The organism is Neolewinella maritima (assembly GCF_923081025.1).
Classification (GTDB): Bacteria; Bacteroidota; Bacteroidia; order Chitinophagales; family Saprospiraceae; genus Neolewinella; species Neolewinella maritima.
The window spans coordinates 1,781,862-1,897,204 of the sequence record NZ_CAKLPZ010000001.1 but is presented as its reverse complement, the minus strand read 5'-3'; the positions used below and the strand labels follow the sequence as shown (position 1 = coordinate 1,897,204).

At 58.6% G+C, this 115,343-nt stretch carries 94 protein-coding genes and 1 pseudogene (2 of these 95 cut by a window edge); 47 read left to right on the top strand and 48 right to left on the bottom strand.

Features of this window, described 5'->3' with window-relative positions:
* From MJQ68_RS07870 to MJQ68_RS07835, 8 genes are all read left to right on the top strand, one after another.
* A protein-coding gene (locus tag MJQ68_RS07870) for a 3-keto-disaccharide hydrolase (protein ID WP_238750485.1) crosses the window boundary here: on the top strand, nucleotides 1-478 show its 3' portion. It extends 884 nt beyond the left edge of the window; 478 of the gene's 1,362 nt are visible here — the last part of the coding sequence; the start codon falls outside the window, past its left edge; its stop codon occupies nucleotides 476-478.
* Nucleotides 479-489: 11 nt separating this feature from the next.
* The gene (locus tag MJQ68_RS07865; protein ID WP_238750484.1) at nucleotides 490-1,809 is read left to right on the top strand and encodes a Gfo/Idh/MocA family protein; all 1,320 of its coding nucleotides are present in this window, start codon (nucleotides 490-492) and stop codon (nucleotides 1,807-1,809) included.
* A gap of 16 nt (nucleotides 1,810-1,825) precedes the next feature.
* Complete coding sequence (locus MJQ68_RS07860) at nucleotides 1,826-3,865, top strand: bifunctional riboflavin kinase/FAD synthetase (protein ID WP_238750483.1); 2,040 nt, start codon at nucleotides 1,826-1,828, stop codon at nucleotides 3,863-3,865.
* 80 nt (nucleotides 3,866-3,945) lie between these two features.
* Complete coding sequence (gene ilvC, locus MJQ68_RS07855; RefSeq protein WP_238750482.1) at nucleotides 3,946-4,995, top strand: ketol-acid reductoisomerase; 1,050 nt, start codon at nucleotides 3,946-3,948, stop codon at nucleotides 4,993-4,995.
* Nucleotides 4,996-5,116: 121 nt separating this feature from the next.
* Nucleotides 5,117-6,784: a glycerol-3-phosphate dehydrogenase/oxidase gene (locus MJQ68_RS07850; protein WP_238750481.1), complete on the top strand. Its 1,668-nt coding sequence runs from the start codon at nucleotides 5,117-5,119 to the stop codon at nucleotides 6,782-6,784.
* A 40-nt stretch (nucleotides 6,785-6,824) separates the two neighbouring features.
* Nucleotides 6,825-7,289, top strand: a complete 465-nt coding sequence (locus MJQ68_RS07845; RefSeq protein ID WP_238750480.1) for a hypothetical protein — start codon at nucleotides 6,825-6,827, stop codon at nucleotides 7,287-7,289.
* Between the two features lie 49 nt (nucleotides 7,290-7,338).
* Nucleotides 7,339-9,726: an endonuclease MutS2 gene (locus MJQ68_RS07840; RefSeq protein WP_238750479.1), complete on the top strand. Its 2,388-nt coding sequence runs from the start codon at nucleotides 7,339-7,341 to the stop codon at nucleotides 9,724-9,726.
* Nucleotides 9,727-9,748: 22 nt separating this feature from the next.
* Entirely contained in the window at nucleotides 9,749-10,861 is a 1,113-nt protein-coding gene (locus MJQ68_RS07835) for an Mrp/NBP35 family ATP-binding protein (RefSeq protein WP_238750478.1), read from the top strand.
* Here the strand turns inward: MJQ68_RS07835 and mqnB are convergent.
* From mqnB to ilvA, 4 genes are read right to left on the bottom strand one after another with little or no spacing between them, the layout of a single operon-like run.
* Nucleotides 10,858-11,538 carry a futalosine hydrolase gene (gene mqnB / locus MJQ68_RS07830; protein ID WP_238750477.1) on the bottom strand — a complete coding sequence of 227 codons (681 nt, stop codon included), beginning with the start codon at nucleotides 11,536-11,538 and terminating at the stop codon, nucleotides 10,858-10,860. The two genes, MJQ68_RS07835 and mqnB, sit on opposite strands and share 4 nt — an antisense overlap.
* On the bottom strand, nucleotides 11,535-14,771 hold the full coding sequence (locus MJQ68_RS07825; protein WP_238750476.1) for a UvrD-helicase domain-containing protein: 3,237 nt from the start codon (nucleotides 14,769-14,771) through the stop codon (nucleotides 11,535-11,537). The genes mqnB and MJQ68_RS07825 overlap by 4 nt, the downstream gene beginning before the upstream one ends.
* A gap of 42 nt (nucleotides 14,772-14,813) precedes the next feature.
* Nucleotides 14,814-15,071: a hypothetical protein gene (locus MJQ68_RS07820; RefSeq protein WP_238750475.1), complete on the bottom strand. Its 258-nt coding sequence runs from the start codon at nucleotides 15,069-15,071 to the stop codon at nucleotides 14,814-14,816.
* 36 nt (nucleotides 15,072-15,107) lie between these two features.
* Nucleotides 15,108-16,364 carry a threonine ammonia-lyase gene (gene ilvA, locus MJQ68_RS07815; RefSeq protein WP_238750474.1) on the bottom strand — a complete coding sequence of 419 codons (1,257 nt, stop codon included), beginning with the start codon at nucleotides 16,362-16,364 and terminating at the stop codon, nucleotides 15,108-15,110.
* A 56-nt stretch (nucleotides 16,365-16,420) separates the two neighbouring features.
* On the opposite strand from ilvA, the gene MJQ68_RS07810 reads away from it, so the two are divergent.
* Nucleotides 16,421-17,362, top strand: a complete 942-nt coding sequence (locus MJQ68_RS07810) for a carbohydrate kinase family protein (protein ID WP_238750473.1) — start codon at nucleotides 16,421-16,423, stop codon at nucleotides 17,360-17,362.
* A gap of 36 nt (nucleotides 17,363-17,398) precedes the next feature.
* Nucleotides 17,399-17,905 (top strand): ribosome maturation factor RimM, encoded by a 507-nt coding sequence (locus tag MJQ68_RS07805; protein ID WP_238750472.1) that lies wholly within the window; start codon nucleotides 17,399-17,401, stop codon nucleotides 17,903-17,905.
* Here MJQ68_RS07805 and MJQ68_RS07800 read toward each other — a convergent pair.
* From MJQ68_RS07800 to MJQ68_RS07775, 6 genes are all read right to left on the bottom strand, one after another.
* Nucleotides 17,902-18,903, bottom strand: coding sequence for a T9SS type A sorting domain-containing protein (locus MJQ68_RS07800; protein WP_238750471.1), 1,002 nt, complete (start codon nucleotides 18,901-18,903; stop codon nucleotides 17,902-17,904). The two genes, MJQ68_RS07805 and MJQ68_RS07800, sit on opposite strands and share 4 nt — an antisense overlap.
* An 84-nt stretch (nucleotides 18,904-18,987) precedes the next feature.
* Entirely contained in the window at nucleotides 18,988-19,578 is a 591-nt protein-coding gene (locus MJQ68_RS07795; RefSeq protein WP_238750470.1) for a riboflavin synthase, read from the bottom strand.
* 31 nt (nucleotides 19,579-19,609) lie between these two features.
* Nucleotides 19,610-22,141 (bottom strand): glycoside hydrolase family 31 protein, encoded by a 2,532-nt coding sequence (locus MJQ68_RS07790; protein ID WP_238750469.1) that lies wholly within the window; start codon nucleotides 22,139-22,141, stop codon nucleotides 19,610-19,612.
* A 31-nt stretch (nucleotides 22,142-22,172) separates the two neighbouring features.
* Nucleotides 22,173-23,174, bottom strand: a complete 1,002-nt coding sequence (locus tag MJQ68_RS07785; protein WP_238750468.1) for a DUF547 domain-containing protein — start codon at nucleotides 23,172-23,174, stop codon at nucleotides 22,173-22,175.
* A 1,051-nt stretch (nucleotides 23,175-24,225) separates the two neighbouring features.
* A complete protein-coding gene (locus MJQ68_RS07780; RefSeq protein WP_238750467.1) occupies nucleotides 24,226-24,729 on the bottom strand; it encodes a thioredoxin family protein in 504 nt (167 codons plus the stop codon).
* Between the two features lie 58 nt (nucleotides 24,730-24,787).
* The gene (locus MJQ68_RS07775) at nucleotides 24,788-25,855 is read right to left on the bottom strand and encodes a PorP/SprF family type IX secretion system membrane protein (protein WP_238750466.1); all 1,068 of its coding nucleotides are present in this window, start codon (nucleotides 25,853-25,855) and stop codon (nucleotides 24,788-24,790) included.
* Nucleotides 25,856-25,916: 61 nt separating this feature from the next.
* Between MJQ68_RS07775 and MJQ68_RS07770 the strand changes: the two genes are divergently transcribed.
* The 3 genes from MJQ68_RS07770 (at nucleotide 25,917) to MJQ68_RS07760 (ending at nucleotide 29,821) form a co-directional block, all read left to right on the top strand.
* Nucleotides 25,917-26,780, top strand: coding sequence for a C40 family peptidase (locus tag MJQ68_RS07770; RefSeq protein WP_238750465.1), 864 nt, complete (start codon nucleotides 25,917-25,919; stop codon nucleotides 26,778-26,780).
* A gap of 75 nt (nucleotides 26,781-26,855) precedes the next feature.
* Complete coding sequence (locus MJQ68_RS07765; protein ID WP_238750464.1) at nucleotides 26,856-29,054, top strand: bifunctional alpha,alpha-trehalose-phosphate synthase (UDP-forming)/trehalose-phosphatase; 2,199 nt, start codon at nucleotides 26,856-26,858, stop codon at nucleotides 29,052-29,054.
* A complete protein-coding gene (locus MJQ68_RS07760; RefSeq protein ID WP_238750463.1) occupies nucleotides 29,051-29,821 on the top strand; it encodes an SDR family NAD(P)-dependent oxidoreductase in 771 nt (256 codons plus the stop codon). The genes MJQ68_RS07765 and MJQ68_RS07760 overlap by 4 nt, the downstream gene beginning before the upstream one ends.
* Here MJQ68_RS07760 and MJQ68_RS07755 read toward each other — a convergent pair.
* Nucleotides 29,818-30,456: a hypothetical protein gene (locus MJQ68_RS07755; RefSeq protein WP_238750462.1), complete on the bottom strand. Its 639-nt coding sequence runs from the start codon at nucleotides 30,454-30,456 to the stop codon at nucleotides 29,818-29,820. The genes MJQ68_RS07760 and MJQ68_RS07755 overlap by 4 nt on opposite strands.
* 89 nt (nucleotides 30,457-30,545) lie before the next feature.
* A complete protein-coding gene (locus tag MJQ68_RS07750) occupies nucleotides 30,546-31,943 on the bottom strand; it encodes a type III PLP-dependent enzyme domain-containing protein (RefSeq protein WP_238750461.1) in 1,398 nt (465 codons plus the stop codon).
* A gap of 142 nt (nucleotides 31,944-32,085) precedes the next feature.
* On the opposite strand from MJQ68_RS07750, the gene MJQ68_RS07745 reads away from it, so the two are divergent.
* The 7 genes from MJQ68_RS07745 (at nucleotide 32,086) to MJQ68_RS07715 (ending at nucleotide 41,789) form a co-directional block, all read left to right on the top strand.
* Nucleotides 32,086-35,154, top strand: a complete 3,069-nt coding sequence (locus MJQ68_RS07745; protein ID WP_238750460.1) for a cellulase family glycosylhydrolase — start codon at nucleotides 32,086-32,088, stop codon at nucleotides 35,152-35,154.
* 7 nt (nucleotides 35,155-35,161) lie between these two features.
* The gene (locus MJQ68_RS07740; protein WP_238750459.1) at nucleotides 35,162-36,967 is read left to right on the top strand and encodes an acyl-CoA dehydrogenase; all 1,806 of its coding nucleotides are present in this window, start codon (nucleotides 35,162-35,164) and stop codon (nucleotides 36,965-36,967) included.
* 19 nt (nucleotides 36,968-36,986) lie between these two features.
* Nucleotides 36,987-37,484 carry a VOC family protein gene (locus tag MJQ68_RS07735; protein WP_238750458.1) on the top strand — a complete coding sequence of 166 codons (498 nt, stop codon included), beginning with the start codon at nucleotides 36,987-36,989 and terminating at the stop codon, nucleotides 37,482-37,484.
* 3 nt (nucleotides 37,485-37,487) lie between these two features.
* Nucleotides 37,488-37,904 (top strand): OsmC family protein, encoded by a 417-nt coding sequence (locus MJQ68_RS07730; protein ID WP_238750457.1) that lies wholly within the window; start codon nucleotides 37,488-37,490, stop codon nucleotides 37,902-37,904.
* A gap of 85 nt (nucleotides 37,905-37,989) precedes the next feature.
* A complete protein-coding gene (locus MJQ68_RS07725; RefSeq protein ID WP_238750456.1) occupies nucleotides 37,990-38,463 on the top strand; it encodes a hypothetical protein in 474 nt (157 codons plus the stop codon).
* Between the two features lie 379 nt (nucleotides 38,464-38,842).
* Nucleotides 38,843-40,870, top strand: coding sequence for a T9SS type A sorting domain-containing protein (locus MJQ68_RS07720; RefSeq protein WP_238750455.1), 2,028 nt, complete (start codon nucleotides 38,843-38,845; stop codon nucleotides 40,868-40,870).
* A 229-nt stretch (nucleotides 40,871-41,099) separates the two neighbouring features.
* On the top strand, nucleotides 41,100-41,789 hold the full coding sequence (locus MJQ68_RS07715) for a hypothetical protein (protein ID WP_238750454.1): 690 nt from the start codon (nucleotides 41,100-41,102) through the stop codon (nucleotides 41,787-41,789).
* Here the strand turns inward: MJQ68_RS07715 and MJQ68_RS07710 are convergent.
* Together MJQ68_RS07710 and MJQ68_RS07705 are read right to left on the bottom strand one after the other, a co-directional pair.
* On the bottom strand, nucleotides 41,783-42,628 hold the full coding sequence (locus tag MJQ68_RS07710; protein WP_238750453.1) for a S24 family peptidase: 846 nt from the start codon (nucleotides 42,626-42,628) through the stop codon (nucleotides 41,783-41,785). The genes MJQ68_RS07715 and MJQ68_RS07710 overlap by 7 nt on opposite strands.
* 87 nt (nucleotides 42,629-42,715) lie before the next feature.
* Nucleotides 42,716-43,816 carry an endonuclease/exonuclease/phosphatase family protein gene (locus tag MJQ68_RS07705; protein WP_238750452.1) on the bottom strand — a complete coding sequence of 367 codons (1,101 nt, stop codon included), beginning with the start codon at nucleotides 43,814-43,816 and terminating at the stop codon, nucleotides 42,716-42,718.
* A gap of 183 nt (nucleotides 43,817-43,999) precedes the next feature.
* Between MJQ68_RS07705 and MJQ68_RS07700 the strand changes: the two genes are divergently transcribed.
* Nucleotides 44,000-46,945, top strand: a complete 2,946-nt coding sequence (locus MJQ68_RS07700; RefSeq protein WP_238750451.1) for a PEP/pyruvate-binding domain-containing protein — start codon at nucleotides 44,000-44,002, stop codon at nucleotides 46,943-46,945.
* Here MJQ68_RS07700 and MJQ68_RS07695 read toward each other — a convergent pair whose 3' ends face one another.
* Complete coding sequence (locus MJQ68_RS07695) at nucleotides 46,946-47,584, bottom strand: deoxynucleoside kinase (protein WP_238750450.1); 639 nt, start codon at nucleotides 47,582-47,584, stop codon at nucleotides 46,946-46,948.
* Between the two features lie 84 nt (nucleotides 47,585-47,668).
* Complete coding sequence (locus MJQ68_RS07690) at nucleotides 47,669-48,376, bottom strand: hypothetical protein (protein WP_238750449.1); 708 nt, start codon at nucleotides 48,374-48,376, stop codon at nucleotides 47,669-47,671.
* A gap of 175 nt (nucleotides 48,377-48,551) precedes the next feature.
* On the opposite strand from MJQ68_RS07690, the gene MJQ68_RS07685 reads away from it, so the two are divergent.
* Nucleotides 48,552-49,895 (top strand): dihydroorotase, encoded by a 1,344-nt coding sequence (locus MJQ68_RS07685; RefSeq protein WP_238750448.1) that lies wholly within the window; start codon nucleotides 48,552-48,554, stop codon nucleotides 49,893-49,895.
* A 209-nt stretch (nucleotides 49,896-50,104) separates the two neighbouring features.
* On the opposite strand, the gene MJQ68_RS07680 is transcribed toward MJQ68_RS07685, so the two are convergent.
* Entirely contained in the window at nucleotides 50,105-51,514 is a 1,410-nt protein-coding gene (locus MJQ68_RS07680) for a S8 family serine peptidase (protein ID WP_238750447.1), read from the bottom strand.
* Between the two features lie 3 nt (nucleotides 51,515-51,517).
* Nucleotides 51,518-52,033: a shikimate kinase gene (locus MJQ68_RS07675; protein ID WP_238750446.1), complete on the bottom strand. Its 516-nt coding sequence runs from the start codon at nucleotides 52,031-52,033 to the stop codon at nucleotides 51,518-51,520.
* Nucleotides 52,034-52,143: 110 nt separating this feature from the next.
* Here MJQ68_RS07675 and MJQ68_RS07670 point away from each other — a divergent pair, with 110 nt between their 5' ends.
* The 3 genes from MJQ68_RS07670 to MJQ68_RS07660 are packed head-to-tail and all read left to right on the top strand — an operon-like array spanning nucleotide 52,144 to nucleotide 53,870.
* The gene (locus MJQ68_RS07670; protein WP_238750445.1) at nucleotides 52,144-52,608 is read left to right on the top strand and encodes a DUF1573 domain-containing protein; all 465 of its coding nucleotides are present in this window, start codon (nucleotides 52,144-52,146) and stop codon (nucleotides 52,606-52,608) included.
* A 10-nt stretch (nucleotides 52,609-52,618) separates the two neighbouring features.
* Entirely contained in the window at nucleotides 52,619-52,924 is a 306-nt protein-coding gene (yajC, locus tag MJQ68_RS07665; RefSeq protein WP_238750444.1) for a preprotein translocase subunit YajC, read from the top strand.
* A gap of 16 nt (nucleotides 52,925-52,940) precedes the next feature.
* Nucleotides 52,941-53,870 carry a YbbR-like domain-containing protein gene (locus MJQ68_RS07660; protein WP_238750443.1) on the top strand — a complete coding sequence of 310 codons (930 nt, stop codon included), beginning with the start codon at nucleotides 52,941-52,943 and terminating at the stop codon, nucleotides 53,868-53,870.
* On the opposite strand, the gene MJQ68_RS07655 is transcribed toward MJQ68_RS07660, so the two are convergent.
* Complete coding sequence (locus MJQ68_RS07655; RefSeq protein ID WP_238750442.1) at nucleotides 53,867-55,507, bottom strand: caspase family protein; 1,641 nt, start codon at nucleotides 55,505-55,507, stop codon at nucleotides 53,867-53,869. The two genes, MJQ68_RS07660 and MJQ68_RS07655, sit on opposite strands and share 4 nt — an antisense overlap.
* Nucleotides 55,508-55,882: 375 nt before the next feature.
* Here MJQ68_RS07655 and MJQ68_RS07650 point away from each other — a divergent pair, with 375 nt between their 5' ends.
* Nucleotides 55,883-58,516: a M14 family metallopeptidase gene (locus MJQ68_RS07650; RefSeq protein WP_238750441.1), complete on the top strand. Its 2,634-nt coding sequence runs from the start codon at nucleotides 55,883-55,885 to the stop codon at nucleotides 58,514-58,516.
* An 8-nt stretch (nucleotides 58,517-58,524) separates the two neighbouring features.
* Here MJQ68_RS07650 and MJQ68_RS07645 read toward each other — a convergent pair whose 3' ends face one another.
* Nucleotides 58,525-59,232 (bottom strand): DUF2490 domain-containing protein, encoded by a 708-nt coding sequence (locus MJQ68_RS07645; RefSeq protein ID WP_238750440.1) that lies wholly within the window; start codon nucleotides 59,230-59,232, stop codon nucleotides 58,525-58,527.
* An 89-nt stretch (nucleotides 59,233-59,321) separates the two neighbouring features.
* Between MJQ68_RS07645 and MJQ68_RS07640 the strand changes: the two genes are divergently transcribed.
* A complete protein-coding gene (locus tag MJQ68_RS07640; protein ID WP_238750439.1) occupies nucleotides 59,322-60,131 on the top strand; it encodes an MBL fold metallo-hydrolase in 810 nt (269 codons plus the stop codon).
* On the opposite strand, the gene MJQ68_RS07635 is transcribed toward MJQ68_RS07640, so the two are convergent.
* Nucleotides 60,132-60,668 carry a hypothetical protein gene (locus MJQ68_RS07635; protein ID WP_238750438.1) on the bottom strand — a complete coding sequence of 179 codons (537 nt, stop codon included), beginning with the start codon at nucleotides 60,666-60,668 and terminating at the stop codon, nucleotides 60,132-60,134.
* Nucleotides 60,669-60,683: 15 nt separating this feature from the next.
* Entirely contained in the window at nucleotides 60,684-61,604 is a 921-nt protein-coding gene (locus tag MJQ68_RS07630; protein ID WP_238750437.1) for a hydroxypyruvate isomerase family protein, read from the bottom strand.
* A gap of 55 nt (nucleotides 61,605-61,659) precedes the next feature.
* Between MJQ68_RS07630 and MJQ68_RS07625 the strand changes: the two genes are divergently transcribed.
* Both MJQ68_RS07625 and MJQ68_RS07620 read left to right on the top strand, forming a co-directional pair.
* Complete coding sequence (locus tag MJQ68_RS07625; protein WP_238750436.1) at nucleotides 61,660-63,372, top strand: PA14 domain-containing protein; 1,713 nt, start codon at nucleotides 61,660-61,662, stop codon at nucleotides 63,370-63,372.
* Nucleotides 63,373-63,432: 60 nt separating this feature from the next.
* Nucleotides 63,433-65,355: a plastocyanin/azurin family copper-binding protein gene (locus MJQ68_RS07620; protein WP_238750435.1), complete on the top strand. Its 1,923-nt coding sequence runs from the start codon at nucleotides 63,433-63,435 to the stop codon at nucleotides 65,353-65,355.
* A gap of 4 nt (nucleotides 65,356-65,359) precedes the next feature.
* Here the strand turns inward: MJQ68_RS07620 and MJQ68_RS07615 are convergent, their stop codons facing one another.
* The 4 genes from MJQ68_RS07615 to MJQ68_RS07600 form a co-directional block, all read right to left on the bottom strand.
* Complete coding sequence (locus MJQ68_RS07615; RefSeq protein ID WP_238750434.1) at nucleotides 65,360-66,529, bottom strand: beta-ketoacyl synthase N-terminal-like domain-containing protein; 1,170 nt, start codon at nucleotides 66,527-66,529, stop codon at nucleotides 65,360-65,362.
* Complete coding sequence (locus tag MJQ68_RS07610) at nucleotides 66,529-67,662, bottom strand: aminotransferase class I/II-fold pyridoxal phosphate-dependent enzyme (protein WP_238750433.1); 1,134 nt, start codon at nucleotides 67,660-67,662, stop codon at nucleotides 66,529-66,531. The genes MJQ68_RS07615 and MJQ68_RS07610 overlap by 1 nt, the downstream gene beginning before the upstream one ends.
* A gap of 2 nt (nucleotides 67,663-67,664) precedes the next feature.
* Nucleotides 67,665-69,269, bottom strand: coding sequence for a S26 family signal peptidase (locus MJQ68_RS07605; protein ID WP_238750432.1), 1,605 nt, complete (start codon nucleotides 69,267-69,269; stop codon nucleotides 67,665-67,667).
* Between the two features lie 75 nt (nucleotides 69,270-69,344).
* A complete protein-coding gene (locus tag MJQ68_RS07600) occupies nucleotides 69,345-69,704 on the bottom strand; it encodes a DUF1573 domain-containing protein (RefSeq protein ID WP_238750431.1) in 360 nt (119 codons plus the stop codon).
* Nucleotides 69,705-69,816: 112 nt separating this feature from the next.
* Between MJQ68_RS07600 and MJQ68_RS07595 the strand changes: the two genes are divergently transcribed.
* Nucleotides 69,817-70,203 (top strand): hypothetical protein, encoded by a 387-nt coding sequence (locus MJQ68_RS07595; RefSeq protein WP_238750430.1) that lies wholly within the window; start codon nucleotides 69,817-69,819, stop codon nucleotides 70,201-70,203.
* 4 nt (nucleotides 70,204-70,207) lie between these two features.
* Here MJQ68_RS07595 and MJQ68_RS07590 read toward each other — a convergent pair whose 3' ends face one another.
* Nucleotides 70,208-72,136 (bottom strand): alpha-1,4-glucan--maltose-1-phosphate maltosyltransferase, encoded by a 1,929-nt coding sequence (locus MJQ68_RS07590; RefSeq protein ID WP_238750429.1) that lies wholly within the window; start codon nucleotides 72,134-72,136, stop codon nucleotides 70,208-70,210.
* A 139-nt stretch (nucleotides 72,137-72,275) separates the two neighbouring features.
* Here MJQ68_RS07590 and lpdA point away from each other — a divergent pair, with 139 nt between their 5' ends.
* On the top strand, nucleotides 72,276-73,673 hold the full coding sequence (gene lpdA, locus MJQ68_RS07585; RefSeq protein WP_238750428.1) for a dihydrolipoyl dehydrogenase: 1,398 nt from the start codon (nucleotides 72,276-72,278) through the stop codon (nucleotides 73,671-73,673).
* Nucleotides 73,674-73,843: 170 nt separating this feature from the next.
* Here lpdA and MJQ68_RS07580 read toward each other — a convergent pair.
* Nucleotides 73,844-74,086, bottom strand: a pseudogene (locus MJQ68_RS07580) (type B 50S ribosomal protein L31); the annotation flags it as partial.
* Between the two features lie 156 nt (nucleotides 74,087-74,242).
* On the opposite strand from MJQ68_RS07580, the gene MJQ68_RS07575 reads away from it, so the two are divergent.
* Genes MJQ68_RS07575 through radA form a run of 5 tightly spaced genes read left to right on the top strand, consistent with a single transcriptional unit; the run spans nucleotide 74,243 to nucleotide 79,571 of the window.
* On the top strand, nucleotides 74,243-75,832 hold the full coding sequence (locus MJQ68_RS07575) for a lamin tail domain-containing protein (RefSeq protein WP_238750427.1): 1,590 nt from the start codon (nucleotides 74,243-74,245) through the stop codon (nucleotides 75,830-75,832).
* An 11-nt stretch (nucleotides 75,833-75,843) separates the two neighbouring features.
* Complete coding sequence (locus MJQ68_RS07570) at nucleotides 75,844-76,416, top strand: phosphatase PAP2 family protein (RefSeq protein WP_238750426.1); 573 nt, start codon at nucleotides 75,844-75,846, stop codon at nucleotides 76,414-76,416.
* 44 nt (nucleotides 76,417-76,460) lie between these two features.
* The gene (locus tag MJQ68_RS07565; protein ID WP_238750425.1) at nucleotides 76,461-77,195 is read left to right on the top strand and encodes a ZIP family metal transporter; all 735 of its coding nucleotides are present in this window, start codon (nucleotides 76,461-76,463) and stop codon (nucleotides 77,193-77,195) included.
* Nucleotides 77,196-77,197: 2 nt separating this feature from the next.
* Nucleotides 77,198-78,118 carry a DMT family transporter gene (locus MJQ68_RS07560; protein WP_238750424.1) on the top strand — a complete coding sequence of 307 codons (921 nt, stop codon included), beginning with the start codon at nucleotides 77,198-77,200 and terminating at the stop codon, nucleotides 78,116-78,118.
* A 43-nt stretch (nucleotides 78,119-78,161) separates the two neighbouring features.
* The gene (gene radA, locus MJQ68_RS07555) at nucleotides 78,162-79,571 is read left to right on the top strand and encodes a DNA repair protein RadA (protein WP_238750423.1); all 1,410 of its coding nucleotides are present in this window, start codon (nucleotides 78,162-78,164) and stop codon (nucleotides 79,569-79,571) included.
* Here radA and MJQ68_RS07550 read toward each other — a convergent pair.
* Both MJQ68_RS07550 and MJQ68_RS07545 read right to left on the bottom strand, forming a co-directional pair.
* Nucleotides 79,568-80,827, bottom strand: coding sequence for an HlyD family efflux transporter periplasmic adaptor subunit (locus MJQ68_RS07550; protein ID WP_238750422.1), 1,260 nt, complete (start codon nucleotides 80,825-80,827; stop codon nucleotides 79,568-79,570). The genes radA and MJQ68_RS07550 overlap by 4 nt on opposite strands.
* Entirely contained in the window at nucleotides 80,824-83,022 is a 2,199-nt protein-coding gene (locus MJQ68_RS07545) for a peptidase domain-containing ABC transporter (protein ID WP_238750421.1), read from the bottom strand. The genes MJQ68_RS07550 and MJQ68_RS07545 overlap by 4 nt, the downstream gene beginning before the upstream one ends.
* 79 nt (nucleotides 83,023-83,101) lie before the next feature.
* On the opposite strand from MJQ68_RS07545, the gene mnmA reads away from it, so the two are divergent.
* On the top strand, nucleotides 83,102-84,205 hold the full coding sequence (mnmA, locus tag MJQ68_RS07540) for a tRNA 2-thiouridine(34) synthase MnmA (protein WP_238750420.1): 1,104 nt from the start codon (nucleotides 83,102-83,104) through the stop codon (nucleotides 84,203-84,205).
* Here the strand turns inward: mnmA and MJQ68_RS07535 are convergent.
* The 5 genes from MJQ68_RS07535 to MJQ68_RS07515 form a co-directional block, all read right to left on the bottom strand.
* Nucleotides 84,202-85,374: a THUMP domain-containing class I SAM-dependent RNA methyltransferase gene (locus tag MJQ68_RS07535; protein ID WP_238750419.1), complete on the bottom strand. Its 1,173-nt coding sequence runs from the start codon at nucleotides 85,372-85,374 to the stop codon at nucleotides 84,202-84,204. The genes mnmA and MJQ68_RS07535 overlap by 4 nt on opposite strands.
* A 48-nt stretch (nucleotides 85,375-85,422) precedes the next feature.
* On the bottom strand, nucleotides 85,423-86,013 hold the full coding sequence (locus MJQ68_RS07530; protein WP_238750418.1) for a UbiX family flavin prenyltransferase: 591 nt from the start codon (nucleotides 86,011-86,013) through the stop codon (nucleotides 85,423-85,425).
* Between the two features lie 108 nt (nucleotides 86,014-86,121).
* Nucleotides 86,122-86,622 carry a GbsR/MarR family transcriptional regulator gene (locus MJQ68_RS07525; protein ID WP_238750417.1) on the bottom strand — a complete coding sequence of 167 codons (501 nt, stop codon included), beginning with the start codon at nucleotides 86,620-86,622 and terminating at the stop codon, nucleotides 86,122-86,124.
* Between the two features lie 121 nt (nucleotides 86,623-86,743).
* Nucleotides 86,744-88,390, bottom strand: coding sequence for a chaperonin GroEL (groL, locus tag MJQ68_RS07520; protein WP_238750416.1), 1,647 nt, complete (start codon nucleotides 88,388-88,390; stop codon nucleotides 86,744-86,746).
* A gap of 54 nt (nucleotides 88,391-88,444) precedes the next feature.
* A complete protein-coding gene (locus tag MJQ68_RS07515; RefSeq protein ID WP_238750415.1) occupies nucleotides 88,445-88,708 on the bottom strand; it encodes a co-chaperone GroES in 264 nt (87 codons plus the stop codon).
* 186 nt (nucleotides 88,709-88,894) lie between these two features.
* On the opposite strand from MJQ68_RS07515, the gene purL reads away from it, so the two are divergent.
* Both purL and MJQ68_RS07505 read left to right on the top strand, forming a co-directional pair.
* On the top strand, nucleotides 88,895-91,132 hold the full coding sequence (gene purL, locus MJQ68_RS07510; protein ID WP_238750414.1) for a phosphoribosylformylglycinamidine synthase subunit PurL: 2,238 nt from the start codon (nucleotides 88,895-88,897) through the stop codon (nucleotides 91,130-91,132).
* A gap of 51 nt (nucleotides 91,133-91,183) precedes the next feature.
* Nucleotides 91,184-92,299: a redoxin domain-containing protein gene (locus tag MJQ68_RS07505; RefSeq protein ID WP_238750413.1), complete on the top strand. Its 1,116-nt coding sequence runs from the start codon at nucleotides 91,184-91,186 to the stop codon at nucleotides 92,297-92,299.
* On the opposite strand, the gene galK is transcribed toward MJQ68_RS07505, so the two are convergent.
* Genes galK through MJQ68_RS07485 form a run of 4 tightly spaced genes read right to left on the bottom strand, consistent with a single transcriptional unit; the run spans nucleotide 92,296 to nucleotide 96,579 of the window.
* Nucleotides 92,296-93,465 carry a galactokinase gene (gene galK, locus MJQ68_RS07500; RefSeq protein WP_238750412.1) on the bottom strand — a complete coding sequence of 390 codons (1,170 nt, stop codon included), beginning with the start codon at nucleotides 93,463-93,465 and terminating at the stop codon, nucleotides 92,296-92,298. The two genes, MJQ68_RS07505 and galK, sit on opposite strands and share 4 nt — an antisense overlap.
* Nucleotides 93,455-94,180 carry a YebC/PmpR family DNA-binding transcriptional regulator gene (locus MJQ68_RS07495; RefSeq protein ID WP_238750411.1) on the bottom strand — a complete coding sequence of 242 codons (726 nt, stop codon included), beginning with the start codon at nucleotides 94,178-94,180 and terminating at the stop codon, nucleotides 93,455-93,457. The genes galK and MJQ68_RS07495 overlap by 11 nt, the downstream gene beginning before the upstream one ends.
* A 58-nt stretch (nucleotides 94,181-94,238) precedes the next feature.
* Nucleotides 94,239-95,414, bottom strand: a complete 1,176-nt coding sequence (gene ribB, locus MJQ68_RS07490) for a 3,4-dihydroxy-2-butanone-4-phosphate synthase (protein WP_238750410.1) — start codon at nucleotides 95,412-95,414, stop codon at nucleotides 94,239-94,241.
* Nucleotides 95,368-96,579, bottom strand: a complete 1,212-nt coding sequence (locus MJQ68_RS07485; protein WP_238750409.1) for a glycosyltransferase — start codon at nucleotides 96,577-96,579, stop codon at nucleotides 95,368-95,370. The genes ribB and MJQ68_RS07485 overlap by 47 nt, the downstream gene beginning before the upstream one ends.
* Nucleotides 96,580-96,621: 42 nt before the next feature.
* Between MJQ68_RS07485 and MJQ68_RS07480 the strand changes: the two genes are divergently transcribed.
* The 3 genes from MJQ68_RS07480 to MJQ68_RS07470 all read left to right on the top strand — a co-directional run bounded on the left by MJQ68_RS07480 (nucleotide 96,622) and on the right by MJQ68_RS07470 (nucleotide 97,958).
* Nucleotides 96,622-97,308, top strand: coding sequence for an outer membrane beta-barrel protein (locus MJQ68_RS07480; RefSeq protein WP_238750408.1), 687 nt, complete (start codon nucleotides 96,622-96,624; stop codon nucleotides 97,306-97,308).
* A 72-nt stretch (nucleotides 97,309-97,380) separates the two neighbouring features.
* Nucleotides 97,381-97,605, top strand: coding sequence for a hypothetical protein (locus tag MJQ68_RS07475; RefSeq protein ID WP_238750407.1), 225 nt, complete (start codon nucleotides 97,381-97,383; stop codon nucleotides 97,603-97,605).
* Nucleotides 97,606-97,607: 2 nt separating this feature from the next.
* Entirely contained in the window at nucleotides 97,608-97,958 is a 351-nt protein-coding gene (locus MJQ68_RS07470) for a hypothetical protein (protein ID WP_238750406.1), read from the top strand.
* 6 nt (nucleotides 97,959-97,964) lie between these two features.
* Here MJQ68_RS07470 and fbaA read toward each other — a convergent pair whose 3' ends face one another.
* Nucleotides 97,965-99,038, bottom strand: coding sequence for a class II fructose-bisphosphate aldolase (gene fbaA / locus MJQ68_RS07465; RefSeq protein WP_238750405.1), 1,074 nt, complete (start codon nucleotides 99,036-99,038; stop codon nucleotides 97,965-97,967).
* A 42-nt stretch (nucleotides 99,039-99,080) separates the two neighbouring features.
* Nucleotides 99,081-99,932, bottom strand: coding sequence for a 1,4-dihydroxy-6-naphthoate synthase (locus MJQ68_RS07460; protein WP_238750404.1), 852 nt, complete (start codon nucleotides 99,930-99,932; stop codon nucleotides 99,081-99,083).
* A 110-nt stretch (nucleotides 99,933-100,042) separates the two neighbouring features.
* Here MJQ68_RS07460 and MJQ68_RS07455 point away from each other — a divergent pair, with 110 nt between their 5' ends.
* Nucleotides 100,043-100,741 carry an RluA family pseudouridine synthase gene (locus MJQ68_RS07455; protein WP_238750403.1) on the top strand — a complete coding sequence of 233 codons (699 nt, stop codon included), beginning with the start codon at nucleotides 100,043-100,045 and terminating at the stop codon, nucleotides 100,739-100,741.
* Nucleotides 100,742-100,752: 11 nt separating this feature from the next.
* Here MJQ68_RS07455 and MJQ68_RS07450 read toward each other — a convergent pair whose 3' ends face one another.
* Nucleotides 100,753-102,399, bottom strand: a complete 1,647-nt coding sequence (locus tag MJQ68_RS07450; RefSeq protein WP_238750402.1) for a S41 family peptidase — start codon at nucleotides 102,397-102,399, stop codon at nucleotides 100,753-100,755.
* An 88-nt stretch (nucleotides 102,400-102,487) separates the two neighbouring features.
* Here MJQ68_RS07450 and MJQ68_RS07445 point away from each other — a divergent pair, with 88 nt between their 5' ends.
* The 3 genes from MJQ68_RS07445 to MJQ68_RS07435 are packed head-to-tail and all read left to right on the top strand — an operon-like array spanning nucleotide 102,488 to nucleotide 106,160.
* Complete coding sequence (locus MJQ68_RS07445; protein WP_238750401.1) at nucleotides 102,488-104,611, top strand: SDR family NAD(P)-dependent oxidoreductase; 2,124 nt, start codon at nucleotides 102,488-102,490, stop codon at nucleotides 104,609-104,611.
* Nucleotides 104,612-104,623: 12 nt separating this feature from the next.
* The gene (tmk, locus tag MJQ68_RS07440) at nucleotides 104,624-105,241 is read left to right on the top strand and encodes a dTMP kinase (protein ID WP_238750400.1); all 618 of its coding nucleotides are present in this window, start codon (nucleotides 104,624-104,626) and stop codon (nucleotides 105,239-105,241) included.
* A gap of 28 nt (nucleotides 105,242-105,269) precedes the next feature.
* Nucleotides 105,270-106,160, top strand: a complete 891-nt coding sequence (locus MJQ68_RS07435; RefSeq protein WP_238750399.1) for an MBL fold metallo-hydrolase — start codon at nucleotides 105,270-105,272, stop codon at nucleotides 106,158-106,160.
* Here the strand turns inward: MJQ68_RS07435 and miaE are convergent.
* From miaE to MJQ68_RS07420, 3 genes are all read right to left on the bottom strand, one after another.
* Nucleotides 106,157-106,768, bottom strand: coding sequence for a tRNA-(ms[2]io[6]A)-hydroxylase (miaE, locus tag MJQ68_RS07430; protein ID WP_238750398.1), 612 nt, complete (start codon nucleotides 106,766-106,768; stop codon nucleotides 106,157-106,159). The genes MJQ68_RS07435 and miaE overlap by 4 nt on opposite strands.
* 19 nt (nucleotides 106,769-106,787) lie before the next feature.
* On the bottom strand, nucleotides 106,788-109,346 hold the full coding sequence (gene glgP, locus MJQ68_RS07425) for an alpha-glucan family phosphorylase (protein WP_238750397.1): 2,559 nt from the start codon (nucleotides 109,344-109,346) through the stop codon (nucleotides 106,788-106,790).
* Between the two features lie 163 nt (nucleotides 109,347-109,509).
* Entirely contained in the window at nucleotides 109,510-110,391 is an 882-nt protein-coding gene (locus MJQ68_RS07420; RefSeq protein ID WP_238750396.1) for a M57 family metalloprotease, read from the bottom strand.
* 415 nt (nucleotides 110,392-110,806) lie between these two features.
* Here MJQ68_RS07420 and MJQ68_RS07415 point away from each other — a divergent pair, with 415 nt between their 5' ends.
* Nucleotides 110,807-112,090: a PQQ-dependent sugar dehydrogenase gene (locus MJQ68_RS07415; RefSeq protein ID WP_238750395.1), complete on the top strand. Its 1,284-nt coding sequence runs from the start codon at nucleotides 110,807-110,809 to the stop codon at nucleotides 112,088-112,090.
* Between the two features lie 3 nt (nucleotides 112,091-112,093).
* On the opposite strand, the gene MJQ68_RS07410 is transcribed toward MJQ68_RS07415, so the two are convergent.
* The 3 genes in view from MJQ68_RS07410 to MJQ68_RS07400 are tightly spaced (at most 10 nt apart) and all read right to left on the bottom strand, a layout consistent with a single transcriptional unit that may run on beyond the window.
* Entirely contained in the window at nucleotides 112,094-113,632 is a 1,539-nt protein-coding gene (locus MJQ68_RS07410; protein ID WP_238750394.1) for an acyl-CoA carboxylase subunit beta, read from the bottom strand.
* Nucleotides 113,633-113,642: 10 nt separating this feature from the next.
* On the bottom strand, nucleotides 113,643-115,112 hold the full coding sequence (locus MJQ68_RS07405) for an acetyl-CoA carboxylase biotin carboxylase subunit (RefSeq protein WP_238750393.1): 1,470 nt from the start codon (nucleotides 115,110-115,112) through the stop codon (nucleotides 113,643-113,645).
* Nucleotides 115,109-115,343: the end of an acetyl-CoA carboxylase biotin carboxyl carrier protein subunit gene (locus MJQ68_RS07400; protein ID WP_238750392.1), read on the bottom strand. The gene runs 239 nt beyond the window's last position; 235 of the gene's 474 nt are visible here — the last part of the coding sequence; its start codon lies off the right edge, out of view — the gene reads right to left on this strand; the stop codon is at nucleotides 115,109-115,111. Before MJQ68_RS07400 ends, MJQ68_RS07405 begins: the two co-directional genes overlap by 4 nt.

Below are 115,343 nucleotides of genomic sequence, written 5' to 3'. Positions count from 1 at the left end.
CGATTTCGAGCTGGTCTTCGAGTTCAAGCCCACCGAGGGGGCCAACAGTGGCGTGAAGTACTTCGTGGATCCGGAACTCAATAAGGGCGCCGGATCGGCGATCGGTCTCGAATTTCAGATCCTGGACGATGAGGTACATCCCGATGCACAGGCCGGCGTGATGGGCAACCGCACGATGGGCTCCCTCTACGACCTGATCCCGGCGGCGCTTGTCGATGTGCCCGGCCGCAATAAAGAATACAAAATCGGAGACTGGAACCGCGGGCGCATCCGGGTGCAGGGCGGTCACGTCGAGCACTGGCTCAATGGCTATAAGGTGGTTGAATACGATCGCTTCAGCCCCATGTTTCAGGCTCTTGTCAACTACAGTAAGTACCGCGACTGGGATAACTTCGGTCGCTACCCCCAGGGACCTATTCTCCTGCAGGACCACGGCGACGCCGTGGCCTTCCGCAGCATCAAAATCCGTGAACTCTAAGCAGCTATACCATGAGTAACCGCCGTAACTTCCTAAAGAAAACCGCCCTCACTACCGCCGGACTCGGACTGGGACTACCCGCCTACAGTCAGCAACACATAATGGGGGCCAACGACCGGGTGAACGTAGCCGTATTCGGTACCAACAGCCGGGGGGAGTACCTGGCCGGGACCTTCGCCTCGGCGGATGACTGTCGGGTGCGGGGCATCGGGGATGTAGATACCCGGGCTATTGCCAAGGGGCAGGAGCGCGTGGTGCAGAAAGGGGGTAAAAAGCCGAAGGGGGAGCAGGACTTCCGCCGCTTCCTGGACGATAAAAAGATCGACGCCGTAGTCATCGCCACACCCGATCACTGGCACGCCCCCATGGCGATGATGGCTCTGGATGCAGGCAAGCACGTCTACGTAGAAAAGCCCTGTAGCCACAACCCCGCGGAGGGCGAAATGCTGGTCGCTAAGCAAGCTAAAACTGGCCTCAAGGTGCAGATGGGTAACCAGACACGCAGTAGTGTCACCCTGAACAAGATTGTGCGTGAAATCCACGACGGCGTGATCGGTGATGCGTACGCGGGCAAGGCCTGGTACGCTGCCCGCCGCGGACCCATCGGTGAGCACGAGCCCGCCCCGGTCCCGGAGTGGTTGGATTGGGAACTCTGGCAGGGACCGGCTCCGCACCAGGATTTCGATGCCCTGCTAGTCCACTACAACTGGCACTGGTTCTGGAAGTACGGCACGGGTGAACTTCTGAATAACGGTACCCACGAGGTAGACATGTGCCGCTGGGCACTCGATGTAGGCTTCCCCGAACAGGTGACCTCTTCGGGCGGCCGCTACGCCTTCGACGATGCCTGGGAAGCCTACGATACCCAACTCGCGAGTTTCAATTTTCCGGGCGACAAGCACATCCACTGGGATGGGCGTAGCTGCAACTCCATGCCCCTCTGGGAGCGTGGACGGGGCTCCATGATCTACGGTACCAAGGGCAGCGTGCTGATGGACCGCGATGGCTTCATCGTATACGATCTATCCGGCAAGGAACTGCGGAAAGAGCAGGAAACAGAAGCTTCCGTAAGCATGGACACCACCGGAGGAGGCAACCTCGATGAGCTGCACATCGGCAACTTCATCCGGAGCGTAAACGCGGACGAAGCACTCAATTCGGACATCGCGGATGCAAATCCCAGCGTCACGATCTGTCACCTCGGCAATATGGCCCAGCGTACGAACAGCGTGATCACCTGCGACCCCGCAACCGGGCGGCCCATTGATAACCCAGCCGCTATGGCGCTCTGGCAACGCGAGTACGAACAGGGCTGGGCACCGACCGTCTAATTACTACCTTTGTGGGGTGATCACGCACTACCAGCTTGACGACCTGCCGGTCTTCCACCGTGCGGTACTGACTATCGGCAGTTTCGATGGCGTCCATCGCGGTCACCAGCAGCTCCTTGCCCGTATCCGCCGGATGGCGGAGGTCCGGCAGGGGGAGAGTATCGTCATCACCTTCGATCCCCATCCGCGCTCCGTGCTTCGGCCCGACGACGACAGTCTGCGCCTACTGTCTACCACTGAAGAAAAGGCAGCCTTCTGCGCCGAGCAGGGTATCGACCACTTGGTAGTGGTGCCCTTTACGCTGGCGTTCAGTCAGCAAAGCCCGACGGAATACATCGAGCAATTTTTGGTCCGTTATTTTGCCCCCGACCGCATCGTCATTGGCTACGATCATCACTTCGGTAAGGATCGTGCCGGCAATGTGGAGCTCCTCCGCTACTGGGCACCCCATCATGGCTACGAGGTGGTGGAGATCGCCGCCCAGGAAGTGAACCAGATCACGGTCAGCTCCACCAAAATTCGCAACGCACTATTCGCCGGCAACGTGAGCCGAGCCAGAAGCCTGATGGGCCGGTCGTACGAACTCACCGGCCGGGTCGTTCGGGGACAGCAAATCGGCCGTACGCTGGGCTTTCCCACCGCTAATCTGCAGTGCGTGAACCCCCTCAAGCTGGTGCCCGCCAAGGGAATCTACGCGGTGAGGACCCGTATCGAGGGCCGTGTTTACGGAGGAATGCTTTACATCGGCAACCGACCTACCCTGGAAGACGGACGGGGCACGACCATCGAGCTGAACGTGTTCGACTTTTCCGGCGACCTATACGATACGGAGCTCACCGTCGAGTTTGTCGAGCACCTGCGCGGCGACTTACCCCTGAAGAGCCTGGAGGCTCTGCAGCAGCAGCTCAAGCGCGACGAGGTGGGCGCGCGGCGGGCCTTGGCGGCAAAGGAGACGGCACCGGCAGAGGCCGGCGATTCCGACAATCCGGATACCGCAATAGTGATCCTCAATTACAACGGACGCGGCTTTTTACAGACCTATCTTCCGACCGTAGTAGCCAACCTGGAGCCTAACTGTCGGGTCATCGTAGCCGACAACGCCAGTACCGATGATTCGGTGGCCTACCTACGGGCCGAGCATCCGGAAACTGAGGTGATCGAGTTGGCCGAAAATTTAGGCTTTGCGGCAGGATATAACGAGGCGCTACAGCAGGTCACCGCCGAGGTATACGTACTACTCAATAGCGATGTCCGCGTTACCCCGGGCTGGCTCGGTGCCGTGCTGCCACTGTTCGACGATCCCCTGGTAGCCGCTGCTCAGCCGAAGGTGCTGGCCGAGCACGATCCGGAACGCTTCGAGTACGCGGGGGCATCCGGGGGCTACCTGGACTTTCTGGGCTACCCCTTCTGTCGCGGCCGCCTGTTCGGGCACACCGAGCGGGATGAGGGGCAGTACGACTGTGCCGCCGAGATCTTCTGGGCTACCGGTGCCGCCTTCTTCGTACGCGCCAGTGTTTTCCATGCCCTGCAGGGCTTCGAGCCGGAATACTTCGCGCACGCCGAAGAGATCGACCTATGCTGGCGCATGAAGCGGGCGGGCTATAAGATCATGGTCGAGCCGGCGGCTACCGTATATCACGTCGGCGGTGGTACCCTGGCCTACGATTCGCCCCGCAAGGCTTACCTGAACTTTCGGAATACGCTGGTCACCAGCTTCAAGAATGAGCAGACGAGTCGGCTGTTCTGGTGGGTACCGGTGCGGCTATTGCTCGACGGCGCCGCGGCACTCCTTTTTTTGGTTCAGGGTAAGTTTGGTCACATCGGTTCGATCCTGCGGGCGCACCTTCATTTCTATGCGAACCTACCGTTGTGGGTCTACCGGCGTGCCCGGCGGAACAGTGAGATCGAGCTAGCCCGGGTGGGCCCGCCGCGTACGGATGCCGGCCGGGTGTCCGATAGCATCGCCCTCCACTACTACCTGCTGGGCCACCAGCGCTTCAGCGAGGTGGTTATCGATCAGGTGGAGGTAGAGGCTGGGGTAGCAGCGGCAAATTAGCCATCGTAAAAGGCGGGGAGTTTAGTGGTGCGGGTCGCGCGGGTGCGTTGCATATTTGTCGCTAACGAAAATCGGTACCTATGGCAATGTTGAATTTTGGTGGCACGGAAGAAAAGGTGGTCACCCGCGAAGAATTTCCCCTCGATAAAGCCCGTGAGGTGCTTAAAGATGAGGTGATCGCCGTGATCGGCTACGGGGTACAGGGCCCGGGTCAGAGCATGAACCTTCGCGACAATGGGTTCAACGTGATCGTGGGGCAGCGTAAGGGAGGCGCCTCCTGGGAAAAAGCCGTGAAGGACGGATGGGTACCCGGCGAAACCCTGTTCCCCATCGAGGAAGCCGCCGACCGCGGTACCATCATCCAGTACCTGCTCTCGGATGCGGCACAGATCGAAGTGTGGCCGCGGATCAAGCCCTACCTCACCAAGGGTAAGGCCCTGTACTTCAGCCACGGCTTCGGCATCACCTACAATGAGCGCACGAAGATCATCGCTCCCGAGGAAGTAGATGTCATCTTAGTTGCTCCCAAAGGATCCGGAACCAGTCTGCGCCGCCTGTTCAAGGCAGGTCGCGGACTAAATTCCAGCTATGCCATCGCGCAGGATGCTACCGGCCGGGCCTACGAGCGGGTGATCGCGCTGGGCATCGGCGTGGGGTCGGGCTACCTGTTTGAGACTGATTTCCAGCGCGAAGTGTACTCTGACCTGACCGGGGAGCGCGGTACCCTGATGGGTGCGATCCAGGGAATCTTCGAGGCCCAGTACGATGTGCTGCGTGCCAATGGACACACACCATCCGAGGCCTTCAACGAAACGGTTGAAGAACTTACCCAGAGCCTGATGCCCCTGGTGGCAGAGAACGGCATGGACTGGATGTACGCCAACTGCTCCACCACCGCTCAGCGCGGTGCACTGGACTGGAAGGACAAGTTCAGGGACGCCGTGAAGCCGGTTTTCGAAGACCTCTATGAGAGTGTAGCCAGCGGCGAAGAAGCCCAGCGAAGTATCGACTCGAATAGCCAGTCAAATTACCGCGTAAAGCTGGAAGAGGAGCTCCGCGAGCTCAACGAGAGCGAGATGTGGCAGGCCGGCCGGACGGTCCGCGGACTGCGCCCCGAGAACGCGGAGTAACGGTATACCGGCTCGGGTTTAACTATAGGGCAAAATTTGCGTTGCAGAACACGGAACGGCGGGTAGTGGAGATAACCTCTGCACCCGCGGCCCCGCACACCTGTACTAAATACGCTCTACTATGGACGCTGGCCGGCAACGCACGGAAAAAATTGATCGATTAGCTACCGAACCCTTCGACCTGGTGGTCGTGGGGGGTGGTATAACGGGGGCCGGGGTGGCCCTGGATGCTGCCAGCCGCGGACTCAACGTGGCACTGATCGAGCGCAATGACTTTGCCTCCGGTACCAGCTCTAAGTCGACCAAATTGATCCACGGGGGACTACGCTACCTCAAGAATCTGGAAATTGGACTGGTACGTGAAGTAGGACAGGAGCGTGCCGTGGTGCATACGCTGGCCCCCCATTTGGTGCGCCCCGAAAAGATGCTCCTACCCCTGGTGGAGGGTGGTTCGCTGGGTAAGCTGACGACCAGTATGGCGCTGTGGGTGTACGACTTCCTGGCCGATGTGGAGGGCGACGACAAGCGCGTCATGCTCACCAAGGAGGAAACGCTGGACACCGAACCCCTGCTGCGCAGGGATATCCTGACCGGCGGTGGATTCTACGCCGAATACCGTACGGACGATGCGCGTCTGACCATCGAGAACGTGAAAACGGCGGAGCTGAATGGCGCCCTGGCCGTGAATTACGTGGAAGCCACGGGCTTTGCCTACGACGAGCAACATCATATCAGTGCAGTGAAGTGCGTGGATCGGCATACGGACCGCGCATTCGAGATCAGCTGCGAGCACGTCATCAGCTCGGCGGGCCCCTGGGTAGACGATCTGCGTAAGATCGATAAGAGCATGAACAACAAGCGGTTGTTCCTCAGTAAGGGAGTGCACATCGTGGTAGCCCGCGAACGCCTGCCGCTGGCGCATGCCTGCTATTTTGATGTGGCGGACGGACGGATGCTATTCGCTATTCCGCGGCTACGCTGCACCTATATCGGCACTACCGACACCCCGTATACGGGTGATCCTAACGCCATTCCGGTCTACCAGGAGGATGTAGAGTACTTACTCGACGCAACCAATGCCATATTCCCCTCCGTGAACCTGGTCGTAGAGGACGTAGAGTCCAGCTGGGCGGGTGTGCGGCCGCTGATCTTTGAGGAAGGGAAGTCTGCGGGGGAAATGTCGCGCAAGGACGAGATCTTCGAATCAGAGTCGGGCCTACTGAGTATCGCCGGCGGTAAGCTGACGGGCTACCGCAAGATGGCCGAGCGGGTGGTGGACCGGCTGGGTAAGCAACTGAGCGAAGACGGCGATTCGCTGGGTAAGACCACTACGCGCAAGATCGGTCTGACGGGTGGCCCCTTCGCCGATTTTGATGAAGTACTGCGGTACGAAAAAGAGATCGCCACCCAACTCAAGGCGGCCAGCCTGACGCCGGATCGGGCAGGCTACCTGGTGGCGAACTACGGCAAGCAGTCGCCCACCATTATCGCGATGGCGAAGCTGCGCGACGAGGGCAGTGACGTGAGTCGGCTGGCGTGTGCCGAAGCAGCCTGGTGTATCGAGCACGAGTTGGCGCTGTACCCCCTGGACTGGGTGGAGCGGCGGTCGGGCAGGCTGTACTTCGACATGCCCAGTATTGCTCCGGTGCTGGACGAGGTAATCGATGTGTTCGCTGCGGCCTACGGCTATTCCGACGCGGAACGACAGCGGGAGCACCGGCGGGTGATCGAGGCGATCGAGTGGGTGAGTACGTTCGAGGCCCAGCCGGAAGCGAGCCCATCGGTGTAACAAAATGTCGCCCCTCCTGTTAGCCCGTAAACCGAACCCTATGACTTCGCAAGGATCGATTTTTGAGCAGCGGGTGGATCCCCTTTTACAGGCCGCCGTCATCCTGGCGATGGTATTCGTCATCGATGTATTCAGCCTGATCGTGGCGGGTACGAACACCGTCGGTGTGTCCCACCGTTTCCCGTGGTTGTGCGCGGCGAGCTTCATGCTCTTCTTCGCCTTATTTAATTCCGTCCTGAGCGCCGCAGCACCGAATACTGCCAAATACTGGGGACGGAGCATGTACAGCTTTATGGGTCTGGCAGTGGGTGCAGGTTTGCTGGCCTGGGCGTTCAGTGGACTTAAGATCACGGAGGCCGGATCGTACCAGTGGATCTACCTCGTGGTGACCGTGGGCTACCTGGTTTTCCTCGGTATGATCTCGATGATCAAGAATGTCGTGAACTTTGCGCAACGGGAGGAGTGGAATAAACCCCGCCTGAAGAACCGCCGGCGCGAAGACTGAGCAACCTAGCCCGCCCTTCGGGGGTTAGGAAGGGGCACCACGACCAGCTATGCAGTTACTACCCGGAGACACCTTCGAGAAATTAGAGTTTGATAAAGTTTTAGCCCTGCTGGAGCGGCAGTGCCAGGGGGAGTTGGGCCGTGCGGCGGCCCGTGAGCTGCAGCCCTCTACCAAAGTCACCGAAGTAAACCGCTGGCTGGATGAGGTCGCCGAGTTCCGGCAGGGGACGGAGGAAAAAAGCATGTTCTCGATCGGTGCGTACGACGATATCGGAGAAGAACTTCGCGCCCTGCGCGTCGAAGGCTATGTGCTGGTAGAAAGTGGTCTGGCTAAGGTTAATGTACTCTTGCTACAAGCCAAACAACTCTTCGCATTCTTTCAGGGTCCGGCTAGGCAGGCTAAGTACGAGCACCTCTACGCTGTGGTGCGACAGGTCGAGTACGTACCGGAGCTATCCGCCGCCATCGAAGCGGTGATCGACGCAGAGGGCGTGATCCGGTCGGATGCCTCCGAAGACCTGTCGCGGATTCGCCGACTCATCGGCAGCAAGCAGCGGGAAGTGGAGAAGGCCTTCCGGTCCGTGATCGAGAAATACCGCCGGGCGGGCTACTTGTCCGACACCGTAGAGAGCCTGCGCAACGGCCGCCGTGTACTCAGCGTGCCGAGCGAGTTTAAGCGGCAGATCCGGGGTATTATTCACGATGAGTCCGCCACGGGTAAAACCGCCTACATCGAACCCGATGAGGTGATCAGTATCAACAACGATATCTTCGACTACCAGCAGGAGGAGCGGCGCGAGATCTACCGGATCCTGCGCGAGGTTTCCGCCCAGCTCCGGCCATACGTGGACCACATTACCGGCTACCGCGACCTGATCGCGTACTTTGACCTGGTGCAGGCTAAGGCCCGCATTGCCCAACAACTTAAGGCTGAGCGCCCCAAGGTAGACCACCGGCCCACGCTCAAGATCGTGGACGGTCGCCACCCCTTACTTTACCTAAAGAATAAGCAATACGGTAGAGAAACCGTGCCTTTCGACCTCAAGCTGAGCGGCAAAAATCGGTTGCTGATGCTGTCCGGTCCGAACGCCGGCGGTAAGTCGATCCTCATGAAGTCGGTCGGCCTGCTTCAATTGATGCTTCAGTCAGGCATGCTACTGCCCGTGGACAAAGAGTCTCAGCTGGGTATCTTCAGTGGGCTGTTCGCGGATATCGGCGATCAACAGAGTATCGAGGATGATTTGTCGACCTACTCTAGCCGACTGAAGAATGCCAAAGAATTCATCAAGTCGGCCGACGAGCGTACCATGGTCTTAATTGACGAATTCGGATCGGGTACTGACCCGGCCCTCGGCGGTGCTATTGCCGAAGGGGTGCTCGAAGGACTCAACGCCAAACAGGTGTACGGTGTCATCACCACCCACTACAGCAACCTGAAGATCTATGCCTACAAGACGCCGGGCATAGTTAACGGAGGGATGAACTTCGACAAGGATACCCTATCACCGACCTACGAGCTGAAGGTGGGCCGACCGGGTTCCAGCTACGCCTTTGAGATCGCGCAGAAGAGTGGACTGCCCCAGGAGGTGCTCACCCACGCCCGCAAACGGGCCGGCAAGAACGAGCGCGCCGTAGATCAGTTGCTGGTCGATCTCCAGCGGGAAAAACAGGAGGTTGAGGCGCACCTCAAGACCATGGAGCAGAAGCAGAAAACGCTAGATGCCCTGACCCGCACCTACGAGGAGCTCCACCGCGACATCGAAGTGCGCCGCAAGCGGCTCAAGCTGGAGGCCAAAGAACAAGCGCTCGCCGAGACCGCCAAGTACAACAAGGAGATGGAAACCCTGATCCGCAAGCTGCGCGAAGAGAAGAAGATCGACGAGGCCAAGGAGCAAGCCAAAGCCCTGCGCGAAGAGCGGGAAAAGATCAGCGAGCAGGTCACCGATCTGCGGGAGTCGATCTACTACCAGCCCCGCAAGGGCAAGCAGGCCAAAACCGCCTTTAAGGAGGGGGACTACGTCAAGCTGCGCACGGGTGGCGCGGCGGGCACCATCGAGACCATCGACCGCAAGAAAGCCGTCGTTATCGTAGGCGATCTGCGCCTCACTGTACATCTGCGCGATATCGAGCACGCCGACAATCCCATGGCACTGCGCCGTGAACGCAGCGTAACCAGTAACATCAGCGCCGTAGCTGCCTTTGACAACAAGCTCGACGTGCGCGGCATGCGCTACGAGGAAGTGCTCAATACCATGCAGGCCTTCGTAGATCAGGCCCTGATGGCCAACGCCAGCCAACTGCGCATCGTGCACGGCAGGGGCAGCGGAGCACTGAAGCGCGCCGTGCGACAAAAACTACAGGAATACACCCACGAATTCACCCTCACCACGCCCCCCCGCGAGCAGGGCGGCGAGGGCGTGACCATCGTCGAGCTCTGACGATCGTCACTAAACTCACCCCATGGAAGTAGCCAAAATAGCGGAGGCCCTGGCCACCGTCACCGACCCCCAGACCGGCCAGGATATCATCACCGCCAACATGGTCCTCCACCTAAAGGTGGAACCACCCAACGTGTCCTTCACCCTCCAGCTACCGAAGCTCGAAGCCGACTACAAACAACAGCTCAACTTCGCCTGCCAGGAGGCCATTCTATCGGTCTACCCAGGCGCGCAGGTGCACGTGCATATGCAGAACCCCGCCGCTACGCCCCAGGCGGGCAAGGGGGGTGGTCCCCAGCAGAGCAATCCCCTGCCGCACGTCAAAAATATCATTGCCGTAGCCAGCGGTAAGGGTGGGGTAGGGAAGAGTACCGTAGCGGTCAATCTGGCCCTGGGACTTCAGCAACTGGGCGCCGCGGTCGGATTGCTCGATGCGGATGTCTACGGTCCCTCCGCCCCGACCATGCTCGGCCTGCAGGGCCAAAAGCCCCAGGTCGAAAAGGTGTACGGCAAGCCGAAGATCAAGCCGCTGTATGCTTACGGACTACCCGTCATGAGCACCGGATTTATCATCGAACCGGAGCAGGCCGTCGTGCTGCGCGGTCCCCGTCTGGCGGGCATCATCAAGCAGTTCGTGGAGGAGACGATCTGGCCCCCGCTGGACTACCTCATTGTAGACTTACCCCCCGGCACGGGAGATGTACAGCTTACACTGGTGCAGGTCGTCAGCGTGACTGGCGCGGTAATGGTCACTACCCCACAGGAAGTAGCGCTCGCCGACGCGGTCAAAGCGATGAATATGTTCTTCCTAGAATCAGTCAACGTCCCCGTGCTCGGAGTGGTGGAGAACATGGCGTACTTCACTCCGGCCGAACTGCCCGACAATAAGTACTACATCTTCGGGAAGGGCGGCGGTAAGACGCTGGCCAAAAAAAGTAACAGCATGCTTCTCGGGCAGATTCCCCTGGTACAATCGATCCGGGAGGGGGGTGATTCCGGCACGCCCGCCGTGCTGGATAAGGAAAACGAGGCCGTCCGCGAAGCCTGGCTCAATGTGGCCCGCAACGTAGCCCGACAGACAGCCCTGCGCAACGAGATGATGGGGCCCACCGCACGGGTAGAGATGAAAAATTAGTGGATGAAGGGCGTCAGCACCTGCTGCACGGCTACATTCACCGCTTCAATGGCCGGGGTGAGCTGCCACTTGCTGCGATCGCGCGCCTCTACATAATTACTGATGCCGCGTAACTGAAGTGCATCCACCCCGGCCTCCAGGCAGGCATAGAAAAAGGCTGCTCCCTCCATGGACTCTACCTGAGCATCTGGAAAGTGAGTACGCAGTCGGGCTATGCTTGCATCCGAACCCGTAGCGCGCTGCACCGTCAGGCCGGCCGCCGTAGTGAAGGGGAGAATAGCAGCGGGTCCCGGTGGCCGCAAGCTACCCGTAGCGTCGAAGGGGAAGCCGGGCGGAAAGCCGATATCGGCCGGACTCAGCAGGCTCCCATCACGGTCTTCGGCCCCCCAGTCGCCCAGGCGTTCGCTAGTTACGTTGACGACCTGACCATAGGCCAACGAGCGATCCAGCGCACCGGCGATGCCCGCCTGAATGGCTAACTGTACCGGCGGCTGGGTGGCAAATCGCTTACCCAGTAGATAGGCGGTAGATACCACGCCAAGCCCCCCGAATACGACCTCGATCTGCACTCGCGGGAAGTGTAGTACGTTGAGTGTTTCCTGACTGGCCTGTTGCCGTAACCAGCTTACGGTCGGAGCGATCTCCGGAGGGGTAGCGGCAAGCAGCAGGATTGTCATAGTACGAGTTCAGTCAGGCATCCGGTAGCCGGCGTATGTAAAAAGGCTGAGGTGACCTGCTTACCGTACAGACGCTCCAGCAGGGTGGTCTGCAGACGCAGTTCGGCCAGGCGAATACCGATCTGCTGCTGAAATTGCTTGGGGGCGGTGCATACGTCCTGGATCAGTACACAGCTGTCATCCGGAAGTACGGCCAACCAGTCCACCTGCCTGTCGTAGTATCGCTGACCGACCTGTCCGCGCAGGGCGAGGTGACGATGGATCTTCGCCGCGGGCCAGTGGGCTTCCGTAAAGTCGTTGTAGGAGTCGGACTGTGCAAGCAGCTGCGCTACATCGATCGCGCCGCCGGGCTGGTGATCGTAGAGCAGTGCCTGGGCGACCTCTTCGCGGTACGAGCGGTCCGCGCCGTGGGGATCGCCGGCCAGGAATGCACTAGCGCAGCGGGCGTACTGTCGTAAGTCCGTAGCAGGATCCGGTTCGTCCAGCTGGATGTAAGTCAGCGGCTCGCTGCTACTGCACGGCCCAAAGGTGTCCAGGATGAAGGCCTCATCGACCCATTGTGGAGCGTGGGGCGTACGGCCGGGCCGCTGGCCGGACAGGAAGGGTAGGGGGGAGTAGGTTGCTGCGGTCCGTGGTTGAGAAATGGGCTCTACGAACTGCCGATTGGTCTTGTCGATATCGCGGTCGTTCCAGCTAAAGGGGGTCTCGGTGGTGCCGGGTTCCAGTACGATAGTCTCCTTGCCGCCCCGACCGTATACGCGGTCTACCCAGGGGGCACCGTACTTGCCGGTGGGAAGGATCAGGTAGTCGCGGGCGCGGGTCATGCCTACGTAGAGTAGGCGGGCTTCTTCGGCCAGGGCGGATTCGGTAGCCTGCGCCTGCCAGTCACTGCTTTCTAATTCCTCTACCCAGGGAATGCCTCCACTGAGTCTGCCGTAGGGGTTCACCCAGTAGCGCAGCCAGCGATTGGCCAGCGGAGCAGACAGATCGACCGGCGCGTCGGGATCGTCGGCGATCACGGCACGGCCCCACAGATCGGCGCGCAGGCCCTGCTCCAGGTTGTAGCATATCACGGCTGGCCACTCCAGGCCCTTGCTGCGGTGGTAGGTGAGTACGTTGACCGCGTCGGGCCGTTCGCTGGCCCCCTGGGTGTCCTGTTCCTCGCGGACCAGCTGGTTGAGGTACAGCAAATAGCCACCCAGAGAGGCGGCCCGGTACTGCCGGTGGCAGTTGTCTTCGTAGGCTACGGCTAGTCGCCGCAGTTCGTCTACATTGCTGAGGCGCTGCTCACCGTCACCCCAGGCTACGGCGATACGGCGCAGATCGATGCGTTCGAGGACGATATTGAGCATTTCACTTGTGGAGTGCTCGGAGGTGATCTTGCGGAGCGCCTCCAACTCCCGTAGCAGGCTGTCGTCTTCAGCCCAGGGGGGGGCAGTGTCTAGTTCCTCGGTCTGGGCCAGGTAATCCATCCGGTGATCAATGATCTCGGGCAGGCTATGCCGACTGCCGAGTAGCATGATCTCCGCTACCGACAGGCTGTCGCTGCCGTTGAGCATATACTTCAGACAGGCCAGGAGTAGGGTAGCCTCGGCGGTGCGCAGCAGACCGGTGCGGGCAATTGCGGCGGACAGTCCCTGCTTAGCCAAGGCATCAGCGATGTCGCGGCAGCCGTAGTTGGTCCGGCAAAGGACGGCGATGTCTCCGGCGCGTAGTCGGCGCTCTGTGGTTTCTCCCTTGGGCAGGATGAGGGGTGGGGCGGCCAGAAGTTCCCGGATCGCCTTAGCCAGGGCGTCGTGTAGGAAAGCCGCCTTCCACCGGCCACCGCCCTCGATGGCGAAGTGCCAGTGGATGAGTCCTGCGGTGTCGCTGAGCTCGCTGCTTTCAGCCGGGGCGTACTTGGAGCCTGCGCGACTGCGTACCGGCTCGAGCGCGACCTCCTGGGCGCCGAACTCCGGAAATGCGCTGACGAATAAGCTGTTGCAGGTGTACACGATGTCTTCGCGGCTCCTCCAACTGTCCCGCTGAATGTTGGCTGGATCGATGGGGCCGTTCGCGTTCATGACGGCTGCCATCAGCCGGGGCTCGGCCCCGCGAAAGCCATAGATCGACTGTTTAGGATCACCTACCCAAACGCTCTGCTTGGCCAGTTGCGACAGGCGCAGGAAGAGTGCAAGCTGAATGGGAGAGGTATCCTGAAACTCATCGACCATAAGCAAGTCCAGCTCGCGGCTCAGGGTAGCCTGTACGCTGGGGTGATCAAGGAGCTTTAGTACCAGCACCTCCATGTCGGTATAGTCGATGCGGCCCCGGTTCTTCTTGTAGCTATCGTACTCGGCGATACTATCCCGGGCAAAGTCGAAGATCATATCCTGGTACCCCTTCAGGTCGTCCTGAAAGGCGGCGAGGGCAGCGTGTTCCTGACCGAGCGCTTCCAACTCCGTTACGAGCTCTTTACTCTTCGCACTTACGGAGGTGGTGAACCGCCCCATCTTGGCGTACTCGATCCAGGGTAGGTAGTCGTGCTGCTTCAGTTGGGCAAGTGCGCTGCGTAGGCCCACGGCGGCCGACTCCGTTTTCTTTGTGCTGTCCGCGGGATTATCGAAGAGTGCCTCGAAGGTCTCCTTGAGTACCCGCTGCATGCGGGTGTGGTACTGTTGCAGCGTCAGGTCCTCACGGGCCGGCGGCAGGAAGGCCTGCAGCGTTGTCCAGCTATTAGCCCTGCTCTTGGCGATGTCTTCCTTACTGAAGTTGTTGCCGCGGATGATTTCTACCAGACCACGTACATCCTTGCGCCAGTTGTACTTCTCTCCGTTGGCGCTCAGTCCCAGCCGTTCACATAGCCCCTCGATCTCCCGGATCTGGTCCAGCTTGATGACCGCCGCCATGCTGAGGTTGAACAGGCGCTGGTCGTCACCATCGGCGATGATATCTACCTGCGGACTCACCCCGGCCTCGTAGGCAAACCGCCGTAGCAGTTTGACGCCCAGGCCGTGCACCGTACCGATGAGCGCATTGGTCAGCGCGTTGGCCTCCTGGGTCAGCCCTTCCCGAAGAAGCTTCACCCGGACCCGCTCCTTGAGCTCGGCGGCGGCCCGCTGGGTGAAGGTAGTGGCGATGATACCGTTGGGACGCACCGCGCCGCTGGTCAGCAGCTGGGCCATCTCTTCGGTAAGGCGGTATGTTTTTCCGCTACCGGCTCCGGCGGAAATAAGTTTTAGGTTATGTAACACAATAGGGGGTTAGGCCGGTAAATGTAACAAACTGTTGGGTGGTCAGGCGTCCGACAGCACCCGCTCACGGATGCGTTCCAGTTGCTCCATCAGCCAGGCATCCAGGTTGCGGTACCACTCCAGGTGGGGGGAGAACTCACGGCACTCGATGCACTGCGTATCCTTGAACTGCTTCTTGCAGCTGGGGCAGATGGCGGTGGTCTCGAAGGTGTCGAAGCGGGTGTCGCAGTTGTCGCACACCCAGTGGGCGTGACCGTCCGGCTGCCACTCGCACTTCGGGCAGGCTAGTTGTACTTCCATAGCGAGGAGACAATTGACTACCCCCCTTTGGTTCTACTATATGAGCATCTCAAACAGAATGGGCTGATCATTCAGGTGCTCGAAGCGCATCTTGCGCTCGTTCATGCGCTCCAGCAACTGCTCGAAGCCGCCGCGCTGCCCGAGCTGAATCCCCACCAGCGCAGGACCCATGGCCCGGTTATGCTTCTTGGTGTACTCAAAATGCGTGATGTCGTCGTCCGGTCCCAGCACGTCCAGGAAGTCGCGCAGCGCGCCCGACCGCTGGGGAAATTGCACGATGAAGTAGTGCTTCAGTCCGGCGTACATCAGTGCCCGTTCCTGGATCTCGGGGGTGCGCGTGATGTCGTTGTTCCCCCCGCTCACTACACAGACGATCCGCTTGCCCCGTAGGTCACCCAACTGGTCGAGTACGGCGATGGATAGGGCACCCGCCGGCTCCACGACCAGTCCGTCCTCGTTGTACAGGTCCAGCATGACGCCGCAGACCTTGCCTTCGTCCACCAGTTCGATGCGTTCGAAGGTGGCGGCTACGATCGGAAAGTTATGCGTGCCCACGCGGCGCACGGCTGCGCCGTCCACAAAGCTATCGATGGTATCAAGCGTCACGATCTGCCCCTGCCGGATGCTTTCGTACATGGCCGGTGCTCCGGCCGGCTCCACGCCAATGAGCTGAGTGTCGGGACTCAGCTGATGGAACACGCTGCCGATGCCCGCACTCAGTCCACCACCCCCCACGGCCAGTACGACCATATCGATAGGTTGGGTAGCCGCGTCCAGGATCTCTAGTCCTACGGTGCCCTGTCCGGCAATCGTTTTGGGGTCATCGAAGGGGTGTACGTAGGTCAGTCCCCGCTCCTCGGCTACGCGCATGGATTCGGCGTAGGCATCGTCGTAGGTATCGCCGATCAGCACGACCTCCACGTAGTCGCCGCCGAACATGCGCACCTTACGCACCTTCTGGGCCGGTGTAACTACGGGCATGAAGATCGTGCCGCGCACCTGCATTGCCTTGCAGGCGTAGGCCAGGCCCTGGGCGTGGTTGCCGGCACTGGCACAGACTACGCCCCGCTCGCGCTCATCGGGGGTCAGGGAGCTCATCTTATTGTAACTGCCGCGAATCTTGTAGCTGCGTACCTCCTGCAGATCTTCCCGCTTCAGGTACACCTGGGCGCCGTACTGCTCACTGAGGCGGGTAGACCGCATGAGGGGCGTCTCCCGGGCCACGCCGCGCAGCCGGTGCCGGGCTTTGATCACTTCCTCCACGGAGATCAGTACGCTATGCATCCCAGTCATGCGCTAAAGGTACTACAGCCGCGGCCGCAGGTGCCGGGAATTGCTAACTTTGGGCAATGCAAGTCCCCGAGATCATCTGTACCGGCGAAGTACTCGTCGACCTTATCAGTACCGAGTACAGCGAAGACTTTCGCAGCGCCGCTACCTACCAGCGCCTCCCCGGGGGCAGCCCGGCCAATCTGGCCATGAACCTGGGGCAGCTTGGCTGCAGCGTCGGCCTGGTAGCCACCGTAGGTAACGACGATACCGGCGCCCTGCTACGGGATGAATTGCGGGAGCGAAACGTCGACATACAACATCTCAGTGGGGCCGCCGAACCTACCACGCTGATCCTGGTGACCAAAAGCAAAGCCGTCAGCAATTTCGAAGCCTATCGGGGCGCTGATGCGGAAATCACCATCAAGCAATTCCCGGACGCCTACCTGCAGAACTGTAAGATCTTCCACACTACGGCCTTCGCACTGAGCCGCGACCCCGCCCGCACGTCAATCCTGGAGGCGGCGGCCCGCGCGGTAGCCGCCGGTGCCCGGCTCAGTATCGATGTCAATTACGCCAGTAAGATCTGGCCCGATCGGCTGGGTGCGATGTGGGTCATCAATAGCTACCTGAGTCTCGGTGCGGATAGCGACAAAAAGAGCCTGGTCAAGTGCAGCGATGTAGATTTCGTGCGCCTGTTCGACGAGACACTGGACGACAAGGAGGACGCCGCCGAACGCCTCCTCGACCTCGGGGCAGGGGTAGTATGCCTGACCCTCGGAGCGGAGGGCTGCTACGTAGTCAGCGAGGCAGGGAGCTTCAGTCTGCCCGTCCGGCCGGTCGATGTACAAGACACCACGGGAGCGGGGGATGCCTTCTGGTCCGGCTTTCTGGCCGCCCACGTGGCCGGCGAAGACTGGCCCACCTGCGCACGTGCGGGCCGGGCGGTGGCTGAAAAGAAGCTGACCACCGTCGGTCCACTCCGGGAAGCGCTCAGCCTCGAGGCGCTACTCGTTGACTAATCATTGCACCGGCGTGCGCGCAAAACTGAAGAACGGATGGAACTGGTAGAGATAGGCCGTACGGGTAGGCCACACGGCATCAAGGGAGAACTGGGATTGCAAGTAGAGGAAGTCTACCTGGACGATCTGCTGCGGGCCAAGGCGGTGCTCATCGGCGACCCAGCCATACCGTATTTCGTTAAGAACTACCGGGAGGGGGGCAAGCTCACGGTGCTGCTGGATACCTTCACTACCCGCGAGCAGGTCAGTCTGCTATCCGGCAAACCCTTGTGGCTACCGCAGCATCAGGTCACTGCCGAAGTGGACGAACTGGTCACCCCCTGGGACGCCCTACTGGGCTACCGGATCGAAGCCGAGGGCTACCCCCTATTAGGACCCATCGAAGACATCATGGACCTGCCGCAGCACTACCTGGCCGAGGTGCCCTACGAGGGCAAGACGCTGTACATTCCACTGCACGAAAACCTGGTCGTCGCGGTGCGAGAGGACGATGAGGTCGTGGTCATGAACCTGCCGGATGGCCTGCTGGAGCTGGCCGGCTAGCGCTTGATCACTTTGCCGGACTGGCGGCCTTGGGGCCCGTCGATGTTGTAGAGGTATACTCCGGGGGGTAGATCAGCTAGCGACCAGTCGAAGCGCACCGATCCACTGCGTGGCGCAAAGGGTCGGGACCGCAGTGTCCGCCCCTGTAAATCAGATAGCGATGCGCGATATTGCCCGGTACCAGCTACCGTGAAGGCGATGGTAAACCGGTCGGTTGTAGGATTTGGTGACACCGTAGCTTGATAATTTGCCAGGGCTGGACGGGTAGCCACGGTGACTTCTTGGTCCACTACCGCGAGCATAAATAGTTCCAGGTCTGCCCCAATGTTCTCGTAAGAGGCTATGGTAAGCTGTCCACCGGTACCCGGTAGGTACAAAAACGCGTTGCGTCCGTCACCACAGCTATCGAGGGTACTGTAGATACCTACGTCCCCACCCGTAGTCGCCTCGTAAATATCTGATAGATCGATCCAGACCCAGAACGAGTCGCGGCTCACTACGACAGGCTCAGGAAAGGGGAATCGCGTAAAGCGGATGCCAGACGTATCCGCGACCAGCAGATCGCTGACGGGTACTTCCATACTAACGCCGAGAAGGCTACCCAGGGTACTGTCCGCCGAGATGTCATTGTAGATGCGCGCAGTGATCGTACGCGTGGGGTCTAATATGGAGTCGATGGTGGAAAAAGCGACGCCTACCTCGTTGATCTGAAAGGCGCTATCGGTTTCGTAGATGAACCGCTGGATGTTAGCCTCCACCAGAAAGTCATTGGTGCCGGTGAAGTAGCCGGGGGTATCGTTAAGTAGGTACGTCACCGCTTCGTTGGCGCAGTCCAGGGTTTCGATACTCACGGGTAGGATCGTCTCCGGCACGGCCTTGTTGGTCAGCAGTGCAGTGGGCCTGACCGATTGCCGGTACATGGGGTGGGCGAGGTCCGGCTGCTGTGCGATGCCGGCGAATGAGAGTAGGCAAAGTAAACTGAGTAGCGCTTGTTTCATGTCCATCTATTACGTGTTCTTTACATGTTGAAAGGTACACTAATGTTGTGGATCCCCCTAAGGCGAGCATTCTATTGCTAGATCTTAGGGCTTGGTGTATGCTGCAAGCTGCCGCGCGATGTACTTGCCAATGATGTCGAACTCCAGGTTCACCTCACTCCCGGACCGCAATTCCTTGAAGTTGGTGTGCGCATGCGTGTAGGGTATGATGGCTACTTTGAAGGTGTCGTCGGTGGGTTCTACTACCGTCAGACTCACGCCATTGACGCATACACTACCCTTATCGACCAGTAGGTCATCCGTGCCGTAGCGAAAGGTATAGTACCAGCTGCCGCCGCTTTCTTCGACGTGGAGGCACTCGCCCACGGTGTCTACATGGCCCTGCACGATGTGGCCGTCTAAACGTGCGCCGGCCTGCATGGCGCGTTCCAGGTTCACGATACCTCCGACCTCCCAGTCGCCCAGGCGGGTCCGGTTCAGGGTTTCCTGAATGGCGGTCACCGTATGGGTATCCTTAGTGCATGCGACCACGGTAAGGCAGACACCGTCATGAGCCAGGCTCTGATCTACCTTCAGCTCACCGCTAATGGGGCTTTGCACGGTAAAGTGCACGTTGGCGTGCTCGCGCCTGACGTTCGTGATGGTGCCTGCGGCCTCGATAATTCCTGTAAACATAGTGGGGGAGGGGTTTGCCGCCGGCGATAGCCTACTCGATGGTTACGGTCCGGAAGTTAAAGGGCACAACAACCGAAGCCGTACGTTGGTCGAACTGCAGCGCGTGGGGGAGCAGCTCACCGTCCACGGTCACCTTGCCCGGCGCGTGGGTCAGGCCGACCAGACGGATATTAGCCTGGGTGAAGGACGCATTGAACTGACCGTCTACCACCTGCGATAGCGTGATCTGTTGTCCGCTCCGTTCCACCCGGTAGCTTCGCGTGGAGTGCTGACCGATCTGGTATCCGTAGCCCTCCCCGGCATCCCAGTACAGGGTGCCTTCCCCGCGATCGGCCAGGAATAGCGACAGGTGCAGGGTATCCAATCGTTGTAGGGCAGCGGTGTGCTGTACGGCCTCTACGGTGGGCAGTACGGCACCCGCGCGTACGAAGATCGGTAGCCGGTCCGCCTTGACCCGAGCGCGAAGCTTTTGCTGGCCGGCATGTAGTTTGCCCGTCCAGAAGTCATACCACTCCCCCCGGGGCAGGTAGATGTTCATCGTCTTTATACCTGGCTTGATGACCGGACAGACCAGCAGGTCATTACCGGCCAGAAATTGGTCGCCGTACTCGCGGCACCTGGGATCGTGCTGGTCGTAGAAAAATAGATTGCGTAGCACGGGAGTGCCAGTAGCGATGTGGTGGTGAAAGGCCGTGTACAGATAGGGTAGCAACTGGTAGCGCATCTCGATGGCCAGCCGGTTGCGCCGCGTGTGCTCGCCGCCGTGCACCCAGGGTTCCTGATCCTGCCGGTTCTCCCGCTCTGCCTTCTTGACCTCTTCGTTTTCCGTCTCGGCCGCTCCGTCCGTATTGTTGCCCATACTGTGCACCCGCATCAGCGGATGGAACACTGCCAACTGGAGCCAGCGGGTCAACAGTTCGGGCGAAGGATCGTCCACAAACCCACCGATGTCACTGCCCACGAAGCTGTAGCCGCTGATGGCCAGGCGTAGGGACTGGCTGTTAGCCAGCGCCAAATGCTCCCAACTCGCTACGTTATCACCCGTCCATAGCGAAGCGTAACGCTGTCCGCCGCTGAAGTTGGCGCGCGCCAGCAGGAAGGGGCGCTTGGCCGGTTGCAGTGCCTTGAGTCCGTCATGGGTAGCACGCGTCATCTGCATGCCGTAGATGTTGTGGGCCTTCTTATGGTCGCCGCCGTGGCCGTCGAAATCGTGGCGCACGTCCAGCGGAAAGGTCAGCGAGTTGACCTTGAACATCGCCGGCTCGTTCATGTCGTTCCAGAAGCCGCTTACGCCCTGCTCGACGTACAGCTCGTGGTATAGCTGCCCCCACCAGTCGCGTACGTCGGGGTCGGTGTAGTCAGGCCAGACGCACTCCGAAGGCCACACCGGACCGATCATCTGCTCGCCGGTACTGCGGCGACAGAAGGCATCCTGTTTAATACCATCCGTGTACACGGGGTAGTCCTCATCAACGCGGATGCCCGGATCGATCATGACCACCGTATGGAAGCCATCATCGCGTAGCTCCGAGATCATCTGCTTGGGATCGGGGAAGTAGTCCTTATTCCAGGTAAAGCAACGGTAGCCGTCCATGTAGTCGATATCCAGGTAGATGGCGTCGCAGGGGATATTTTTGTCCCGGAAGGTGGCGGCTAACTCCTTAACGCGGCTTTCCGGGTAGTAACTCCAACGGCACTGGTGGTAGCCCAGCGCCCAGAGGGGCGGAAGCTCGGGTAGGCCCGTCAGCTGAGCATACCGCTGCGCCACTTGATCCAGTGCCGGACCGTTGATAAAGTAGTAGTCGAACTCACCACCTTCGGTCCAGACCGTAGCCAGATCATCGCGGTTGCTGTTAAAATCGAAGTGGCTGCGGTAGCTATTGTCCACGAACACCCCGTAGGCGCTGCCATCGCGCAGTCCGTAAAAGAAGGGGATGGCCCGGTACAGCGCGTCCCGCTCCCGTCCGTAGGCGAACGAATCACTGCACCAGTTATCCAGGCATCTGCCATTGAGGTCCGTGTCCCAGGCCTTATCACCGAGTCCAAAAAAGCCTTCCTCGCGATCTGTCTTAAACTGCAAGCGCATCTGGTCCAGGCCCCGTAGCAGGGTAGTGCGGGCGTAGAACGGGGCAGCATATTCGTGCAGCAGTTGACCGCTATCCCGCGCCGTAATACTTACGCTGCTATCCACCGTGCGTACGCGAAGTTCCAGATTAGCCGTCGTAAGTATACTGTGGGTGTCCGTCTGTTCGAACTCTATCGACGCAGCCTGTATGCGCGCCTGTGGATCCCGGGCGTAGCTGAAGTCATCGACCTGCCCGCCAAAGGTGTAAAAAAAGCGGATCACATCGTCGCTCCATACTTCGATCCGTAGTCCGAGTTTGCCGGCACTTGCCAGCACGAAGGTCTGCGTACCCTCCCGTTCGACGCTCGTGACACGTCCCGGCTGGTGATCGTAGTAGACGTCTTCGTAGCGAAGGGTATTGACTGTTTTGGATTCATTCACTAACCCCGCCTCGGCAGCGTAGGGCAGCTGGGGCTGTACCTTCTTCATCTTAGTCATGGCGCAAGGTAAATACCCCCGGCCCGATGCACTAGTTGTTCAGGCTCCAATCGTAGTCCAGAAAGGTGATCTCCTTACTTGCGGGGATCTCCGTCGCCAGGTACTTATTTAAATAGTCTTTGACGTTCCCAAAGTCCTCCGCGTACCAGTCGAACAGTGGGGAGACGCGCACCACAGCCTCCTGCGTCACATTGCGCTCTTCGTCACGGATGAATGCACGGGTGCGGCGCTCCAGTAGCTGCTCCAAGTTTTCAGCCGTGAAGGCCTGGTTCGGCAGGGGCGGACAACTTTTCGCCGCACATACCAGCGCAAAGTGGATACGGGGCTCCTTAAAGGTAGGGCGCACGATATCGTGTTCGATCTGGTTCAGGCTGTAGGTTTTTCCCGCCAGTTTGATCCAGCGCTGGTCCCAGGGTTTTTCGATATCACGGATGCTGGCCGGGATGTCATTGTCCAGGATCAGCTTTATCGTGTAGGCATTATAGGCATTGATCCAGTAAGCTAGCGCTTCCTGGCGGCTCCAGTTTGGCCCGGGTGTCTCTCGAGCCAGCGTACCAAGGTAGTCGTCCAGCTTGGGCTCATCCTGCTGGAACCCCTGGTAGTCTACCCGTCCGCTAGCCGCAACGTGTTGCTGCAGCAGGTCGTTCCAGGCGCTATGGTTCGGTGCATTACTGGCCGGTCGGGCGGCCGGGACCGCGGGTGCAGCAGGGGGCGCGGGCGCGGGTGCGGGTGCGGTGTTAGTCGGGGCGGGAGGTGCAACGGGCTTCGGGGTAGCGGGTTTCGCGCGGGCTACTTCGATCTGTGCTTCCTTCACGGATGGTTCTGCAGTGGCTATTCCCGGATTCTGTTCCAGCGTGTACTCGATCTGGTCAGAGGCGACGGTATCGGTAGCTATGGGTTGACCATTGACGGTCGGCGCCGTGGCAACCGCCGCGCTGGTAGTTGCGGGTGGTCCGTCCGCACAGCGGCAGAGTGACAAGCTGAGAGAAAGGACCAGCAGGAGGTGGAGGGAAGAAGTGAGCTGCGTATACATAGCCCTACAAACGCGAAAACCGGGTCACTGGGTTCTCAGTCCATAAAAAGACCCACACCGTGAAGTGTGGGTCCAAATAAAGCTTTCTAACTACCATAATAACAAAACGTTACGGCGCCTATCGCCGTTAAAAAACTATCTTCAGTGGATCGCCGTATAAAGCGGTCGATCACCGCAACCAAAAGGGGGGCATATAGCGTGGAATAGTGGAATAAATTTCTTTGATGTGCTGCGCATCTGTAGGGAAAACGTAGCGTAGGGTAGCAGCCGACCCCATTTACGTGGGGTGCCGAACGATAAATAAAAAGGCCCCCACACAGTGGTGGAGGCCGAAATATTACACTTTCTAACTACCGTAATAATTTGTTGCGACCGGGTGGTCCGGTCCGTAGGATGGGTGCAGCCGACTGAACGGAGGTAGCGCTTCGGCATGCGGGGTGGGGGAGTAGGTTTATGAGAGAGAGACAATACTGACGGTCAGCGTATATACTCGCGCCGTGCTACAAAGGTAACGCACCGCGTCAGGCGGCACACACCCCACGAACGTGGGGACCAGACACAAAAAAGACCCACACGTTGCACCGTGTGGGTCTAGGTAAGTCTTTAAGTCTATTGTCTGAGAAACTAGTTAACTGGGACGAACAGCGTCCAAAACAAACACTTCGAAAGAGGCGTGAGATAAAAATCCGCACTCCCGAAAAAAAGGTTTATAAATGAGAGACACAAACATCGACCAAGAACATTTCCTTGCCGTCGATAATACAAATGTAGTGCAGTGAAGCGTGGGGTACACCCCACAGGTGTGGGGTATGAGAAGTTTCTTAACGGGTAGATTTTCGAACCATTTATGCCTGATAATCGCTAAGGTGTCCCAAAATGCAGTTAATCACCCGAAACTGGCCCCCTTCTGTGGTGTAAGAGACAACAACCGAGGGAACAATCGCTCAATTTTATAATTTTGTTAACAAATTCTAGGGGAATTTTATCGCGTTGAGCCGTTCAAACACACATTTAGCGCAGGTGGGCAGACTTTATGCTACATTCCAACTCGCTACTTACTCAGTTGGTCCATATAGTCCTGATAGCTCATCGATTCCCAGTGCTTTTCCTGCACGTAGCGCAGCTCATGGATGTACCGCTCGGCGGGTTTAAAACCAGGGCTGATGGTGATCCGGTTGCGGTTTTCGTCCAGATACACTACACTTGGGTAGCTCATGCGACCGTCAAGTAGTGCCACGGCCAGGGCGTGGACCCCGCGCCGCCCGGCGGTAGGGTCGTAGCTGAAGGTGTGTCCGTCGTAAATAATGTCTTCGGTCTGTTCCGCATCGAGCTTTACAGCGTAGAAGTGTTCGCTGATAAAGCTGGCTATTTTCTTGTCCGCAAAGACTTTCTTATCCATCTGCTTACACCAGCCGCACCAGTCGGTATAGACGTCGACCAGGACGGGTTTGGGATCACTAGCATGACGGGTCATGGCTTCCTCCCAGCTCAGCCACTCGACTTGCGCCGAGAGCGGTAGGGAAAACAGGAACAGTAGGGATAGCAAAACTTTCATCAGGTGGAGGTTGACTACCTATTAAATACATAGGTAACGCCTTTAGTATCTGCCTAGATTAAAACTTGGGGCAGGGGACGGCCTCATCCTCCTCACTCTGACCGGTGTAGGTAACACTGAATTCTAATCCCCCACGGAACTGCCGGCTGCGTTCCGCCGGACTTAGGCTCACATCGTAGCTCAGCCCGAAGACAAATGCACTGACCTCGAAGCCTATAAGCCCCGTAAGACTTTCCGGGCCAAAACCATCCTGATTTTTGACCGCACGCGCCCACCCCCCCAGGTGCACGGCGCTGCTAGCTGCGTCACTGGTCAGTAGCCGGACCGTAGAACCCAGCAGTAGCATGGCGTGTGGGCCCTGCTGTGTATAGTACAGACGGGGAGACCACTCGGTATTCTGATTGGTAGGAATACGAAAATTGAGGTAGGTACTATACCGACGGTAGAGCGTGTTGGTGACCTGTACATCTTCCTCGGCGGTGAGCGCGGCATAGAAGCTTTGCTCCGGTGTAGTGAGGTGGTGCACGGCTAGCCCCACCAGATAACCGATCTCCCGACGCGTAGGGGAGCGGCTGTAGTTAAGACCAAGTTGGTAGTCCCCGAATGCTACGCTGTTCTCCGGAAGAATCTCGCGGGTCGACCGGGGCACGAAGGTCGTCAGACCGTCAAACTCATCCTCAAAGCTTAGGTCGCCGTAGCCTAGGCTGCGCTGGACTACGCCTGCCTGTCCGCCGATGCTCAGCACCTTTTCTCCACGCGCGTCCAGGGTTTTATGGAAGGCAGCCGAGAGCATGGCCTGATTGCTGGCGAATCCTACTTCCGGCATGCGATCGTTGAGGAAATAGATGCCCCCACCGAAGGCATCGCTGCCCCGTTGTTTAGGCTTAAGGGCATAGTGAAAATCGGCCGCGAAGGCAGAGGTACTATAGGGTGTCTGGAGCACCTGCCCCCACTGGCTGCGGTGATTGATCGCTACCCGGTACCGGCCGGGGAAGAGCCCGGTGAGTGCCGGGTTCAGCGTAGAAGGAGAACTGAAGAACTGCGCGAAGTACGCGTCCTGCGCCCGCAGCGAAACGGACGGTAGCAGGCAGGACGTCAGCACAGCGGCTAGGACAAAACGATACATGACCTAAAGGTAGTACAACTTCCCCCTCCGGTACCGTCGGTAGTACGTGTATCTTGCCGCCATGCCCCCTAGTAGTCTTGCGATCGGTAAGTACACGGCAGCGGCCATCCGCTCGCAGCCCCGCGATGACGCGCCCCTGCGTAGTCAGTTGCTACTCGGCGAACCGGTCCGGTTGCTTATGCAGCAGGATCACCACGCCACGGTACAGCGCGCTGAGGACGGACTGGAAGGCTACGTACGCCTCGATCAGTTGCAGACCGTACCGGAGCAGATCTGGCAACAACAGTGCGACGCGCCGGCTTTCGCGCTCGAGTTGTTCCAGGCTATGCTGTGTAGTTCCTATGGCCTGCCCGTTACCTTCGGGGCCCGCTTGCCGGAATACGATGGATTGCAGTCGCTACACCTACAGCAGCGTTTCGTCTATTCCGGTCAGGTACTACGTGCGGAGGCCGTAGATGCAAGTGGTGATCTGTTGATCCGGCTGGCACGCCGCTGGCTGTATGCACCGCAACTGGTCGGTGGACGTACCCCTACTGGCATCGACGGCCCGGGACTGATACAGTTACTGTACCGCATGCTAGGTATAGTACTACCATATACCGTAGGCGGCATGCTATCCGGGGGCCGTTCGGTAGATTTCGTAGAACAGTGTCAGGAGGGCGATTTAGCCTTCTTCGATACGGGGCAGGGGAAGGTGTGCCATTTGGGCCTGATCCTGCCCCACAGTCAGGTACTCCACGTACACGGTTACGTGCGGCTGGATGGCCTGGATCACTTCGGCATATTCGATTACGGCTGCCGGCAGTATACACATCGCTTACGGCTCGTAAAACGTTGGCTACCCGACCGGCAAGCCTCTGAGATTGCGCTGACGGAGGACCGGTCGGCGGTGCTGCCGGATGCCCGACAAATGGCTATTTTTTAGGTATCTTCCCCACAATCGCCCCACTGGATGAGGGCAACCTACTCCCGCCCTACCTGACACACTACACTGAACTGCATGTCCCGACTAGTTATCATATCAAACCGACTTCCCATTACCGTCAATCGCAGTGATGGTGAACTGCACTATCATCCCAGCGCAGGTGGACTGGCTACGGGCCTGAACTCTCTGGACGATAGCTACAACAAGATCTGGATCGGCTGGCCCGGCCAGGACATTGCCAATGAGTGGGAACGCGAAGCCATTAAGAACGACCTGATTAAGCGCAGTCTGGTACCCGTCTTTCTCACCGAGCGCGAGATCGATCTGTACTACGAGGGCTTCAGCAATAAGACGGTCTGGCCCCACTTCCACTACTTTACCGAGTACACCGTGTACAACGACGAGATGTGGGCGGCCTACCAGGAAGTGAACTTCAAATTCTTTCAGGCCGTCGAAGAGCACCTCAGGGAAGACGACATGGTGTGGGTGCATGACTACCAGCTCATGCTACTACCGGCGCTAATCCGGGCCAAGTTTCCCAAGATCAGTATCGGCTTCTTCCTGCATATCCCGTTTCCAAGCTACGAGGTGTTCCGTATCCTGCCGTGGCGGAAGGAGATTCTCGATGGTATTCTGGGGGCCGATCAGGTGGGCTTCCACACCTTTGGGTATATGCGTCACTTTCTCTCCGCCGCCTACCGGATCACGGGCTACGAGCACGAGTTTGGCCGCCTGACCATCGACGACCGGCAGGTCAACGTAGATGTATTCCCCATGGGCATCGATTACGATAAGTATGCGGATCCTGACGTAGATGCCGAGAGCGATCGGGCCAGCGGTGAAATACGTAGACTGCACGCCAGTAGAAAAATTATACTGAGTGTAGACCGGCTCGATTACACCAAGGGGATTCCCCACCGGATCCGAGCCTTTGGTGAGTTCATCCGCTACAACCCGGAGTACATCGGCAAGGTCAATCTGATCATGATCGTCGTACCCAGCCGTTCTGGCGTGGACCAGTACCAGAGTCTGAAGGCGGAAGTCGACGTCCTGGTCAGTCAGGTGAACAGCGAGTACAGTACGTTCGACTGGATGCCCATCCACTACTACTACCGTTCGGTCAACTTCGCCGCACTCACCACCCTGTATCGGGAGGCGGACATTGCCCTCATCACACCGCTACGCGACGGTATGAACCTGGTAGCCAAAGAGTACATTGCGGCCAAGGAAGATTCTAAGCGCGGCGTGCTTATCCTGAGCGAAATGGCCGGTGCGGTCTACGAACTGAACGACGGAGCCATCACCGTTAACCCCCAGAGTAGTCGCGAGATCCAGCAGGCGTTAGTCGAAGCCCTGGAAATGCCGCTAGACGAGCAAAAACAGCGACTGGAAGTCATGCAGGAAAGTCTACGCAAGTACGACGTAAAGCACTGGGCGGCTACCTTCATCAAAGAACAGCAAAAACTACAACAGAAGAACAAGATGCATAACACGACGCACCTCAGTGGTGAAGCACTCGATGCCGTGACGGACAGCTACGAGCAGGCCGATAAGCGGCTCCTATTCATCGACTACGATGGAACGCTGATGGACTTCGATCCCGACCCTCAGGCTGTAAGCCCCGACGATGAAGTGCTCGACGTGTTAGCCGCACTCGCCAAAGATTCCCGCAACACGGTGGTCATCAACAGCGGACGCGATAAAACGACGCTACAAAAGTGGCTCGGTCACCTGCCCGTCCAGATGGCTGCCGAGCACGGCGTGTGGATGAAGGAGGGAGGAGTCTGGTCGCTCAATCCCAATGTGGTAGACGGGTGGAAGCCAAAGGTCAACGAACTACTCGAGAACCTGGTAAGTCGCACACCCGGCTCCTTCATCGAAGAGAAGGACTATAGCCTGGCCTGGCATTACCGAAACATAGACCGCGACCTGGGCAATAAGCGGGTGCGGGAGTTTCGCGATATGCTTACCTACCTCATTCAGAATCAGGACCTTCAGGTACTTGAGGGACATAAGGTCGTCGAAATAAAGAACGCCGGTGTAAATAAAGGAAAGGCTACCCAGTACTTCGTCGGCAAGACCAAGTGGGACTTCGTACTCGGAATTGGAGATGACAGCACCGATGAGGACATCTTCCGCGCGCTGCCCGACTGGGGAGTGAGCGTGAAGGTTGGCTCCGGGCGCACCGCAGCTCGCTATAGTCTACATGGTGTGGCCGAAGTTAGAAAGATGTTTACCCGCTTGGCACACGCTACCCAAAAAGCTGAATCATGAACAATATTGGACTAGTCACCGGTGCCAGTTCCGGCATCGGCCGCGCGCTTGCCCACGAGCACGCCCGCCGGGGCCGAGATCTCATTTTGGTAGCCCGCGGGGAAGACGAACTAAACACGCTCGCCGAATCGCTACGACAAAAATTTAGCGTAGACGTACTGGTGATGGCCAAGGACCTCACCGAGACTGCCTCGCGTCAAGAACTGTTTGAGGCCGTGGAGGCCGATGGATTAACCGTCGAATACCTGTTCAATAATGCCGGTTTCGGCGGGGCGGGTCAGTTCGTCGAGCAGGAGTGGTCGCTCCTGAGCGGTATGATGGAGCTGAACATGCGGGCCGTTGCCGAACTGATGCATCTGTTTTTGCCGGGTATGGTAGCGCGCGGTAAGGGAAAAGTGCTGAACACCTCGAGTACCGCCGGCTTCATGCCAGGCCCCATGCAGGCGGTATACTTTGCCACCAAGGCGTTCGTCAACTCGCTGAGTAAGGGGGTCGCCTCCGAACTACAGGGTAGTGGCGTGACCGTGACGGCCTTGTGCCCGGGTGCCGTTGATACTGGATTTGCCGACACGGCCGGCCTGAGTGACTCCAAGTTGTTCGAAAGTGCAGCTACCCCACAGGCGACCGCCGCCCAGGGCTACACCGCCATGGAAGCCGGCCGCCTGGAGGTGATCACCGAAATAGGCCTCGCGGTAGCGATCAAGGGATTTATTCCCTTCGTGCCCGAGCGGCTCGCGATGGCAGCGATCAAAAAAATTCAGAGCTAGGTTGTCGCTGGGTCTATACGTAAACAAAGCAGCCCCAGCCGGTAATGATATGCCAGCCAGCTGATTACACCCATAAACTTAAAGCCATCTTCGAAGAGGAAGGGATCCACTAGCGGTACGCCCACTACATCGTCCAGGACCGACAACGCGAAACAAGCCAGCGTAACCAGCAAGAGCAGATACGGGGTGTGCTCCAGTACGCCGCGGTATAGCCACCAGCAGCCCGCTGATAGTCCGGCATAGGTCAGGTAGAACACCTCCTCCGGGATACCGACGGTCTTAGCCAGCCCCTCGTGCAGCATCAGGACGTCGTCCAGACCCATCAACAGTGCAAATGCGCCGAGGTAGATCAGCAGATCGCTAGATGGGCTAACGCGTCCGAGCCGCTTGGAGACCGTACCTGCAAAGAGTGCTATACTGCTGGTCCCCGCCCAGCACATAGCGGTAAGTTGGGACAGGTAACCAGTATACCAGGGCAGGCTAGAGATAGCCAGTGGATCACGGGTGAAGGTGCCGGCAGATAAGTCATTGACCTCAGCAATCAGAAAGGTACCTCCTACGGCAAGAGCGCAAAATGCAGCTACACCTAGTACCCAGATGTAGGTGCGTCTGGAAGGTAATTCGATTGGTTTCATAAATATACTGCGGGTCGCTACCGGTATCATGATCCTGGATCGGGTAGTGATGATGAGAACGCCAACCGGTTCCGTAAAGGTACTTCGTCCTAGTAGCCGAGAATTTGGAGCATGCTTTCTGCGGTCTGCTTACCGGCCAGAAGCCGATCGGTCAGATTGCCCTCCTTATCCAGATCGATGATGATGTGCTGGGGACTTGGGATCATACAGTGCTTGATGCCACCGTAGCCGCTGATGTTATCCTGGTAGGCACCGGTATGAAAGAAGCCTAGATAGAGTGGCTCCCCGTCTCCATCCTTATCCACCGGCAAGTAGACCTGACTTTCGTGGATCTCGGAATTGTAATAATCGGAGTTGTCGCAACTGAGCCCCCCGATATTGACCCGCCGATAGTCGCGGTCCCACTTATTGATGGGCAGTAGGATAAAACGCTCGCCGATCCCCCAGGCATCGGGTAGGGTGGTCATCAGGGAGTTGTCGATCATGTACCACATCTCGCTGTCGTTCTGCTGCTTGCGCGCCAGCACGGAAAAGATGGTCGCGCCACTTTCCCCTACGGTGTACTTGCCAAACTCGGTGAAGATGTCCGGCTCCGGCACTTCATCTTCTTCGCAGGCCTCCAGGATGTTCTTGACGATCTCCCGTACCATATACTTATAGTCGAACTCAAAGCCTAGGCTGTTGCGGATCGGCATACCACCTCCGATATTCAGGGCGTGGAGGGCGGGACTTTCTTGCTTCAACTGCCCGTAGAGGCGTACGGCCTTCTTCAGTTCTCCCCAGTAGTATAGCGTATCCTTGATGCCCGTATCGACAAAGAAGTGGAGCATGTGCAACTCCAGCTTCGGGTTGTCCCGAATCCGCTCGCGAAACAGCGGTAGCACATCCCCATTGCGCAACCCGAGGCGGCTGGTGTAGAATTCAAAGTTCGGCTCCTCTTCCGTAGCTACGCGGATGCCGATCTTCGCTACCCCCTGCACGTGGGCGTCGTAGTAATCAAGTTCGTGACCGTTATCGACCACCGCGATGACGTTTTCAAAGCCATCGTTCATCAAGCCCACGATGCCCTCCAGGTAGTTCTCGGGTTTGAAGCCGTTACAGACGATCTTGATCTGCTTGTCCAATTTACTACGGGCGTGTAACCGGCGGATCAGATCGATATCGTACGCCGAACTGATTTCCAGCTGCACGTCGTGATCGAGTGCTTCTTCTACCACGTGCGCAAAGTGGCTGCTCTTCGTACAGTAACAGTAGTTGTACTGACCGGCATACCCCTGTGCGCGCATAGCCCGGCGGAATAGGTTGCGCGCCTCCTTAATCTTGCGACCGATGCTCGGTAGATAGGTAAGTTTGAGCGGGGTACCGTACTTGCGGATCAGGTGAATCAGCGGAATCCGGTTGAACGTAAGGTAGCCATCAGTCAGATCAAATCCTTCCTGCGGAAAGTAGAAGGTCTGATCGATGAGGTCAAAGTATTTGTTAGCCAAGCTGGGGTCCTATTTGGGCGCGCAAAGATACACTGACGCCTTGATAGCTCCCGGGGTGGTTGTATGGCAAAATACCCTACCCGGACTTCCCCGCCCACGCCTTACTTTCGCCTCAGTAATCGGCCCACCTAACGTATCCATTATGCTTTCACGTTCACTGAGTTGTCTGCTCCTGATTTTATTGGTGACCCACCAGCTGGCTGCTCAGCTCACGCCTGCAGAAGCGGTGGCCGCCATGGGCCGCGGCATCAACCTGGGCAATACCCTCGAGCCGCCTACGGAAGGGGCCTGGAACAACGGACCGGCGCAGGAAGCTTACTTCGATGCCTACGTAGCTGCCGGATTTACGAATGTGCGGGTGCCCGTACGCTGGGACGAGCACACCGGTGATGAGCCCCCCTACACCATCGATGCCGCCTGGCTGGATCGGGTAGAGCAGGTGGTTGATTGGGGCCTGGATCGAGATCTTTTCATTACGCTGAATGCCCACCATGAGGATTGGCTGAAGAGTGACTACGACAATCCCACACTCCGGGCACGGTTCGATGCCATCTGGACCCAGGTAGCGCAGCGCTTTAGCGACAAGTCCGATAAGCTGCTCCTTGAGGTCATCAACGAACCCTTCGGGATGACCGTAGCGCAGGTGGATGATGTCAACCAGCGTGTGCTCGACATCATTCGGATGAGCAACCCGACCCGCCTGGTGATCTTCGGGGGGTACCAGTACTCCAACGCAGAGGAATTGCTGGTGGCGCGCATCCCCGACGATCCGTACCTGATCGGATACTTTCACTCGTACGATCCGTTTCAATTCGGGCTCAACGGGGTAGGTACCTGGGGCAGTGAAAGTGACTACCAGCTACTGGATCAGAAATTTGCCAAGGTAGCAGCCTGGTCTACTGAAAACGGCGTACCCGTTTACCTCAGCGAGTTCGGCGCCGTACTACAGGCTGATTACAATTCCCGCATGCGTTTCTACGCGGCCTTTACCGAGGCAGCTCTGCGCTACGGCTTCGCCTTTGCGGTATGGGACGATGGCGGCATGTTCCGACTCCTGGACCGCGACTCCGGTAACTGGCCAGAGGTGAAGGACATCCTCATAAACACGTACGCCGATTCCCCCACTGACGTACGCGCTACCACAGCGGAGCCCGTAGATACTATCACCCCTGAGATCACCCTAAGCTGGAATAATCGCTCCGATCGGGGCGGACTAGTGGTGGAACGCTCCGTCGGTGAGGCAGCTTTCGCTGCAGTAGCCACCCTGCCCGCAGGGACCAGTAGCTACACCGATACAGACGTCGAGATCGGTACGTTTTACCGGTACCGGCTGTCTTTTACTCGTGCGGACGGAACGCTGGTGCAGAGCTACCCCGCCCGGGTGTTGCTGGCCGGTGAGCAGACGCCATTCGGTGATACAGCGATCGTCATCACGGATACCCTGCAGGCCGAGAACTTTGACCGTGGGGGAGAGGAAGTAGCGTACCACGATTCAGAAGCCGAGAATATCCCCAATGAGTACCGTACAGACGAAGGGGTAGACATAGGGGGCAACGGAAGTGGTGGCTTCGCGGTAGGCTACGTAGCCCGCGGCGAATGGCTCGAGTACACCGTGCTGGTACCCGAAGCCGGAGCCTTCGCTGTATCGGCCGCACTGGCTAGCGAACAAGGTAATGGCAGCCTTAAAGTAAGTGCCAGTGGGGGCAGCTCAGCCACCAGTGTTTCGGTACCGGCTGCGGGGACCGGTAGCTACAGCACCTTCCAGGAATTTTCTTCGGTAGGTGTGCTGAGTCTGGCTGCGGGAGAGCAGATACTGCGGGTAGACATCACCGGCGACCAGCCCTTCAACATCGACTATTTCGTGTTCACTCCTGCCGCCCCAGACAGCGGAGCAGTGGTCAATTACTTCGATGGCTTGGATACAGCCGCAACCCGATTCACCGGGGAGCCCGCGGGCATCACCTACTCGGTGATGGACGGGGAACTCACTGTAGTCGGCGACGGTACGGCCGGACCGTACCAAACCTTCCGCTACGATCTACCGGACTCGCTGGCTGCCAACGTGACGGGGAGTGGGAATAAGCTCTACATCGGAGCGCGTACCACCAGTGGCGATCCGGTCAAGCTACGCATCGATCTTGTCGATGACAGTAATCTACACACCACCCTGGCTGGACGTAGCGCCAGCATTAGCGGAACGGAATTTCAGGACTACGTCTACGACTTTGCGGACGGATATACCGATGGTGGATACGGCGGTACGGGCTGCCCGGATGGCACTAACTGCCCGGTAAACGGTGGTCGCATCGTAGCCCTCACCTTCTATCCCGAACCGGAGGCGGGCATGTTCATGGATACGCTCGTCATCGATTACCTGAGCTTTGGGCAACCCCTTGATACCAGTACTGTCGCCGACGCAGGCGTCGTAAATTATAGTGACGACCTCACCAGTGCGTCCGATGCATTCTCCGGCACCGATCAGGGTATTGCCTACAGCGTAACCGATGGAGTACTGACGATTGCGGGCGACGGTACGGCGGAAGCGTACCGAAGCTTCCGCTATACCGTAGGTGGTGAAAACGGAAAAGCTGATGTGATCGGTTCGGATAACAAGCTGTTCATCCGGGCACGTACGCTGAGCGGCGACAGCAGCAGTCTTCGTGTTGATCTGATCGATGATCAGAACCTGCACACCAGTATCGATAATAATACGGTGGTGATCGCCGGAGACGAATTCAAGGTCTACACCCTGGAATACTCCGCCTACCAGGACGGCGGGTACGGCGGCACGGGCTGTACCACCGACGCTGCACCCTGTACGGTCGACGGCCAGCGCGTTACCCAGCTCGTATTTTATCCCGAGGCCGCTACCGGTGGCTTCAACGATACGATCGAGATCGACTACCTCAGTTTCGGGGTGGAGCTTTCTACCGCCGTACGGAACTTTGTGCAGCTGGATGGATTGTCCGTGTATCCTAATCCCGTTGAGAATCGCCTGAACCTACGCTTTGAGCTTAACGCGCGTACGGATGTGCGGGTAGACCTGTACGATGCGCTTGGCCGCAATGTGCGGCGCACCGCTCTGGCACGGCAACCCGCCGGTACGACCGAGCTGACGCTCGAGGTAGCCGACCTGGCCGGCGGCACCTACTTTTTACAACTCCACCTGGATGGTACACCGAGCCGTGCTTTCCAGGTTCGCATTAACTAATAAATCCATGTCCTACATTTCCGCTAGAAACCTACGCTTCATCCTACACGAAGTGCTGGACTTGGACTCGATCCGGCAGTTCGAGCGCTTCCAGGATTTTGACCAGGAGGCTATCGACTTCAGTCTGGACGCCGCACAGCAGCTGGCCGACCAGTACCTCCACCCTGTATACCAGGAGATGGACAAGAACAAGGCTTACTTTCAGGATGGCGAGGTACACGTGCTGCCCGAAGTAGGGGAGGGCATGCGCGCCATGGGGGAGGCCGGCTGGCTCAGCGCGAACTGGGACTACGAGCACAACGGACAGCAAATGCCCCTGACGGTACATAACGCCGGGGGACTCATATTCCAAGCCGCCAATGGCAACCTCGCCGCCTACGGATTCCTGACCACCGGGGCAGCCAACCTGATCCGTGAGTTCGGTAGCGATACCCTCAAGGACATCTACCTCAAACCCATGGCCGAGGGGCGCTGGCAGGGTACGATGGCCCTGACTGAACCCCAGGCCGGTAGCTCGCTCAGCGATATCACCTCGACCTACGAGGAGCAGGCTGACGGTACCTACCTCATCCACGGACAGAAGATATACATCAGTGGCGGCGACCATACGGCAGTCGACAACGTAGTACACCTGCTGCTGGCCCGCAAAAAGGGCGGACCCAAGGGAACGAAGGGGGTAAGCCTCTTTGTAGTCCCTAAGCATGTCCCCGAAGGCGATGACCTAACCGACAACAACGTCACCACGGCAGGCATCTACGGCAAGATGGGGCAGAAGGGCTACGTAGCTGCTCACCTGATGTACGGCGAGCAGGGGCCTACCCGCGGCTTCCTGGTAGGACAGGAGTTCAGTGGTCTCAAGCACATGTTCCTCATGATGAATGAGGCACGAATCGGTACCGGCATGATGGCCGCCGGCTCAGCCTCCGCGGCCTACTACGCCAGCCTCAAGTACGCCAACGAGCGGCCGCAGGGCCGCCACCCCGGTAACAAGGATATTAATGCGCCGCAGGTCACCATCATCGAACACGCCGACGTGCGCCGCATGCTGTTCTTTCAGAAGGCCGTAGTAGAGGGGAGCATTCACCTGCTTCTTCAGTGTAGCTTGTACGAAGACCACTACCGCGCCAACGGAGACGAGCGCTCGCATCTGCTGCTGGAACTGCTCACCCCAATCGCCAAAAGTTTTCCGGCTGAGTATGGGAACGAGGCGGTCAGCATTGGTATGCAAGTACTGGGCGGGGCCGGCTATACGGACGACTTCCCGCTCGAGCAGATCTTCCGCGACATCCGGGTCAACTCGATCTACGAGGGTACCACTACCATCCACGGACTAGACTTGCTGGGTCGCAAGGTGATGATGCAGAACGGCCAGGCCGTACGCTACCTGAAAGAGGAGATGCTCGCCGCGATCAAGGCGGCCTCCGCCCAGCCCGCGATTGCCGAGCTGGCTACCGCGCTGGGCAAAAGCCTGCAGGGACTGCAGGAGGTCATGGCGCAGCTGCTGCAACTGGCCCGCGAAGAAGACCCCAAGGTATTCCTCGCCGATGCGACCGTATTTCTGGACTACTTCGGCCTGCACGTCATCGCTTGGTCCTGGTTACAGCAAGCGACCGTAGCCACCCGGGCGCTCGAATCCGCCATGACCGTGGGTAAGGATCCCCTGGGCGAAGAGGATCAGCGCTTCTATCAGTCTAAGGTGCAGACCGCGCGCTACTTTTTCACCTACGTATTCTCGCGTACCGCGGGCCTGCGCCGTACGCTACTGGCGCAGGAACGTATCACCCTGGACACCGAAGCCGCACTGCTCGTATAGTCAACAGCCCCCCATCACCATGCGTCTATTCCTCCTAGCCCTGCTGAGTATATGCCTTGCATCCTGCGCACCCCGCCCGGATGCGTTCGGTTTGGAATCCGGATCCTTTCGCGCGAGCTTTGATCATTATGCCATAAACGTGGACGATGTGGACGCCAGCGTGGCGTTCTACCAGCGGGTGTTCGATCTGCCGGAAGTGTACGACGGGACGGGCAAGGAAAACATCCGCTGGCTGGCACTGGGCAACGGTATGTCGCTGCACATCATCGAATCCGACCGCAGTCAGCTACGGTTGCAGAAGGGGATACACCTGGCCATCAGTCTGGGTGATTTTGCCAGCTTTGTGGCCCGGCTGCGTACCCTCGACGTCCCCTTTGAAAGCTGGCAGGGCGCGGCAATGGAAACCAACGGACGGCCCGACGGCGTTCAGCAGGTGTACCTGCAGGATCCCGACGGCTACTGGATCGAGGTCAATGATGGCCGCTCCATCTTCGGAAAGCCCCCCGTAAAACCCTAAGCAATGACCGTGGAACTTCAGCGTATCGATGAGGCCTTCCTCTTCGAGACTACCAATGCCGAGGGGTTCACCGTCCTGGCCGACGCCAGCCCCGATATCGGCGGGCAGGGTAAGGGGCCGCGCCCCATGGAGCTCGTGCTGGCCAGTGTGGCTAGCTGTTCCAGTATTGATATCGTGCTGCTCCTGCAGAAGCAGCGGCAGGACTTGCAGGACCTCAGGGTGCGGGTCACCGGGCAACGGACCGACACGGTGCCCCGGGTCTTTACCGCCATTCAAGTGCACTACAGTTTTGCGGGGCCGCTGGATGCGAAGAAGGTTGAGCGGGCGTGTCGACTAAGCATGGAAAAGCTATGCAGTGTGAGCATGATGCTGAAGGCCGGCGGTGTGGAGATCACCTGGACGTACGAGATCGTGGAATAGGGTAGGGGCATAGTGCGGACCGGTACTATTGTCCGGGGATTCGGCGTTAGAAAGTTTTGCGTTAATTAGTATTAACCAAAGCACGATGCGCTGTTCGATTTCTTCCATACTGCCCACCGCGGCAGCCTTCTTCGTCTTGCTGTGTGTAGCTCCGCTGGCCGGCCAATCCGCCCCTACGTCCGATCTAGCGTCGAATTTATCCCTGGCTGCCTTTAAGATCAACCGCAACGGCTCATCTCACCTAGTGATCGAATGGTATACCGTGCGGGAAGTGGACAACGATCACTTTCTGGTAGAGCGGTCTGAGGACGGACAGCAGTTTAAAGTAGTGGGTAAGGTGACGGGGCACGGCACTACCCGGCGGGGCTACGAGTATAACTACTTTGACTACGTAGCCTCCGAGGCCACGGTGTACTACCGCCTCACCCAGGTGGACTTTAGCGGCAGCCTACACCGATCGCGGGTGCAGGTCGTACCCGGCAGTCGGGTGGAGTTACTGCCCCTGGTGGAGCTTACGGCGGACTCCCTGGTGAGTCACCGGGTTGTGCTACTGTACTAACGCTAGCGGGGGTCAAATATAAATTTCAGCCAGAAGTTTGTTAGCTCCTACCCAGGTAGTAGATTTGTGCATGTGTACATAGATGCATCATCTCACCCTAGGGAAGAGTGTGTATAGTGTGCTCGGCACGCCGGATAGTGTGAACACCGGTAGGCCGTATGCCTTTAATAAGCAGTGATCAGTGTAGTGCTTTAGCGTCAACAGAACGGTGGTAACGACTTAAAGACGTCGGTATCTTGCCTTTATTGCCTCTTTAACACCTCATTTCCTGTCTCAATCATCCGGTTACTTCCGGCGCTGTGATCAACCCGAAAGCTTTCTTGAAACCATATTAACTATTGCTATGCGTCACCTATACCCTGGATTAAAAATTTCTGGCATGTCCGTAGGACTGTGCCTCTTATTAGCCTGCGGAACGCTCTCAGCACAGAGCTTTACCGGTGACGTTCTGATCCAGACGCAGGCGGATCTAGATGCCTTCGAGCCTTCGCCAACCACTACCTACGATACGCTTGTTGGTAATTTTGATATCGACCCGATCGAGCCACTTACCGACTTTAGCAACGTGGCTACGCTGGCGGTAATTACCGAGGATCTCGGTATTGATAACTACGAGGATGACCAAACAATCGGCAATCCCCTCGCTCAATTTACTGCCCTGGATAGTGTCGGAAGAATTCAGATCTTCGACATCGATAACTTTAACTCCGGGATCACCACGCTCTCCAATTCCACACTACGCCTCGTAGGATCAACTTTTGAGATCAGTAGTAACCAGAATGTGTCGGGACAGGTGAATCTACCCGCACTTACTTCCGTTGGTGCCTCGTACGTCGTGCAGAACAACCCACTGGTCTCTGCCCTAGTCAACCCCATTCTAGCAACTATCGGAGGTGATTTTCGCATCATCAATAACGACGCGTTGACTAATCTGGATGATTTTGAGCAAATCGCTAATTACAGCGGCGATTTCATCGTTACGGATAACGGAACGCTTTCCAATATTGACGGATTTGCCAACGCCGGAACTATACGGTTTTTTGTACCTGTGCTACGGGTAAGCAACAATCCTACTCTGGAAACGCTCGGCGGAACTCCCGGACCGAACGTGATCCGACTTTCCGTAACGGATGAGCTACAAATTAATAACAACAGCGCGCTGACTGAGATTAGCACCGAAATTAATGCAGGTGTTCAGGGCGGTGATGTGACGCTGACCGAAATAAGTGTTCAGAATAACCCCTTGTTGGAGACTATTGTGCGAATATTCGATCGTAGTTACAACATCACCGTAGGCAATTATCTCGTCGCTGATAATGCTGCACTAAACAATCTCGGCGGACAGCCCATAAATGTCACGGGCACCATTCAGTTGCAGCGCAACAATCAGATAACTATGGGCGCTAACTTCGCCCCTACTACTGGGTTGACCGGTAGCCTAACTATTGCCGATAACGCCCAACTCGGAACGTTTGGGCGCCTTGGTGGTACCACTGACCTTACTAACGGACTCCGTACCGTAGCGGGAGCCATCACCATCAACAACCTTCCTGTCCTGTTTAGCCTAGAGGGATTGCGGCGACTTACCAATGCAGCCTCCTTAACCCTTAATGGTACCGGTGCTATCAGTGATCTGGCAGGGCTTCGTAGCTTAGATGAGTTGGTTGATTTCCTGACCGTGACCAATAATAGTAGCCTAAGTGATTGCTGTGAGATCGCCTGTGAGGTGATCGTAGCCGGTCAGGCCGTCGACGGTACGAACAGTGCTGTGACCATTAGTGGTAACACAGGAGGATGTGAGGACAAGCCTACCTTCGTAAGCAACTGTGCGGGCGAGCCCGGTAAGGGTTGCCTAGCCGCCGCTCCCGTAGAGTTCATCGCCTTCACCGGCAGCCTCGGCAACGGCTACATCGACCTTGACTTCGCCACCGCCACGGAATCCGACAACGACTACTTTCAGATCGAACGCTCGGTCGACGGAGGAAGCTACACCGCGATCGGCCGTCTGGCTGGTGCAGGCAATAGCCTCCAGGAGGTTACCTACAGCTTCCGTGACTTTGACTACAGCGCCGGTGTGAATTACTACCGCATCCGGCAGGTGGACTTCGACGGTACCGAAGCCTTCTCCGATGTCATCGTAGTGGATGCCGGTGGTAGCTCTACGGCTATCACGCTGTTCCCCAACCCTGCTACCGGCTCGGAGGTGACCCTCCAGCTCGGTAACGATTGGAATACCGAACGGGTGACCGCTCAGATCTTCACCGTCTCCGGCCAACTGGTCACCGAGATTCGTGCCGCTGGAAACACCCGCCTCAAGCTGCCTACCGCTGGTCTGCAGGCCGGGGTCTACGCTGTACGCGTAAGTGACGGAGGTCATACCGTGACCCAGCGCCTCACCGTCCGGTAAGCCGGATCTGGTTTATACGCTTAAAGAAGGCCGCTCCCGGTAGGGAGCGGCCTTCTTAAATTTAATGATGTTCACACTTGAAGTAGATCATCACTAGTTGTCCAGGTAGCTATGGCGGTACACGCCGTCAGGAGTCTTCACATCTTATTGCTGGATGTTAATCCTACACATGGTTGGTACGTCTACTTCTTCTGCCACTTTGCCGCTGCGATGTGGACTTATTGTCTTAATGCTACTTGGTGGTCTTATTACTCAGGCACAATCAGTTGTCACCCTGGTCGGACTGCACGATAGTCTTACCTACCAGGACGAGGAGGTAGTCAGCGTACCCCTGCTCCGATTGAATCGCAATGTCGCTTCCTTCACTACTGACACCGTACCATACCTCAGTGATCTTCGTGCCATACCCGATGGGCCGACGGGTATTCAACTTAAGTGGCGCAAGACGGACGAGCGGAGGGCTGCCTACTACGCGATCGAACGGTCAGTGGATGGACGGGTCTTTCGGAGCGTAGGGCGCATTAGAGCCCGGGGCGGTGACGAGGCCGTAGTCGACTATTCGTTTCGCGACCGCAAAGTGACTCGTCGCAAGTTTTTCTACCGCCTCAAACAGGTCAACCGGGATGGTTCCCGAAGCTATAGCCACGAAGTCATCTTTCAACGGATGAAGCGACGGCACCAAATAGCGTTAATCCCCAGTGCCGAAAGTGCCCGGGAGTACACCGTCAAGCTAGGAAAGCTATTCAAGGGGGAAAAGGTATACATCGAGCTGCTCAATCCGCGAGGCAAGCGGCTGCGCAAGCGGATTGTGAAGCGCGCCAATTTTAAGCTTACTACTAAAGGCTTGGTTGCAGGGGTGTATACCCTCCGTGTCCTGGATGAAGAACAGTGGATACAGCGTAGGGTGGTCGTCTACTGATCGCGACTACTTCGGTTGAGGACCTTCTCGACACTCACCCCCAGACGGTTGATGAGTTTGCCCTGCTGGGCGATGGTAGCTTTGAGCTCACTCATCTCGTCGTGAACGTAGCGCTGAATATTCTGGGGGGAAGGAAGGAAAGGGGTGATGCGTGCGCGGACGTACCAGATCTCGCGGAGGTCACTCAGCGGAATACGGTAGGTATCGTAGAAACTGTTGTCGGAGATCACCTCCAGTTCCTTGCTGTCAGCCAGAAAATTACGGACCCGCTTGACCACTACGTCGCTTCGTGTCACGATCACGTAGGCATAGTTGTCCTTAATCCCACTCTGCCATAAGGTGGGCTCCAGAAATGCGCAGACAACCTTATCTCCCTCGAAGAGCGTAGGCTCCATACTATCGCCGGGCACGTCGAAGCTCCGGTGGGTACCGACCTTGTACTTATAGTCCGGCAGACTGTAGGTAGGTAGACTTTGTACAAACGATGGATCGCTTAATTCGGCGGCGTAGACGGACTGTGCCGGAAGCGGTACGTGTACGATCAGCTCGTCGGCGTCCGGAGTAGTGATGGTGGTGAGGATGCGAAAGTTCTGGTTGCTCTCTTCGGTCATAAACATCGGCCCGTCTCCCGTGAAAAGGTAGACTGGGTTAAGCTTGTACTTTGCAATGCTTTGACGTAGCAGCTCGATGGTGACGTCGCGGCGGCCTTTGAGAATTTCGCTCAGCGACTGAGGCAGGTAGTTAAGGGACAGCGCGAAGGCCCGGCTAGACCGAATGCGTTTCTCTGCTTTGAGCTTATCGTGGCATTTGATGAAGCGCTGAGAAACGACATTTTTCATAGAGTTACGGATTGGGACCGGAAGGCAGTGCTGCATCGGGCGTAGTTTTCCCGGTGACGCGATGTAAAAGTAACACCCTTTTGCTAATTAGTCTCCCCCTTCGATAACCGCGTTATCCTCCTTCCGTTTACCCATATCGATAGTCTTATCGGCCTCTTCCAGATCGTCGCTCTCCGGCGTTTCCCCCTGATTTTCATCCTGCTGCGGCTCGTAGCTCAGTTTTATCAATACTGGAAAGTGATCGGAACCTACGTAGTCGAGGCGCTTGAGTTCGATCACCGAAAGATCCGTGGAATGGAAGACATGATCTAGTGGCCAGCGTAGTAGCGAATATTCAGCATGAAACGTAGAGAACATGCCGCGGCCCCGGCGGGGATCGAGTAGTCCACTGAGACGCTGGAACAGACGCGATGAATGGGACCAGGCTACGTCATTCATATCACCCGCCACAATGGTCGTGCGATCGGGTTTGTCGCGGACTTCTAGGCCCACCATAGCTAGCTCGGCATCCCGGCCGGTGCTGGCGTAGGCTTCCGTGGGGCTGGGCGGCATGGGGTGCAGGAAGTGTAGATCGACCGTGCGGCCGTTCTCCAGCTTGATCTGCGTGTCGATGCTGGGAATATCGTCCTTGATCCGGTACTTTACCTGCGGGTCGATGAGCTCATACTTGCTCCAAAGGTGCATGCCGTAAAGGTTTTCCAGGGGGACGGGTACCCGGTAGGGGTAGTCTTCGGCAAGACCTTCCATGAGTTTTTCCTCCCACCACTCATTGGTTTCTACCGTTAGAAGAATATCTGGGTTTTGCTCCTTAACTACATTGATGACCAGGTCGGTACGCTTATTGGTTTGCAGTACATTGGACATCATTAGACTCAGGTGACCATCCGTTTGCTCGATCCGTTCGGCGTTCCGTGCGTCCTTCCCGTGCAGTGGGGTATAGGGGTAGATGCGGTAGGCCTGATAGACTGCAGCTACGGTGAGTATAATGCCCACCGTCCAGTTAAGCGTAGGGTTGTAGTGTCGTGACAGCCCCCAGAACAAAGCTGACCCAGCCAGAATTACTACCAATTGCTGCCGGGGGTAGTCGAATCCGCGGATCCACCAATCATCGTACCGGAGGAAGGGTAACAGTGTGCCTACTACCCCGATGATACCGAGGGTGTAAGCAATTATGCGCAGTATGATCACAGGATAAACACGTATTTGAACGTTAAAGGTAGGATTGTCGGTGGTGTTCGGTCCTACTATTTATGTAGCCGGGGGGTAAACGCCGCTCCAGACCTACTTCACAGACTAGCCATAGCCGGTCGGTTAGCTCAATAGCGTATTTTTGTGTTCGCCTAGTACCTTATGCCCCAAAGCTTCCCGTTAATGTATCTTTCTACCCCGTCGATCAGATCCTTCAGTCTGACGATCCTGCTCAGTGTCGCTACCCTGGCTACGGCGCAAACCGACTTATCAGCCACGCGCATTGCGGAACTTGTCACCGAGTTTCGCAACGACCCACGGGGACCTTACAAAGGCATATTCTGGTTCTGCTCCGATGGAAGCATCCGGGCGGCCCGCGATCCCTGCCCGAACGACGACAGCGCCCACCAACACGCCGACTACAAGCCCGTAGTAGACCGGCTCATGCGCGACGAGCAGCTGTACTTCGGCCAGATCCTGACCGATACCCGCTACGCCGACTTTTGGGATGACGGGATGGACCATAGCCGCCTCAAGCAGTACCAGCTCAACAATTACCTGACCAACACCGATAACGGCTGGGTACTGGAAAAAGCGCGCTTCTACCGTGGCGCCTTTCAGGTCGAAGATGAAGAGGAATGGGGCCGTAAGTTCTTCCAGTGGCTGCTGGCTAAGGACGATGTGCTGCGTACCGACTTCTACCTCATCATGCAGGCTGCCCGCGATATTCCCCACCGCGGCGATACGGACCTAAACCAACGCATTCGCGCAAAATCCAAGGAGATCGCGGACAGCTATCCAGACTTCATGGAACTGCGCATCAAAATTCACGGCCGCCCCGCCGCCGAGGATGCTGACGCCGTGCGTGCCTTTATGGAACAGCACGACGCCCAGTTAAAGTCCAAGCAGCTGTACGCCGCCGCCACCCAACTGGTCGAAGACATCGATACGGCTTATGGGGGCAGCGACCTGGCCACCATCGCCGATCTGGTCACTGCACTACCCGAGTCGGATAGTCTGCGCTCCCTCATCCGCTCCTTTGTCAACGCGCAGTCTGCTATGGAGGGGTCCACGGAGTCGATCTCCCGATTGACCGCCGCAGCTGACCTCAGCCTGCGTATTCGCAGCAACCTGGCGATCACTCCCCGACGGGCACAGCATCGGCTGGCGCTCATCGACATCAATAATGAACTAGGCGATCTGATCTTCCGGAGTGCGGCAGACTGGTCGCCACAGACCGCCCGGCAGCAGATGGAGAAGATCTGCTACCTCGGTCAGGCCGCCGCCGGTGCCGGCTTCGTAGAGCTCTGGGAGTTCGAGCAGGGGGGGAGTCAGCTGGCTGACCCGAACTACCAATACATCTGGCCCGGTATGCTCAACGCATACCTAGACAACGCCCGGCGGTTCGTAGAATGGGGTACGGCAACTAATCGCTCCACCTACGCGGAGGTCGTAGAACGCTACGCCACCTTCGAACCCAAGGCGCTAGGTTTCCTGGACGATCGCATCCGCGGCTCGGTCCTGCTACCATTGGGGGAGGCCGTCGGTGCGCTCGGCGACTGGCTGGCACGTAACAGCCAATCGGGCAACGCCATTCTAGATATCGCTACCCAGGCGCAGGCGCGCGGCCTGAATGCCGGCTACGCACGGGGGATCCTCCACCTGATCGAGGGTACGCCCGATGAGGTGGAAGTGAATAACCGTGACATCTTCGTCTTCAGCCGCCCCCCCGCTGACCTCAAGCCCGTAGGTGGCATCATGACGGTAAGCGAGGGCAATATGGTGAGCCACGTACAGCTGCTGGCCCGCAACCTGGGGATACCGAACGCCGTACTCACCGATCAGCAGTTTGCCGAGCTCCAGCCCTATGCTGGTGAGGAAGTTTTCTTTGCCGTCTCCCCGGCGGGCACGGTGATTATGAAGCCGGTAGACGAGATGAATGATACCGAGCAGGCGCTCTTCACCGTGCAGGAGCGCAAGCAAGAGCGGATCCGCGTACCCGTTGACCGCATCGACCTGACAACCCGTGATGTATTGAACATGCGCGACGTAGGCAGTGAAGACAGCGGCGTTCGCTGCGGACCGAAGGCCGCTAACCTAGGACAGCTCAAGCGGCTTTTCCCGGATAATGTGGTAGAAGGCCTCGTCATTCCCTTCGGTGTATTTCGTGAGCACCTGGATCAGGCGATGCCGGGGCAGCCAGCCGGCACCACCTACTGGACGTTCCTGAACGACCGCTTCGCCCAGGCCACGGCTATGGAAGAACGCGGACAAGCCGCCGCCGAAGTAGAGGCGTACACCTTAGATCAGCTGGCTACCCTGCGGGAGGCCATCGCTGAGATCAAGATCCAGGGCAAACTGATCGCCCAGTTGCGCAGCGGATTCAGCGAGGTGCTGGGTGGGCGGTTCGGCGACGTTCCCGTCTTCCTCCGCTCGGATACGAATATGGAAGACCTCGCGGACTTTACCGGTGCCGGTCTTAACAAGACGGTATTCAACGTAGTGAATGAGACGGCCATCCTCAATGGAATCAAGGAGGTATGGGCTAGCCCATATACCGAACGTAGCTACCGCTGGCGACAGCGCTATCTGCTCAATCCCGAAAACGTGTTTCCCAGTATCCTGGTCATCCCAAGTGTCGATGTAAATCACTCCGGCGTCATGATCACTAAGGGCGTCACGACGGGCAACCAGGACGATATCACCGTTGCCTTCAGCCGGGGTGCGGGGGGCGCGGTAGACGGTCAGGCCGCCGAATCGTACCTGCTGGACCACACCGGCCGCTTCACCCTGCAGGCCCCGGCCCGCGAACGCCTACACCGCCGCCTCCCCGTTACCGGAGGGAGTGTGATGGTACCGGCCGCCTTCGATCAGTCCGTACTGAGCCGGCGCAACCTCACGGACCTGTATGTCTTAGGGCAGCGGGTCGAAGAGGTCATGCCGCAGGCGCCCGGAGTAAGTTCCGAAGGCCCTTACGATGTCGAGCTTGGCTTCGAGGGCGATAAGATCTGGCTGTTTCAGATCCGACCGTTCGTCGAGAACAGTAAGGCACAGAGCTCCGAATACCTGCAGAGCATCTCGCCACCGGAGCGGGAGGGAGTGTATATCGATCTCCATTCGTCGTTGTAGTTACACGCCGAACAGTCCGTGTAACTTACCGTCCACCATATTGATCACCCGACCCAGGTCTTCCTTCTTGTTGACGAAGTCGACCTCATCGACGTTGATGATCAGGATGTTGCCATCCGTGTAGCCGGCGATCCAGTCCTCGTACCGGCGGTTGAGCTGCTTGAGGTAGTCCAGGCTCATACTGCCTTCGTAGTCCCGGCCCCGACTTTCGATATGGGCGACCAGCGTACCGATACCGGCACGTAGGTAGATCAGTAGATCCGGCGGCTCGATGCGGCTGGTCATCGTACGGAACAGCTCCGAGTAGCTCTCGTAGTCGCGCTCCGTCATCAGCCCCATCCCGTACAGGTTGGGGGCGAAGATGTTGGCGTCTTCGTAGATCGTCCGGTCCTGGATCACGGTGTGGTTACCGTCCTGAATATCCAGGATCTGCTTGTAGCGATTGTGCAGGAAGTATACCTGCAGGTTGAAGCTCCAGCGCTTCATATCGTTGTAGAAGTCGCTGAGGTAGGGGTTATTCTCCGCGCTCTCGTAGTGTACTTCCCAGCCGAAGTGGGTGCCGAGCTGGCGGCAGAGGGTGGTCTTACCCGCACCGATGTTTCCGGCGATGGCGACGTGTTTGATGGGCGTATGTTCCATGGGCCGCGCAAGATCGCAAAAATGTACCGGCACGCCCCCCGTACGGGCAATCCATCCCAGCCGCGGCCGCAGGTGCGGAGCTTTCTACCAACTAAGACCAAAGCGGGCCTCGATCTGTACGACCGCACCGCTTACGTCGTTGGCCGTCACGCCCTCTACGTCCACGCCGCTGGCAAAACGGTAGCCACCTTCTATGCCCAGGCGAAACCACTGAAACAAGTTGATCTCGGCGCCGGCCATAAGCTGGCCTACGAACATGCGCTCCTGAAATTCCGTGACCGATCCATCGAGGCCGAGCACACTACCCTTGATCCTACCGGGTCCGAGGATGGTGGTGATGCGCGGGTGAATGGTATTATCCGAACCAGGACTGTAGGCCAGAATGAACCCGCCGTGCCGGAAGTCGTAGGTAGGCTGCTCAATAAGACTCGGCACGTCGTCCGTGGTGAAGGGATCGCGCGACGACCAGCCGCCGTAGCCGATGAACACATTATCATCCAGTTCCAAGCCACCGAAGCCACCGCGCACCAGTGCCCAGTCGTCGCCCGTAGCGGAGTAATTGTAGGTAGGGCCACCCCAGAGCCCGGACAGATCGAGGTCGCCAAACAGCGTATTCTCCCGCCGTGGCGCGTACCGGCGGCTTCTCTTGTCACCGTTGGCTGTGGGTTGAGTAGTACTTTGGTGGTAGGCCCGAACGCCTGTGTCCGTTGGGGCCGGAGCGGTAGACGATGGGCCCTGAGCGAATGCCAGCGCGCTGCTAGCGAGGAAGAGGAGTGTAGTAAAGAGCTTCATAGTATTGGGTTTTACAAACGGGAACGGATACTGCACCTGCGGCCCCGCCCCGTGGGTAAGGGCGGTAGCGGTACGGTAAAGGTTGCAGTTTGGCTCCTTAAATTTTGTGATCGTACTATTAAGGAGAAGCTAAAGTCGGTGGGGGAGGTAGTACTTTGGCGGCAAAGACCGCAGCATGCCACAGCAATCGATCCTCATAAAGGGGGGAACACTCATCAATAGGGGCCAACGAATGGAGGGTGACCTGCTACTCCGCGGCGGCTTTATCGAGCGGGTAGGGGGTACGATCGATGTGCAGGTGGACCGCGAGATCGACGCACGGGGCTGTCTGGTACTGCCCGGTATCATCGACGATCAGGTGCACTTCCGGGAGCCCGGCCTGACCCACAAGGCCACTATCGCCTCCGAAGCGCGCGCAGCCGTGGCGGGTGGCACGACCACCTTCATGGAGATGCCCAATACCAAACCGGCCGCACTGAACCAACTGCTGCTGGAAGAAAAGTATAAGATCGCGGCCGCGGGCAGCGTGGCCAACTACAGCTTCTACATGGGGGCTTCGAACGATAATCTCGATGAGGCCCTGCGCACGGACCCCACTACGGTATGCGGTCTCAAGATCTTCATGGGGAGCAGTACCGGCAACATGCTGGTGGACAACGAGAAGACGCTGGACGCGCTCTTCGCGCAGAGCCCGCTGCTGATTGCGACCCACTGCGAAGACGAGGCTACCATCCGCCACAACGCTGCCCTGGCGCGGGCGCAGTACGGTACGGACATCCCGGTACGCGAGCATCCTAACATTCGGTCGGTAGAGGGGTGTCTGAAAAGTAGCTCGCTGGCCGTTGCGCTGGCTAAGCGGCACAATACCCGGCTGCATATTTTACACATCAGTACGGCGGATGAGATCGCCCTGTTCCGCAACGATATCCCCCTGAAGGACAAGCGGATCACGGCGGAAGTCTGCGTCCACCACCTCACCTTTAATGCGGCGGACTACGAGCGGCTGGGGAATAAGATCAAGTGCAATCCCGCGATCAAAGCGGAGCACCACCGCGCTGCGCTGCTACCCGCTCTGCTGGACGATCACTTCGATGTGATCGCTACGGACCACGCCCCGCATACGGCGGCGGAGAAGGCCCAGCGCGACTACTTTAAAGCGCCCGGCGGACTCCCACTGGTACAACATAGCCTAGACCTGATGATGCGGTTGGAGCAGGCCGGTCAGATCAGTCTAGAACGGATCGTGGAGAAGATGTGTCACGCACCGGCGGTGTGCTTTGAGATCGACCGGCGGGGCTACCTGGACGAAGGGATGTACGCCGACGTGGTGATCTACGATCCCAGGACCGAGTGGACGGTGCGGCCCGACACTATTCGCTATCAAGTGGGGTGGTCACCGCTCGAAGGAGAGACCTTTCGGGGGCGCGTACGGGAGACTATCGTGAGTGGTCAGCTAGCGTATTCGGCCGGTCGGGTCAACGAGGAGGTGCGGGGGCAGCGGATTCGGTTTACCCGCTAGTCAGGGGGAGCAAAGAACCCCGGTCATCCTTGCGGCGCCGGGGCTCGTTCCAACTTACTGATACCAAATAAAAAAAGGGTGACGGGGCTAGCCGCGTCATGTCTTACCGGCTGTAACCTCAGGTAGTGGAGATTGTTGTCACAGCTGCTTCTCCCAAAAATAGGAAGCCTGCGGCGGAGCAGCAAGCCCAAAACGCAAAAACCGAAAACTTATTCCGGGTCCTGCCGCAGGTAACGGTATGCAGCCATAAAATTCGGTAGTCCGTAGCCGGTGGCGGTGTCCGGTGCCGCAGACTGCGATGCGGTAGCGCGGATGGCATCCAGAATCTCCTGGTTGGTCGCGTCCGGAACGGCCTGTAGTAAACAGGCCGTCATACCGGTGATGAGTGGTGCGCTGAGACTCGTGCCGTTGGCGGCGGTCAGCCCCTGTCCATTGGAGGCTACGGCGGCGATCAATACGCCGGGTGCACTCACGTCTGGTTTGGTGCGTCCGTCTGCCGTAGGACCGAGGCTACTGAAGTATGCGCGCTCATCGGTATCGTCCAGTGCACCGATGCTGAAGGCTTTGTCCGCATCGGCGGGGATGCCGATGTGCAGCCAGGGATCGGCGCCGTTGTTGCCGGCACTGGTCACTACAATCATTCCCCGGGCAAAGGCCCGGTCGATGGCTACGGATGCCGGACTCTGTCGGCCGTCCAGATCTTCGTAGGCGTAGTTCATGGTGCTGTCCGTGAAGGTGGTGTAGCCCAGGCTGCTATTGACCAGATCTACACCGGCGCTGTCGGCGAGCTCTAGGGCGATGGCGTAGTTAAGCTCCTCCATCCGGTGTTCGCCCCGACTGTTCTCCGTTTTGAACAGGATGTATCGTGCTTCCGGTGCCAGTCCGATAAAAAAGAAGGGGTGTTGGGCGGCCATCGTACTTAGCACGGTGGCTCCGTGCGTAGACCCATCCAGGGCGGTGCTGTCCTGTTCCACCAGGTCGTAGTTAGCCGGTACGGCGGCCTCCTGATCGTAGCCCAAAAAATCCTTGTAGCCGACATCCGGGAAGCCGCCGTCAAACACCGCGACTAGCACGCCCGCTCCGCGAAAGCCCATTCGGTGCAGACTGTCGCCCTGAAGGTGTTGCAGGTTCTTCCAGCCGAAGCCGTAAAATTTTTCCGCTACCGGTACCGAAGCTACCTGAGGTGCCGGCCGGTCCAGTTGCGCTGGCAGGGGCAGCCGGGCACCGCGTTCGTACTGCAGGGGAGCGGCGTAGTAGGTTGTATCGACGAAGGGGAGGTCATCTACCGGGCCGAGTTGTTCCGGCGTAGCAACGATCACTACCCCGTTCATCCACTTGCTGCGTAGCCAGATGGAGAGGCCCAGATCATGCAGTTGGCGCTCGTATGCAGGGTTGATGGGTAGGTCAAGCTTCTCGATGGGCGTGCCGTGCTTATCGCGGCGTGCAAGCGCCCGGGGGCTGAGGAAGTCCTCCGGCTGATCCAGTTGAAAGGGGTAGTCCACGCCATCTACATTCTTGTCCGTGAAACCGACGAAGTACAGGCCACTTCCGGCGGCGGCCTGTCCCGGTAGACTCACCGATGCCAGAAGGGGTAAAAGGAACAGAAGAACGATGCGCATAGCTTAGGTAGACTGGAGTCGAAGAAGATGTGTGTACACCAAACGCGCTACGTCATCGGTCTGGTTGTCGATACGGAGGTGTATGGTGGCCTGTTCGTAGCAGGGACGACGCTCGGACAGTTTGTCCAGGATGCTGCGCTCCAGATTTTCAGCCGTAGCGAGCAGCGGCCGGTGGCCTGCCTCCGGTTGCAGTCGTTCCAGCAGCAGCTCCGGGGCTACGTCGAGAAATACGGTGGTGCCCAGCTCATTTAAGTCAGCGATCAGATTGTGGTAGCAGGGCGTACCCCCGCCGGTAGCCATGACGAAGTAGGGTAGGGCAGCGAGACTAAGTAGTACGTCCCGTTCGAGCTCGCGAAAGTAGCCCTCGCTGTGGTATGCGAAGATTTCCGTGATACTCATACCGGCCCGCTTGGCTACGTAGTCGTCCAGATCGACGAAGGGCATTCCCAGCAGGCCGGCCAGGATGCGACCGCAGTGGCTCTTGCCCGATCCCATGAAACCTACCAGAAATATTCGCATGGGTAAAACTTGTGAGACGATCCGAAGCTGTGGTGTACGTGGTCCAAGGTAGGGTATGCCGCCTCATCAGTCCGCTTGCTACCTTCGCGCTCCCGTTCAATTGCCACTGTATGCTGCACCGGTTTGCGCCCCTTTTACTTGTATTACTGTGGAGTTGCGCGCAGGACGGACCTGCCGCTGAACTACCGGCGCAGGATGGGGAGGACCGCACAGCGGATTTCGTGCGAACGGCCATACCCCCCACGGCCTTCGATAGCGCGGAGCACACTACGGTATCGGTGCCGGCTACCCGCTACGACTTTGGACGGGTGCGGGCCGGCCGCACCGTGCGGCATACCTATGCATTTACCAATACGGGCGTACGACCACTCCATTTCCGGGCGGTGCGGCCCAGCTGCGGGTGTACCGTAGCGAGCTACCCCACCGCCCCGGTTCCACCCGGAGTGACGACCGAAGTAGAGCTTACGCTGGCGACCGCCGGATTGCTGGGGCGGCAGTCCCGTCCCGTTGTTTTCATCACAAATACTGTGCCTGCCGAAACTACCGTTTACCTTAGCGGCGAGGTAGTACCCTAAATAATTACCCATGTACTTACAGGCAACCGGCGGCTTATTCACAAACGGATTTTTCATGATCGCCATGCTGGCGGTCCTGGTATTCACCATGATCCTGCCCCAGCGCAAGCGGAGCAAGCAACAAAAGGCCTTCATGAGTAGCCTCACCAAGGGCCAGCGGGTGGTCACCGCCAGCGGTATCCTGGGTATCGTCGACAAGGTGGAGGACAATGTCATCTCCCTCAACGTAGGCAACAAGACGTACATTCAGGTCACCAAGAACGCGATCTCCAAGGAGCTTACCGATGCCATCTATCCCGCAAAGACTGACGCGTAGCCTCACGCTACGTAATATGGCTACGACGGATCGGCAGATGCTGCTGATCTGTATGGGCCTGGCCTTTGTGTTCTGGCTGATCCTCAATCTGTCGCAGGAGTACGAGATCAACAAGGATGTCAACATTACCTACACCGTAGGCCCCGAACGGGTAGTGGCAGGTACGCCACCCCAGTCCGTGCCCGTGCAATTAAGCGGCCGGGGCTGGGATCTGATCTGGGAAAGCGCCCGGGGCCGCAGCATCGACGTCAGTATAGACCTGGCCGATCAGCGCGAGTTACTACTCAGCAGTAATCTCCTCCAGCAGGAAATCAGCCGGCAGCTCAGTAGCGGCGATCTCGAGGTCGTGAGCATGGGCTTCGAGTCCGTGCAACTCCTGACCACGCCACGTGAGGGCAAACGCGTGCCGGTGATGCCGGATGTCACCGCCAGTTACGTAGCCGGCTACTTTTCGCCCGAGCAGCCTACCGTACGGCCCGACAGCGTGACCGTCAACGGTGCAGCCGATGCACTGCAGGAAATATTCAGTTGGCCGACCGAGCCCCTATTCCTGGAACGGCTGGAACAGAACACGGTAGCTACCGTAGCCCTCCAGCCACCACCTCCGGGCCTCACCCTTAATTATAGCGATGTACAGGTAGGCTTGTCGGTAGAGGCCTTTATCGAACAGCAGCTCAGTGTACCGATTGCGTTGGAACATGCACCGGCGGGCGATTCCGTGCGGGTCTATCCTAACCACGTCACGATCACCCTGACCATCCCCGAAAGTGAATTCGGTAAATACTCGATGACGGACTTTCACGTGGAGGCGGACTTGCTGCAAATGTCCACGGCCGGTGAGGACAATACACTACCGCTAACACTTACACGGGTGCCGGAGGCGATCAAGAGCGTCACCTTCTTTCCCCGTGCCGTAGAATACTACGTGTACCGCATAGACAACTAGAAACGGTCGCGCACCGCCGCAATGGGCATGAGCTCGTCGTAGGTGCCGGTCAGGGTAGGGGTCTGGATGTTGCCGGTGTAGCCCCGCACTTCGCGGTGCACGTAGGCAAACAGTTCCTGGATGGAGACCAGCTTGTCGTGGTTCATATCGGCTTCTCCCTTAAGTCCGCGGATCAGGTAGTGGCTGAACACTCCGGAGCGTAGTCCGCCGTCTTCCATGCTGATCTCTTCTCCCTTACTGGACATCATCAGGGCCGTAGATGCCTGGGCGCTGGTCAGGGCGGAATAATAAGCGGAAAGCGTCTCGGCGCCACCGCCACCACTGCGGGCGGCGAGGCTCCCACTGTGGCAGGCATCGGCAATCACGAGCTTGTGGCGCGAGCGGCTGCCGAGCAGGGCGTCGTGTACGTCTTCGTGGCTGAGCGCGTTGAGCTGCCCGTCGTAGTCCACCGGCAGAAACGAGCCGGGTAAGCCATGTCCACTGAAGTAAAACAGGATCACATCGTTCTCGTCAGCCTGGCGGTAGGTATCGCGCATGGCAGCCAGAATATTGTCGTGCGTAGCATCCTCGTCAATGAGCACTTTGACCTGATCGTCGCTCAGCGCACCCCCTTCGATGGACTTCAGGAAGGCGTACACCTGGTAGGCATCGTCGTCGGTGTAGCGTAGGGTTTTCATGTGCTGATAGTACGCGCAGCCCACCACGACGGCCCAGACCTTTACGGCCGGATCGTAGGCAGCCTGAGCGAGTTCGGTGGGTTCGGTCGTAGCGGTATAGAGGGAGCGGAACAACTCGCCCTGCTCCCAGATCCCGCCCTGTACCTGACCGTTGGCGTAGTGCATCACACCCAGACCACTGGCTTGGTGATTACGGTACTCTCCGTGGTAGGTATCACCGGTGGTGAAATTGACCGTGCCCCGGCCATCGGGGGATCCGTTGCGAAATGCGCCGTGGTAGACCGTGCCGTCCGAGTAGGTAAAGGTGCCAGGACCATCGGGGCAGCCCTCATTGCAGTCGACAAGCTCGGCACTGGAACCAGTGAAGCCCAGCGCGGCCCAGTTGAGCTGTAGGTCGTCTTTTGCCCAGGTACCGGTGACTTCCGTACCATTGCTGTAGTGCATCGTGCCCTCCCCCTGTCGTAGGTTCTTACTCCAGTTGCCCCGGTATTCGTCGCCCGTAGCGTACTGCATAATGCCGTAGCCCTGCAGCATATCCTGTTCCATGGTTCCCCGGTAATAGTCGCGGTTGGCAAAGGCAAAGCTGGCTTCTCCCTCCAGACGGTCGTTGCGCCAAGTGCCCTGGATGCGGCTTCCATCGACGTACTGAAGTTCGCCGGCACCATTTCGTTTGCCGCCGCGCCACCCGCCATCGTAGCGGTTGCCGACCGCATCGGTCAGCTGGCCCCGCCCGTTCTGCAGTTGCTGCTCGAACTGGCCGGTGTAGGTAGAGCCGTCGGGGTAGGTAAGGATCCCCTTACCGTGGAATTTTCCTGCCCTGAAGGCTCCCGAGTAAAGCGCACCGTCGGCGAAGCGTAGGGTGCCCTCGCCGTTGTAGCAATTGCCGCGCTGGCAGCGCCCCTGGGAGAATCCTACCAGCCCGAGCAGGAGAAGACAAGCTAGTAATTTGAATCGTAACATGTTTGACGTGTGTGAATGTGTAGTATCAGTGAACACAGCACCCTGCTGCTGCCCCCCGCTCGACCTCCCCGGCCAGGAGTGGCGGGTAAGGTCAGAATCGGGTCGTAAGTACCAATAGCATCAAATAGCCTAATTCGATCGGTGAAATACAATGCGCTGAAAACCGTGTGATAAAGAGAGACGCTGTAATAGCTAAGTTGCCTTCCTTAAAATTGCGGCTTTTATACTTTAAAACAAGCAGTAATAAGGAAACGGTAGCTTTTGTCGGGTAAGCGGTAGGCAGATCGGCAGCGGCGGTAGCTTTTGACTCCGTTCGGTCCACAAGCCCATGCAGCGGTGTATTGTACATTGGCCCCCCGTAATACCGTTCCGCCTATGTTTCGTTACTCCGTCGTCACCTTCTTTTTGCTGCCGTTCTGCCTCCTGGCCCAGCTTGACCCCAACGATCGCTTCGTTTTCCCGGAGAATGTAGCGACCTCGGATATCATGACCCCCCGCCAGTTTTTAGGCTACCGCGCCGGAGACCGGTTCACGGAGTACGCCCGGGCGGTCGACTACTTCGACTACCTGGCTACGCAGAGTCCACGCATCGCCACCACCCGCTACGGGAGCACCTATGAGGGCCGTCCGCTCGTACTCGTCACCGCCGGCAGCGAATCGAATATGCAGCGCCTGGAGGAGATCCGGCAAAATCAACTAAAGTTGGTCGACGGATTCCGGTCGGCGGGGCCGCAGGTGCAGGAGCTGTTGGAGACCCAGCCGGTGATCAACAGCTACAGCTACAACATCCACGGTAACGAAGCCAGTAGCACCGAAGCCGCCCTACAGGTAGCCTATGAGCTCGCCACCACGGAAGACCCTGCCACCCGCGCTGCCCTCGATAGCAGCGTCATACTGCTCTTCGTCTGTATCAACCCGGACGGGCGCGACCGCTATGTCTACTGGTACAACGGAATGAGCCGCAGTACCGGAGGCATGCAGCCGGACGATCTGGAGCACCATGCCCCCTGGCCCAACGGTCGTACGAATCACTACTGGTTCGATCTCAACCGCGACTGGGTCTGGGGCGTGCACCCGGAAAGCCGTGGCCACACGGGTATGTACCAGCGCTGGATGCCCAATGTCCACACCGACTACCACGAACAGGGCTACGACGCCAACTACTTCACCGTACCCGGCACCACTCCACGCAACCTGCTCCTGCCCGATGCCTACGAGCGCTGGGCGGACACCTTCGGACGGGCCAACATCGCCCACTTCGACGCCCAGGGGGTAAGCTACTTTACCCGCGACCGCTTCGACTTCTTCTACCCCAGCTACGGCAGCAGTTACCCCTCCGTCATGGGTGCCATCGGAATGCTGACCGAACAGGGCGGTATTGCCGCCGGCCGTGCCGTAGAGACGGAAGACGGCTACGTACTCACCCTGCGGCAGCGCATCTGGGATCACTACACGACCAGTATCGCACAGATACAGACCGCGGCGGCCAACCGCCGTGCCCTGCTCGACTATAGCCTCGCTGCCTGGAATCCGTTGACCAGCAAGCAGGGTACCACGGCCTACCTGATCGAAGACGATGGCAGCGACTACGTAAACGACTTCCTACAGATGATGCTGCTAAACGGTGTAGAAGTAGAGCGAACAACGGAAGAACTCACCGCCGCCGGTGGCAGCTACCGTGACGGGTCAGTCGCTGAACGGACGCATCCGGCCGGTAGTCTGATCATCGCCACTGAGCAGGCCCGTCACCTGTTCCTCAATAGCATTATGAGCAACGACCTGGAGATAGAGGATAGCGTCATGTACGATATGTCCACCTGGTCGGCTCCCCTGGCCTACAACCTGGAAGCCTACTCCTTCGACAGTCCCATTCAGGTGAACACCGAACGCGTTACCGCGGTAGAGCAGCAAGGCATTTTCCGCAGTGACGCTACTGCGGACAGGCCCGTTTACGCTTACGCCATCGACTGGGCACAGCGCCAGGCCCCCCGTGCGCTGGCCGCACTCTGGGAGCAGGGACTCCGTGTGCGCGCTGCTCTGGAACCCTTCACCTCCGACGATGGCACCATCTTTTCTGCCGGTACGCTGATCGTACTGCGGGGACGTAACCTGGAGCATGCCGATACCCTACCGGAGTTCATGCGACGACTGGCCGACGACCACGGTCTCCGCATCCGCGCCTTCGCTACCGGTCGGATGCAGGGCGGTAACGACCTGGCCAGCACGCGCAACTTTCCGGTCAGGGCACCCCGGGTGGCCCTGCTCGTAGAGCCCCCCTTCGACACCTACACCAGCGGGCAGATTTATTACCTGTTTGACTGGGAGACGGAGCTACCCGTAACGCGCATTCGCGCGTCCCTGCTGCGTCAGACCGCCCTACCCAAACTGGGTAGCCGCTACGGCTACGCCGATCTGAATGACTATGATGTACTAATCCTGCCGGACGCGGACAAGTTGGAGGAGGTGTTTGGGAAGGAGGAGCGCGAGCTGCTGGAGCAGTGGGTCACCGCCGGTGGCACCCTGGTCGCCGTGGGAAGTAGTACGGAGTTCTTTACCACTGACAATGCCTTCACCAAGCAGCAAGTGCTGCGTACTGCCGCCGACAGCAGTGCGGTAAGTAAAACCCTGGCCTACGCTGAACGGACCGACCACTACGGCAAGCAGAACATACCGGGAGCTGCCCTTCACGCAAGTATCGATACCACCCACCCCCTAGGCTTCGGGCTAAAACCATCGGTGTACACCCTGAAATTTGGGAGTACTGCCCTGGCTCCGATGGCCGACTTTCAGACGGTGGGCCGCTACGCTACCGACTCGACCGCCCTACTGGCCGCCGGCTACGCCAGTGTACCTAACCTGGATCATCTGGCCGGCAACAGCTGGGCCGGTGTGCGCACCATCGGACGAGGTAAGGTGGTATACCTACTTGATAATCCGCACTACCGGATGTTCTGGCGCGGCCCGAGCCGGCTCATGCAGAACGCGGTCATGATCGTCCCGGGCATGTAGCCATTAGACTAGAATAACAGGCGGCGACCGAACGGACGGCGGTACTCCCAGTCGCGATCACGGCGGTCGGGAAGCACGTAGCTCACGTAGAGCCCGATCGTCGGAGATGTCTCCGGCTCGGGAACATTTGCGTCCCGCTCCAGGCGGTAAAAGGCTTCTACGCTGACCCGGGTAGATACTTTCTGTCCCACCCCAAACGTGTAGCGGTGCCGCACGACCTCGTTGCGGCGGTCGAAACGGTAGCGCAATTCGTATTCAGCGACCACTTCGGTGAATTCAAGCAGTTTGTAGACCAGCCCGATCCGGGGTCGTACGGCCACTTCGTGGCCCGCTTCGGCATTAATATTGCGCTCATACTGGGTGCGCAACCGTCCCTCCAGCGAGAAGGGTGACTCGCCGAGCGAGAGCTTGTAATTTATATCGGTGAAGAGGCGGAGGACCGTTGGGTCCTGTGGTCCGTACCTGGGGGTCAGACGAACGCCGGGGGCTACATTGACCCGGTCGCCGACCTTGCGATTGATGGCGAACAGGAGCAGCACGCGATTATCGACCCCCGTACCGAGGGTCTTACGGTGCTCTACCTCAAACTCGTAGCCGTAGCGCGGGGTCACCTCGTGCTCGAACGATACGCCGGTGAACAGGCTGTGCTGACCGAGAACCACCGTACTAGCTAGTATCAGGCAAGCGACGATGATGCGGGAGGTCAGGGGCTGCATAGCGCAAATGTATACGACCTGAAGTCAGCGTGATCACTTTGGAACTCCAACCCCTGTAGTCCGTTGTAGCTACTAACAAACCAAGCACTATGATCCAACGCCTTTCTCTCCTGCTCTGCACCTGCGTCCTCGCCCTGTTTACCTTCAGTTGCGCTGACCGCACGGTAGGTACTTCGACCGAAGACAATGCTTTATCCGCCGCCGATCAGGACGACCGCGATGTAGATCGTACGGATACCGTTGCCATTCACCCCATCATTCATGGATCCACCGTGCTGACGCAGGGTGATCTGACGGTCTTTGTGGACCCCTACGACGGGGCAGAGCGCTACACCGGCTTTGGTGCCCCCGATATGGTACTGATCACCCACACCCACGGGGATCATATGGATACGGCTACGCTGGCTGGCCTGGACTTGTCCGCCGCCACGCTCGTAGCACCGCAGGCCGTGATGGACGCAATGTCTACCAGTTCGTTTGCCGCCACCCACGCACTGGCCAATGGGGAGCGCTACACCGTAAAGGGAGTAGAAGTCACCGCTGTACCCGCTTACAATCCTCCTCCAAAGGAGAACTTCCACCCTAAAGGCGAATTCAATGGCTACGTACTGAACTTCGACGGCACGCGCTACTACTTCAGCGGAGACACCGAAGGGGTGCCGGAAATGCGTGATCTGCAGGATATCGACGTGGCCTTTGTGTGCATGAACCTGCCCTACACCATGGACATCGAGCAGGCAGCCAGTGCGGTAGCAGACTTTGCTCCCGAGGTGGTGTACCCCTACCACTACCGCAATCAGGACGGTAGCAAGAGCGACGTTGAAGCCTTCCGCACGATGATCAGCGAAGCGAACGCGGACATCGAGGTACGGCTGGAAGACTGGTACGCTACCGAGTAGTTAATCACAAGTATACGTACCGGTCCGCGCGACCTGCAAGAGGGCTTCGCTACCGATGGCTCCCTGCAGCTGCGGACCGGTACGATCCAGCAGATTGCCGCCGTAGTAATAGCGGGTCTCCAGCGCAGGGAGGGTGGCGCCGTCTTCCGTCGGCGGGTCGCTGGCCAGCGCGGCAAAGTAAACCTCGCCGTCTTCCAGGTAGTACACTTCCGTATAGACCTGCGTAGGGCGCGGTGGCTGGGCCAGGTGATCGGCCTTGACCAGGTCGTCGGCCAGGTAGCAGAGCGTGAATTGTCCGCCCGCGTCCCCGCAGCTATAGTTGACCGTGTCGCAGCGTAGCCGCCCCTCCAGGTACATGCGATCGACCCGGTCGACCCGACTCTGGGCGAAGGAGCGCTGTTCGTTCGCATCGTCCGCTTCCGTGCGGATACCGGGACCGGCTACTTCATTGCTGGCGGGTGGGGTAGTGGAGGGGGCATCCGGGCCGCAGGCCAGACACAACAGAAGCAGGCCGAGCCCGCAGAGGTAATTAGGCATAGGGTGCAAGCTAGCTCATTTGGCGGCTACGTCAATGCTCCGGTAGGCTTCGATGACGGCCCGCTCACCGGCTTCTCCCTCCATGCTGTTGCCGTGTTCCATGCCGTATACACCGGTATAGCCCTTGTTGTGGATGTACTCCAGTACCCGGCCGTAATTGATCTCCCCCGTGGTGGGTTCCTTGCGGCCCGGATTATCGCCAAGCTGAAAGTAGGCGATCTCTTCCCAGGCCGCGTCGATGTTCGGGATCAGATTTCCCTCCTGGATCTGCTGGTGGTACACATCGAAGAGGATCTTGCAACTTGGACTATCCACTGACCGGCAGATCGCGTAGGCCTGCGCGGCCTTGGTAAGAAACAGTCCTGGGTGGTCGCGGTAATTCAGGGGTTCGAGCACCATGACCAGATCGTGGGGTTCGAGGATGGCTGCGCCCTGCTTGAGCGTTTCCACTACGTTGGCCATCTGGTAGAACGGCTCCAGCCGTTGTTGTACGAAGCCCGGCACCACGGTGATGTGCTTGGCGTGGCAGCGTTTCGCTACTTCTATGGCGGCGGTAATGTCCTGCAGAAAAGCATCGCGGTGCTCCCCGGCGCCGTTGGTCAGCGTGGGCTCGGTCCAGTTGATCGTGTTGGCTACGAAGACGCCCATCGTCATGTCCCGCTCGGCGAGCAGGTCACCGATCTTGGTCTGTAGCTCTGGGTCCCGATTTGGCATTCCATTATCCTCCCAGGCGCGAAATCCCTGGTCGGCGGCAAAACGGATCTGGTCCAGAACGTCCTTGCCGGCAATCGATCGGAACATCCCCTCGTGGGGCGCAAAGGCCAGCGTAAAGGCGGCGGGCGCTGACGCGGGTGCAGTGGAAGCGGCGGAGGCAGCTAGTGCCGCTGGAGTGAGCAGGGAAGCCGCGGTCAGTCTAAGGGCATGGCGTCGTTTCATAGCTACAGTTTACGACAAAGTCCGTACTTCCCGAACGGGAACGTTAGATTTGGGTATGCTTCGATACATCTTCTGTCTCTTGCTACTTGGTGTTTTAGCCTGTAGCTCCGATCCCCTGGCTGTCCGTATGGTAGAAACCGAAGAACGCGCTCCGAGCGATGGTCTTAGCGAGCTTACAGAACTCCCGACGGGTGACGGATGGACTGCCTCCGACGGCGTAGTCATGGCAACCGGTCCCGCTACCCTCGAACTACTTCCTGCCGCGGAGGCCTTCACTGTTGCTTTTACCTTCCGCATGGACAATGAAGCCCGGGCGGAACTCCGCCTGGGGGAGCAATTTGCGCTTAGCCTACCCGGTATGGAGCTGGGCGACTCCACGCAGCGTCGTAGCGTAGCCACGGTACGCCCGGATGTGTGGCAGGATCTGGAAGTAGCATACCAGCCCGCACGCAATGGCGCGCCCCCGGTACTGGTCGCGGCGTACCTGAACGGGAACCTAGTGTACTATCAGGAGGAACTGGAGCAAACTGGCGTGACTGCCAGTCCACTCACGCTCGCGCTGGAACGTGGTACGATGTCCATTTCGGACGTGCGCAGTATCGATCGGGCTGGTCCGTCTTCTACGCTCAGCAGTAGTGGTGAGGTGGTTCTTCGCCTACCACTCATTCGATACAGCTACGCTACCGTAGACGGTGATCCGGAGGACTTTACGGACTGGATTTCCCTAAACCCGGATCAAGCGGGCTACATCGGCCGGTTCGACCTGGGGGCCATTCGTACGCAGCGATCGGGCTATGCGGTGCGCTTCACCTCAGCGCTCGACGTACCCAAGGCGGACACCTACACCTTTCGGATGGGCTCACCGTCTTCTACCCGGCTATACGTCAACGATCGGTTGGTTATCGATCTGGGTGGTCGGGATTCAGACCGGGAGGGGGAAGGGCAGATCGAGCTAAGTGAAGGGAGCCACGATCTTCGCATCGATCACTACCAGTACAGCAATGAAACCTGGCTAAATCTGGCCTACCTAACTTCCGAAGGGGAGGCAGTCAGTCTCAACGATCTTTCGGGAGACGAAGACAGCATCGATCCACCACGGCGCGGCGAGACCCGAGAGTTAGCCACGGACGATAGGCCCTACCTGCTGCGCAGCTTTATGAACTTCCCCCCGGGCCGGGTTTACGACCAGACGGACAAGCGTACCCACGTGATCAGCGTAGGAGAGTCCGACGGACCCCACTACAGCTATGATCTCCACAGCGGTAGTCTGCTACAGGTATGGCGCGGTCCATTCGTGGACGTAGCCGAGATGTGGGTAGGCCGCGGACAGGCCCAAGTCGCCCGACCCCTTGGTAGCGTTATAGCCTTCGATGGCCGTCCGCAGTGGAGTACCGCAGTGGATACCTGGCCGGATAGTGTCAGCGAGCTCCACCACCTGCGGTATGAGCTCGATGCGGCGGGGCGGCCTACCTTCCTCTTTGATCTGGCGGGTACTACGGTATCGGACCAGATACTACCCACCGGTGAAGGCGTACAGCGCACGCTAGCCAACACGGACGGAACCACAGCAGTGTACACCCAATTGGCCTCAGCTCGCCGTATCCAGGAAACCGCCCCCGGCTCCTTCGAACTTCGCGGACCCGGCGCTACCATCGATATCGATGCATACGGGGCCGGCGGACTGCACCTATTGCGCGGTGAGCGTACCGACCGTCTGGTAGCCGAACTACCTGCCGGTGAGCAAATCACCTACCGGATCGAGTGGTAGCTGGCGCACGGCTGCGATCGGTTGGTTCCGCTTATCTTTCATGTATACAAGTCAGCGTCTATGCGTCTATTGGGAACTACTATTCTGCTGCTCTGCGCGGTATTCCTCTCCGCCCAGGATGAGGCTGATTATTATTCGCTTGAGCGTATACCCATTCCGGAGGAGATCAAACTCGAAGTAGGGGGTATGGACTTTCTCCCCGATGGTAGGCTGGCGGTATGCACTAGACGTGGAGAGGTCTTTATGGTCAGCGATGTGGGTGAATCAGCGACCTATAGCCTGTTCGCCCGAGGATTGCACGAGCCCCTTGGACTTACGGCGCACGACGGTGCCCTGTACATTGCGCAACGCGGCGAGATTACCAAGCTGGTGGACCGCGACGGTGACGGAACGGCCGATGTCTACGAGACCGTCCAGGAGCTGCCTCTGACCGGCAACTACCACGAGTATCACTACGGTCCGCTCATTCAGCAGGACGGTACGATGATGACTACCCGCAACGTCGGCTGGGAGGGTCGGGGCGTCAGTAAATCTGAGTTTCGTGGCTGGATGATGCAGTACGATCCAGCGACTAAGACGATGAAGCCGTACGCCGCGGGGATGCGCAGTCCGGCCGGCTTCGGCACCAATTTGGATGGAGACATCTTCGTAGCCGAGAACCAGGGCGACTGGATCGGCTCCGGCCGCATCACTCACCTGGCCGAGGGCGACTTTGCCGGCCACCCTGCCAGCCTCCGCTGGAGCGGCATGGAGGGCAGCTCCGTAGAGCTGCAGGAGGATGACCTGAACGACGAGTTTAAGACCATGTACCGGGCTAAGCAAGAGCTGGACGGACTTAAGCTGCCGGCAGTTTGGTTCCCCCACGGGATCCTGGGTATCTCCACCGCTGCGATCCTGGCCGACCGTACGGAGGGTGCGTTCGGACCATTTGCCGGCCAGCTTTTTGTTAGCGACCAGGGGCAGAGCAAGATCATGCGTGTAGCTCTGGAGAAAGTAGCCGGTGCGTATCAGGGAGCAGTGTTCCCCTTCCGGGAGGGCTTCAGTTCGGGTTTGCTGCGGCTCGATTTTGATCAGGCGGGTACACTCTATGCCGGCCAAACAGCCCGGGGATGGGCAGCGACCGGCGGCGAGGAGTTTGCGCTCGAACGGCTGAAGTGGACGGGCAAGACTCCCTTCGAAATGTATGCGGTACGCGCAAGTACGGAGGGCTTCGATATCGAATTTACCAAACCGGTGGCGGCCGCGAACGTCAAACCATCGGCCTTCACTATTCAAAACTTCACCTACATCTATCATCATAAGTACGGCAGTCCGGTGGTCGATGTCCAGGCTAATACGATTACCTCAGCTGAGGTACAGGACGATGGCAAAACCGTGCGGGTCACCCTGGATGGCTACCGTCCGGGATACATCTACGAGATCAAGGTGGCCGGTCTGCGGAGTGCCGACAAGGACAGGCTGCTGCATGACTATGGCTACTACACCCTCAACGCTATTCCGGGTGGCGATAGCAGTAGTACGGAAGTGTCGGAAGAACTAGCACAAATCAGACAGTCGACAAAGCGCCCAACCACCATGCCGGCGGACTGGAATGGCACCTTCGACGAGCACATCACGTTGGAATCCGCCCTGGGTATGCGCTTCAAGCAGCAGTACCTGACGACCACCCCCGGCGCCAAGATCAAGTTCACCTTTCGTAACCCGGACGATATGGAGCACAATTTCGTCCTCACCAGTGGCAAGATGGGGGATAGGGTAGGCCTCGCCGCAGCCGATCTCGGTCTGCGGGGGGCAGCCACGGCCTACATCCCGGATATGCCGGAGGTGCTGGTGCATACCGAGCTGGTCGCTCCCGAAACAGAGGATACGATCTACTTCACCGCGCCTAGTAAACCGGGCACCTACGAATATATCTGTACCGTACCCGGACACTACATGGTAATGCGCGGCATCCTGGTAGTGCGTGATGCTGCGAGTAAATAGGTTGCTACACTGCTGATTGGTCTTTTCGGTTGTCGCCGTCTATGCCGCCCCGTCGTAGTAGCACGCTGACTGCATTGCCCCCAAATCCCGTGGCATTGATCAGAATATTGGATGGTGCATCAGGAGGAGACGGGCCACCATAGGGTAGGGCTAGTAGTTGTCCGTGATTTAGCATATCCAGTCCAGCAACCACGGCAAGCGGGCCACTAGCCCCGAAGGTGTGTCCGGTGGCCCACTTAAGGGAAGTCAAAAGCGGGCTGTCAGGAGCCGATCCGAATACGGCGTCGATCCCGTTTCGTTCCGCCGCGTCTCCCTGGGGGGTGCCCGGTGCGTGGGCAATAACGGCGTCGGGGGGTAGGAAGCCACCGATAGCGGCCCGCATGGAGTGTTGGAGTGCTAGTCCTTCCGAACTGATACCCGTACTGCTAGCCCCGCCCTCCCGGCTGAATCCCACATGCACCGCTGTACGGCTACTGCCCGGCGATATTCGTTCCAGCGCAAGGAAGGCAGCGCCCTCTCCTAGCACCATGCCGGAAGGTGGATCTGCCAGCGGTCGACAGGCTAGCTGACCGGGGCGCCCTGCGGAAGCGTATACCCGCAGCGCACGCATCTGCGCTATGGTGAATCCGGTAAGGGGTGCTTCGGTGCCCCCGACCAGCACACGGTCAGCCATACCCGCGCGCAGTAGGGCTATACCATGAAGCAGTGCATGGAGTCCGGAGGAGCAAGTCACGCTGAGACTGGAACTAAGCTGGGTGATCCTGAAGTAGTCTGCCAGCGCAAAGCCGACACTCCCCAGGGTGGTAGACGGCGACGTTCTCGGGGCCACCATTTGTTCCCGGTCGAACTGCTGGTAGCCCGTCTCCCAGGAAGCGGTAGGTCCGCGGGAGCAGCCCACCAGTATGGAAAAATCCCGGCCCTCCCAACCTGCTTCGGTTACGGCCTCACGTGCCGCGTGCACCGCCAGTAAACTAGCCCGATCCATCCCGCGACGCCCGCCGAAGGCCGTGACGGCTGGTGCGATAGCCTTAGCTGGAATAGCATACACCGGCAGTCCCGTAGTCCTATCCAGACGATGTGTGGGTTGCTGGCTCAGGTAGGTCTGCCAGGCCGATGCACGGTCCGCCCCCGCTGCTGAAATACTGCCTGCGCCGATGATGCCGATGTCTGTCATCACATGTGTCGTTCCAGGTGGCGACGCAACGAATCGCACAGCCCGTCGATCTCTTCCAGAGTGTTGAAGGCGTGCAGGCACACGCGCAGTCGCTCTTCGCCCCGCGGCACGGAGGGAGACCGAATGCCTTTGATCAGGAATCCATCGGCCAGTACGGCTCGCTCTAGCTCAATAACATCGCCCTGACTTCTGGGAAAGACGAGCTGGATCGGTCCATCCAGCTGACTACCAGGTCCTATGATATGCTGGTAGAAAGCGTTAGTGCAAAATCGTTCGACAACAACCGCCAGCCGCGCACGGGCCTCCGTTTGGTGGTAGCGTAGTTGCTCGTAGGCTGCAGCAATACCCCGCAGCTGCTCCGGCCGCGGACCGGTAGTAAAAATGAATGGCCGGCTGAAATTGATCAGGTACTCCCGCAGGGAGGGGGGGCCGAGCACCGCAGCGCCGCTTGCTCCGGGGGCCTTCCCGTAGGTAACTATTGTGGCCAGGACCTGCTCCTGAAGATCAAGCGCAGCAACTAGTCCGGCGCCGGAGGGTCCGTCCAGACCTACCGAGTGGGCTTCATCGACAATTAGCTGCGCACCGGCGTTTGCGCACACCTTGGCCAGATCGCTCAGGGGTGCTACGTCACCGTCCATGCTGAAGCGTGCTTCGGTTACGACGAACCGCTCACCCTCTGGTGAGGCGGCTGCGAGCAGTCGGGCTACGTCGCTTACGTCGTTGTGTTTGCACCTGCGCGCCGCCGCCCCGCTGAGTCGAATACCGTCGCGGATGCTGGCGTGGATGAGGGCATCATAGATGATGGTGTCGCCCCGGCGAGGCAGGCAACTCAGGACGCCTAAATTGGCTGTGTAGCCACTGTTGTAGAGGAGGGCGGTGGGCTGGCCGTGAAAGTGAGCAATGCGAGATTCGAGGGAGGTGATCTCGTCGTGGTCGCCGGATATGAGCCGGCTACCGGGGGCGGTGGGAGCGAAGGCTGGCGATACGTTCGGAAGGCCGGTCTCGTGCAGCTGTCGTGCGAAGCCCAGGTAGTCGTTAGACCAGAAGTCGATGCCCTGCCGCGTGCCCGGTAGCTCGCGATACGTACCCGCCTGTTGCAGGTTGCTCAGCCGATCGGTGAGGAAATCCGCCAAAACTAGTCGCCCTGTTTAGTGGCCGAGCGGAAGATGCGGTCCCAGTTGACACCATTGAACAGGCTACCCTCCTTGATGCTGAACCAGATGAATAGCGGCTTACCCAGGATGTGGGTTTCCGGTACGAATCCCCACACCCGACTATCCTCCGAGTTGTGGCGGTTATCGCCCATCATCCAGTAGTAGTCTTGCTGGAAGGTGTACTCGGTAATCGGCTGACCGTCAAGGTAAAAATTACCACCACGTCGCTCGAAGCTTGGGTTGTTTTCGTAAACCTTGATGGGGCGCCAGTATAGCTCGTAGTTGCGCTCGTCGAGGGTGACGGTCAGGCCGCGGGCCGGGATCAGGATGGGACCGTAATTGTCGACCGTCCAGCTGCCGAAGTACTTTTGGCTGTGGGGATAGAGCTTTACGCCATTCGGCTGGGTTTGGTCGTAGAACTCGAAGCTACCGTTGGGATCGCCAGCCTTCAAAGCAGCGAGCTGATCGGCATCGAGGTGCATGATATAGCGGTTGCCCTGCGACTGCGCTACGTCGATCGTACTGATGCCCATATCGGCCCACTGCGCCCGGTTAGGCGGTCCGGTGAAGGTGATATCGTACAGAAACTGGATGTTATCCGGATCCTCTACCTGCTCGCCGTCGATGAATAGTTTGCGGTCCCTGATCTCCAGTGTTTCTCCCGGCAGTCCTACTGCGCGCTTCACGTAGTTTTCTTTCTTGTCTACGGGGCGGGTGATCAGCTTGGCCCGCCCGGTCTCTACGGCCCGGAGTGCGGCCGCGTCCATATTCCCTGTCTCATAGTCCGAAGCCGAGGATACCCGATTTGGGAAGATGTAGACGCTGTCGCCGGAGGGTACATTGAAAACGACCGGGTCGTAGCGGTCGATGGACTCCAGTGCGGGCAGGCGCCGGTAGGGGAGGGCCGCTCCGTCGATGTAGCTCTCGCCACCTACGACGGGTGCGCGGTTGTGCACCAGGGGTAGCATGAGGATGGTTTCCGGTAGGCGCAGCCCGTAATTGACCTTTGACACGAACAGAAAATCGCCCACATTTAGATTCCCCTCCATCGACGGAGTAGGGATAATGTAGCTCTCGATGAGCAGCAGGCGAATCAGCGCGGCGGCGAAGATGGCAAAGATGGCCGCCTCGGCCCAGTCGCGCAGCATCGGCTTGGCGAAGGGGGCCTGACTGCGCAGCTTGCGGATCTCGCGCTGGTCCTTGGATTTTTCCGCCGCGGCAAGCGCTGCCTGCCACTGCCGCTCTTCGACCAGGATCGGACCGCGGTATACCGGCTCGGTCGTGCCGAGCCATCCGAAGTATCCCCAGCTGGCCACTACGGCGGCCACGTGCTCCAGGAAGGCGAAGCGGTTGAAGGAGCGGGCCAGATCTACCATCAGTCCGGCAAACCAGATCATATTGAACCAGGGGATCAGCAGCAACAGGCTGTAGCTGCCTTTGCGGCCTACGAGCTCGGCCACCACCCACATATTGTAGCCGGGGATGAGACCGTGCTTAGCCGGCCGGCCGGCGTGGGGAAACAGGCGGTAGAGCGCCAGGCTAAGTCCGATGTAACCAAATAGGAGGACGAGGGTCAACCAAGTCATACAGAAGCGTTTGGGGCCACCGCCGCCGGGCGGGGCTGTAATCAAGTCGGACGAAGGTACGCTACCCGGCCACGCTTATTCGGCCGATTCGACGAATCCCTCCAGCCAGAGCTTGTGCCCGCCCTTGTGCCCCCGGAAGTACACCTTGACGTACTTCCGGTAAAAGCCGGCGTTGGTCGCATCGTAGGTGATGTTGATCGATCCTTCGGCTCCGGGAGCTACCGGCGTATCCGCCCATTCCGTGGCCGTACAACCGCAGCCTACGCGGACGTTCTCTACCTCCAGCGGCGCATCCGTGAGGTTGCGGAAGCGGAAGGTATAGGTGACTGCTTCGTGCTGCAGGGTATCCCCCACCTCGACGGTCATATCCTGTAGCCATTCTACGGGATCGGCGGAGACGACGGCAAGTGCAAGAACGAGCAGGAGGTAGTGCATGCGGAGTAAACGTCGTACGGTAGGCACTATTTCGTTAAGGAACTCCTATACTTGCTCCGGCACACGTACGGCGCGGCCGCAGGTGCATTTATACTAGCAAACGCAAGCCATAATGAAAAAGCTTTTCTTCGCCACTGCTCTCCTGCTCGCCTCGGCCACCACGGCCTTTGCCCAGGTTGTCGTTGACGGCGTCAACATCAATAACCTGGAGGAAGTACAGATGGTGCGCATGATCGCCCAGGAGCGCTTTTTGTCCAATAAGGTGACCATCTTCATCGACTACGGGCAGAGCATCAACGGCGGCAGCCGCAACCGCATGGAAGTCATCGATCCTAACTCCGGCGACCGCATCCGCTTCAACTCCGTCATGCACGCAGTTAATTACCTCATCGCTAACGGCTGGACCTACGTCGAAGCCATGGTACTGCCCAGCGAGGGCAATGCCAGCACTACGGGAGGCAGCACCCAGTACCTGTTCGTGCGCAACTTTGCGCGCTAAGCGACTACAGGATCACTTCAAACACGTGGGCGGGCCAGTAGCCGGGATCGAGACGAACGTAGTTCGCCTCCCCGTTCCACCGGTAGCTTGCGCCGGTGAGCAGCTCCCTGACCTGAAACTGGTGTGCACCTTCAAGTAGCACCTTCGGTACCGCGCAGTAGCCATCCTGCGGATTGTGGGGGTCGAAGTTGACCACGCACCAGATCATGCTCCTGCGGTCGTCGCTGTACTTGACGTAGCTGAGCAGATTCGGATTGGTGGTATCGGTGAAGGTGATGTTGTTGGTCTGCTGCAGTGCGGGGTGCGTCCGGCGCAGCTGGTTAATCTTGGTGTAGGTATTGGTGATGCGGTTGCGGTACGACCAGTCGTAATGACGGGCTACGTACTTCTCGCTATCGTAGTACTCCTCCTTGCCGTTCGTATTGCCCCGGTTCTCCATGATCTCGTAGCTCGGGCCGTATACCCCATAGCTGCTCGATAGGGTAGCGGCCAGTAGGAGTCGCTTGACGAACTGGTTCTCGTTGGCTCCCATCATTTCGTAGGCGAGGATGTCGGGGGTGTTGGGCCAGAAGTTGGGCTGCATGTACTCCCGCAGCTCGGTAGTGGTGAGCTCCTCGAGGTACTCGCGCATCTCGGCCGCGGTGTTGCGCCAGGTGAAGTAGGTGTAGCTCTGCTGGAAGCCGCGCTTGGCCAGTTCCGCCATGATGGCCGGCCGGGTAAAGGCTTCGGCCAGGAAGATCACGTCGGGGTATTTCTCGTTGGTCTCCCGAATGATATATTCCCAGAAGCGGTACGGCTTGGTGTGGGGATTATCTACCCGGAAGATCCGGATACCCGCCTCGCACCAGTAGAGGGTGACACTGAGGAGCTCCGCCCATAGTGCCTTCCAATCTTCGGTCTCGAAGTTGATGGGTACGATGTCCTGGTACTTCTTGGGGGGATTCTCCGCGTACATGATCGATCCGTCCGGCCGCCAAATGAACCACTCGGGGTGTGCCTCGATGTAGGGATGGTCGGGTGCACACTGAAAGGCTAGGTCCAGCGCTACTTCCATCCCGTAGTCCTTACACTTGACCATCAGAGCCTTATAGTCTTCGATGTCCCCCAGTTCGGGAAGAATACTCTTGTGGCCGCCCTCCTTGGCGCCGATGGCCCAGGGGCTGCCGGGTTCGCCGGCAAGTGCTTCAGTGGCGTTGTTGCGCCCCTTGCGGTTGCGGTAGCCCACGGGATGGACTGGTGGCATATACAGCACGTCAAAGCCTAACTCTTGTACCCGGGGCAGCAGGCTTTCGACATCCTTAAAGGTGCCGCTACGATTTAGCTCGGGGGAAGTGGAGCGGGTGAAGAGCTCGTACCACGCGCTGAATCGTTCCTTAGGTCGGGCTACTTTGACCTTCAGGCCCAGGTCGTAAGCTGTTTCGTGACGGCGCAGGGGGTAGCGCTCCAGCACTTTGCTAAAGTCATCACTCAGCACGTAAGCGACGGCCTTGGCTTTCGGTCCGCCAAGTTTTTTGGTGGCAGCCATGATCTCCTTGTGCGCTGCGCCCTCGTGTGCATCTCCCAACTCGCTGAGGTAGTTGGCGCCGATCTGTAGTTCGATGGCCATGTCCTGACCGTCCGCATATTTCTTCTTGAACCCTTTGTGCCAGGTCTTGAGGTGATCCACCCATCCGACTAGTTTGTAGTCGTACATTCCTTGCTCGGTCACGGTGAACTGGCCGGTCCATAGGTCATTGCTGCCCTCCGTCAGTTCGTTTTCTTCCCAGCTGTCCGCCCCTGCCCGGCGGTAAGCCACCACGGCGCGCAAATAATCGTGGCTATCGCCGAAGATGGTGGCCGAGACCGCTACCCGCTCGCCGACGACGCGTTTAATTGGAAATCTGCCCTGATTGATCTGGGGTTGGACGTGGTCGATTATCGTGCGGTTCTGCATAGGTATATCTTGGGGTGGGGTAAAGGGATAGAAAGGATTGGGGGCCCTTACGTTCATCGTCACTGCCTGTTTTTAGCGGCCAACTAAGCCGAGACTTCCCGCGTTACACCCCTTTATCCATACAAACCAGACTTACTATATGGCTTACGATCTTATCGTCGTCGGAAGCGGCCCCGGCGGATACGTCGCCGCAATCCGAGCCGCCCAATTGGGCATGAAAGTTGCCGTGGTCGAGCGCGAAAGCCTCGGCGGCATCTGCCTCAACTGGGGTTGCATTCCCACTAAAGCCCTACTTAAAAGCGCCCAGGTATTTGAGTATATCAGTCATGCCAGCGATTACGGCATTGAGGTAGCCGAACCCACCGCAGACTTCGGTAAGATGATCGGTCGCAGCCGCGGAGTGGCCGACGGCATGAGCAAAGGCATCAACTTCCTGTTTCGCAAGAATAAGATCGAAGTCCTCACCGGTAACGGAAAGCTCATCCGGGGCAAAAAAGTAGAGGTCACCGACGAAAGCGGTAAGGCCACCACCTACGACGCCGAGCACATCATCGTGGCCGTAGGCAGCCGCGCCCGTGAGCTACCGAATTTGCCCATCGACGGCAAGAAGATCATCGGCTACCGGGAGGCCATGACGCTGCCCGATCAACCCAAGCGCATGGTCGTCGTAGGCGCCGGCGCGATCGGTGTAGAGTTCGCGTACTTCTACAACAGTATCGGCACCGAGGTGACCATTGTAGAGTATATGGAGCAGGGCCTGGTGCCCCGCGAAGATGCCGATGTATCCAAGGAGCTGACCAAAGTTTACAAGAAAAAGGGTATTAAGACCCTGGCCAACACCAGCGTCGAGCAGGTGGATACCAGCGGTGATGTGCTCAAGGTGATGACCAAGAACCGCAAGTCCGGAAAGGAAGAGGTCATCGAGTGCGACGTCGTGCTCTCTGCCGCCGGCATCACCCCCAATACCGAAAATATCGGCCTGGAAGACCTGGGGGTCGAGGTAGAACGCGGCCTGATCCATGTCGACGACCGCTACCAGACCAACGTCCCCGGCCTGTACGCCATCGGTGATATCACGCCCGGCCCCGCCCTGGCGCACGTCGCCAGTGCCGAAGGCATCATCTGCGTAGAAGCGATCGCCGGACAGAAGCCCGCTGCACTCGACTACGGTAATATTCCGGGATGTACCTACTGCTCGCCCGAGGTAGCCAGTGTGGGTTACACCGAAGCTGGCGCCAAAGAGGCCGGCTACGAGATCAAGGTGGGTAAGTTTCCCTTCTCCGCCTCCGGTAAGGCCAGTGCCGCCGGGGCGAAGGAAGGATTCGTCAAGGTGATCTTCGACGCCAAGTACGGCGAGTGGTTAGGTGCCCACATGATCGGCGCCAACGTCACGGAAATGATCGCCGAGGTAGTAGCCAGCCGCAAGCTTGAGACAACCGGTCACGAGATCATCAAGACCGTACACCCACACCCCACGATGAGTGAGGCAGTGATGGAAGCCGCCGCTGCGGCCTACGGAGAGGTTATTCACCTGTAACTAACAGCGCACATAACAAAGCCCCGACGAACTACTGTTCGTCGGGGCTTTTTAGTGTAGACTATACGCAGCCTGCGGGCTGTAGTAAGCTACTCGGCTGCTGCTTCCGCAGGAGCCTCGGTCTCGGCGGCTTCCGCTTCCTGCTCTTCCGACTTCTTGGCGAAGCGGCTCTTGCCGAACTTCTTGTTGAACTTGTCGATGCGACCGGCGGTGTCGACGAACTGCATCTTACCGGTGAAGAAGGGGTGACTCTCACTCGAGATCTCCAGCTTGATGAGGGGGTACTCGGCACCGTCTTCGAAGGTATCGGTGTCGCGAGTCTTGGCGCACGACTTACCGAGCCAGCTTACGTTGGCGTTGATATCACGGAAAATGACCGTGCGGTAGCTTTCGGGGTGCAGTTCCTTTTTCATTGTGCTTCTATTTAGCCCGCAAAGGTAAGCCTTATTTAGGTAGTGGCCAACTCATAGCACCACACGATAGTGTGTCCGCCTGGTGCAGACCCCCGGTGGTATGTTTGCGGCATGCGATGGTCTATTCTACTGTGGGGCTGTTTGTGGCTGTATGTTTTGCCAGGTCAGGTAGTGATCAGCGAGCTCATGGTCGATCCCACCCCGGCGGTCGGTCTGCCGGCCGTAGAGTATATCGAGCTGCATAACCAAGGAGATGCTGCCATTCTCTTACAGCGTCTAGCTATACGCAGCGGCACACGCCGTGTACCCCTGACGGACACGCCGGAGGATTCATTGTCCCCCGGGGCCTACCTCTTGCTGGTCGACACGGACGATGTAGCGCTATTCTCCTCGCTCGCCGTACAGGTCCAGGGCATCGATCTTCCGGGACTTACCAATACTAGGGATGAGGTATCGCTATACGTTGATAATGAACTCAGTAGTACAGTCCAGTACGATGAGTCGTGGTATAAGTCCGCAGACCGATCGAAGGGTGGCTACAGCCTGGAGTACAACGGCGGGGGTACCGTAAACTGCTCGGGAAGCTGGGCCGCGAGTCGAGATGAGCAGGGGGGTACACCCGGCAGGGCGAATAGTCTGCTGGGTCAGCTACTGGATACCGTGCCGCCACACGTAGTAGCGGCAATAGCCAGCGACAGCGGCCTTACCGTTCGCTTCGACGAGGCGGTTTTCGGCGAACTGGAGTTCCTGTTCGAACTGGATGGAGTGTCCACCGGAGCATTTCGTGTAGACGAGCGTACGGCCTTCGTGCCAGCCACCTTGCTGGTCGGTCGGTTGTATACACTCCGTATTGCACCGGAGTACGCTGACTGTACCGGCAATAGCCCCTCTGCTGCTCAAAATCTACCCGTATTGCGCCCAGCAGCACTGCAAACTGGCGACGTGCTGCTCAGTGAGGTATTATTCGACCCCGTCCCGGGGGGCAGTGACTTTGTAGAGGTGTATAACGCATCCGGGAATAGCATTCGGTTGGCAGACTTGGTGCTCAGTAACGCCAGGCAAGTGCAGCGTACCATCAGCACCACGGCAATCCTACCCCCGGGCGGCTACTTTGTATTTACTGCCGATGCGCTTGACTTACGCAGCCGCTTTCCGTCTACAGATATAGACAGGGTGGCCGAGATCGATCTGCCCAGCCTACCCAATGAAGGCGGCACCATCCGGATCGAAACCGCCGCCGGCCTGACCATAGATGCCTTTTCCTACTCGGATGACATGCACGCCGAGCTGGTAGATGCGGAAGGAGCTAGTCTTGAACGGCGCAGTTTTACAGCTCCTACTCAGGAAGCGGCTAATTGGGCAACCGCAGCGAGCACTGCCGGCTACGGTACCCCTACACAGCCCAATTCGCAGCAAGCAGATGGTACTACACCTGCCGTGACTGTCGAACTAAAAGAACCCACCTTTTCTCCCGATGGTGATGGTACGGCAGATGAACTAGCGCTTAACTACCGTACCGACCGCCCAGGCTACCTGGCACGCGTAACGGTTTTCGATGCGGCGGGACGCCCCGTTCACACCCAGCCGCGCAGTGAACTGCTGGGTACGAGCGGTACCCTGCATTGGGACGGACGCGACGCCGTGGGTGTAGTACAGGCTGCTGGCCCCTACGTCGTGCTCGTGCAGCTGTTCCATCCAGACGGCGCTACCACGACCCGGAAATTAGTAGCCATCCTGGCCAGTTAATCGACGCTATCGTGGACCAGACCCTCTTCGAGCTTATTAACCAGCAACTGGCAAGTCCCTTACTGGACGCCGTGCTGCCCGTGTACCGCGAGAAGACCACGTGGATTCCGTTGTACGCGATCTGGCTCGTGTTGCTGCTACGTGCGTATGGTTGGAAGCGTACGCTGTTCCTGCTGCTCTGTATCGGCGCGGTGATCGCCGTAGCGGACCAGATCGCTGCGTCCGTACTCAAACCCTGGGTAGCACAGCTCAGGCCATGTGCTGAACCCTCCCTGGCGGGGCAGGTCCGCGAACTGGTCGGTTGCGGGGGCCGGTTCGGCTTTCCCTCCAACCACGCGACCAATCACTTTGCCGTAGCGGTGGTCCTATGCCTGACCTGGGTCCGCGGTACGCCCGCCCGGATCTTTCTCCTACTCTGGGCGGCCTCCATCGGTCTGGCGCAGGTCTACGTAGGGAAGCACTATCCGAGCGACGTGCTGGCGGGTGCCTGTCTCGGTACTTCCGTAGCCATCCTGGGCGTGTGGGCGTACCGTTCTCTCGCCGGTGCAACTGCCATTGGACCGTCCGCCTCCGAAACACCTTAACTAATCGTCGTACGCCGACGTTTGCATACCCATTCACCCCGCGCATGGCCCTCTGGCAATACGGTTTACTCTTCAGCACTGCCCTGGTCGGTGGTGCACTTGCCATGCTGGGGGAAGAGCAGGCACGTAAGCAGCTCCCGACCCTACTGTCATTCAGCGGCGCGTATCTCTTAGCCATTGCCGCTCTGGAGCTTATCCCCGATGTGTTCGGCCAGCAGTCCAATGCCTCCCCCGGTCTGTTCCTCCTCGTTGGCTTTTTCATTCAACTGCTACTGGAGGGGCTCAGTCAGGGCGTAGAACACGGCCACGTACATGTGCACCGTCAGGCGCGCTACGGCTACGCCATTCAGATTATGCTCGGTCTGGGACTGCACGCGCTACTGGAAGGACTCCCCCTGGGTGCCGGGGCCGCAGGTGCGATGGACGTGGGAAATCATGTGCATGGCGATCATTTGCTCTTTGGCATCGCGCTGCACAAACTGCCCGCCGCGTTCGCACTTGGCCTGTTGCTGCGGAGCTCGGGCTACAGTACGGTCTTTGTCTGGAGCTGCCTCACGGTGTTCGGATTGCTCTCCCCACTGGGAGCGGTGCTGGGGGAAGTAGCTAGTATCGATCCGATCTGGCGCACGCGTATTTTGGCGCTGGTCGTGGGTAGCTTCTTACATATCTCTACGACCATCCTGTTTGAGGCGGACGGTAGCCACCGACACGGTATCTCGGTGCAGAAGTTTGTGGTCATCTTGGTCGGTATGCTCGTAGCGTACTTCACTGCACACTAGCGATGACCGTCAACGACCTTCGCACCGGCGACCCCGCCCGTATACGACGTATCGGACTGATGTGTCTGTTGCTGGGCGCGGTGCTTTTCAGCTCGAAGGGAATACTGATCAAACTGGCGTACCGCTATGAGGTGAGTAGTATCAGCTTGCTGGGACTGCGGATGATCTTTTCGCTGCCGCTGTTCCTGCTCATCGGCTACTTTCGGAGTGGCGCGAAGGCCAGTCGTGCGCCGATGACGCTGGCGGATGTGGGAACCATTTTAAGCCTGGGAATTCTTGGATACTACCTGGCGAGTTATACGGACTTCCTGGGCCTGCGGTACCTGAGTGCCGGCATGGAGCGGGTGATTCTATTTACGTATCCGACGCTGGTGCTACTGATTCAGCGGGTGGTGTTCGGGACACCCATACGGCGGGTACAGTGGATCGCTACGGGTATCTGTTATTTGGGTATCGCGGTCGCTTTCAGTGGCTCGGACCTGCGCATTGGCAGTGGCTTTGCTACCGGGGCGGGCTTCGTATTTCTGAGTGCCCTATTGTATAGTACGTACATCATCGGAAGCGGGCGGCTGGCCCCGCGGCTGGGGAACGTGCGCTTTACTAGTCTGGCGCTGATCACTGCCTCGGTGAGCGTGATCATTCACGTCATGCTGGCTAGCGATCCGTTGCTCGGCCTGCCTATGCCGGTTTATGTTTATGGCGCCGTGATGGCAGTGTTCTGTACCGTGATCCCGAGTTACCTGGTGACGGAGGGCGTGCGCCGGCTCGGAGCCGGAGACGCAGCCATCATCGGTGCGGTAGGGCCCGTGGCGACCATCGTGCTCGAGTATGTCGTACTGCAGGAACACATGAACGTGCTACAGGGAATCGGGGCTGCCCTGATCATATGCGGCGTGGTAATAATTGGCCGCAGTAAGGGGTGATTATTGACACAAATTGTGGTATATTTGGGCGGAAATCAGCAATATGGCTAAAGTGAAGGTGGCGTTCTTCTGTACCAACTGCGGTGCGGAAAGCCCGAAATGGATGGGGCAGTGCCCTTCGTGCCGCGAGTGGAATACGCTGGTGGAGGAAAAGGTAGTGAAGTCGAAGAACGACCGCGTGGAGCAACAGGCTAACTGGCGGCAGGTGGGTAACGGTGCGGCCGCAGCGGCCGCCGGTCCGATCGGTAAGGGCCCACGTCCGGTTCGTCTGGACGAGGTTACAGCCGGTGAAGTCGAGCGGATGATCGCGCCCGATCGCGAGTTAAACCGGGTGCTCGGCGGAGGGATCGTGCCGGGTAGTATCGTACTATTTGGTGGGCAGCCGGGCATTGGCAAGTCGACGCTCTTGCTTCAGCTGGCACTGCGGCTGGGAAAACGGGTGCTGTACGTCAGCGGAGAGGAAAGCGAAGAGCAGATCAAGATGCGTGCCGATCGTCTGGGCGGAAAGGCGGACTCCTGTTACTTACTCACCGAAACTAACACGGACAAGCTCCTCAAACACGCTGCTACCCTGAAGCCCGATCTGCTGATCGCCGACTCGATACAGACGCTGACCAGTCCGCACGTAGACAGTATGGCCGGCACAGTCAGTCAGGTGCGTGAGTGCGCCGCAGAACTACAGCGCTTCGCTAAGGAGAGCGGAATTCCGGTATTCATGATCGGCCACATCACAAAGGAGGGGAGCATTGCGGGACCGAAGCTGCTGGAGCACATCGTGGATGCCGTCCTGCAATTCGAAGGAGACCGCAACTACACCTACCGCATCCTGCGCACACTAAAGAACCGCTTCGGCTCTACGGACGAACTGGGGATCTACCAGATGGAGGCTGCCGGACTGCGTGAGGTGTCTAATCCAAGTGAGCTACTGCTCAGCGAGCGGGACGAGAACCTGTCTGGTTCCGCGGTCTGCGCCACGCTGGAGGGTATGCGGCCCATGCTGATCGAGACCCAGGCGCTGGTCAGTGCGGCCGTGTACGGCAACCCCCAGCGATCGGCTACGGGCTTCGACCTGCGGCGGCTGTCGATGCTGCTCGCCGTACTGGAAAAGCGTGCCGGCCTATCGGTGGGCAACCAGGACGTGTTCCTTAACATTGCCGGGGGTATCCGCGTGGATGATCCGGCCATTGATATGTCCATCATCGCTGCAATTCTTTCTTCTGCCCAGGACGTAATGGTGCCCCCTAACCTATGTTTTGCCGGTGAGGTAGGCCTGAGCGGGGAGATCCGCGCGGTGACGCGCATCGAGCAGCGTATTCAGGAAGCGGATCGACTGGGCTTCCGCGGTATTTACGTGAGCAAGTACAATACCAAGGGACTGGACCCGGATCGCTACAGTATCCGTATCCATACCGTAGCTACGGTGCGCGAACTTTTCGATGCCCTGTTTGCCTAGTTACTGCCCAGCAGCCGCTGGATAACGCGCCGGCGATCTACGATCACGCTGGCCCGTCCCTGCATGAGCGGACTACCTTCGAGCTGCCCTCCCGTAGTGGTCGTCAGGCCATTGGGGAAGCGCACCTCGAGATTGATAGAACCATCGACGGGCACAGCTCCGATGGCCTTGACCTCTCCCATTACGGACCCATACTCTAATGCCGGCCAGCGGTCGAAGGCTACGATGACCGGTTGGCCCACACTGAGCCGTCCGCTACCCCGTACGGGTAGGGTGAGTCGGCCGATGGTCTGTCCGGCATCCGCGGGAAGGATAGTGGCGACGAGTTGCCCTTCGCGGAGATAGGTTTTCGGCCGAATCTCGGGCTGAAGTACGACGGTACCGGTAACGGGACTTACCACGGTGAACTCGCGCTTCCAACTAGCTACGGCTACCTGCAACTCCTCAAACGCCTGACTCAGCGCAAGCGCAGCCTGCCGGCTACTGCCCTGGCGGCCACTGCGATAGGCATCGATCTGGTTGGTCATCAGCTCGATGGAGAGGCTGGCGGACCGCAGTGCTGCCGACTGCTCCTGCAATTGCTCCTCTGCTTCGGTTACCGACTCGCGCGCGGCGGCCAGGCGGGCTTCGTTGCGTAGTCCTTCGCCCTGTAGGGTTTCTTCCCGTTCCACTTCCATACGGGCTTCAGCCAGTCGATCTTCCAGCGCGGACCGCTCCATTCTGAGCTGGCGCACTTCGCGCTCGCTGGCGCCGATCTTATTCGCCAGCTCGGCGGATGTGAGCCCTTCCAGGCGGCGATCGGCAACGTTCTGATATATCTCCTGCTGCTGTTGGAACGTATTGACCGCTTCCTGGATCGGACCCAGTAGCAGACGGGGCGATAGGGTAAGGGTGACCAACTTAGCGGGGGTAGCACCCCGATACTCGAGCAGACGGTCTTCCAGAGCGAGTACGTGCTCAAAGCGGGCACGCGCGTCCGTGGCTACCAAAATGGTTTGCCCTGCCTGTACCATCTCCTGATCCTGTACCAGCACCTGCTCGATCGTGAAGTCGCGGCGGGCCGGCAGCTGACGGGGCGGATCTACGGTAGTCAGCGTGAGCGTTCCGTGAAGGGTAGATGGGTAGTAAAATAAACCACTCAGTAGTAGTAACCCGCCACACAATACGGTAAGCAGAAGCATCCCGCGGCGCGCGATCCATGGGGCCGGCCGGCCGAGTACCTGTTCTACTTCCGGCGTATGGCGTAGCTGACTCACCTTCCGAGGGAGGTTTGGTTACGGACCAGCTGGTAGTACGCACTGCCGTCCTGCATCAGGTCATGGTGCGTACCCCGCTCGATGATGCGTCCACCCTCTAGCACCAGGATATGGTCGGCCTGCTCGAATACCGTATGCCGGTGCGTCACCAATAGAATCGTAGCTCCGGCCATATAGGTCAGCAGGCTATCCATCAGCGTGACTTCCGTGAAGGCGTCAAGGGCCGTGGTGGCTTCATCCAGAAAGAGATAGCGAGGCTTGCGGTAGATCGCCCGGGCGAGTAATATGCGCTGTTGCTGTCCCTGACTAAGTCCCACACCGCTGGCGCCGATTTTGGTCGCATAGCCCTGGGGCAGGCCTTCGACGAAGCGGTCGATCTGCGCCACCTTGGCTACTTCCAGTAGGCGTTCCTGATCGATGCGGTCGTCGCCGAGTACGATGTTGCGCGCGATGCTGTCACTGAACAGGTAGCCATCCTGACTCACCATACCGACGGTTTCGCGCCAGAAGGTGCGGTCCAGGCTAGCCAGGCTGGTGCCACCTACGCGGATCTCTCCCTCACCGGGTGGATAAAAACCGATGAGGAGCTTGAGCAAGGTAGATTTTCCACTTCCCGATGCACCCACCAGGGCGGTGACCTTACCTACGGGCAGGCGGGCGGAAAGCTGATGCAGCACGGCCGGAGCATTCGGTACCCGGTACCGGAAGCTTATTCCGTCCAGTACGATCTGCCCCCCCTCGGGAATGACCCGTAGCTTATCGGCGTCGCTAGTCTGTTCGTCTGCCTTTAGGTGAATCTCCTGGATACGCTCCAGGCCCACTTTATTCTCCTGGTAGGCCGTAACCAGCTCACCCAGTTCATCGATCGGACTGCTGAGCTGAGCGAGGATGTAGTGGATCGCCACCAGGGAGCCGATTGAAAGCTCTCCGCGCAGTACAAGCATGGCGGCTAGCAGGGTGATGCAGAGGTTTTTAGCCTGGTTGACTAGGGAGCCGACCGTACGCTGGTACTGCTCGAGCTTATTGAGCGCTACCGTAGTTTGGTACAGCGCTGCCCGCTGCCGCTCCCAGGCCCAGCGGCGCTGCTGACCTGCGTTATGCTGCTTGATCTCCGCCATGCCGTCGATGATCTCCATCAGTAGCTCACTGTTGTCGGCAGACTGCTCAAAGTGGGTGCGGTCGAGCTGCTGTTTGCGGCCCTGCATGTAGATGACCCAGGCGAACTGTAGCAGTGTGCCCACAAAGAAGAGGGCGAAGATGGTTGCATTCCACAGTAGCAGGACGGTAGCAAAGGCCAGGAAGCTAACTAAACTGAAGACCCGGGGTAGGGAGCCCCCGGTAAGAAATTCCTCCACGCGGCGGTGGTCCTGCAGGCGCTGGAACAGATCGCCCCGGCTGCGGCTGTCGTAAAAGGCCATCGGTAGCCGTACGAGCTTGGTGAGGTAATCGCTGACCAGACTGATGGTGATTCGTCCGCCGACATGTACCAGCACGTAGCGGCGCAGAGCGGTGAGGATCGTCATAGTCAGCAGCAGCACACCCTGCGCCACTACGATCAGGACGATCAGGTTGGGATCGTTGAGCACGATACCCTGGTCGATCAGGTTCCGCAGTAGGAATGGAAATATGACGGACAGTACCAGCGCCAGTACTAAGCCGAGCCCCAGGTTGAGGGTCAGGCTGCGGTACTGCCGGATATACTGCCAGACGTAGCGCAGGCTACCCGGCGACGATGGCTCGTCGGAAGGGGCCGAAAAGCGCGGCGTAGGTTCCAGTACCAGGGCGCGTCCGGCGAAGGTGCCGGCATCCGTGAGCCCGTGCGACCAGCCCTCTAGAAAGGCCAGACGGCCCAGGGTGACCCGGCCCACGGAGGGGTCGGGATCGGCTAAGGTAAAATTACCAGCCGTCACATCCTCTAGTACGACGAAGTGATCCTCCCGCCAGGGCAGGATGCAGGGTAGGGGGACTTCCTGCTCCAGCTGCGGCAGGCCGACGGTGAGTGCAAGTGTTTGAAGGCCGATACTCTCGGCTCCTTCGCTGATGCCGAGCAGGCTGGCTCCTTCACGACTGATCCGGGTACGCTCACGCAGCTGCTCCAGGCCGAACTCCCGCCCGTGGTATTTGGCTACCATGCGTAGGCAGGCCGCCCCGCAGTCCATCTCCTCGAACTGTTGGTAGTAGGTATGTCCGCGCATAAACTTTGGTGAAGATAAGACCGTTACACTTGCTCCTTTATTTTGGCCGGGCCCTTTAACCCGTGCGAAAATGTACAGTATGAGCAAACTAGGACGCGTGCTGGTCGCCATGAGCGGCGGCATCGATAGCACGGTAACGGCCATGATCCTGCACGAGCAGGGCTACGAAGTGGTCGGTATCACTATGAAAACGTGGGATTACGCCAACTCCGGCGGTAACAAGAAGGAAACCGGCTGCTGCAGTCTGGACTCCATCAACGACGCCCGCTCCGTAGCGGTAGAGATGGGCTTCCCCCATTTCATCATCGATATTCGCGAAGAATTCGGCGATCACGTCATCGATAATTTTGTCGATGAGTACATGGCCGGGCGCACCCCCAACCCCTGCGTCCTCTGCAATACGCACATTAAGTGGAGTGCCCTGCTCAAGCGGGCCGATGCCATGGACTGTGAGTTCATCGCCACCGGCCACTACGCCCAACTGCGCCAGACCAATACCGGCCGCTGGCACGTGCGCAAGAGTGCCGATGACAAGAAGGATCAGAGCTATGTCCTCTGGGGACTGAGCCAGGAATGTATGGCCCGTAGCCGCTTCCCCCTCGGCCATATGACCAAGCCCGAAGTGCGGCAATTGGCCTACGACTTCGGCTACGAAGAGCTGAGCAAGAAGGCCGAAAGCTTCGAGATTTGCTTCGTGCCGGACAACGACTACCGCGGCTTCCTGAAGCGGCGACTGCCGGAACTGGAGCAGCAGGTAGCCGGTGGACAGTTCGTCGACACCAGCGGCCGCGTCATGGGTACGCATGACGGTTACCCCTTCTATACCATCGGTCAGCGTAAGGGCCTGGGGCAGGCGTTCGGTCAGCCCATGTATGTCACCAAAATTGACGCCGCCACCAATACCGTCACCCTGGGTGCGGTAGATGAGCTGGTCAAGAACGGTATGATGGTTGGCGGTGCCACCCTACAGAAATACGCCGACTTGCCCGCCGAAGGCATGGAACTACTCACCAAAGTGCGCTACAAGGACAGCGGCACCCTCAGTCTGGTCGAGCAGATCGCTCCGGGCCGGATGGCGGTCGACTTCTTCGCCGAGGTGCGTGGGGTAGCGCCGGGCCAGAGCGCGGTGTTCTACGAAGGGGACGACGTGGTCGGTGGCGGACTGATCCACGCCTCCCGTTAGTCCGTCGCGCTAGACTTCTGCTGACGCGTACCCAGGTACAGTTCGTACTTGCAAAATCGCGCTTCGACCGGTCCGTTCATCAGTGGCACTTTCCGACTCGTACGTAGTCCTACGCGTTTGACCGCCTGAGCGTTGGCGCTGATCAGCCAGGCCGTGTAGCCCGCCCACTGCTGTTTAAGGGTGTCTCCGATCGCGGTGTAAAACGCGACGATATCACCAGTCTGCATGCGCATCTCGTAGGGTGGATTGGTGATGAGTAGGCCGCTTACGGTCTCATCTACGGGAAGGGGCTGCAGTTCGGCAAAGGGTGAGGTACGTAGTTCCACGGTAGCTAGTACCCCGGCCCGCTCCAGGGTATCTCTGGCGATGGCAATAGCTGAGTCATCAATATCAGCCCCAAGTATGGGATGTTGCGCCGTTTGGATCCGGTCGCTCGCGGCCTTGCGGATACTGTCCCACTGCGCTTCGTCGAAATCTGGCCACCGTTGGAATCCGAAAGCGCGGTTCATACCGGGCGGGCGGTTCGTAGCGATCATTGTGGCTTCGGCCAGGATGGTACCCGAGCCGCACATGGGATCCACGAGTGGCTGCTCACCGGAATACCCCGCTATCCGCAGCATGCCGGCGGCCAGCACTTCGTTGATGGGCGCTTCCCCCGTACGGCGGCGGTAGCCCCTGCGGTGCAGACCGTCTCCGGAGGTATCAACGCTTAGGTCGACGTTACCGTCCCCGCTGATCCGTAGGTGGATGGACAGATCCGGATTTCCCTTGTCCACCGACGGCCGTGTCTGATACTTGTCGCGGAACTGATCGACGATGGCGTCCTTAGCCAGCTGGGCGATGTAGTGGGTATTGCGAAACCAGGCGCCCGGGTCTACTACGCTGATGTACAGACTGCCCTCCGGCATCAGGTACTGCCGCCAATTGGTGGCTCGCAGGCGGTCATACAGCTCCTGCTCACGATCTACCCGAAAGGCGTCGATATTTATAAGGACCCGCAGTGCTGTACGCAGTTCCAGGTTCGCCCGGTACACGAGCGCCAGATCGCCCGTGCCGGTGACTACCCGGCGACCAATCTCCACATCGGTCAGGCCCAGGTCGGTCAACTCATCGGCGAGCACCTCTTCGAGTCCGGCAAGGGTAGGGAAGGCTAGCGTGAGGTCTGACATAGGGTAGGGTAGTTTCGACCGCAAAGGTGAGCCAAAATCACGTAGCCTCTACTCCATAGCGTCCAGTGCCTCGGTTTCTCCCCAACGGTAGGTGTCGGGTAACTCAAAGCCGGCGAGGTCGAGGACGCGATCGACCACGGTGCGCACGATATCTTCGGCCGTGGCGGCACCGGAGTAGAAAGAAGGCACGGCGGGACAGATAATGCCCCCTGCTTCCGTAATCGCGGTCATGTTACGCAAATGGATCAGGCTGTAAGGGGCTTCCCGGGGCACCACGATCAGTTTACGACGCTCCTTCACGATCACGTCAGCCGCCCTTGTGATCAGATCGTTGGAGATACCGGATGCGATACGCGCCATGAGTCCCATGCTGCAAGGGCACACGATCATTGTACCGTACTGCGCACTACCCGAGGCAAAGGGCGCCGAAAAGTCTCGCTGACCGTAGTAATCGAATGGGTAGCTCTGCCAATCCGAACCCCCGAGCTCAAATTCCCAGTTGTACTTCCCGTTCTCCGTAATTACTACTCCAACATTTTCCCAGTATGCATCTAACTGCTGGAGACGGTCGAATAACACCTTAGCGTACAGCGATCCGCTACTTCCTCCGACCGCGACGACTATTTTCTTGGCTGACATTCTCTTTCTTTGCTCGGCTAACGCAGGCCGATAGGGTAGGTTGCGTGTGCCTGCTACAGTCACCGCTGCAGCAATTGGGCGGAGCCGCGGGTGCAGGGTAGTGACGGGCTACTTTATCATGGTAAGGAAGGACGAAAAGAACCAATTAGAGTCCACCTTTACTAGTGCAGCCAGGGCGGAATCCGCCTTATGACTGTACAGTTTAAGGTCCTTGATGACGCTGCGGAACTCCTGAGCATCCGGTCCGTCCCCTTCTACGCCGGTCAGGTCGTCGAGGAGCATCAGCATGGGTTCCAGTTCCCGCTTCTTGCGGGCAATGATGATGTTCTTGACCACTTTAGACATATCCTTCTCCGCCACGAAGAACTCCTTGCGCTCTCCGTATACTAGCTTCTTGTGGGCCAGGCCCCAGTCCAGCAGCATCCGGGTGGTCGTATTTACGTTGCCGCGGCTGATCTGCAATAACTCCATGATGTCATCTGCACTAAGGGGCTCATCGGTGACCAGCAGCAGGGCATGGATCTGTGCCATCGTGCGGGTCACCCCCCACGAACTACCGAGCGTGCCCCAGGCCTCGATGAATTTATCCTTTCCTTCTTGCAATTCCATGTGGTGTAAATAGGTGGTGTGCTGCTTGGTTTAACGTTGGCCGGACTTTGCGCCGGACATAAGAAGCCCCGACCAAGTAGACTCGGCCGGGGCTCCAGTATAATGTGCTAGGGGGGGTAGCTTACATCATGCCTCCCATACCACCGGGCATTCCGCCTCCGTGGCTATGCCCACCCATGCCTCCGTCGGCTTCGGGCATGTCGTTGATGACACATTCGGTAGTAAGTACCATTCCGGCGATCGAGGATGCGTTCTCCAGGGCAATGCGCGTCACCTTAGTAGGATCGATCACACCGGCCTTCTTCAGGTCCTCGTAGACATCGGTACGTGCGTTGTAGCCGTAGCTACCGCTGTTGTTGCGCACCTTGTCCAGTACGATACTTCCTTCTACTCCGGCGTTCTCTACGATGGTCCGCAGGGGGAACTCCAGCGACTTGCGTAAGATCTGAATGCCGATCTTCTGGTCTTCGTTCTCACCCTCGAGCCCTTCCAGGCTCTCAATGGCGCGTACGAGGGCGACACCGCCTCCGGCTACGATGCCCTCCTCTACGGCGGCACGGGTAGCGTGCAGTGCGTCGTCCACGCGATCCTTCTTCTCCTTCATCTCCACTTCGGTAGCGGCACCTACGTAGAGTACGGCTACACCACCGGCTAGCTTGGCTAGACGCTCCTGGAGCTTCTCGCGGTCGTAGTCGGAAGTCGTGGTCTCGATCTGCTGCTTGATCTGGTTTACGCGGCCCGTGATCTGGTCTTCCATTCCGGCACCATTCACGAGGGTGGTATTGTCCTTATCGACGGTCAGCTTTTCAGCACTACCGAGTAGGTCGAGCGTAGTCTGGTCGAGCTTGTAGCCCTTTTCCTCGCTGATGACGGTACCGCCGGTGAGTACGGCAATATCTTCCAGCATGGCTTTGCGGCGGTCGCCAAATCCAGGAGCCTTTACGGCTACTACCTTCAGCTGGGCACGCAGCCGGTTGACTACCAGTACACCCAGGGCCTGACTTTCGATGTCTTCGGCGATGATGAGTAGGGGACGGCCGCTCTGGATTACTAGTTCCAGAATGGGCACGATATCCTGCATGTTGCTGATCTTCTTATCGTGGATCAGGATGTAGGGGTTCTCGTACTCGGTGGTCATGCTCTCCGTGTCGGTCACGAAGTAGGGGCTCAGGTAGCCGCGGTCAAACTGCATACCCATCACTTCCTCGACGTAGGTATCGGTGCCCTTGGCTTCTTCTACCGTAATGACACCGTCCTTGCTCACGCGGCGCATAGCGTCGGCGATCAGGTGACCGATCTCATTGTCGTTGTTCGCCGAAATGGCGGCAACCTGCTGGATCTTGTCGAAGTCGTCACCGACCACTTCGCTCTGTCCCTTCAGGTGCTCGATGACCTTCTTGGTGGCCAGATCGATGCCGCGCTTGAGGTCCATGGGGTTGGCACCTGCGGTGACGTTCTTGAGTCCGGCCTGGATCATTGCCTGGGCCAGGACGGTGGCGGTAGTAGTACCGTCACCGGCGATGTCGGCGGTTTTGCTAGCGACCTCTTTGACCATCTGTGCGCCCATATTGGCTACAGCGTCTTCGAGTTCTACTTCCTTAGCGACGGTGACACCGTCCTTGGTGATCTGGGGAGCACCGAATGATTTTTGAATGACGACGTTGCGTCCTTTGGGGCCGAGTGTGACCTTTACGGCATTGGCGAGTGCATCTACGCCACTGCGTAGTTTTTCACGGGCCTGGCGGTCAAAGCTAATTTCCTTAGCCATGTTGTAGTATAATTTTATAGTTAGGTAAGATGGGGGGGATGACGGATGATTAGTCTATAGAATAATCAGGATGTCGTCTTCCCGCATGATGAGCAGATCCTGCCCTTCGTGCTTGAGTTCTTGTCCGGCATACTTGCCGTAGAGTACGATATCTCCGGTCGAGACAGTCATTGCGTTGCCTTCCTTTCCGGGGCCCACGGCGATGACTTCGCCACGTTGGGGCTTCTCTTTAGCGGTGTCGGGGACGATGATGCCACCGGCAGTTTTTTCTTCGGCGGGCGCGGGCTTCACCACTACGCGATCGTTGATCGGCTTCATATAGGATATGGTTTGGTTAAAAATTATGTTGTTCCTGACACCCGGACGGGGCCAGGTGTCAGGCTGTGCGGTACGAAGACTGTGCCATGGGGGGCGGGCGGTCAAAATGTCAGACAACGGACAGGCGGACCGGTGCGGGCGTGTCAGCACCGTGAGCTACTTTTGCCCCTCACTAACCCCCCGCCCATGGCCACGGCAAGCACCGCAGTAGACGTAGACGTAGCAAAGCAACTCGGACTGACCTCCGAGGAATACGCAAAGATCGTCGACATCATGGGGCGTACGCCCAACTTCAACGAGCTGAGTATTTTCTCGGTCATGTGGTCGGAGCACTGTTCGTACAAGAACTCCATCATGTGGCTTAAAACCCTGCCCCGCGACGGAGAGCGGCTGCTCGTAGGTGCCGGTGAGGAGAACGCGGGGCTGGTCGACATCGGCGAAGGGCTAGCCTGCGCCTTCAAGATCGAAAGCCACAATCATCCCTCAGCCATTGAGCCTTACCAGGGTGCCGCCACCGGCGTCGGGGGCATTCACCGGGACATATTTACCATGGGGGCACGGCCCATCGCCGCTTTAAATAGCCTTCGCTTTGGTGACCCGCAATTACCGCACACCAAGCATCTCGTGGCCGGCGTGGTGAAGGGTATCGGAGATTACGGCAACTGTTTCGGCGTACCGGTGGTAGGCGGTGAGGTATACTTCCACCCCAGCTACAACCAGAACATTCTGGTCAATGCGATGTCGGTAGGTACCGTCAAGGTGGGCGAGACCGTATCGGCCTCCGCGGACGGACCGGGCAACCCCGTCTTCATCGTCGGTTCCGCTACCGGAAAGGATGGTATCCACGGTGCGACCTTCGCCTCAGCCGACCTGACCGAGGACAGCGCGGATGACCTACCGGCCGTGCAGGTCGGTGATCCCTTTCAGGAAAAACTACTGCTGGAGGCAAGTCTGGAGGTGATCGCTACCGGAGCGGTGGTCGGTATGCAGGATATGGGTGCAGCGGGCATCACCTGCTCCACCTCGGAGATGAGCGCCAAATCCGGTACGGGTATGCGCATCGATCTGGATCGGGTGCCGACACGTCAGGCTGACATGAAGCCCTGGGAGATCCTGCTTAGTGAAAGCCAGGAGCGGATGCTGATCGTCTGTACGAAGGGCCGTGAAGCAGACCTGCTAGCCGTATTCGATAAGTGGGACCTGGAGTGCGAGCAGATCGGAGAGGTAACCGATACGGGGCGACTGGAATTTGTAGCAGGCGGCGAGGTCGTTGCAGATGTACCGGCCGAACCACTCGTACTGGGTGGGGGAGCACCGGTGTATGAAAGAGAGAGCAAGCGACCTGCTTATTTGGACAAAGTTGAGGCATTCGACATTGCCTCCGTAGAAGAGCCTTCGCACCTGCGCTCCGTCGCCGAAACCCTCTTCAAGGCACCCAGTCTGGTGTCAAAAAACTGGGTGACCGACCAGTACGACGGTACCGTGCGCACCAATAGTATGACCGAAACGCGGCCTTCTGATGCCGCACTGGTACGCGTGAAGGGTACCGATAAGGTCCTGGCAGTGACCACAGATTGTAACTCCGCTTACGTGTATGCCGATCCCTACGTAGGTACCATGATCGCCGTGGCTGAAGCAGCCCGGAATATCGTCTGCTCCGGTGGCGAGCCGGTGGCGATCACCAACTGCCTCAACTTCGGTAACCCATACAATCCAGAGGCATTCTACCAGTTTACGGGTGCCATCAAGGGGATGGGTGAAGCGTGCCGGGCGTTTAATACTCCCGTGACGGGAGGTAACGTGAGTTTCTACAATCAGTCGCAGTATGAGGACGGGCGTACTGAGCCGGTCTATCCTACACCCACCATCGGCATGCTGGGCTTGGTGGATCACGTCAAGCATACGATGTCGCTGGACTTCAAAGATCAGAATGATGTGATCTACCTGGTCGGTGACAGCCACGACGATCTGGGCTCATCGGAGTACCTGCGCACTATTCATGGCGTGGAATACAGTACGGTTCCTTACTTCGATCTACAGCAGGAGCTAAAACTGCACGGTGCCATTCTGGCGTCGATCCGGGGGCAGCACGTCAAAAGTGCACACGACGTGAGCGACGGCGGATTGTTCCAAACCCTGTGTGAGTCTGCCATCGCGGGAGGACACGGCTTTACGGTGGAAACCGATGATGCTCTCCGCAAAGACGCCTACCTCTTCGGAGAAGCGCAGGGTAGGGTAGTGCTGACCGCGGACGAAGCACAGACCGCCGGACTGGAAGACGTATTGCGCGAGCACGGCGTCGGCTTCCGTGTATTGGGTAGGGTAGAAGGCAACGACCTAACGGTGGATGGTGAGGACTGGGGAGACCTTATGGCGTGGACTATGCGACACAACGATACCCTGGCGATGATCCTGGAGGCCTAGGGTCAACCAAAGCGGGGGGCAACGCTTTTTTTTGCTAAAGCTATAGCGCATATGTACCGATTTCTCGTACTTCCCCTGTGTTTGATCCTTGTGCTGTGTACAGCCTGTGATCGATCTGGCAGCTCCACGTCAGACGGTACCGTGATCAGGGTGCAGTTGGAAAACGCCAATGGACTGGCAGCCAATCTGGATCGCATCACCATCGGTGGCGAAAAGGAGATGCTGAAGAGTACGTCCATCGACGGAGACGGTTCCTTTAGCTTCACCTTCCCGCAGGGCCTAGAGGACGGGCTGTACCAGATCCGGGTGGGTGCACAGAAGGCCACCTTTGCCATCGAGGCTGAAGATCGGGAAATCGATATTACCGGTAAGGTCAGCACGTTCAGCAACTACGATGTGGAGGTGTCTGGAAGCGAAGCGGCGGCCGAATCGGTGCGTACCATCAACCGCATGCAGTCACTCTCCGGCCTGCCGGAACTGAAGGAGCTAGTCACCGAAGTAGAGAATCCCTATACCGCGGCCTTCGTAACGTTTAATGCCTTACTACGTGCCGGCGAGCAGGGGCTGCCTCTTCACGAAGCGGCCGTAGCCAGACTTCCCGAGGAGGCGGACAGCTATGCTACCTACAGTACATATGTTACCCAGCTCAAGCAGCAGATCGCATTCCAAAAATCACAGCAGCTGATCAAACCCGGTCAGCCCGCCCCCAATCTGGAGCTAAAGGATCCAGAGGGGAATACGGTGTCGCTGGCAGACCTGAAGGGACAGGTCGTGCTGCTGGACTTCTGGGCCGCCTGGTGTGCTCCGTGCCGACGGGAAAACCCCAACGTCGTCAAGGTATATGACCGGTACAAAGACAAGGGCTTCACGATCTATAGCGTGAGTTTGGATGGTGTACGCCCAGAACAGGCGGCGCGCTTCACCCCTGAAGAGCTGGCGGAAGCCACCGAAAATCAGCGCAAGAAGTGGGTGAACGCCATTGCCGAGGATGGGCTCAGCTGGCCTCACCACGGCAGCGAACTGTTGTCCTGGGGTGGGGAGGCTTCGGCGAAGTACGGGGTACAGGCCATACCCGCTACCTTTCTGATCGACCGGGAAGGGAATATCGCCGAGATCGGACTGCGGGGTGCAGCATCCATCGAACAGGCACTACAAAAAGTACTCTAAATCAGGGAAGTACCTGCTGCCAGTCGGACGGGGTAGAAGGTGCAGTCCAAGTGAAATTTTTCCCGATACCGCTGCTCAAGCACCGCTTGTACATCTTCTAGTCTATCCGAATAGACCAGGTTGAGGGTACATCCACCGAACCCTCCCCCCATCATACGGGCCCCGGCTACGCCAGACAGGGCAATGGCTTGCGACTGGAGAAAATCCAGTTCCGGGCAACTCACTTCGTATTCGTCGCGGAGTCCCACATGCGAGGCATTGAGTAGGCGGCCGAACTCGACGGCGCTGCCGGCTTCCAGCGCGGTGACGGCTGCACGTACCCGGTCGTTTTCCGCGACCACGTAGCGGGCACGTTCAAAAGCTACCTTAGATAGAGATTCTTTAATCGCGTCAAGCTGTCCCAGGGTGGCAGCGCTGAGGTGCGTCACGGAGGGGTAAGTGTTCCGCACCGCCTCTAGGGCTTGCTCACACTCCGTCACCCGCCGAGCGTAGGCTCCATCACTGTTGTCGTGGGTCACCATGGAATTCACCAATAAGAAGCTATAGGTATTGAGGCCGTTCTTGACGGGCTCGAATGCCAGGGTAGCGCAGTTCAGCACGATCGGACCGGTAGCCAGGCCGTTCAGGCTGGCAAACTGATCCATGATCCCCGATGGGATCTGGAGGAACGTATTGCTGGAGCGCTTACAGAGCTGCGCCAGTTCGGGTCGGCTCAGCTGGGTACCTAGTAGTATATTGAGTAGAAAGGCCATACCGCCTTCCAGTGCAGCGCTGCTGCTTACGCCAGCACCGTTGGGTAGATCTCCGCCAAATACGATCTCTAGTCCCGGGAGAAATTGTCCCTGATCCTGAAACTGTACGCCGATGCCGGCTAGATAATCCACCCACTGCCGACCTGTGCGCCCCGCGATGGGTAGCGGTAAGACGGTGGTCTGGTCGAGGTCAACGGCGTGCAGGCGCCACTCCGGCGTATCCAGGGGGCGTGCGGCGAAGTAAATGGCCTTGTCGATAGAGGCGGGCATCACCAGCCCACCGGTATAGTCGATGTGTTCCCCGATCAGGTTGATGCGGCCGGGGGAGCGGACAAGGTGTGTCCACCGGTCGGCTTGCTCACCGGTCAAGTTCTTCAGGTACGTACGGAGGTGGGGGGGGAGTTCAACCTTCACCTTCGTCCATCGTGTGGAACACATTGGCCACATCATCGTCCTCTTCGAGCATATCGATGAGTTTGATGACGGCTTCGGCCTCTTCGTCGGATACGGTCTTGGTGTGGCTTGGAATGCGGACTAGTTCAGCGTTGTCGACCTCGATCTTTCGTCGCTCCAGCTCCTGCTGGAAGGTGCCAAAGTCTTCGAATGCGGTGTAGAATACTACCTCATCTTCATCCTGTTCGATGCTGTCGAGTCCGGCGTCAATGAGTTCTAATTCGAGTTCTTCCAGGTCGTCGCTGATGTCAGACTGCTTGACCCTGAACTGTCCCTTGCGGGAGAACATGTAGTCAACCGAGCCATTGACGCCCATGCTGCCCCCGTACTTGGAGAAGACGTGGCGAATGTTGGCTACGGTGCGATTGTTATTGTCGGAAGTGGCCTCGACCAGGATGGCGATACCGTGGGGGCCGTAGCCCTCGAAGGTCACCTCGTCGTAGTTGGTTGCGTCTTTATCCGTTGCGCGCTTGATGGCGGCGTCGACGTTTGCCTTCGGCATATTGACTGCCTTGGAGTTGGCGATCGCTAAGCGGAGACGGGGATTGTAGTCGGGGTCTGGTCCACCTTCCTTGATGGCAATATTGATCTCCCGGCCTACCTTGGTAAACGCCTTGGCCATGCCGGCCCAGCGTTTCATCTTGCGGGCCTTCCGGTATTCAAATGCACGTCCCATACTAGTCTTTGGTTTGTCGCAAATATAGCTAGCCCGGGGTCGCTAAAGGTGGACTACCCTACATGCTCACGAATTCCACCACTTCCAAGCCGTAGCCTTCCAGGCCGATCCGATTCTTAGGTGCATTACTGAGTACGCGCAGCTTAGAAACACCGAGATCGCGGAGGATCTGAGCCCCGATACCGAAGTCGCGTTGCTCCTCACTACGTGGCTCGGAAGGTTTGATCGTCTTGCCGTCCTGCATGCGGCTCTTCAGTAGCCGCAGACCGGAGATAATATCGTTAGCGTCTTGATGGGGGCGCATGAAAAGCAGTACCCCCTTACCTGCCTCGGAGATCTTTTCCAGGGGGCCGTGCAGTCCGGTACTGTAGCCGCTCAGCAGACTGTGCAGCAGATCACGGCTACTGGTACTGCTGTGCACGCGGGTCAACACGGGCTCGTCCGGAAGCCACTCGCCGTGGGTGAGGGCCAGGTGCACGTCGTCATTGGTGGTCTGCCGGTAGGCAGTCAGGCGGAAGGGGCCGTAACGGGTATCCAGATCCATGGTGAATTCCGCATCAACCAGTCGTTCGGTGCGCAGGCGGTAGGCCACCAGATCCTCGATGGTGATGATCTTGAGCTGGTGTTCGTCGGCCAGTTCGATGAGGTCGGGCAGGCGGGCCATGGTACCGTCTGGCTTGAGAATTTCTACTACGACGCCGGCGGGGAAAAGGTTAGCCATACGGGCCAGATCGACAGCTGCTTCCGTATGTCCGGTGCGCCGGAGAACGCCGCCCTTCACGGCCCGGAGTGGGAACACGTGGCCCGGCCGTGCGAAGTCGGTGGCCCGCGCGCTTTGCTCGGTAAGCCGCCGGATACACGTAGCGCGGTCGTAGCTGCTGATGCCCGTCGTGCAGCCGTGACCGATGAGGTCGATGCTGACCGAGAAGGCGGTCTCGTGGATGTCGGTGTTGGTGCTCACCATCATCGGTAGGTCCAGTGCGTCGGCGCGCTGCTCCTCGATGGGGGTGCAGATCAGACCCCGGCCATGGGTAGCCATGAAGGTGATAATGTCCGGCGTGACGCGTTCGGCCGCACAGATAAAGTCACCTTCATTCTCCCGGTCCTCATCGTCGACGACAATGATAATTTTACCGGCGCGGATGTCGGCAATAGCCTCCTCGATGGTGTTGAGCTTGGCGCGAATCTCACTGCGCGCTATCGTTTGGGGGTCGGTAAGAAGGTTGCCAGACATTGGTCTTGATTCCGGTGAGGTAGCGCACGAAACCCACCAGTAGGGCGGCGTTCATGGCCATGAAATAATGGAGGTTGCGCAGCAGACCGACGTGTAGACCCAGCCTACCGAGCACTAGGTCAAGTACTATGGTACTTAATGCTATACCTCCGGCTGTTTTCAACAGAAGGCCGGCCCAATAGTTGCCCCCAGCCTGCCAGAGCAGCAGTAGGCACAGCACCGCCAGGCATACGAACAGAGGAGTGAGCCAGCGCAACACCTTATGGCAGAAAAAGGCGTAGGCCAGTGCGTTCTGCGTAGGGGGCCACCAGAGATCCTGAAAGCGCAGCAGGTTCTGCCAGTTGCCGCTTCCGATGCGGACCTTGCGGCGAAACTCATGGGGCAGACGCTGTCCGACCCCTTCGAGCACGACGGCCCGGTCGCTGCTGTATCCCCTCCATCCAGCCCGGTAGGCGGACATGCAGAGGAAAAAGTCGTCAACCAGGAAGTTGTCCGGTACTGCTGTGTAGGCCGCCGCCCGGATCGCCCAGCACCCGCCAAATGGACCGATGAAGTAGCCTGTGTCGTGGCTCTCCGCCTGTTTGAGGTGCACCTCCTGGTTAATGTACCTGTCCTCCGATCGGCCGATACCGTCTACCGTCATGCCCGTATGAACGACCCGTGAATCCACGACTCCCAGCCCGGGATCGGCTACTAGCGGGCGCACCAGCTCGGTGATTGTATCGGGGCGCAGGAGCACGCTGGCATCCGTGAGGACGAATATACCCTCCGCACCCGCGGCGCCCGCCAAACGGTTGATGGTGGCGGGTTTGCCCGACCGTCGTGTATTGCGTGTGTGGGTGAACTGCCGCCGGGGCCCCGTAAACTCAAATGTGCGCAAGAGTTGGGGGGTGCGATCCGTGCTCTGATCATCGGCAACCATCAAGTGTAGCGGACCGCGGTAATCCTGAGCAGCCAGGGTGGCCAGTTTCTGTCCCAGCACCCGCTCCTCGTTGTGTACGGCCATGAGAATACGTACCGTCGGCCAATCTGTAATGGGGAGCTCGGGTTGCCGGGGTAGGGAAGACTGCCGTGCCTGCAGGGTGGTCCGCCAGGGGTAGAGCACGTAGGTATGCAGTACCGCGAGTACACAGACGCCGACCGTACCGATGAGCAGGAATTCCACGGTGTAAAGGTAATCGAGTAGTCACCGTAACTTGAGCGGGCTATGAGACGACTGCTCACCCTGCTATCTAGTGTACTGCTGCCGATCCTGCTGACCGCACAACCCGATCCGGATCAACGCTTTGCAGCCTTTGCGTATGCGGGTCCTAATTTTGCTCAGGTGGACGGGGACTACTACTCTGGCTACAACAAGTTTGGGATGCGCTTCGGCGTTGGTGCGCACGTACTGGGTACCCCCAAATGGTACACGAGCATCGGGCTGGGATTTGCGCAGGGTGGAGCCAGGCCGGGCCGCTCGGAGAAATACCGGCGCGGTAACTCAACGATCAACCTGAGAATCAATACGGTAGAAGTACCTCTGCTATTCAACTACAGGTTGGGGGATAAGACCGCCTACACGGCCAAGTCGAATTTCAAGCTTTACCGGTCCATCGTACTACACCTGGGCGTGGCGTTGAGCCGGGTGACCGGCACGTCCTTCAGCCGGACGGGCAGTGCCAATCAGCTACCAATCAAAGAGAACTTCGTAGCCGTGGAAGATAGTTTTGTCAATACGGATATGTACTGGATCTTCGGCGCTACGGTGCAGCTGACCAATACTACGGGGGTATACTTTCAACACGGAAAATCGGTATTCGGGCTATACCGACCGGGTGACGTAGGGCTGGAGCAGGTGTTGCCCCTGTACCCGTATTACCTTAATCTAGGGGTACGGTACGTCCTGTATTAGCAGGGTTGTGGTCCCGGGAACACTTGTGGGGAGACTGTGTTAGTCCAACACAAACTAATCTACACCAATCACATGGCAACCACCACAAACGAAACCAACACCTGGCCCGAGCTCGCGATCGGCCTTTTCGATAAGCTCACCGGTCGCGGTGCGGAGATCAGCTACGAGTTTGAAAACTTCGAGCTCGACGTTCCCAGCGGTACCAACAGCGAGCAGACGGCGAAGTGGAAGATGAACGGCACGCTGCGCGTGCGTACGTCGGACGACACCTCACGCAACGGAAATAAGAACGCGTAACGATGCTGGATGCCGCCTACGCCCTACTGGGCAACGTACTCGTCGATGCCGACCTGACCATCGATGCCCCGGGCGGAGGCCGCATCCGTTTGACGCACAGCCCCAGCGACGACCGGGTACTGCTCGTACAGTGTAGTGACGAATCGGCGCTCCTGGATACGTTTCAACTGGCGAGTCAGCTCGGCTTGGTACAATTCAACCCCCGTGCGTTGCGGCAACTCCGCAATCCTTTGCTTCAACAGGTGGACATCGTAGTAAACGACAAATTGCTACTCCGCTGGCCGTCCAATAAGCTACCACAGGTCAAGAGCCTGCGGGGCGTACTGAAGCTAATCCGGCAGCGACGGGGTTAATAGCCCTTAGCCTAGTACATCGACACAGTTGAGGTCTTGGAACGCCTGCTTGAGCCGCTCCACGAAGCTGACTTCCGCCTTGCGTACCCATACCCGGGGGTCGTAATTTTTCTTGTTGGGCTTGTCCGCACCGTCAGGATTGCCGATCTGTGCCTGTAGGTACTCGCGGTTGGCCGCTTCGTACTGCCGTACACCATCCCAGTAGGCCCACTGTAGATCGGTGTCGATATTCATTTTGATGGCTCCGTAGCTGATCGCTTCGCGAATATCCGCCTGGCTCGATCCGGAGCCGCCGTGGAAAACAAAGTGAATGGGGTCTTTATCTACTCCCAGCTTTTCCTTAGCGTACTCCTGGCTGTTTTTCAGGATCACCGGGCGCAGCTCCACATTACCGGGCTTGTATACTCCATGCACATTGCCAAAGGCAGCGGCTACGGTGAAGCGGTTACTGATCGCGCTCAACTTCTGGTAGCTTTCGAAAACTTCTTCCGGTTGGGTGTATAGCCGGTGACTTTCTACACCAGTGTTATCGACACCATCTTCCTCGCCACCCGTAACGCCGAGTTCGATTTCGATGGTCATGCCGATCTTGGCCATGCGTTCGAAATAGCGGCCACTGATCTCCAGGTTCTCTTCAAGGGGTTCCTCACTCAGGTCCAGCATGTGGCTGGAGTAGAGGGGAAAACCGCGCTTCGCGTAAAACTTCTCTCCGGCGTCGAGTAGTCCGTCGATCCAGGGGAGGAGCTTCTTTGCGCAGTGATCGGTATGCAGGATGACCGGTACACCGTAAGCCTCGGCCATGGTGTGCACGTGCATAGCACCACTTAGTCCGCCCGCAATAGAGGCCTGCTGCTGGCTGTTGTCGAGTCCCTTACCTGCGTAGAACTGTGCCCCCCCGTTGCTGAACTGAATGATCACGGGACTCTTCATCGCCTTGGCGGTTTCGAGCGTTGCATTCACCGTGCTGCTGCTGGTAACATTCACGGCCGGCAGAGCAAAATTATTTGCTTGCGCGTAGTTGAAGACTTCGGTGACCTCGTCGCCGTGAAGTACGCCGGAGCGGAAGGTAGGCTTTGCCATAAGTAGAAGGGGGATTAAGTGGAAGGGCAAAGAAACAAAAAGCTAGACAATGTAGTCCGTGCGCCCAGCCGGTATGATCCCCTTCTCTCGCCCATCCGCAAAAAAGTGAGCGACCGCCGCTCGCCCTTCCTCCCCGAGCGAACGGGTGTAGTCATTGACGTACAGGGCTATATGCTTCTGAATAACCTGCGCGTCCATCTCCTGCGCATGCGCTCGCACGTAGGACCTGCTAGCCTCCGGATGATCGAAGGCATACTGCACGGAACGGGCCAGCACCCGGTCAACGCGCTCCTGCACCTCCCGGGGTAAGTCGTTTCGCACCGCGATACCACCCAGTGGGATCGGCATACCGGTCGACTGCTCCCAATACTCACCGAGGTCAATAATCTTTGACAAGCCACGCGCGGCATAGGTGAACCGGTTCTCGTGGATCAGTAGCCCGGTGTCGTACTGTCCACTGAGCACAGCCTGCTCGATCTCGCTGAAGAGTAGCGGCGTTTTATGTACCACTTCCGGGTAAGCCAAACCGAGCAGGTAGTTCGCCGTTGTGTACTTGCCTGGAATAACAGCGGTAGTGCCGCTATTTACTCCTCCAAAGTTTTCTGTTTTTGCTCTTACTAACAATGGACCTACACCACGGCCTAGTGCACTGCCCGCATTTAATAGATTGTACTGCTCCAGTAAAAATCCTAGCGCGTGGTAGCTAAGTTTAGTGACCTCCAACTCCCCGCGAAACGCGCGCTGGTTCAGCTCTTCTACATCGGCAAGTGTTACGTCAAACGTCAGCCCTTCCGTATCGATCCGCTGGTGCACCAGGGCGTCGAAAATAAAGGTATCGTTCGGGCAGGGGCTAAAGCCAATACTCAGCCGGCGGGGCGCAGGTGCAATACTCATATAGAATGGCGGTGGTGGGTAGCGAAGAAATGCGTCCTGCCAGCTTAGCTGAACCTACCGGATAAGGTCGTTACTTCGCACGCCGGACGATCGATACTAAAGACACCCCTATGCAACTCCAGGTTCTCTACGAAGACAATCACCTCATCGCGGTCAATAAACCAGCTGGCTATCTGAGTCAGGGCGATGAGACGGGCGACCTAACCGTCATGGACCTGGCCAAGGAGTACATCAAGTTGCGCTACAATAAGCCCGGAGAGGTTTTCCTGGGGTCGATCCACCGTCTGGACCGCCCGGTCAGCGGGGTCATCCTCTTCGCCCGCACTTCTAAGGCACTCAGCCGTATGACGGAGCTCTTTCGCGAACGCAAGGTCACCAAGACCTACTGGGCCATCGTCACCGAACAGCCCAGCCCCATCGAGGGTAGGCTCACCGGCTTCATTTACAAGGACGCTAAGAAGAACGTGAGTAAGCTGCTGCCGAAGGCAAACAGCAATCGCCACCAAGGAGCTAAGCAAGCCGTGCTGGACTACCGACTACTCGGGCGTATCGGCACGAATGTTCTGCTGGAAGTAAAGCCGCTCACCGGTCGGCCGCATCAGATTCGCGTACAGCTGGCGCAGCAGTTAGACTGCCCCATCCGTGGCGACCTAAAGTATGGTTTTCGTCAGGCCAACGAAGACGGTAATATCAATCTACACAGTCGGACGCTGGAATTCCTCCACCCGGTCAAAAAGGAGCACGTAAAGATCGTAGCCGAGCCTCCCCGTCGCGACCAGCTCTGGCAATTGTTCCAGGGTATCGAGTAACCCAGCGCACGCTAAAGTCCAGTACTGCGTGCCGCTGCCAGGGGATCGCTATCCCGTAGCAAGCGCAGTGCTTCCTGCACCACGTCGTCCTCCTGATTGTACACGACGAAATAGGCAGAGGAGTCGAATAGCTGCCGTGCCAGTCGTGCGCGAAAGAACAGTCCGAGCTCCTTGCGCAGGGTAGGGGAGAGGGTGTTTGCACGGTCAGGGTAATCATCGTCTGCTAGCGCCTGTAAGTCTGCGATGACGGCGGTCATATCGGGTCGAAACTGACGAGTAAAGTCCTCTAGCGATGCGTATGCACCCAAGTCAGCATGTTCGCGTACGTAGGTAAACACGTAGGCCGGTACCTGCTGCCGGAGCTTCAGGAATGGTTCGGCGCTCAGGCTACTATCCAGTGCTACAAAGTAATCCGGCGTGATTCCCCCACCGCCGAATACCGGATGCCCATTGTCCGTATAGTACGTCAGGGAGCTATCCACGGCAGCGGCGGTGCGACCCGTCAGCTCACCACTAGCGTAGCGGCGGCCCAGGTCGCCCCGGTAGTCTTCCTCACCATTGTAACTGCGCTGGATGCTTCGATCGCTGGGTGTATAGTAGCGGGCTACGGTCAGGCGCAGTGCTCCACCGTCGCCGAGGGGGTACTGCTCCTGTACCAGTCCCTTGCCGAACGTGCGCCTGCCCACCACGATACCGCGGTCGTGATCCTGGACGGCACCGGCTACGATCTCGCTGGCACTGGCCGAGCCGCCATCGACCAGGATGGCTACGTTCTGGATGTTGTACCTGGCCCGGCCACTACTCTTGTAGGGCTGTCGGCTAGAGCTACGCCCCTCGGTGTATACCAGCAGTACGCCGCGCTCTACGAACAGCTCACTGAGCAGTTTGGTCGCCTCCTGTAGGTAGCCTCCGGGGTTGCCGCGTAAATCGAGTATAAGGTGTTTGGCCTGCGCCTCCTCCAGGTGTTCTTCCAGGGCGGCCATGAACTCGGAATAGGTCGTCTTGCTGAAGCGGTTGATCCGCACATACGCGATATCCGGATCGATGGTGTAGGCAGCATCCACACTTGTCAGCGGGATACTGGCCCGACCAATCACGAAGGGTAGCAGGTCGCTGGACTGATCGCGCCGCACTCGAATAGTTACTTCCGTCCCCTCCGGACCCTGCATCAGACTGGCGGGATCGATGTCCTTGGCCAGTACGCCGGTCACGAGGCTGTCGCCGACGTAGATCACTTGGTCGCCGGAGCGGACGCCAGCCGCATCTGATGGGCCGCCGGACAGCGCACTTACCACCGTGATGGTATCGTCAATCACCAGGTATTCAATACCGATGCCTTTGAAATTGCCCTCCATATTATCGTTGAGGGCCTGTAGCTCATCGGGTGCGATGTAACTGCTGTGGGGATCAAGATCCGCGAGTACCGCCTCGATGGCGGTGCGGGTGAGCTGCTCCTGATCGGGCTCGTCCACGTAGCGGGCATCTACGTAGCCCAGCACCTGTTCTACCCGACCGCCCTTACCGCCCGGCCCGGTACCACTTCCACTCACCGAGAGCAGTGGCCCGTCGCTCTGGAGCAGGTAGCCGATCAGTAGGCCGCTGGCGAGTAGCAGACTGTACACCAGGGGAGTCCAAATAGAGGCGGTCCGTTCATTCATACGCAGGCTGAATGTACGAACATGGTCCTAAGTTTAGCCCTCCCCGCCTTAGTTTGGCTATTTTGGCGCCGCACCCCTCCGACCGCCCATGACAGCCTTTGCCCTCGCCCATAGCTCCGAAGATCAACAAGCCGTTCACGTACTGACTGGCTCGCTGGAAGGTGGACCGGTGCCCGTCCTGTTATCGATAGGACGTGAGAACGACGGTCCTTCCCTCCGGGAGCAACTGGCCGTTGTCGGCGGTCCGGCGGTTCTGTTCCTAACCCCATCCTTCCTTACTAATCCGAACTGTCTGCAAGAGCTTGATGGCGTACTTAAGGAACGGCAGTTATTTGTAGTCAGCCAGGGGGTGCAGCTAGCGCACCGGGGCGATCGCCTGCGGTACCTCAGCCACTGGCAGGATCGGTACATCGACCTGCGGCGGGGGCTGCAAACCCACGGGGAAGCCGAACAGGCTGACTTCGACCGCTACCTGCAAAAGATCCGCGAGGTGAGCATTGCGGTGCCCGCACTCCTGGACGCGCTGGCCGAACTACCGCAGCTAAGCTGGGAGGAGGAATCCACTGATCTGGGCTCACTTACTACGTTTCTACTTGCACCTGCACCTGCGTCCTCGCCCACCGGGAACGCAAGCGCGGAGCCAGCTACTACACCTGATCCACTACCGCTTAGCGCTGCATCCGTTGGCGAATCGATCTCCACGGCCTGGAAGGTGTATGATCGCGGGGATACCGCCGACGCGCTCGCTGGACTAAAGCAAGCCGTCGAACTACAGGCGGAGGACACCGAACTGCGCTACAACTATGCCCTGATGCTGGCGCTGCTACAGCCAGACGGGCGGGAAGCGCGGGTGCAATTGGATGAGCTGCTGGACGACGATCCCTACCATCCTGACGCGCTCTATCTGAGTGGAGAGTTGTACGTCACCAACCAACAGCGGGAGCGCGGGCGCAATGACTGGGAACGGCTGTATGAATTTGCCCCGGACTACCCCCAGCTGGCGGAGCAGCTCGGTGTGCTGTACGCCGATCACTACCCGGCGGAGCTGGACGCTACGCTGGGCTATCTGTCCACGGCCGAGAGCAGTGGCAACCTTACACCAGCCGGCTATTATACCTACGCCCAGGTACTCCAGCGAGCGGGGCGCCCCGACGCGGTACGGACCATGTTACACCAGTGTGTAGATCGGGATGCCGACTTCGCTCCGGCCTACTACCAGCTGGCTACCATGGCCCACGCAGCTGGTGAAGCTGCGGAAGCTCGCCTGCAATTCAATCGGGCGAAGAGGTTGGAGCCCGCCTACGCCACGGCGGCAAATCTGGCTGCGTTCGCCGAGCCAAGCGTAGCGCCCACACCGACCACCCAACAGCCTATAAAGAAACAGCCTCCCATCGAGCGCCCCGAATCGGTAGTGGAGGTCGTCAAGCCCCTGGAGAAGGTCGTGCTAATTTCCGGTGCAACGAGTGGTATCGGACTGGCTACGGCACGCCGGCTGGCGCGGGACGGTTACCGGCTGATCTTGCTCGCACGCCGTAAGGAACGGCTCGATCAGCTGGCGCAGGAGTTACAACAGGCGCACGGCAGTCGCACGCACCTGATCCAACTGGATGTTACGGATCGCGACGGGGTAGGGGAGCTTACCGCTCAGCTACCCGCCGAGTGGCAGGAGATCGACGTACTACTGAATAATGCCGGAAAGGCCAAGGGATTCGACCCCATCCACACCGGTGATCTCGACCACTGGGATGAGATGATCGATGTCAACCTGCGGGGGCTGCTGTACCTGACCCGGGCGGTCACTCCCGGTATGGTCGCACGTGGGCGGGGAACGGTGATCAATGTGGCCAGTACGGCGGGTAAGGAGGTATACCCTAATGGGAATGTATACTGCGCTACCAAGCATGCCGTTGATGCGCTGACCTACGCGATGCGACTGGATCTGGTCAAGCACGGGATCCGGGTAGGTCAGATCTGTCCGGCCCACGTAGAGGAGACCGAGTTTGCCGTCGTGCGCTTTGATGGGGATAGAGAACGCGCAAAAATCTACGAGGATTTTCAGCCCCTGCGTGCTACCGACGTGGCCGAGGCAATCGCGTTCATGATCAACCAGCCTCCGCACGTCAACATCATGGACATGGTGCTGCAGGGCACGCAGCAGGCCAGCTCTACCGTCGTGGACCGCAGTGGCCGCGACCGGTTCCCGATCGACTAAGCAAACTTATTTATGGAAGGACCTTATTTTATCGTCATCGAGGGACTAGACGGTAGCGGCAAGACTACCCAGATCGGGCACCTGCGCGATTACTTTCAGTCGCGGGGAGAAGCCTGCTACATCACGGCGGAACCAACGGAGCTTCCGACTGGCCGCTTCATTCGGAAGGTGCTGCGGGGGGAGGAAGTGGTCGATCCGCGCACCCTGGCCGCCCTCTTCGCCGCCGATCGTATCGAGCACTTATTTCACGCCGAGCATGGTATCCTTGCCAAACTCGCGGCGGGGTACCATGTGATCAGCAGTCGCTATTACTTCAGTAGCCTGGCGTACCAGCGAGAGCGGGTCGATCCGGCCTGGGTCGCCAGTCTAAATCGGCTAGCCAAAGTGACGCTACCGGCGGATCTAACGATCTTCCTTGACCTGGATCCGGACGTGAGCATGAGGCGCATCAGCGCACGGGCGGAAGGCACGGAACTCTTCGAAACGGTCGATAAGCTTCGGCAGGTACGGAAGGATTTCAAACAGGCGTTTACCGACTTCGGTCAGGGGGAAAACATCAGCGTAGTGGATGCCTCCCGCCCACCGAACGAAGTAGCCGAGGCCATTGGGGCGCTAGTGAAGGGACTGTAATGACTTACTCATCTAAAATTTTCTTTTTATGATACACATAATTGATCATCGGTTCCTGTCAACGCCTCACTCCGTAGCCTCCTTCCTGATTAAAGACAATCAGGGGTATACATTGGTAGAATCCGGACCATACTCAACCCACGACACCTTACTAGCCGCACTGCAGGAGTTAGGTGTAACACCGAAGGAAGTACACACGCTGCTATTGACCCATATTCACTTCGATCACGCCGGAGCTGCCTGGTGGTGGGCCGCTCAGGGTACGCAGGTGTACGTGCACCCCCGGGGACTCAAGCATATGATCGATCCGGGCCGACTGTATCAATCGGCGCGACAGATCTACGGCGATCGGATGGAAGAGCTATGGGGTCAAATGAATCCCATTGACGCCGAGCGAATCACGGCCGTCGAGGATCGGCGAGTGCTGCAGATTGCCGGACACGACTGGACGGCCCACCATACCCCCGGTCATGCCAGTCACCACATCGCCTGGGAACTCGATGGGGAGGTATTTACCGGCGACGTCGGCGGCTGCCGCATTGAGCAGGGACCGGCCATACCACCACTACCACCACCCGATATCAACCGTGCCGCCTGGACCGAATCAATTGCCCGTCTACGTAGCCTCGGAGCCTCCGCCTTCTACCTGACACACTACGGAAGGGTGACCGATACCGATGCACACCTCACAGACCTACAGGATCGTCTGGGCCGCTACTTCGAATGGATCACACCTTACTACCGTGACGGTACCGAGGCTGCTACGATCGAGCCGCTGTTCAAGCGGTTTGTAACCGAGGAGCTGCGCGACCGGGGGGTAGGGGAGAACGATATGGCGGCTTACCTGGCGGCTAATCCGCCGTACATGAGTGTAGTGGGCATGCTACGCTGCTTGCAACTGGAAGATCGTAATGCTTAATGCATTCGGTCGCCCCGTACCTCCATCCCCTGCAGCAATTCTGCCTCGAAGGCCAAATATTCCTTCCAGCGTGTATCCACCCGGTCGCGCTCGAAGTACTTGCGGGCCAGTTCGATGAAAAGTACGTAGTGGCCAGCTTCGGCTACCATGAACTTATGGTACCAGGCCCGCAGCTCAGCGTCGGTGACGTATAGACTCATCAGCCGGAACCGTTCACAACTCCGGGCCTCGATGAGTGCGAAGATCAGCAGCCGTTCCAGGAGTGCATCGTCGCGTCCGCGCCCCTTGCGGGAGAAGTCAAGGAGACCGTTTACGTACTCGTCCTTTCGCTGCCGGCCCAGCTTGAGTCCGCGCCGGTCCAGTTCGGCCAGCACGGCACGGAAGTGTCCCCACTCCTCAGTCACGATGGGGGCCAGCTCTCGTACCAACTCTTCCCGGTCCGGATAGCCCTGGATCAGGGAGATGCAGCTAGTGGCTGCTTTCTGCTCGCAGTACGCATGATCGGTCAGTATCTCTTCCAGGTCCATTTCCGCCAGATTGACCCACCGGGGATCGGTGGGCAACTGGAGGTTCAGCATCTGGACGGTAGCCGGGGTATGGGGTTGCATGCTAGCCTGGGTGCGGTGATTATACCCAGTATACCAGGGGAAGATCCTGAGCGTGGGGCATCATATCGTGACTGGGGCGCAGACGGAAGCCGTACTCGTATACACCCGCCAGGTGGGGATCGATAGAAATCGTGTAGGTAGCGGTACTATCCGTTTGCTCCTTCAGCTTAAAGGCCTGGGTACGCCGCAGCACGATCTTTTCCTCATTTACGCGCTGGTAGAACAGCGCTTCCAGCACCAGGTGGTCTGCTTCGATCCCGTTAGTCGCTAGTTTGAGTTCGGCGGAAAAGGGCTCGCCAACCGGTAGCGCATGGTTAACCGTGTCCAGCGTGTGGGTTTCGATGGTTTCGATGCCGTGCCATTTGTTGGCCGTATCCTCTTTCCAGGCGGCGTAGGACTTACCCGGCTGCATGTCGTCCTTGCGCACCGCGGCGGCACTCTTACCCAGCGGAAGGTAGAAGCGCTCGTAGTAGTCGTCCATCATCCGCTTCATCGTGAAGGTGGGGGCTACTTCGGCGATGATCTGCTTGACGTAGCTCATCCACTCCGCGCTTACGCCGTCCTCGTCGCGATTGAAGTAGGTGGGCACGATCTCATCCTCCAGGATGCTGTACATCGTCTCGGCATCCAGCTCATTCTGCATGTGCTGGTCGTCGTAGGTACGTTCCAGTGGTAGCGCCCAGCCAGCATCGGGGCGGTAGCCTTCGGCCCACCAACCATCGAGTACGCTGAAGTTGACCGAGCCATTTAGCGCGGCCTTCATTCCCGAGGTGCCGGATGCTTCCAGCGGACGGGTGGGGGTGTTCAGCCAGATATCTACCCCCTGGGTGAGCAGCTTGGCCATTTCCATATTGTAGTCCTCCAGGAAGATGATCTTGCCGGCGAAGTCGGGCTCCTTACTGATCTGTACGATCTGACGGATGAGATCCTGCCCCCCCTGATCGGCGGGGTGGGCCTTACCGGCGAAGAGGAACAGTACGGGCTGATCCTCCCGGTTGACGAGTTCGCGCAGGCGGTCGCGGTTAGTAAAGAGTAGGGTAGCGCGTTTGTAGGTGGCAAAGCGGCGGGCAAATCCGAGCACCAGGGACTTTTCGTTGATTTTGCTCAGTACGTCGAAGGTCATCCGGGGCGACTCACCGCGGCGGCGCATGTCGACCTGTAGTTTGGCCTTCACGTAGTCGAGTAGCCGCACTTTGAGCGTATGCCGGGTATCGGCCAGCACCTTGTTGTCGATCTTGTGGACGTTGCGCCAGATGTCCTTGTTGCTCTGATCGCGGACCCAGTCGTTGCCGAATTCGGTGGAGAACAGCTCGTGCATCGAGTCGGCGATCCAGCTGGGGTAGTGTACGGAGTTGGTCACGTATCCGATGTGTACCTCCTCGGCCGTGTACCCGGGGTAGAGGCTGGTGAACATCTCCTGGCTGACCTCCCCGTGGAGTTTCGATACGCCATTGACGCGCTGTGAGAGCCGTATCGACAGCTTGGACATGTTGAAGTCCTCCCCGGCATCATCGGGGTGTAACCGTCCTAGTGCCATGAAGTCACCCCACTCCAGCCCCAGGTCGGCTGCGTAGTTGTACAGGTAGCCCCGCATCAGGTACTCGGGGAAATGGTCGTGACCGGCGGGCACCGGCGTGTGGGTGGTGTACAGACTGGATGCGCGCACCATCTCGCGGGCCTCGGCGAAGCTTAGCCCAGCGGCGACGTAGTTCTTGAGGCGTTCCAGGGAAAGGAAGCCGGCGTGCCCCTCGTTGAGGTGATAGATATCGGGCTGCAGGCCCATCGCTTCGATGGCGCGTACCCCGCCGATCCCGAGTAGGATCTCTTGTTTGAGGCGGTGTTCGTTGTCACCCCCGTAGAGCATATGAGTCAGGGCCCGGTCGTCGGGTCCGTTATCCTCATGATCGGTATCGAGCAGGTACAGGTTGATCCGGCCGATGGCAAGGCTCCACACCTTAGCCTGCACGATGCGTCCCTGAATAGTCACGGGTACCTTCAGCCAGTTGCCGTCTTCGGCGCGTACGGGCTTGACGGGCAGCTGAGTAAATTTCTGGGCAGGGTAGTGGTGGATCTGATCCCCGTTCATGCTCAGGCCCTGGTTGAAGTAGCCGTAGCGGTAGAGGAGTCCGACCGCAAAGAGGTCAACGTTGCTGTCGCTGGCTTCCTTGAGGTAGTCACCGGCCAGCACGCCAAGACCGCCGCTGTAGAGCTTAAGGCTGATGTGGAGACCGTATTCCATGCTGAAGTAGGCTACCCGGGGCAGGTCTTTCTTCATGGGTTCGGCCAGATAGGCATCGAAGGCTTTTTCCGCCCGACGCAGCCGCTTCAGAAAGTCTTTGTCCGCCGCCAGCTCGTCCAGGCGGGCCGGCGCGAGTCCTTCCAGCAGGGCAACGGGATTATAGTTCAGCGCTACGAACTGCGCGGGGTCGATGCTGCGAAAGAGTTCGGCAACTTGCGGCATCCAGCTCCAGAGGATGTTATGGCTCATGCGGGAGAGGCCGGTGAGCTGCTCGGGCATCTGGTTTTTGATGAAGATGCGACGGAGCTTCATCTCTTGCTGAGCGGTGGCGAGCGTCATAGGTAACTGAGGTATTAGGAGCACCGGAAGTCCAGGAATGGCCGGGGGGCAGGTGCGGGTGTACGGAGAAGGGCGGCAAAAATGCGGCTTTTATTACGGAATAACAAGCAAGGCCCGCCTTCCTAACGGAAAGCGGGCCTGCTGTATTGAGTCGTTTTTACGACTAGTAAAGGTACTCAAGGGCTACTCGATCGTAGAAACCGAACTCGCCATCTTCGCCGGAGCTGAAGCAGGAGAGCATGACGGAATTAGCATCGTAGCCGGAGGGCGTACCGGGAATCTGTACTGCACCGGTGGAGCCGGCACTTTCGCCCGTTCCGTTGCAGCTTTCGCGGCTGAACCAATCCGTATGACGCAGGCCCATGCAGTGACCGATCTCGTGGGTGATCACGTGCTCGTTGGTATTGGTATCGTAGTTACTCATACCATCGTAGATCTGGACCCACTTGTAGGGACGGCCACCACTAGGGAAACCGGCTACACCACCGGCCCCGCTGTTGTCGGGATTGCGGTACACGACGATATCGGAATTAGTAGCCGTAGCGAAGCGTAGGGTGAACGTCTTGTTGGTATTGAGGGCATTGTAGTTGTTGACGGCCCACTGGAGTGCGGTGCGCATCTTGCTGGTCAGGGCGTTGCGGCCACCGGTGTAGCCGATGACGCTGATGTTGTTGTCAGACACGAGGTTGTTCGTGCGGTACTGCTTTTCCAGGGCGGCATCCATGGCACTCAGCTCGCGGAGTTGCGTCTTGGTCAGTGCGATATCGTCGTCCACCAGGTACATGGTTTCGGTAGTTCCGTCGGGACGGTCCATGATGATCATTCGGGCGTCAGCGAAGCGGGCCGAGTGGCCATCGACGTGTGCACGAATGGGCGCTTCGAAGCCCAGGTCGGCGACCTGCACCTGGCCGTCTTCGTTCTCGTCAACCAGGAAGCCGGTCGTGGTGGTGAGGGTCGGGACGGCCTCGGGAGCGAGGGCCTCGTCGGTACAGGAAGTGAATACACCGGCAGCAAGCACGGAGAAAAGTAGGATACGTGATGTCATACGATATGGGTTGATAGAATGAGACAAAATATGGATGAACTGAACGGGCACAGGCAGTCGGGTCGGACCCGGGCAATATGCCAGTCAGATTGAAAAAGCGAGTTGATCCGTCGGGGTGAAGTCCGTGGGAGGGGGGTAGTCCAGTTTTTGGCTACGGTATGGGTTAGTCCGGGTGTAAACGGAGCGGTTAAGGTGTTAAATTTTCATGGGGTGATCGCAAGGTAATACCCACGACGGGATTCACAAATATTTTGCATGGTATTTTCTTGCATGTATAAAATTTGTCCTGCTTACGGTTCTATGGCGTTGACAGCAATCCAAGAACCATGCAGACAGAATATCAGATGGTTCTGTGTGAAGAAGACTACCAGGCCAGTCGTCGAACCTGCGTCCCCGCCCGCTCTGTTGTGGAGGTATGAAACAACTCTTTCCACTGGCTACCCTTTGGGTGCTACTCTGCCTCCTCACCTCTTGTGCCTCCCGGGTTAGTGCCGACCAGAAGGACGCCCTGGCGCAGCAGGAGAGTGTGACCGTCCAAACTTCGGTAGGTCCACTGGAACTGCCTAGTCCGTATAGTACTCCCTCGGCCGTAAAGCAGAGTCAGATCGTGGACTGGCCCGCAGGGCGCACGCCGCAGGCACCGGAAGGCTTCACCGTGAGCCGCTACGCGGACGGACTGCAGCACCCACGCAGTACCTATATCTCTCCCGACGGCGAGACCTTCGTAGTCGAGAGCAATACCCGCAATAGCGCTAACCGCATCCTGCGCCTGATCGACACCGATGGAGATGGCCGCGTGGATGACCGGCAGGTGTTCGCTGATCAGCTTAATCAGCCCTTCGGTATGTTGCAACTGGACGGCTACTTCTACATCGCTAACACCGATGCGGTGTGGCGGTACCCCTACACGGAGGGGCAGCAGCGGCTCGACCAGGCTACCGGTGAACGCATCCTGGCTACCCCCCCACAGGGCTACAATAACCACTGGACGCGCAACCTGCTAGCCGCGGCGGATGGGTCTAAAATCTATGTGTCCGTGGGTAGTGGCAGCAACGTAGGTGAAAACGGTATGGAAGCCGAGACGAACCGCGCCACCATCCTGGAGATCGCACCCGACGGCAGCGGCATGCGGGAGTACGCCACGGGATTGCGTAACCCCGTGGGCATGGACTGGAACCCCGTCACCGGAGACCTCTGGACGGCCGTCAACGAGCGCGATAAACTCGGCGACGGACTAGTACCCGACTATGCCACCAGCGTACAGGAGGGCGGCTTCTATGGCTGGCCATACAGTTATTACGGTGGGCTGCCTGATCCCCGCTGGGCCGATGACCCCCATACTGTTTTGACTGCGCAGGCGATCGTACCCGACGTACCACTGGGTGCTCACACCGCCTCCCTGGGCCTGGTGTTCTATACCGAGGATGCCTTCCCGGCAAAGTACCGCAACGGGGCCTTCATCGGTCAGCACGGCAGCTGGAACCGCTCGAAGTTTGCTGGCTACAAGGTGGTGTTCATACCCTTTGATGCTAACGGACAGCCACAGCCCGCGGAGGACTTCCTGACCGGCTTCATCGCCGATGCGGACGCCGGGAAGGTTTGGGGGCGTCCCGTAGGCGTAAGTCAGACCCCGGCGGGAGACCTGCTGGTGTGTGACGACGATGCTGGAATCATCTGGCGCGTGTCGACCGCCAAGTAGTCGCTACAGCGGGATATTACCGTGCTTCTTTTTCGGCAGTACGGCCACTTTGTGTTCCAGACTGGCGAAGGCACGGATCAGTTTGCGCCGGGTCTCCCGGGGGTAGATCACTTCGTCGATAAAGCCCCGCTCCGCCGCCCGGTAGGGATTGGCAAAGGTGTCGGCGTAGTCCTGCTCCTTTTCCGTCAGCTTTGCGGCGGGATCAGATGCGGCCGCGATCTCGCGCTTGAAGATGATCTCACTGGCGCCTTTTGCACCCATGACGGCAATCTCGGCACTCGGCCAGGCGAAGTTGAAGTCAGCCCCGATGTGCTTGGAGTTCATCACATCGTAGGCGCCGCCGTAGGCCTTGCGGGTAATGACGGTGACCCGTGGTACGGTCGCCTCGCTCAGGGCATAGAGTAGTTTGGCTCCGTTGGTGATGATACCGTTCCACTCCTGATCGGTGCCGGGCAGGAAGCCAGGTACGTCCACCAGTACCAGTAGCGGTACGTTGAAGCAGTCGCAGGTACGGGTGAAGCGGGCGGCCTTGCGGGAGCTCTCTACGTCCAGCACGCCGGCCAGACTGTAGGGCTGGTTGGCTACGATACCGATGCTGCGACCCGCTAGTCTTGCAAATCCCACTACGATGTTCTCGGCGTAGTTGGGGTGTATCTCCAGAAACGACTCCGCATCTACGATCCCGCCGATCACCTCACGCATATCGTAGGGCTGGCTGGCATTGGACGGTACGATCGTTTCTAGCTCATCGCGTAGTTCATCGCCCAGGGTATAGGGTAGGGGAGCGGGAAGCTCCTCACAGTTTTGCGGCAGGTAGCTGAGCACGTCCCGTAGCTGCTGTAGACACAGCACGTCATTGGCAGCCGTCAGGTGGGCTACACCGGACTTGGTAGAGTGGGTGGCCGCCCCACCAAGCTCCTCACTGGTGACTACCTCATTGGTCACTGTCTTTACTACGTTCGGACCGGTCACGAACATATAGCTCGTGTGCTCTACCATAAGCGTGAAGTCGGTCATGGCCGGGGAGTATACCGCGCCGCCCGCGCAGGGGCCCATGATGGCCGAGAGCTGCGGGATCAGGCCCGAGGCCTGCACGTTGCGGTAAAAGATATCGGCGTAGCCTCCCAGAGACCGTACCCCTTCCTGAATCCGGGCGCCGCCGCTGTCGTTGAGTCCGATCAGCGGAGCACCGACCTTGACCGCCATATCCATCACCTTGCAGATCTTCTCCGCATGGGTCTCGGAAAGCGAGCCACCGAAGACCGTGAAGTCCTGGGCGAATACGTAGACCAGCCGACCGTCGATGGCCCCGTATCCGGTGACCACGCCATCTCCCAAAAAAACCTGGTCTTGCATATCGAAGTCCGTAGTGCGGTGGGTGACCAGTGCGCCGATCTCTTCGAAGCTACCTGCATCCAGCAGGTAGGTGATGCGTTCGCGGGCGGTGAGTTTGCCCTTCTGATGCTGTTTGTCGATGCGCTTTTGGCCTCCTCCCAGCTGGGCTTCGGCGAGCTTGTCGCGGAGTAATTCGTTCTTCTTCATGGGGGTGGGGCTAGCTGCGGCGATTGCGCCAGGCGGCGGAGGGAGTAGGATAGGAAAGGGACTGCTGGTCGCGCTCGAACACCAGGGCGGCAAACAGGGCCGCCACCTCACTGACCTGTTGGTCCTGCTCGGCTACCGCATCGGGTGTAAAGTGGCGGGCTACAAAGTTGGTACTGAAGTCTCCGCTGCGAAATGCGGGATGCTGACACACAAAGCGACCAAAGGGTAGGGTAGTCTCGATACCCTCGATCCGGTAAGTATTGATCGCGTGCAGCATTCGCTCGATGGCCTCTGCCCGGGTGGCTCCGTGGGTGATCAACTTCGCGATCATGGGATCGTAGTAGATGGGAATTTCCATCCCCTCGGTGAAGCCATCATCGACCCGCGCATCCGCCGCTTCCGGCGGTTGGTAGGTGGTGAGCGTGCCGATACTGGGCAGGAAGTCATTGCTGGGATCCTCGGCGTACACTCGGAGTTCCAGGGCGTGTCCGTCGATGGTGAGCTCATCCTGAGTGAATGCAAGTTGCTCACCGCGGGCCACACGCAGTTGCTGCTCCACCAGGTCGATGCCCGTGATCAGCTCCGTCACGGGGTGCTCTACCTGCAGACGGGTATTCATCTCCAGGAAGTAGAAGTTGCGCTCCTCATCCACAAGAAATTCTACCGTGCCTGCTCCCACGTAGTCACACGCCCGGGCCACCTGAACGGCCGCTTCCCCCATTCGCCGGCGGAGCGCGGGTGAAAGAATCGCAGAGGGGGCCTCCTCGATCACCTTTTGGTGTCTGCGTTGGATACTGCAGTCGCGCTCGAAGAGGTGCAGGCAGTTGCCGTGGGTGTCGGCCAGCACCTGAATTTCAATGTGGTGGGGGGCGGCTACGTACTTTTCGATAAACACGGCACCGTCCCCGAAGGCGGACTCCGCTTCGCTGATGGCCCGTTGCATCTGTTCGGACAGCTCACCGGCGGCGTTGACGATGCGCATCCCCTTACCGCCACCTCCGGCCGCGGCTTTGATGAGAATAGGGTAGCCGATCTGGTCGGCAATCTCGGTGGCTCGTGCTACGTCCCGCACCGCTTCGTCGAATCCGGGCACCATAGGAATATCGTAGTCGGCTACGGCGGCCTTGGCGGCCAGTTTGTTGCCCATGACTTCGATAGCGTGCGGGCGGGGCCCCACGAAGGTGATGTCTGCCGCGGCGACCTGGCGGGCAAACTCGGCGTTCTCACTCAAGAATCCGTAGCCCGGGTGAAGCGCATCCGCTCCGGTAGACCGGGCAGCCTCGATCACCTTATCGATCCGCAGGTACGACTGGGCCGAAGGGGCCGGCCCTAGCAGTACGGACTCATCGGCGAAGCGCACGTGCGGTGCGCCGCGGTCTGCCTCGGAATACACCGCTACGGTGGCGATGCCCATGCGGCGGGCCGTGCGCATAATACGCAGTGCGATCTCGCCCCGGTTGGCTACGAGTAACTTCTTCATTCTACTTCAATTAGGAGCTGTTGCTTGTCTACGGCCTGTCCCTGTGCTACATGGATGGTCTTTACCGTACCGGGCGCAGTGGCTTTGATTACATTTTCCATCTTCATGGCTTCCAGTACGAGTAGCGGGCTGCCAGCCTCCACGGTATCTCCGGTCGCTACGTTCAGGCTCAGGATCAGCCCCGGCATGGGCGCGGTCACGTTACCCGCCGCAAGTACGGGGGCCGTGGCG

Excerpts from the sequence above, each read along its gene's own strand:
- MJQ68_RS07865 (WP_238750484.1), top strand. The coding sequence starts at position 490 with ATGAGTAACCGCCGTAACTTCCTAAAGAAAACCGCCCTCACTACCGCC.
- ilvC (WP_238750482.1), top strand. The coding sequence starts at position 3,946 with ATGGCAATGTTGAATTTTGGTGGCACGGAAGAAAAGGTGGTCACCCGC.
- MJQ68_RS07850 (WP_238750481.1), top strand. The coding sequence starts at position 5,117 with ATGGACGCTGGCCGGCAACGCACGGAAAAAATTGATCGATTAGCTACC.
- MJQ68_RS07845 (WP_238750480.1), top strand. The coding sequence starts at position 6,825 with ATGACTTCGCAAGGATCGATTTTTGAGCAGCGGGTGGATCCCCTTTTA.
- MJQ68_RS07840 (WP_238750479.1), top strand. The coding sequence starts at position 7,339 with ATGCAGTTACTACCCGGAGACACCTTCGAGAAATTAGAGTTTGATAAA.
- MJQ68_RS07835 (WP_238750478.1), top strand. The coding sequence starts at position 9,749 with ATGGAAGTAGCCAAAATAGCGGAGGCCCTGGCCACCGTCACCGACCCC.
- mqnB (WP_238750477.1), bottom strand. The coding sequence starts at position 11,538 with ATGACAATCCTGCTGCTTGCCGCTACCCCTCCGGAGATCGCTCCGACC.
- MJQ68_RS07820 (WP_238750475.1), bottom strand. The coding sequence starts at position 15,071 with ATGGAAGTACAACTAGCCTGCCCGAAGTGCGAGTGGCAGCCGGACGGT.
- ilvA (WP_238750474.1), bottom strand. The coding sequence starts at position 16,364 with ATGACTGGGATGCATAGCGTACTGATCTCCGTGGAGGAAGTGATCAAA.
- MJQ68_RS07810 (WP_238750473.1), top strand. The coding sequence starts at position 16,421 with ATGCAAGTCCCCGAGATCATCTGTACCGGCGAAGTACTCGTCGACCTT.
- MJQ68_RS07805 (WP_238750472.1), top strand. The coding sequence starts at position 17,399 with ATGGAACTGGTAGAGATAGGCCGTACGGGTAGGCCACACGGCATCAAG.
- MJQ68_RS07800 (WP_238750471.1), bottom strand. The coding sequence starts at position 18,903 with ATGAAACAAGCGCTACTCAGTTTACTTTGCCTACTCTCATTCGCCGGC.
- MJQ68_RS07795 (WP_238750470.1), bottom strand. The coding sequence starts at position 19,578 with ATGTTTACAGGAATTATCGAGGCCGCAGGCACCATCACGAACGTCAGG.
- MJQ68_RS07790 (WP_238750469.1), bottom strand. The coding sequence starts at position 22,141 with ATGACTAAGATGAAGAAGGTACAGCCCCAGCTGCCCTACGCTGCCGAG.
- MJQ68_RS07785 (WP_238750468.1), bottom strand. The coding sequence starts at position 23,174 with ATGTATACGCAGCTCACTTCTTCCCTCCACCTCCTGCTGGTCCTTTCT.
- MJQ68_RS07780 (WP_238750467.1), bottom strand. The coding sequence starts at position 24,729 with ATGAAAGTTTTGCTATCCCTACTGTTCCTGTTTTCCCTACCGCTCTCG.
- MJQ68_RS07775 (WP_238750466.1), bottom strand. The coding sequence starts at position 25,855 with ATGTATCGTTTTGTCCTAGCCGCTGTGCTGACGTCCTGCCTGCTACCG.
- MJQ68_RS07770 (WP_238750465.1), top strand. The coding sequence starts at position 25,917 with ATGCCCCCTAGTAGTCTTGCGATCGGTAAGTACACGGCAGCGGCCATC.
- MJQ68_RS07765 (WP_238750464.1), top strand. The coding sequence starts at position 26,856 with ATGTCCCGACTAGTTATCATATCAAACCGACTTCCCATTACCGTCAAT.
- MJQ68_RS07760 (WP_238750463.1), top strand. The coding sequence starts at position 29,051 with ATGAACAATATTGGACTAGTCACCGGTGCCAGTTCCGGCATCGGCCGC.
- MJQ68_RS07755 (WP_238750462.1), bottom strand. The coding sequence starts at position 30,456 with ATGAAACCAATCGAATTACCTTCCAGACGCACCTACATCTGGGTACTA.
- MJQ68_RS07745 (WP_238750460.1), top strand. The coding sequence starts at position 32,086 with ATGCTTTCACGTTCACTGAGTTGTCTGCTCCTGATTTTATTGGTGACC.
- MJQ68_RS07740 (WP_238750459.1), top strand. The coding sequence starts at position 35,162 with ATGTCCTACATTTCCGCTAGAAACCTACGCTTCATCCTACACGAAGTG.
- MJQ68_RS07735 (WP_238750458.1), top strand. The coding sequence starts at position 36,987 with ATGCGTCTATTCCTCCTAGCCCTGCTGAGTATATGCCTTGCATCCTGC.
- MJQ68_RS07730 (WP_238750457.1), top strand. The coding sequence starts at position 37,488 with ATGACCGTGGAACTTCAGCGTATCGATGAGGCCTTCCTCTTCGAGACT.
- MJQ68_RS07725 (WP_238750456.1), top strand. The coding sequence starts at position 37,990 with ATGCGCTGTTCGATTTCTTCCATACTGCCCACCGCGGCAGCCTTCTTC.
- MJQ68_RS07720 (WP_238750455.1), top strand. The coding sequence starts at position 38,843 with ATGTCCGTAGGACTGTGCCTCTTATTAGCCTGCGGAACGCTCTCAGCA.
- MJQ68_RS07715 (WP_238750454.1), top strand. The coding sequence starts at position 41,100 with ATGCTACTTGGTGGTCTTATTACTCAGGCACAATCAGTTGTCACCCTG.
- MJQ68_RS07710 (WP_238750453.1), bottom strand. The coding sequence starts at position 42,628 with ATGAAAAATGTCGTTTCTCAGCGCTTCATCAAATGCCACGATAAGCTC.
- MJQ68_RS07700 (WP_238750451.1), top strand. The coding sequence starts at position 44,000 with ATGTATCTTTCTACCCCGTCGATCAGATCCTTCAGTCTGACGATCCTG.
- MJQ68_RS07695 (WP_238750450.1), bottom strand. The coding sequence starts at position 47,584 with ATGGAACATACGCCCATCAAACACGTCGCCATCGCCGGAAACATCGGT.
- MJQ68_RS07690 (WP_238750449.1), bottom strand. The coding sequence starts at position 48,376 with ATGAAGCTCTTTACTACACTCCTCTTCCTCGCTAGCAGCGCGCTGGCA.
- MJQ68_RS07685 (WP_238750448.1), top strand. The coding sequence starts at position 48,552 with ATGCCACAGCAATCGATCCTCATAAAGGGGGGAACACTCATCAATAGG.
- MJQ68_RS07680 (WP_238750447.1), bottom strand. The coding sequence starts at position 51,514 with ATGCGCATCGTTCTTCTGTTCCTTTTACCCCTTCTGGCATCGGTGAGT.
- MJQ68_RS07675 (WP_238750446.1), bottom strand. The coding sequence starts at position 52,033 with ATGCGAATATTTCTGGTAGGTTTCATGGGATCGGGCAAGAGCCACTGC.
- MJQ68_RS07670 (WP_238750445.1), top strand. The coding sequence starts at position 52,144 with ATGCTGCACCGGTTTGCGCCCCTTTTACTTGTATTACTGTGGAGTTGC.
- yajC (WP_238750444.1), top strand. The coding sequence starts at position 52,619 with ATGTACTTACAGGCAACCGGCGGCTTATTCACAAACGGATTTTTCATG.
- MJQ68_RS07660 (WP_238750443.1), top strand. The coding sequence starts at position 52,941 with ATGGCTACGACGGATCGGCAGATGCTGCTGATCTGTATGGGCCTGGCC.
- MJQ68_RS07655 (WP_238750442.1), bottom strand. The coding sequence starts at position 55,507 with ATGTTACGATTCAAATTACTAGCTTGTCTTCTCCTGCTCGGGCTGGTA.
- MJQ68_RS07650 (WP_238750441.1), top strand. The coding sequence starts at position 55,883 with ATGTTTCGTTACTCCGTCGTCACCTTCTTTTTGCTGCCGTTCTGCCTC.
- MJQ68_RS07645 (WP_238750440.1), bottom strand. The coding sequence starts at position 59,232 with ATGCAGCCCCTGACCTCCCGCATCATCGTCGCTTGCCTGATACTAGCT.
- MJQ68_RS07640 (WP_238750439.1), top strand. The coding sequence starts at position 59,322 with ATGATCCAACGCCTTTCTCTCCTGCTCTGCACCTGCGTCCTCGCCCTG.
- MJQ68_RS07635 (WP_238750438.1), bottom strand. The coding sequence starts at position 60,668 with ATGCCTAATTACCTCTGCGGGCTCGGCCTGCTTCTGTTGTGTCTGGCC.
- MJQ68_RS07630 (WP_238750437.1), bottom strand. The coding sequence starts at position 61,604 with ATGAAACGACGCCATGCCCTTAGACTGACCGCGGCTTCCCTGCTCACT.
- MJQ68_RS07625 (WP_238750436.1), top strand. The coding sequence starts at position 61,660 with ATGCTTCGATACATCTTCTGTCTCTTGCTACTTGGTGTTTTAGCCTGT.
- MJQ68_RS07620 (WP_238750435.1), top strand. The coding sequence starts at position 63,433 with ATGCGTCTATTGGGAACTACTATTCTGCTGCTCTGCGCGGTATTCCTC.
- MJQ68_RS07615 (WP_238750434.1), bottom strand. The coding sequence starts at position 66,529 with ATGACAGACATCGGCATCATCGGCGCAGGCAGTATTTCAGCAGCGGGG.
- MJQ68_RS07605 (WP_238750432.1), bottom strand. The coding sequence starts at position 69,269 with ATGACTTGGTTGACCCTCGTCCTCCTATTTGGTTACATCGGACTTAGC.
- MJQ68_RS07600 (WP_238750431.1), bottom strand. The coding sequence starts at position 69,704 with ATGCACTACCTCCTGCTCGTTCTTGCACTTGCCGTCGTCTCCGCCGAT.
- MJQ68_RS07595 (WP_238750430.1), top strand. The coding sequence starts at position 69,817 with ATGAAAAAGCTTTTCTTCGCCACTGCTCTCCTGCTCGCCTCGGCCACC.
- MJQ68_RS07590 (WP_238750429.1), bottom strand. The coding sequence starts at position 72,136 with ATGCAGAACCGCACGATAATCGACCACGTCCAACCCCAGATCAATCAG.
- lpdA (WP_238750428.1), top strand. The coding sequence starts at position 72,276 with ATGGCTTACGATCTTATCGTCGTCGGAAGCGGCCCCGGCGGATACGTC.
- MJQ68_RS07565 (WP_238750425.1), top strand. The coding sequence starts at position 76,461 with ATGGCCCTCTGGCAATACGGTTTACTCTTCAGCACTGCCCTGGTCGGT.
- MJQ68_RS07560 (WP_238750424.1), top strand. The coding sequence starts at position 77,198 with ATGACCGTCAACGACCTTCGCACCGGCGACCCCGCCCGTATACGACGT.
- radA (WP_238750423.1), top strand. The coding sequence starts at position 78,162 with ATGGCTAAAGTGAAGGTGGCGTTCTTCTGTACCAACTGCGGTGCGGAA.
- MJQ68_RS07545 (WP_238750421.1), bottom strand. The coding sequence starts at position 83,022 with ATGCGCGGACATACCTACTACCAACAGTTCGAGGAGATGGACTGCGGG.
- mnmA (WP_238750420.1), top strand. The coding sequence starts at position 83,102 with ATGAGCAAACTAGGACGCGTGCTGGTCGCCATGAGCGGCGGCATCGAT.
- MJQ68_RS07535 (WP_238750419.1), bottom strand. The coding sequence starts at position 85,374 with ATGTCAGACCTCACGCTAGCCTTCCCTACCCTTGCCGGACTCGAAGAG.
- MJQ68_RS07530 (WP_238750418.1), bottom strand. The coding sequence starts at position 86,013 with ATGTCAGCCAAGAAAATAGTCGTCGCGGTCGGAGGAAGTAGCGGATCG.
- MJQ68_RS07525 (WP_238750417.1), bottom strand. The coding sequence starts at position 86,622 with ATGGAATTGCAAGAAGGAAAGGATAAATTCATCGAGGCCTGGGGCACG.
- groL (WP_238750416.1), bottom strand. The coding sequence starts at position 88,390 with ATGGCTAAGGAAATTAGCTTTGACCGCCAGGCCCGTGAAAAACTACGC.
- MJQ68_RS07515 (WP_238750415.1), bottom strand. The coding sequence starts at position 88,708 with ATGAAGCCGATCAACGATCGCGTAGTGGTGAAGCCCGCGCCCGCCGAA.
- purL (WP_238750414.1), top strand. The coding sequence starts at position 88,895 with ATGGCCACGGCAAGCACCGCAGTAGACGTAGACGTAGCAAAGCAACTC.
- MJQ68_RS07505 (WP_238750413.1), top strand. The coding sequence starts at position 91,184 with ATGTACCGATTTCTCGTACTTCCCCTGTGTTTGATCCTTGTGCTGTGT.
- MJQ68_RS07495 (WP_238750411.1), bottom strand. The coding sequence starts at position 94,180 with ATGGGACGTGCATTTGAATACCGGAAGGCCCGCAAGATGAAACGCTGG.
- ribB (WP_238750410.1), bottom strand. The coding sequence starts at position 95,414 with ATGTCTGGCAACCTTCTTACCGACCCCCAAACGATAGCGCGCAGTGAG.
- MJQ68_RS07480 (WP_238750408.1), top strand. The coding sequence starts at position 96,622 with ATGAGACGACTGCTCACCCTGCTATCTAGTGTACTGCTGCCGATCCTG.
- MJQ68_RS07475 (WP_238750407.1), top strand. The coding sequence starts at position 97,381 with ATGGCAACCACCACAAACGAAACCAACACCTGGCCCGAGCTCGCGATC.
- MJQ68_RS07470 (WP_238750406.1), top strand. The coding sequence starts at position 97,608 with ATGCTGGATGCCGCCTACGCCCTACTGGGCAACGTACTCGTCGATGCC.
- fbaA (WP_238750405.1), bottom strand. The coding sequence starts at position 99,038 with ATGGCAAAGCCTACCTTCCGCTCCGGCGTACTTCACGGCGACGAGGTC.
- MJQ68_RS07460 (WP_238750404.1), bottom strand. The coding sequence starts at position 99,932 with ATGAGTATTGCACCTGCGCCCCGCCGGCTGAGTATTGGCTTTAGCCCC.
- MJQ68_RS07455 (WP_238750403.1), top strand. The coding sequence starts at position 100,043 with ATGCAACTCCAGGTTCTCTACGAAGACAATCACCTCATCGCGGTCAAT.
- MJQ68_RS07450 (WP_238750402.1), bottom strand. The coding sequence starts at position 102,399 with ATGAATGAACGGACCGCCTCTATTTGGACTCCCCTGGTGTACAGTCTG.
- MJQ68_RS07445 (WP_238750401.1), top strand. The coding sequence starts at position 102,488 with ATGACAGCCTTTGCCCTCGCCCATAGCTCCGAAGATCAACAAGCCGTT.
- tmk (WP_238750400.1), top strand. The coding sequence starts at position 104,624 with ATGGAAGGACCTTATTTTATCGTCATCGAGGGACTAGACGGTAGCGGC.
- MJQ68_RS07435 (WP_238750399.1), top strand. The coding sequence starts at position 105,270 with ATGATACACATAATTGATCATCGGTTCCTGTCAACGCCTCACTCCGTA.
- miaE (WP_238750398.1), bottom strand. The coding sequence starts at position 106,768 with ATGCAACCCCATACCCCGGCTACCGTCCAGATGCTGAACCTCCAGTTG.
- glgP (WP_238750397.1), bottom strand. The coding sequence starts at position 109,346 with ATGACGCTCGCCACCGCTCAGCAAGAGATGAAGCTCCGTCGCATCTTC.
- MJQ68_RS07420 (WP_238750396.1), bottom strand. The coding sequence starts at position 110,391 with ATGACATCACGTATCCTACTTTTCTCCGTGCTTGCTGCCGGTGTATTC.
- MJQ68_RS07415 (WP_238750395.1), top strand. The coding sequence starts at position 110,807 with ATGAAACAACTCTTTCCACTGGCTACCCTTTGGGTGCTACTCTGCCTC.
- MJQ68_RS07410 (WP_238750394.1), bottom strand. The coding sequence starts at position 113,632 with ATGAAGAAGAACGAATTACTCCGCGACAAGCTCGCCGAAGCCCAGCTG.
- MJQ68_RS07405 (WP_238750393.1), bottom strand. The coding sequence starts at position 115,112 with ATGAAGAAGTTACTCGTAGCCAACCGGGGCGAGATCGCACTGCGTATT.